We start from the raw sequence: 115,343 nt of genomic DNA on the forward strand, positions 1-115,343 counted from the left end.
ATTGCATTATTGATTATCTTATTAGCGATTTGTATTTTGTCTATAGTTGGTTTTGATTACTATAAAAACATAACATTTCGCAGACAATTGTTTTTCTTGTTTCATAGGGATTATTTACAGACATATCTCGTAATGAATAGGGAATTTGAAGAAAAATATCCAAATCTTTTCAAACTAATTGCATCATTTAGAGGTGTTGATATAAGTAAGGTTATTGCTAATCCTAAATCTCTTAGTAAAGTATCTGAAGAACAATATAGTATTGTAAAAACGGAAATGGTAGTTATTGTTAATTCTGGCACAGAAATAGATAAACAAATACTGAGTTGGTACTTTATTACTTGTGATTATATTTCTGATAGTCTAGAAAAGGACAAATTGAGACTATCTAGGGAAGACAAGTTTACTCAAGAAGCTTTGAGTGATAAGCCTTCATTGGGGTTAGCTGATGTTGAAGGTTTTCACGATGGGCTTTGCTGTGCTTAGTTGAGGCTCTAAAATTAAGTTTTATACTAAACCAAGTGAAAAAGAACCTGGATAAAATTTGTCGCAGGTTCTTTGCCGTTTTTGCAACCTGGGTCTAGGTCGAAGGTCCTTAATCAAGATTAGGTGATAAACCAAGACCTTTCATGAGACTGAGCAAGGAGAAATCCCCTGCTCGGTCTTTTTGCTTGGCCGTCTGATTGAAAAATCTTATCAATCTTATAGAAAATCAGTATTATCCAAACTTTTTCTGACCTGTTATACTAGAACCATATCAAAAAAGGAGATTTTTATGAAGAAACGTCTTTCTACCATTTTTGCAGCCGTGTTGCTAATCGCTTCTATCCTGCTGACCCCAATCGTGTCTGCAGCCTCTAAAACCAAGATTGTGGTCGCGACCGATTCGGACACGGCTCCCTACACCTACCGCAAGGATGACAAGTTTGCGGGCTATGACATTGACCTGGTCAAGGCCATTTTCAAGGGGTCAAAAGACTACGAGGTCACCTTCGAGACGGTGCCGTTTTCGTCCATCTTGACGGGGATTGATGCGGGTCGTTACCAGATTGGGGCCAACAACTTCAACTACAACGAGGAACGGGCGGAAAAGTACCTCTTTTCAGATGCTGTTTCCCAGTCCAACTACGCCATTGCCAGTAAGAAAGGGACCAAACTAGCCCGTCTGGCTAATCTATCTGGTAAGTCAACCGAGGTCCTGGCGGGTTCCAACTATGCCCAGATCCTGGAAAACTGGAACAAGGCCAACCCTAAGAAAACTCCAATTACCATCAACTACGTGGCTGACAAGACCAGCGTGGTGAACCGTCTCCAGCGGATTGAGAGTGGTGCCATTGACTTTATCCTCTACGATGCCATTTCTCTGACTTACATCGCTGAGGATCAGGGCATCGAGCTTGAGGTCAACAAGGTGACGGACAAGTTGGGTTCCGAGCGTGACGGTGTGGAATACCTGATTTTCAGCAAGGACAAGCAGGGTCAAAAGTTACAGGCCTTTGTCAACAAACGCTTGAGCGTTTTAGAAAAAGATGGCACCCTGAAAAAGCTGAGCCAGAAGCATTTCGGAGGGGATTTCAGTCCAGCTTCTAAGACTAGCCGTTAAAGGTACTCATCAGCCAGCTCTTGAAGCAGGCTGATTTTTGTGTCTAATAGGTAGGGAAATAGGTCTGTCTATCTCTTGATAAATCCAGCCTATCATTGCCATTAGAACTAACTATTAGCGAATGGTGGGAGAATGTGATAAACTATTATAATCAGTGCAAGTCCTGTGTTTTGGACTGAAGAAAGGTGACACTATGTTTTTATCAGCGGTACCAGAATGGTATCAGAAATTCTTAGAATTAATCCCAGAAGGGCAACTTTTTAACTGGCGGTCAGTTTTTGACGCTCTGCCCAAAATCTTGGAACGTTTGCCAGTTACTCTGGGCTTGACCCTGGCTGGAGCCTTCTTTGGCTTGTTCTTGGCCTTGCTTTTTGCCATCGTCAAAATCAAGCGGGTCAAGGTTCTTTACCCCATTCAGGCTCTTTTTGTGAGTTTTTTGCGGGGGACACCGATTTTGGTTCAGCTTATGCTGACCTACTATGGCATTCCCCTCTTTCTCAAGGCCCTCAATACCAAGTATGGTCTGGAGCTCAACATCAACGCCATCCCAGCCCAGGTCTTTGCCATCACGGCCTTTGCCTTCAACGAGGCGGCCTACACCAGCGAAACCCTGCGGGCGGCCATTCAGTCGGTCAATCCTGGTGAAATTGAGGCAGCTCGTAGCCTGGGTATGACCGAGTGGCAGGTTTACCGCCGGGTTATCATTCCAAATGCGGCCGTTGTGGCCACACCAACCCTGATCAACACCCTGATTGGCATGACCAAGGGGACGTCCCTGGCCTTTAACGCCGGTATCGTGGAAATGTTTGCCCAGGCTCAAATCTTGGGTGGTAGCGACTACCGTTACTTTGAACGCTTTATCTCGGTTGCCCTGGTTTACTGGGCGGTCAGCATTGTCATTGAAAATCTGGGCCGTTTCATCGAAAACAAGATGGCAATCAAGTCCCCAGAGGTGGTGAAAGGAGGTCAGCATGATTAAGATTGAACACTTGACCAAGGAATTTTCTGGCCAGAAGGTCTTGGATGACCTCAACCTGACCATCGAGAAGGGGCAGGTTATCGCCCTGGTTGGGGCATCTGGTGCAGGTAAATCAACCTTTTTGCGGTCCCTCAATTATCTGGAGCAACCTGACTCTGGGACCATTGACATTGATGGTTTCAAGGTTAACTTTGACAGCATTTCGAAGGAAGAGATTCTGACCCTCCGCCGTAAATTGGCCATGGTCTTCCAGCAGTTTAACCTTTTCGAACGTCGAACGGCTCTGGACAACGTCAAAGAAGGCTTGGTTATCGTCAAGAAGTTGTCAGATAGCGAAGCGACAGCCATTGCCAAAGAAGAATTAACCAAAGTTGGCTTAGCAGATCGCATGGGCCACTACCCCAAACACCTGTCGGGTGGGCAGAAGCAGCGGGTGGCCATCGCCCGGGCCCTGGCCATGAAGCCAGACGTCCTGCTCCTCGACGAGCCGACCTCGGCCCTGGACCCAGAGTTGGTGGGTGAGGTGGAGAAGGCCATCGCCCAGGCAGCCAAGTTGGGTCAGACCATGATTTTGGTCAGCCACGACATGGGCTTTGTCTATGAGGTAGCGGACAAGGTTCTCTTCCTTGAAAAGGGCAAGATTTTGGAAGAGGGAACACCTGACCAAATTTTCAACCACCCCAAAGAAGAACGGACCCGTGAGTTCTTTGCCAACTACAAGAAAAGTTTTAGCTAGGCCGTAGTCGGCAGTCGCAAAAATAGAGAAAATCTGCTATAATAAAACTACTCAACTAGAGTAGTTTTAGTTTTGACAAGGAGGGGCCATGCTGAAGGAACTGTTCGGCCTTTATTTACAGGGGCTGGCATTAGCTACCTTGCTGGTGCTGATAACGGCTGGTTATTGGTTTGCTCGCCGAGTGGCTCAACAAGTGGACCAAACGGCTTACAAACGCCAAAAAGCCCTCTATGAGACCATCTTGATTTGCCTAATGACCATTCCGGTTTTGGCTTTTGCAGTCATGGCTGTTCTGCTCATGATTAAGGCCTAGGCCTGCGATATGTGATTATAGATTTGGAGAAATGATTGATGTACGATACGCTGATTATTGGATCAGGCCCTGCGGGCATGACAGCAGCCCTCTACGCTGCCAGAAGCAACCTCAAAACAGCCATTCTTGAGCAGGGGGCTCCAGGTGGCCAAATGAACAACACCCTGGACATCGAAAACTACCCAGGTTTCGAGCTGATTACAGGACCTGAATTGTCCATGAAAATGTACGAACCCCTAGAAAAACTGGGCGTTGAGAACCTCTACGGCATTGTGACCGAAGTGGTGGACATGGGCGACCACAAGCTGGTCAAGACTGATGATGCCGTCTACCAAACAAAGACCGTCATTGTGGCCACAGGGGCCAAGCACCGTCATCTGGGCGTGCCTGGTGAGGCAGACTACACCAGCCGTGGGGTGTCCTACTGTGCCGTTTGTGACGGGGCCTTCTTCCGTGGCCAAGACCTTCTGGTCGTGGGTGGCGGTGACTCAGCTGTCGAGGAAGCCCTCTTTTTGACCCGCTTTGCCAATACGGTGACCATTGTCCACCGCCGTGACGAGCTGCGTGCTCAAAAGGTCCTGCAAGACCGGGCCTTTGCCAACGAAAAAGTCAACTTTATCTGGGACACCGTGGTTAAGGAAATCAAGGGCAACGACATCAAGGTAGCAAGTGTGGTCTTTGAAAACGTCAAGACTGGAGAGGTCTTTGAAAAAGACTTCGGTGGTGTCTTTATCTATGTCGGTTTGGACCCTGTGTCTAGCATGGTGTCTGGTCTGAACGTGACCGATGAGGCGGGTTGGATTGTGACCAATGACCGCATGGAAACAGCAGTTCCAGGTGTTTTTGCCATTGGTGATGTCCGTCAGAAGCACCTGCGTCAAATCACCACTGCCGTTGGCGATGGTGCCATCGCTGGTCAACAGGCTTATCACTTTATCACAGAACAGGCTTAATCTTTGCCACCCGTTTCCACGGGTGGTTTTTCAGAATGATAACCGAAGCTTACAAAGGCTTTAGTTTGACTCGATTATTATTTTTTCTCCCGAAGATTGATAACTATGGTATAATGAAATCACTACCATAGAAACGAGGACACACGATGACACGTTTGCAAGACAACTTTTACAAGGCCGTCAACGGCGAGTGGGAAAAAACTGCCGTTATCCCTGATGATAAGTCGACCACTGGCGGCTTCATGGACCTGCACCTGGGCATCGAACAGCTCATGCTGGAGACCACTGACAAGTGGTTGGCTGGCCAGGACCTGCCGACCGACCCGATTCTCCTTAACTTCATCAAATTCCACCGCCTCTTGACCGACTTTGACAAGCGGGAGGCTGATGGCGTTGCCCCTGCCCTGCCGGTCATCGACCGCTACAAGGCCATGGCGAGCTTTGCTGACTTCACCAGCCAGCTGGTGGACCTGGAGTTTGCTGGCCTGCCCAACTTCCTGCCCTTTGGCGTGTCGCCAGACTTCAAAAACGCCCAGCACAACGTCCTCTGGGCTAGTGGCCTCAGCACCATTCTCCCCGACACGACTTACTATGAAGAGGGGCATGAGAAGGCTGCAGAGCTTTTGGGCAAATGGCGGAGCTGCCAGGAAGAGCTCCTAGCTCACTTCGGCTTCTCAGCAGAAGAGATTGCTGACATGCTGGACAAGATTATCGCTTTGGATGCTCGGATTGCCCAGTATGTGCTGTCCAACGAAGAAGCTGCCAAGTATGTGGACCACTACCACCCGTACGCTTACGAGGACTTCAAGTCCCTGGTGCCAGAATTGCCTCTGGATGACTTCTTTACAGGCGTTTTGGGTCGTCTGCCAGAACAAATCATCGTTTCAGACAAGCGCTTCTGGGAAGACTTTGCTAAGGACTTTTACACCGAGACCAACTGGCCGTATCTCAAGGCTAGCCTGGTCAATTTGGCGGCTCAACAATACACGTCTTATCTGACCGACGAGATTCGGGTCTTGGCTGGGGCTTACGGCCGTCACCTGTCTGGAACGCCGCAGGCCATGGACAAGAAGAAAGCAGCGACTTACTTAGCTCAGTCTCCGTACAGTCAGGCTTTAGGCCTCTGGTATGCCCAAAACTACTTCTCAGAAGAAGCCAAGAAGGACGTGGAAGCCAAGGTGGCAACCATGATTGCCGTCTATCAGGAGCGTTTGGAGACCAACGACTGGTTGCAGCCTGAGACACGAGACAAGGCCATCGCCAAGCTCCAGACCATCGTGCCCCATATCGGCTACCCAGAGAAGTTGCCAGCGACTTATGAGAAGAAAATCATTGACGACAGCATCAGCCTGATTGAAAATGTCCAGAAGTTGGCTGAAATTTCCATCCGTCACGGTTGGAGCAAGTGGGATCAGCCAGTAGACAAGATGGAATGGCACATGCCAGCCCACATGGTCAATGCCTACTACGACCCGCAACAGAACCAGATTGTTTTCCCTGCTGCTATCCTGCAGGCACCGTTTTATAGCCTGGAGCAGTCCTCGTCAGCCAACTACGGCGGTATCGGGGCTGTGATTGCCCACGAGATTTCCCATGCCTTTGACACCAATGGGGCCAGCTTTGACGAGCATGGTAGCCTCAACAACTGGTGGACAGACGAAGACTACGCCGCCTTCAAGGAGCGGACGGACAAGGTGGTTGACCTCTTTGACGGTCAGGATTCTTACGGCGCTAAGGTTAACGGCAAGTTGACCGTGTCTGAAAACGTGGCTGACCTGGGCGGTCTGGCCTGTGCTCTGGAAGCTGCCAAGAAGGAAGCCGACTTCTCTGTGGAAGACTACTTCACCAACTTTGCCACCATCTGGCGGTTGAAAGCTCGGACCGAGTACATGCAGATGCTGGCGGACGTGGATGTCCATGCCCCAGGCCACCTGCGTTGTAACCTGCAAGTGCCAAACTTTGCGGAGTTCCATGAGGCCTTCGACGTGACCGCTGACGACGCCATGTGGCGGGACGAGGCGGACCGGATTATCATTTGGTAAGATATATTTGTATTCAATAGGAAAAAGGTTGGCCCCCATGATGTCTTTGCCATCATGGGGGCCAGCCTTTGATTATTTCATGATGTATTGACCAGGTTGGTCGAAATATTTTATGTAGTAAACAACTGTTCCACTAGCTTTATATCGAGTAAAATTAGAATGTGCTAACTCTTGTTCAAGTGATTTTTCAAGTGATTTAGGCACTTTGACGAGTATTTTTCCAGAAAAATGATAAGTAATCTGATTGGTAGGGGTGCTGGGGTCTGTCGAAATTGTCAGCCTTCTATTTGATAATATAGTATTACAGTTGCGGACTCCCTTGATCAGATAAACGCTTCCTCCGTGGATAGAACTGATTTGACGAAAAGAACCGTGTTGATACACCATTGTGGCCAAGGATACTCGAAGTTCGGTTGGGCCCTCCTTATGGACTTGTCCCAAACCCATGACGTTTTTGAGACCGGGTGTTGAAACGGTGGTTGCTTGAGTGGAGGGCGTGAGTAGAAACAGCACACACACGACCAGACGAATGAGGTGTTTATAAGGTTTCATAAGGCACCTCCGTGTTATTGGGACAGTAGCATGAAAATGGCATCCGTAATCATCTCACCAGCCACTTTAATAGCCTGTGCGATGATAACTGCTCCAATGATAATCGCTAGACTAATCAGAATGGTATTGAGTTGTTTTTTCATAAGCACCTCCGAGAAAAAGCTAGATATGAATACTAGCTGAAAAATCAAAGTATCTCCTATAATAATAGGTGTCTCCTGCGTTACCGCTAAATTGGAACCCCTCTGGTCCAAGACTTATACCGACGCTATAATTGATAGTAGCCAATAAGGTTACGGTAGCATTGTAGGTTAAGGTCGTTGTTGGGCTGGAAGTTGGCCATAGATTAATTTGCTGGTGCTCAATGGAAACATTTGATACAGGATCCATGAGAGTGAGGTAGTAACTATTTACGGCATTGATTTGCCTGAAAGAACCAAATCGTTCAACTACAACATTGACGACGAGGCGAACAAGGTGACGGCCAATATAGGTGTCTCGAGTAAGGTTCATATGAGCGATTGGCCCCCTTGTTAAATCAGGGGTGAAGGAAATTTCTTCTAGGATTTCTCCACTATTCTTATCTGTGATTGTGGCGATTTCTGTGAAACCAACGGTGGTATAAGAAACAGCTACTTCTGATTCGGAATAATTATCTAAAGTATAGGATAGCTCACTAAAATTAATTGTGGTATCAGCTTTAACAGGAGACTGACCTAGGAGTGCAAATACAATAGCTAAAAAAGAGACAAATAGTAATACGTTTTTTCATGATATTTCTCCTTTTACAAAGTGAATATCGGGACGCCATTTTTATCTGGCTATTTAAGCAAGGAGTTTTGAAATCTCCGTTTTTATACCGTGATTGATTGAATGTCAGCATTACCATCCCTCCTTTCTAAGTTTATTATATATTTTTTTGATAACGCTGTCAAAGAATTTGATATTTTTTCTCAAACTCAGGATCTGTATGAGGTTTGTTCGACTATCTTCGTTCTCGTTCTACCCCTTTTCGTGCGATAAGGATTCTAGTGCTATAGTGAGGAGGATAGGGGGAAAGTATTGAGATGGCCGGCTGTGGTTGTGGTTTTACTGGGGGCTGGGGTTGTTTTTTTGCATCATAGCAGATTGGTTTAGGAAAGCTGAAATTTTCTTGTTGCCCAGCTCTGCTATTTCTCCTAAAAATATGCTATAATGAAGGGACAGACAAAATGGAGGAATGTGATGAAAATTTCTGAAGCAGATGTGCGTCATGTGGCCAAGCTGTCCAAGCTGGCCTTTACGGACACGGAGACCACCGCTTTTGCAACGACTTTGAGCAAGATTGTGGATATGGTTGAGTTGCTGGCTGAGGTGGATACGACTGGGGTGCCAGCCACGACCACTATGGCCGATCGCATCAACGTCATGAGAGAAGATGTCGCCCTTGCTGGTGATGACCGTGCATATTTGTTCAAAAACGTGCCTAGCCATGAGAATAACCTCATCAAGGTACCAGCCATGCTAGAGGGAGGAGATGCCTAATGACCTTGCGTGACAAAACCATTGACCAGCTCCATGACCTGCTGGTTAAGAAAGAGCTGTCTGCGGTTGAATTGACCGAAAGCACCTTTGCAGACCTGGCGGCTCGTGAAGAGGCGGTGGGGTCCTTCCTGACCCTCAACCAAGAAGCGGCTCTGGAAAAGGCGCGCCAGCTGGATGAGGCTGGTATTGATGCGGACAATGTCATGGCAGCTATTCCCGTAGCGGTTAAGGACAACATTTCGACCAAGGGCTTGGTGACAACAGCAGCTTCTAAGATGCTGGAAAACTACGAGCCAATCTTCGATGCAACCGTTGTGGAAAATCTCCATGCCAAGGACATGATTATTGTTGGTAAGACCAACATGGATGAGTTTGCCATGGGTGGTTCCAACGAGAACTCGGCCTTCAAGCTAACTAAAAATGCCTGGGACCAGTCAAAAGTGGCTGGCGGTTCTTCGGGTGGTTCGGCGACTGCTGTTGCCTCTGGTCAGGTTCGCCTGTCCCTGGGCTCTGACACGGGTGGCTCTATCCGCCAGCCAGCGGCCTTTAACGGGATTGTCGGCATGAAACCGACCTACGGTCGGGTGTCTCGTTTTGGTCTGATTGCCTTCGGATCATCTTTTGACCAGATTGGACCATTTTCACCAACGGTTAAGGAAAATGCCCAGTTGCTCAATGTCTTGGCTAGCCATGACAAGCGTGACTCCACCTCATCAGCTAGGGAGCTCGGCGATTTCACCGCAAAAATCGGCCATGACATCAAGGGGATGAAAATCGCTTTGCCTAAGGAGTATATGGGTGAGGGGATTGCCCCTGCTGTTAAGGAGAAAATCCTTGAGGCAGCCAAGCACCTGGAGAGCCTGGGAGCTATCATCGAGGAAGTCAGCCTGCCCCACAGCAAGTACGGGGTGGCGGTTTACTACATCATCGCTTCGTCGGAGGCCTCGTCTAACCTGCAACGCTTTGACGGGATTCGCTACGGCTACCGCACGTCTGACTTTGACAATCTAGAAGATGTTTACGTGAAAACGCGGAGCGAGGGCTTCGGTGAGGAAGTGAAACGCCGCATCATGCTGGGAACCTTCAGCCTGTCGTCTGGTTACTACGATGCCTACTTCAAGAAAGCGGCTCAGGTGCGGACCTTGATTATCCGTGACTTTGAGCAGGTTTTTGCAGATTACGACCTGATTTTGGGGCCAACGGCACCAGATGTGGCCTATGGTTTGGGCACGCAGAACCATGACCCTGTGGCCATGTACCTGGCTGACCTCTTGACCATTCCTGTTAACCTGGCGGGTCTGCCAGCCATTTCTATTCCAGCAGGTTTTGTGGACGGTTTGCCAGTCGGCCTGCAGTTGATTGGGCCGAAATACGCTGAGGAGGTCATCTACCAAGCGGCTGCAGCCTTTGAAGCAACGACTGACCACCACACCAAGAAACCTGTGATTTTCGGAGGTGCCAACTAATGAACTTTGAAACCATTATTGGACTGGAAGTCCACGTGGAGTTGAATACTAATTCCAAAATTTTCTCGCCAGCGTCAGCCCATTTTGGGGAAAACCCAAATGCCAACACCAACATCATTGACTGGTCCTTCCCAGGTGTCTTGCCGGTGATTAACAAGGGGGTTATTGATTCGGGCATCAAGGCCGCTCTGGCCCTCAACATGGCCATTCACAAGTCCATGCATTTTGACCGCAAGAACTATTTCTATCCTGACAACCCCAAGGCCTATCAGATTTCCCAGTTTGATGAGCCCATTGGTTACAATGGCTGGATTGAGATTGAGCTGGAAGATGGCTCGACCAAGAAAATTCGCATTGAGCGGGCTCATTTGGAAGAGGATGCGGGCAAAAACACCCACGGCACGGACGGTTATTCCTACGTTGACCTCAACCGCCAGGGGGTTCCTTTGATTGAGATTGTGTCGGAAGCTGATATGCGTAGCCCAGAGGAAGCCTACGCCTACCTGACTGCCCTCAAGGAAATCATCCAGTACACGGGCATTTCTGACGTTAAGATGGAGGAGGGTTCCATGCGGGTGGATGCCAACATTTCCCTGCGTCCTTATGGCCAGGAAAAGTTCGGCACCAAGGCCGAGCTGAAAAACCTCAACTCCTTTAACTACGTCCGCAAGGGCCTCCAGTACGAGGTGGAGCGTCAGGCTAAAATCCTGCGTTCTGGTGGGGAAATCCGTCAGGAAACCCGTCGTTATGATGAGGCGACTGGGGAGACCATCCTGATGCGGGTCAAAGAAGGCTCCGCTGATTACCGTTACTTCCCAGAGCCAGATTTGCCACTCTTTGAGATTGACGACAGCTGGATTGAGGCGGTGCGAGAAGAATTGCCAGAGTTTCCTAAAGCTCGCCGTGCCCGCTATGTGGACGAACTGGGTCTGACCCCATACGATGCTGGTCAATTGACAGCGACCAAGTTTACCTCAGATTTCTTTGAAAAGGCTGTGGCTCTGGGTGGAGATGCCAAGCAAGTGTCCAACTGGCTCCAAAGTGACGTTGCCCAGTACCTCAACACGGAACAGACCACCCTGGATAAACTGAAACTGACCCCAGAAAACTTGATTGAGATGATTGGCTTGATTGCTGACGGTACCATTTCCTCTAAAATCGCCAAGAAGGTCATGACCCATTTGGCTAAAAACGGTGGTTCAGCCAAGGACTACGTTGAAAAAGCTGGTCTGGTGCAGATTTCTGACCCAGCGGTCCTGATTCCGCTCATCCACCAAATCTTCGAGCAGGAAGAAAAAGCCGTGGCCGACTTCAAGTCAGGTCGCCGCAATGCCGACAAGGCCTTTACAGGCTTCCTCATGAAAGCTTCAAAAGGTCAAGCCAACCCACAAGTGGCTCAGCAGCTCCTGGCCCAGGAATTACAGAAATTGTTGGATTAAAAGAAGAGCCCATGATTTTCGGCTGAAAATCATGGGGTTTTCTTATTTTTGGGGGAGGAAGAGATGAGCTCATCTATAAGTAAGAGATGTCTGCTAATACTTTAGACCGAATGAAAAAGGGTGAGGCGATTACAATGAAAACCTTGGCTACTACTTGGTTATGGTAGATGTTTTTAGCTGTTTCAGTTTTTTGGGGGATTGAGTACATTATAGAGTAGCAATTGTCATCGGTTATCGAGGGCATTTTTCGTTTACGGTTTTTTGAACCTTGTCTGGGGGAAAAGTTTACTAAATTTTACTACTTATCCTATTCCTGGGGTCTTGATTTTTAGATGATTTTTCGGTATTCTATAAGTATATATTGAAAACGGAAACATAAGGAGGGTTCTATGAAACCTTTGCATGAACAGCAAGGCAAGTACGGCATTCGGAAATTGTCTGTTGGGGTTTGTTCGGCCTTAATTGGGTTGAGTATATTAAGTGCTAATCAGGTGGCGGCAGATGAGGTTGTAAAACCTGTTATCGACGGTGAGCTTGTCCCTGTTTTGACGGAAAACCCAATGGAAATAGCAGGGGAGACGCCAACGGGTCTATCTGAGGGTGGTCAACAGACGGAGCGTCAGCCTATTTCACCCGAAAAAGAAGCAGACGAAGTGGTTAAACCGAGCGAGGGGCAGAATGCTGATGTGGTGACTGAGCACCAGCCGCGGGAACTGATGGCGTCGCAGGCGACGGGCCAGGAGGTCAAGGTTGGGGTCAGCCAAATCACGGCCAAGACTGGACCAGGTAGCTCAACCGCTAACATCCTGGACGGCAACCCAGCCACGGCCTGGGAGTCTGTGCCGAGCGTGGCCCACACCTATGAGGGCATGGAGGACCACAACCGGGTGGTGGACCTGACCCTGGATGGGACCTATGAACTGTCCAGCATCACCCTCAAGAACAAGGTGGATGGCTCCTTTAACAACTACTACATCTACGTGTCGGAGAACGGGACGGACTATACTCGGGTGGCGGCCAAGATGGACGAGTCCCCAGCCACGGCCCAGGGGGATAGTTACCAGCTGGGTGGGGTGCGGGCGGCCTACCTGCGATTTAACATGGCCTATAACTCCAATAAGTTTGTGACCAATTTGGCCGAGCTGGACATCAGGGGCCGTAAGGTCACTAACCAGGTTCCAGAAAAGGCACCGATTACCGTTGAAGACTGGGAAACTAGCGACTGGAAGACCAAGTGGGACCAGTTTGAAACGGATAAGGCCTACGCCGATACCAAGGTCAAGGAAGAGCTATCCGCTCTGGTTGGTCGGGTTATCGGTCGGGAATGGACGGACAAGTTCACCTTTGAACTCACGGAAACGACAGGGGACAAGGATACCTTTGAGATTGATAACCGAGCGGATCAGGGCATTGTTATCCGAGGCAACAACGGGATTGCCCTGGCTTCTGGTTTTAACTACTACCTGAAAAATTACGGCCAGGTGGACTATGATCCTGTCTTTGCCTCCAACACTAAGTTTGAAGCGGTGGTGCCTGTTGAGGCACCGGTGAAAAAAGAGGCGAATTTTGACCACCGTTATGCCCTCAACTACACGACCTACTCTTACACCATGGCCTTCTGGAACTGGGACGAGTACGAGAAGTTCTTGGACTGGTCAGCCATGAATGGCATCAACCTCATGCTGGACATTGTGGGCCAGGAAGAGGTGCTCCGTCAGACCCTAAGGGAATTTAACTACACCGACCAGGAAATCAAGGACTACATTCCTGGGCCAGCCTACTACGCCTGGTTCTACATGCAGAACCTGTACAGCATTGGCGGGCCGCTGCCAGACAACTGGTTTGCCCAACGGGTGGAGCTGGGCCGTCGCATTCATGACCGCATGCAGACCTATGGCATCAAACCAGTCATTCAGGCCTTTTCAGGTCAGGTGCCTGTGGACTTTGCCCGTAAAAATCCAGGTGCGGTCCTGTCACCTAAGGACCATTGGCCAAGCTTTGTGCGGCCGGCCATTCTCAAGACCTACCTGGACGATGCCGAACGCCAGGCTGGTAAGCAGGATTATTTCTCCCGAGTGGCGGATGTCTTCTATGACAAGCAGAAGGCCATCTTTGGTGACGTGTCTCATTATTACTCGACCGATCCCTTCCATGAAGGGGGCAATGCCGGCAAACTAGACATCACCAAGATTTACAAGACCGTTCAGGACAAGATGTTGGCCAAGGACCCGCAGGCCATCTGGGTGCTCCAGCAATGGCAGGGTAACCTGGACGCCCGTCGCATGCGAGAGTTGGATAAGACCAAGCTCCTGGCTCTTGATTTGCAGACGGACATGCGGCACGAACACGGCCTCTTTGAGCAGAACGGCACCCCTTGGGTTTACAACGTGCTCCACAACTTCGGTGGTCGCATGGGGGCTGACGGCAACCTGACCAAGGTGGCCGTTGACCCCCTCACCATGAGCAAGCAACGCCAGCACATGGTGGGGATTGGCTTGACGGCCGAGGCCCTGGAAAATAGCCCAGCAGTTTACAGCCTGCTCTTTGACACCAACTGGTCTAAGGACCCGATTAACATCAACGATTGGTTGAATAAATACGCCGAGCGTCGGGCAGGTGGCGACAGCACCAATGTCAAAGAGGCCTGGAAGCTGTTGCTGGAGACGGCCTACCGAGACAAGGGCCGCTACTATCAGGGAGCTCCTGAGTCGGTTATCAATGCCCGTCCGACAGACCGCTTTAAGGCCGCCTCAACCTGGGGTCACAGCGATATTCTCTACGACAAGGAAAAACTGGATCAGGCTCTCAAACTCCTCTTGGCTAGCTATGACCAGTTCAAGGACTCAGAAGCCTACCGCTACGACGTGGCCGAAGTTGCAGCTCAAGTTCTCAGCAACGGGGCCAAGGAATACTATGACCAGATGGTGGCCGCTAAGAACGAGCGTGATTTGGACCGTTTCAACCGCTACGCCAACGAGTTTCTAAAGGCCATCGACCTTAGCGACCAGCTGGCCGGAGCCACCCAGAAATTCATGCTGGGCAATTGGATCAACACGGCCCGCAAGATGTTACCGGGAACCGATGACTGGACCAGCGACCTCTTTGAGGCCAATGCCAGAACCATCATCACCACTTGGGGAACAGAAAAATCAGGTTCGCTTAAGGACTATTCCAACCGCAAGTGGTCTGGTTTGACGGCTGACTTCTACAAGAAACGCTGGGAAATCTGGATTCGCAACCGCCAGGCTGAATTGTCTGGCCAGGCCAAGCGACCAGAAGACCAGAAGGCAGAGAGCAACTGGTACCTCTGGGAGTCACGTTGGACCAACCTTAAATCCATTGATGACAAGCAATTTGCCAGCCAGCCAGATGTGGCTAGTTTGGGTAATCTTGCTAGGTCTGTTCTGGCCAATCATTCCTATACCGCTGTTCGTAAAAAGCTGGACAGCAACGCCTTGATTGAAAACACTAATTTGGCCTTGGGCAGACCATTCACTACGCCTTCTACCAGCACAGCTGGTCAGCCATCCTTCCTCAGTGACGGCCTGGCGGACTATTCTTGGCAGCCAAAAGGTGACGGCAGTCACCTGGTCGAGGTGGATTTGGAAGGGCTCTATCGCCTGGACAGCATTAATCTGGCCCTACCGCAATTGGCTACCCAGTTTCCTTATGATGTGGACATTGATTTTTATGACCCTGCCAGCCAGTCTTGGCAGGTCCTCAACCAGGTGCGTGGGCGTCAGCTGGAGGCCAATGAAAGCTTCCCAACCCAAGTCCTGGCCAGCAAGGTGCGATTGAAAGTCTCTTCTAGGGATTTCGCCAATAATCCTGTCAAAATCAATGACATCGCCATCATGGGCCATCCAGTCACCGAGGAGTTGACCAATCTGGTTAAGGGAACTCAGGCGACGACCAGCAAGACCAATACCGACCCAGGTTCTCCCCTGACCAATGTGACTGATGGCAATACTGGTAATCTCTGGAAAACCACGGACTGGGGGAATGCCGCTTACCCAGCTAAGGTTAGCGTGCCTGTCAATCCTGGGGCCCATGTGGAGCGGGTTGAGGCGGTCTTTGAATCAGCGGGACGTCCCTTCAAGTTTGTCCTCAAGGTGACCGAACTTGATGGCACTGAGACCGTGGTTCACGATGCCTACCGTGACCATACGGGTACCCTGCCTGAACGCAGTTATGGAGCGACCATTGGCCGTGCCATTAAGGCTGCAACGGTGGAGTTTTTGGGCATTACTGGCCAGGGGCAATTTGGCCAATCTGGTCCAGCCCTGTCAGAACTTAAGGTCTTGGGTTACCCAAGTGGCCAAGCCTTCAACGATTTGACCAAGAATCAGCTGCCAACCACCAATAAGACCAATACTGACCCAGCCTTCCCTCTTGCTACCATTACTGACAATGATAACAAGACCTTCTGGAAGACTAGGGACTGGGGACACAGTGCCTACCCAGCTCATGTGACCCTGACAGCTCCAGACAAGAACCAGGTGGACCACCTGCGTTTGGCCTTCGAAAAAACAGGTCTTCCCTTCAAATTTAGCGTGACCGTGACCGAGCTTGACGGCCGTGAGACAGTGGTCTTTGACCGTTATCGTGACCACACTGGCACTCTGGCTGAGAAAGAATTTTTGATTCCAATCGACCGCAGCATTCGTTCTGCCCGTCTGGATTACCATGGCATCACCGGCAAGGGTGAGTTTTACGCCGCAGGTCCAGCACTAGCCGAGTTTAACCTCATGGGTCACCTTAAAGCAGATGACCACCAACTAGCTGATTACACGGCCCTTAACCAGGCTCTCACGACTGTTCCGACGGATTTGACTTCTTACACTGAGGCCACAGTTGCCCCATTGGAGGCTCTCTTAGCCACGATTGGCACCAACCGCCAGCGTCATGAACAAGATGTGGTCAATGGCTGGCGTGACGAGTTGATGAAATCTATCCAAGCCCTCCGTCTCAAGCCAGTTGACGATAGCCAGCTCAAGGCCTTGCTGGAAACCGTACCGGCTGACCTGACTCCTTACACCCTCAATACTGTTTTGGTCCTGGATCGGGTTCTGCAAAAAATTGGTACCGACACCAGTCGATTCAACCAGGCTACCGTCAATGATTTAGAAAACCAACTCCGTCAAGCCCTGGCTGGTCTGGTTCGCCAACCGCAAACGGGTGAAGACTTGCTGGCTCAACTCCAAGCAGCTCGAGCGGAGCGAGACGCAGCGATTACTGAGAAAAATAGCTTAGCGACCCAGGTTACTACCCTGACCAGTGACAAGACTGACTTGACCAAGAAGCTTCAGACTGCCCAAACGGCCTTGACTGATGCCCGTACGGATAAGACCCGTCTGACCGACCAAATCAACCGCTTGACGGGTGAGAAAACTGATTTGGCTAACCAAATCACAGCCCTGACCAGTGACAAGACGCGTTTAACAGCCGACAATGCTGATTTGACCAATCAGCTGGCAACAGCCCGTGACCGTTTAGCGAATGCGACGGCCCAGCTGGGTGCCCTGGGAGGTGATTCATCGGGCTTGCTCAATCAACTGACAGCCACTCAAACGGCTCTAGAAGCGGCACGTTCAGCGAAAACCTATCTGGAAAATGAATTAGCTCGTCTCAGACAAGCCCAGTCTCATCTGATGGCAGAGTTGACAGCAGCCCAGGGAGATTTGGCGGTTTCTCAAGCAAGCCGAGCAGGTTTGACAGAAGAAGTTAATCGCCTGACCCTGTTAAATACAGATTTGGCTAGTCGTCTTGAGATTGCGACGACACAAGTCATCGACCTGGAGTTGGCTCAAACCCGTCTCCAGCAAGAGGTGTCTGCGTCACGGCTTCAATTAGCCTCTCTGAGAGCCCAGCTGGCGGCACTGGGAGGAGACTCATCCGCTCTCTTGAACCAGCTGACAGACGTTCAAGCCGCCCTCTTGACGAGTCGTGCGGACAAGGGACGCTTGGAAGAGCGATTGGCCCAGCTCCAAGCCTCCTACGCTAACCTCCTGGCTGACAAAGAGCGTCTGACCCTGATGGTGGCGGATTACGCTGAACGTTTGGGACAATGGCAGAGCGGTCATTCAACCTTATTAGCTGAAAAAACCGCCCTTTCAGACCGTCTGTTTGCGTTAGAAAAAGAGTTGGCCACACGGACGAGAGCCAAGCAAGAAGCTGACCTAGCTCTTCAAGCAGCACAAGCTGAAATAACCGCTCTTGAAGCCCAACTTAGGACCGAGCAGGGAGAGGATTCAGCCCTTCTCACTCAACTGTCTACGGTTCAACAGGCCTTGAATGAAGCTCTTGCAGACAAGGCCCGACTGGAGGCGGAACTAAACCAACTCCAAGAGGTCCATGCGACCCTAACCGTTGAACACAATAGGATTAAGGCAGAAAGGGTGCAGGCTGAACAAGTCGTGGCAGCTGTTCAAGCTGAAAATAGCCATCTTCAGGCCCAGTTGGTTCAGGTGACAGAACAAGTTAAAACCCTAGAAACCAGTCTGTCCGCCCTAGAAACCGCCCTGGTAGAAGCCAAGGCTCAGGGGTCAGAAGAACAAGAAGGTCACCAGAAAATCCCAAGTGAATCCAGCCCTCAAAACCTAACAGCTGTGACTGAACAAGTCGGTCAGCTAGAAAACCAAGTCACTGATTTGACACTGGCTGAAACAGTAAGCCATGAACCAGCTCAAAAGGAAATTTCGGTGTCTGAAGTGGATCAAGGGGACACTGTTAGCTCTCTTGCTGACTCTGTTCTGACATCTAGCTCGCTTGTTCAACCGTCAATCCAAGCCCCCCTTATTGACAGCAAGGTTGAGGAACCTAAACCAGTGCTTGCCGTTAAAGGTGTCGAAGCTCCCGTGCTCGGTTCAGCTCCTGACCAAGATCAAGCAGGACCTGCTTCTAGCCCAGCAAAACTCCCTGAGACAGGAGATGGCTTAGCCTTATTGACTTCTCTTGCAGGGGTGAGCAGTTTGGTAGCAGGGCTGGGACTGGCAGCACATTCCCAACAACGTGATGAGGACATCTAGTCTCTGACAGACATGGTAGCATGGTAGCCTTGCTAGTGACCACATTTGCTGTCCTGTGACCTAAAAAACCAGATTGGCCGTTTGGCCAACCTGGTTTTTTATGGCTTTTAGAACCTGTATTCACAATCGAAGTATTTGATTGACTAGGCTAGTTTTGGTGCAATCGAGAAACATTTTTGCAGAAATACTGCCCGTATTACCAAAAAATGTGACAAAGAGTGAGCCAAAACTAGCCAGTCAGGTGAATGCTGAGATGTGAATATAGGTTCTTAGCTTAACGCAAAGGTGTCATAGCATTTTGAACGTTGTACTTGAGTTTGAGGTAGTAGCGGCCTGCAAAAGCTAAGGCAGCCAAAAGAACAAGGACTGGTAGTGGCAGGGTCGGGTTGACACTGTCAGGGAGCAAGGCTGTCGCTGAACTCACCGTTACCCAGGTTGCCATAGAAGCACCCAAAATGAGGAGGCTTTTGAGCAGATTAGGTCGTTGTTGCCTTGGTTTGCCCATATGGCGGTAGATGTAGTGGTAGTTGACATAGAGGGCCACACCACCCAGAGCACAGAGGGTTATCAGGGAAACCAGCTTGGTTGGGGTCGGTGTCTTGCTAAAGAGGGTTGTCGCGGCATTAATTAAGGCTAAAATTCCCAAAAGTAAGAGGCTCATATCCAGCCACATGAGCTTAGGATTGGTGTTGGTTGGACGTTCTGACGGTTTGGTTGGCTCAGGCTGGCTAAAGCTGGCTGCCCAAGCGGTCGGTGCCCCCAAAAAGTGGCGGGCTGTTTCGCCCGCTGCCTGTCGTTCCAAAATCTTAGGCAGGGCCTCTTCCAGAATGGCCTTAATCTCGCTGTCCGACTTGCCGTCAGCCATCAGTTGCTTGGTGGCGATATTGACAAAGTCCTGGTTTTTTTTGGTGAGTTGTTCTAATTGTTTCATGGGTTTCCTTTCTTTTCATAGGGGTGTTTGGGGCAATAGCTGAGCGGATTAGTGGCTTGGGATGACAGCTAGTGTCTTCTGGTTCAGGCTGATTAGCTCTGCTATTTGCCAGATAAGATCAAGCAGTGACTAGAACCACCGGTTCTTGATGAAGTAGATGATGGTGGTAAAGCTGAGTAGGGCGGCCAGGACGATAACAATCCAGAAGGCTTGGCTGTACTCCGCCAGAGGCACACCCACGTTCATGCCGTAGGCCGAGAAAATCACGGTCGGAATGTCCAGGGCAATGGTCATGAGGGCCAGGGTCTTCATGATGGTGTTCTGGTTGTTGGAAATGATGGCAGCAGACGTTTCAGCCAGGGCTGAGAGGACGGTCCCGTAGATGTCGGCCATCTCCAAGGCCTGCTGGGTTTCAACCAGGGTGTCTTCCAGTAAATCCTCGTCCTCAGGGTATTTTTTCAGGCTACTGCTGTGGCCTGAGAGCTTTTTGACCACTCGTTCGTTGAGTTTGAGGGCAGCTTTCAGGTAAACGACGGATTTTTCCAGCTCCATCATGTCGATAACCTGCTCGTTCCGAGTGGCCCGTTCCAGATGGGCACTGATGCGGTCCGTCTGGCGGTCAATGCTCCGCAGGGCGGTCAGAAAGAGTTCGGCATTGCGGTAGAGGAGCTGAAAGACGAAGCGGGTTTTCATGTAGGTGTAGAAATTTTTGACCCGCCGATTGAAGAAGTTATCAAAGAGGGTCAAGGGTTCCAGACAGGTTGTGATGACAGCGTCTTTGGTCACGATGATGCCCAAAGGAATGGTCACATAGTAGCTCTTGTGGTTCCGTTCCTCCTGGGTCGGCACATCCACGATGATCAGGGTGTAGTTGTCCTCGATGGCAATACGAGAAGCCTCTTCCACGTCTAGAGGGGCCCTGAGGTCGGTGATGTCAATGTTAAATTCCTGAGCCAGTTTGACCGACTCCTCCTGGGAGGGGTTGACCAGGTTAATCCAAGCCCCTGGCTCAAAGGTGTCCAGTTCGGTAAACTCTCCTGCTTTTGACAGAAACATTTGTTTCATGGCAGCCCTCCTTGTGTCTTGATGTCGTACCTTCTATTATACACTAAATCTTGGACTTTTGGGGCAATACTGGCAGGATTTTTTTGGTATAATGAGAGAATTGGTGGGCGTACTTGTTTCGCTAAGACCGTAAAATCATTGAATAAAGGAAAAACTCATGCAAGACAAACTGATTATTCGTGGGGCCAGGGCCCACAACTTGAAAAACATTGATGTGGAGATTCCCCGTGACAAGCTGGTGGTGGTGACGGGCTTATCAGGGTCTGGTAAGTCCAGCCTGGCCTTTGACACCATCTATGCCGAAGGCCAACGCCGCTATGTGGAGAGCCTGTCGGCCTATGCCAGACAGTTCTTGGGCAACATGGAAAAGCCTGATGTGGATAGTATCGAGGGTCTCAGCCCTGCCATTTCCATCGACCAAAAAACCACCAGCAAAAATCCCCGCTCTACCGTGGGCACAGCGACGGAAATCAATGATTACCTGCGGCTGCTCTACGCTCGGGTCGGTAAGCCCTACTGTGCCAATGGGCATGGCGAGATTGCGGCTTCGTCGGTCGAGCAAATCGTGGACAAGGTGCTAGCCCTGCCTGAGCGGACGCGGATGCAGATTTTGGCCCCTGTGGTTCGCCGCAAGAAGGGACAGCACAAGCCGCTCTTTGAGAAAATCCAAAAGGACGGCTATGTGCGGGTTCGAGTGGACGGCGAGGTTTACGATGTGACCGAGGTCCCTGAGCTCAACAAGAGCAAGAACCACGATATTGAGGTGGTGGTGGACCGTCTGGTCAACAAGGAGGGGATTCGTTCCCGCCTCTTTGATTCGGTGGAGGCAGCCCTGCGGTTGGCGGATGGCTATGTGGTCATCGACACCATGGACGGGAATGAGCTCCTCTTTTCGGAACACTACGCCTGCCCTGTCTGTGGCTTCACGGTGGCGGAGCTGGAGCCTCGGCTTTTCTCCTTCAACGCTCCCTTTGGCTCCTGCTCGACCTGCGATGGGCTAGGCATGAAGCTGGAGGTGGATATGGATTTGGTGGTTCCTGACCCGAGCAAGACCCTGCGGGAGGGCGCTCTGGCCCCTTGGAACCCTATTTCTTCCAACTACTACCCCCTCATGCTGGAGCAGGCCATGACCCAATTTGGAGTGGACATGGACACCCCTTGGGTAGACCTGTCCGAGGCTGACCAGCAGCTGGTCCTCTACGGGTCTGGCGACCGGGAGTTCCACTTCCACTATGAGAACGAGTTCGGCGGCGTGCGGGACATCGACCTGCCCTTTGAGGGCGTGGCGGTCAATATCAGCCGCCGTTACCACGAGACGGCCAGCGACTACACCCGCAACCAGATGCGGCTCTACATGAACGAGCTGACCTGTGTGACCTGTGACGGCTACCGCCTCAATAGCCAAGCTTTGTCAGTTAGAGTCGGTGGGGAGGATGGTCTCCACATCGGAGAACTTTCAGACCTATCAGTTGAAGACCATTTAGCGGTGCTGGCCGATTTGAAACTGGGTGTTAACGAGGAAACCATCGCCCGCCCAATTGTCAAGGAAATCAGCGACCGCTTGACCTTCCTCAATAATGTGGGCCTCAACTATCTGACCCTGTCTCGGTCAGCAGGCACCCTGTCTGGTGGCGAGAGCCAGCGGATTCGTCTGGCCACCCAAATCGGTTCCAACCTGTCAGGGGTCTTGTATGTCTTGGATGAGCCGTCTATTGGCCTCCACCAGCGGGACAATGACCGCCTGATTGCCAGCCTGAAAAAGATGCGTGACCTGGGCAATACCCTGATTGTGGTGGAGCATGATGAGGACACCATGATGGCGGCGGACTGGCTGATTGATGTTGGGCCAGGAGCTGGTCAGTTCGGCGGCCAGATTGTGGCCTCTGGTACGCCTAAACAGGTGGCCAAGGACAAGCATTCGATCACCGGAGCCTACCTGTCTGGCAAGAAAACCATACCTGTGCCAACCGAGCGACGAGTTGGTAACGGTCGCTTCATCGAGGTTGTCGGAGCAAGCGAGAACAACCTGCGAAACGTGTCCGCCAAGTTCCCTCTAGGGAAGTTTATCGCGGTGACGGGGGTGTCTGGTTCTGGCAAATCAACCCTCGTCAACAGCATTCTCAAAAAAGCAATCGCCCAAAAGCTCTATAAAAACAGCGACAAGCCGGGTAAGCACAAGAGCGTGTCGGGGATTGAGCACATCGAGCGGTTGATTGACATCGACCAGAGCCCCATTGGGCGGACGCCCCGCTCCAACCCAGCCACCTACACGGGTGTTTTTGACGACATCCGCGACCTCTTCGCCCAGACCAATGAGGCCAAAATCCGTGGCTACAAGAAGGGTCGTTTCTCCTTTAATGTCAAGGGCGGCCGCTGCGAGGCCTGTTCGGGCGACGGTATCATCAAGATTGAGATGCACTTCCTACCTGATGTTTATGTGCCGTGCGAGGTCTGCCACGGCAAACGCTACAACAGCGAAACCCTGGAGGTCCGCTACAAGGACAAGAACATCGCCGAGATTTTGGAGATGACCGTCAACGATGCCCTGGATTTCTTTGCGGCTATTCCTAAGATTGCCCGCAAGATTCAGACCATCAAAGACGTGGGTCTTGGCTATGTGACCCTGGGTCAGTCAGCTACCACCCTGTCTGGCGGTGAGGCCCAGCGGATGAAGCTGGCCAGCGAGCTCCACAAACGGTCAACTGGCAAGTCCTTCTATATCTTGGACGAGCCAACGACTGGCCTTCATACCGACGACATCGCTCGCCTGCTCAAGGTTCTGGAACGGTTCGTGGACGACGGCAACACGGTTCTGGTCATCGAGCACAACCTGGACGTCATTAAGACGGCTGACCACATCATCGACCTGGGTCCAGAAGGCGGTGTCGGCGGTGGCATGATTATCGCCACAGGTACGCCAGAAGAAGTAGCGGCGGTTGAGGAGAGTTATACAGGACGTTACTTGAAAGAAAAATTATAAGCAAAAAGCTGGAGGCAACTCTAGCTTTTTATTATTTTTTGTGAAAGAGCAGAGCTGATTAGGCGGTTGTTAGTGGATTGTTAGCCTTTGTTTGACATGGCAGGTTTAAGAACGTAAAAGTCGGTCTCTGTACCTTTGTCAATGATGTGAGACCAAAATTGTCAATTTGAAGATAGTCATGTGTTAATCTATAGAGGAGCTAGTTCCTCTATAGATTTTCTGATGTCGATAGGAGATTTCCATCCCAGTGTTTGCATTGGTAGTCTATTTGATTGGTAAAGATAGGCCTTCATCTGTTTGATGAGGTCGTCATAGGAGTAGAAGGTCAAGTACTGATAAAACCGTCTGTTGTCGTTTCTGTGGCTTCTTTCTACCTTACCATTGTGTCGAGGTGTTCGTGGTCGAATGAGCTTGTGTTCAATCCCCAATTCTTGGCAAAGCAGGTCTAGAGGGTGGACTTGCTTGGTTTCTCTGAAATGGGTAAACTCAACACCATTATCCGTCTGAATGATTTGTGGCTTGTAGCCAAAGTGTTTAATAACCATTTTGACAAACTGGACGGTGGAATGAGAGGATTGTTCCTTGAAGGGGTAGATGAACCGTTCCCGGCTGGCTTCGTCAATAACGGTGTACTGGTAAAACTTATCAGGTAGCTTACCTGTATAACACTGCTTAGGCACGTATTTAACGTCCATCTGCCACTTGACGCCTAATTGCGTTGGCGTGTCGTAGGGTTTGGGAACATAGGGTTTGGTCTTGGATTTAGGTGTTTTAAAGACCCCCATTTTCCTTAAGACCCGAAAGAGTGAGCAGGGATGGCGGTTGTAGCCTTTGTTGGTTTTGAGTTTGTAGAAAATCTCGATAAGGGTTGCATTTGGGTTTCTGCGGATGCAGTTTTTAATCCAGGTTATTTCCTGTTGAGTATGAGCTTTTGGGTGGGTTTTATGCGGTCTGTGAGACTTATCTCGCAGGGATTCCTTGGTGCCATCAAAGCGATTATTCCATCGCATGAGGGAGGCCTTTGAGACCTTGTAACGTCGACGGATAAAGTCTACAGAGGCTCCGTTTCGATAGGTTTTCACAGCGTGGTAGCGGGTTTCAAGTGTGTGTGGCAAATAGCGATGGTTTTGTGGTATACTAGTCATGAGGAGATTCCTTTTGTGGTGAGTGGTGGTACTCTTATCATATCAGGAATCTTCTTTTTTGGTTCACCTAGGTCTCACATCAATTGTAACGTAACAGGTTTAAGAACGTAAAAGTCGGTCTCAACCTTGAAATTAGGGCTATCTTATGGTAGAATAAACTGATTAGACTCTCGAAAGGATATTAGATGTCAAACTTTGTTAGAAAACTCGTCGAAAATGAAAAAGGCGAGCTGCGTAAATTAGAAAAAATGGCCAAAAAGGTCGAATCCTATGCTGGAGCTATGGAAGCCTTGTCAGACGAGGAACTTCAGGCTAAAACGGTAGAATTCAAGGAGCGTTACCAGCGTGGCGAGACCCTGGACCAACTGCTTTTTGAGGCTTTTGCGGTTGTTCGTGAGGGAGCCAAACGGGTTCTGGGGCTCTTCCCCTATCGGGTGCAAATCATGGGCGGTATCGTCTTGCACCATGGTGACGTGCCTGAGATGCGGACAGGTGAGGGGAAAACCCTGACCGCGACCATGCCCGTTTACCTCAACGCCTTGGCTGGCGAAGGGGTTCACGTTGTTACCGTTAACGAATACCTGTCAGAGCGTGATGCGACGGAGATGGGACAACTTTATAGTTGGTTAGGCCTGTCTGTCGGTATTAACTTGGCTTCCAAGTCACCAGCGGAAAAACGTGAGGCCTATCTCTGTGACATCACCTACACCACCAACTCGGAGGTCGGCTTTGACTACCTGCGTGACAACATGGTGGTTCGTAAGGAAGCCATGGTGCAACGTCCGCTCAACTATGCCCTGGTTGACGAGGTGGATTCAGTTTTGATTGACGAGGCAAGAACTCCTCTCATCATCTCTGGTGCTCAGGCGTCGGACATCAGCAAGCTCTACACCTTGGCAGACCACTTTGTCAAGACCCTCAAGAGCGATGATTACATCATTGACGTGCCGACTAAGACCATCGGTTTTACAGATTCAGGTATTGATAAGGCAGAAACTTACTTTAAGTTGGACAACCTCTATGATTTGGAAAATGTCACTTTGACCCACTTCTTGGACAATGCCCTGCGGGCCAATTACATCATGACCTTGGACATTGACTATGTGGTTTCTGAAAAAGAAGAAATCCTCATCGTTGACCAATTTACCGGTCGTACCATGGAAGGTCGTCGTTTCTCTGATGGTCTCCACCAGGCTATCGAGGCCAAGGAAAGTGTTCCAATTCAGGACGAAACCAAGACCTCAGCGTCCATTACCTACCAGAACTTCTTTAGGATGTATAAGAAACTGTCAGGGATGACGGGTACTGGTAAGACCGAGGAAGAAGAGTTCCGTGAAATCTACAACATGCGGATCATCCCAATCCCGACCAACCGTCCTATCCAGCGGATTGACCACCCAGATTTGCTCTATCCGAGCCTGGTGGCCAAATTTAAGGCTGTTGTTGAAGATGTCAAGGCCCGCTACCAGAAAGGTCAGCCTGTTCTTCTGGGGACGGTATCGGTTGAAACCTCCGAATTGATTTCTCACCTCTTGGTGCGGGCTGGCGTTCCTCACGAGGTGCTTAATGCCAAGAACCATGCCAAGGAAGCACAAATCATCATGAATGCTGGCCAGCGTGGAGCTGTCACCATTGCGACCAACATGGCGGGACGTGGTACGGATATCAAGTTGGGACATGGTGTGTTGGATTTGGGTGGCCTTTGTGTCATCGGTACAGAGCGTCACGAAAGCCGTCGGATTGACAACCAGCTCCGTGGTCGTGCGGGCCGTCAAGGGGACAAGGGTGAATCTCAATTCTACCTGTCTCTGGAAGATGACCTCATGCGTCGTTTCGGCTCGGACCGTATCAAGGCCGTCTTTGAACGCATGAACCTGACAGAAGACGAGGCGGTCATTAAGTCTAAACTCTTGACCAGCCAGGTTGAAGCCGCCCAGAAACGGGTTGAGGGCAACAACTACGACACGCGTAAGCAGGTCCTTCAGTACGATGATGTCATGCGTGAGCAACGGGAAATCATCTATGCCCAGCGTTATGATGTGATTACTGCTGAACGTGATTTAGGTCCTGAACTCAAGGCCATGATCAAGCGAACCATCGATCGTGCAGTTGATGGACACAGCCGTTTGGAGCGTCAGGCTGCTGTGGAAGCCGTCTTGAATTTTGCGAAAACAACCCTCCTCTCTGATGAGGAAATCAGCCTGTCTGACTTGACCCCTTTGAAGTTCCCAGAGATGAAGACTTACCTTTACGAGCGAGCCTTGGAGGTCTATGCCCGTCAAATGGCCAAGCTTCGTGACGCAGATAAGGTGCTGGAGTTCCAAAAAGTGCTGATTCTCATGGTGGTTGATAACAAGTGGACCGAGCATATCGACGGTTTGGACCAGCTTCGCAGTGCGGTAGGTTTGCGTGGCTATGCTCAAAACAACCCGATTGTTGAGTACCAATCAGAAGGTTTCAAGATGTTCCAGGATATGATTGGTGCCATTGAGTTTGAGGTGACCAGAACGCTGATGAAAGCTCAGATTCATGAGCAAGAACGGGAGCGAGCACCACATGAGACCCACACAGCAGCCACGAAGAATATTGCTGCTCAGCCGATTGGTGGTCAAGAAGTTGCTGAGACCGAGCCAGTGACTGTCGGTCGCAATGATTTCTGCCCTTGCCGTTCAGGTAAAAAATTCAAAAACTGTCATGGCCTCTCAGAGAGCCTGATGTAAGATGACATACGATAGGGCGGTTGGTACTGCTTTATCGTATTTTCTATTGAGGAGAGTAAGATGATTGTCGGACACGGGATTGACCTCCAAGACATGAGCCGCTTAGCTGAGGCTTTGGCTAAGAAACCTCAGCTGGCTGGTAAAATCCTAACACCCAAGGAGCTGGCGGTTTATGGGGGCCTGCCAGCCAAGCGGTCCCTGGCCTATCTGGCTGGCCGTTGGGCAGCCAAGGAGGCCTTTTCCAAGGCCTACGGAACAGGGCTTGTGGCTGGATGCAGTTTTCAGGACTTGGAGTTTCTGAGCAATGACAAGGGGGCCCCAATCTGCACCCAGTCCCCTTTTGAAGGTCGGGTTTGGGTATCCATCAGCCATACAGCCAATCTGGCCCAGGCCAGCGTGATTTTAGAAGGAGAGGGTCATGATTCCTAGTCCCCACCGCCCGACCTGGGCGACCATTCGATTGGACCGTATTCGAGAAAACATTGAGCAGGTGGTTAGCCACTTGCCTCGGCCAGTCAAAACTTTTGCGGTGGTCAAGGCCAATGCCTACGGCCACGGGGCAGTGGCGGTGGCCCAAGCTATCGCTAATCAGGTAGATGGTTTCTGTGTCTCCAATCTGGACGAGGCCCTGGAACTGCGTCAGGCTGGGATTGATCAGATGATTTTGGTGTTGGGGGTGGTCTTACCAACAGATGTGCCTCTGGCCCTTGCCAATCAGGTTAGGCTCACGGTGACCAGCTTGGACTGGTTTCAGCTGGCTCAAGACCAGGGGATTGACTTGACTGGTCTGGTGGTCCACCTCAAGATTGATAGTGGCATGGGTCGGCTGGGTTTGCGGAATTGGCAAGACACCCAGGTCCTCATGACTGAACTGGCTCGGGCTGGTGCGGTGGTGGAAGGTATCTTTACCCATTTTGCTACGGCAGATGAGGCAGACACCAGCTACTTTGACCAGCAACTGGCTAATTTCAAGGATCATCTGGCTCACTTGAACCGCCTGCCAGAGCTGATTCACACCAGCAATTCGGCGACCAGCATCTGGCATGGGGAGACGGTTTTTAGTGCGGTTCGCTTGGGTGTTGTCATCTACGGCCTAGACCCAAGTGGCGGAGCTCTGCCATTGCCCTATCTCATCAAACCAGCCTTGACTTTAAGTTCCCGTCTGGTTCAGGTCAAGACCGTTCCAGCGGGCCAAAAAATCGGCTACGGCGGCAGTTACGTGGCCAGTCGGGAGGAGGTCATCGGGACCGTGCCTATCGGCTATGCGGACGGCTATGTGCGGGACTTGCGGGGTTTTGAGGTCCTGGTGGACGGCCAGGTTTGCCCCATTGTTGGCCGAGTGTCCATGGACCAGCTGACCGTTCGCTTGCCCAAAGTTTATCCCTTGGGCACCGAGGTGACCCTTATCGGGGAAAATGGCGGAGCGGTCATCACCGCCACGGACGTGGCTGAGCATTGCCAGACCATCAACTACGAGGTGGTCTGCCTGCTGAGTGACCGGGTGCCACGGCGATATGAGTAAGGGAGTTGTTTTACTTGCAAAGTTTTCTTAAAATCTGTATAGTAGGGTATCAAATGAAATGAGGAATTATCATGCAAGCTATTTACACAACCAAAGTTCACAACACTGGCGGCCGAGTTGGTCAAGCCTTTACAGAAGACCACGCCTTTGAGGTGACCGTTGTTCGCCCAGGCGATGACCAGCCAGGCACAACCAATCCTGAGCAACTCTTTGCGGCGGGCTACGCCTCTTGCTTTAACGGAGCTGTTGGTGCGGTTTTACGCAGCCGTGGCCTGGAGGCCAATGCCAAGATTTCAGCAGAAGTCACCCTCTACAACCTTGGGGCCAGCGACCTGCCAAACGTCGGTCTGGGTGTGGCCATCGAGGGTTACATTGAGGGGCTGAGCCTGGAAGAGACCCAAGAGATTTTGGACACGGCTCACACCGTTTGCCCCTACTCAAAAGCCGTAGCTGGCAACATTGACGTGACGGTCAAAGCCGTTTAATCATGATAAAGCCCCGACTGTTCGGGGCTTTTGTGCTATAATAGAAGCATGATTGCATTGACAGATAAGTTGTCGGTCTTGCCCGGAATTGGGCCCAAGTCGGCAGAGAAGTTTTTAGGACTGGGACTTGCCACCATAGAGGACCTCCTGGTCCACTACCCTTTCCGCTACGAAGATTTCAGCAGCCGTCAGGTGCTGGACTTACTGGATGGCGAAAAGGCCGTAGTGGCTGGCGAGGTGGTGACGCCTGGCCATGTCCAGTATTATGGCTTTAAGAAAAATCGGCTGAGCTTCAAACTCAAACAGGGTGAGGTGGTGGTTGGGGTCAGTTTTTTTAACCAACCCTATCTCCAGGACAAAATTAGTGTCGGCCAGCAGCTGGCCATTTTCGGCAAGTGGGATAGCAAGAAGGCCACCTTGACTGGTATGAAAGTTCTGGCCCAGCTCAACGAGGACTTGCAACCTGTCTATCACACGGTGCAAGGGGTCACCCAGGCCAACCTGGTCAAGGCCATAACGGCGGCCATTGACCTGGGCTACCTGGACCTCTTGCAGGAAAACCTGCCTGAGGACCTCTTGGTCAAGTATCGTTTGATGGGCAGAAAAGAGGCTTGCTACCGTATGCATTTTCCGGCCAGCTTGGCGGATTATAAGCAGGCCCTGAGGCGGGTCAAGTTTGAGGAGCTGCTTTATTTTCAGCTGGACTTGCAGAGTTTGAAGGCCGATAACCGAGCGGAGACCAGCGATCTGGCCCTGGCCTACGACCGAGTGGCGGTTGAGAACAAGCTGGCAGCTCTGCCATTTGCCCTAACCCCAGCCCAAGCCAAGAGTTTGGAGGAAATCCTGGCGGATATGGCCTCGGGCCGCCACATGAACCGGCTCCTGCAAGGGGATGTGGGGAGCGGCAAGACCGTGGTGGCGGCTTTGGCCATGTTTGCGGCCCAGACGGCGGGCTACCAGGCAGCCCTCATGGTACCGACTGAAATTTTGGCTGAGCAGCACGCCCTGAGCCTGAGCCAGCTCTTTCCCGACCTGTCCATTGCCCTCTTGACCTCGGGGATGAAGGCAGCAGCCAAGAAGACGGCTTTGGCAGCTATTGCTGACGGTCAGGTGGATATGGTGGTTGGGACCCATGCCCTGATTCAGGAGGGGGTCACCTACCACAAGCTGGGTTTGGTCATCACGGATGAGCAGCACCGCTTTGGGGTAGCCCAGCGACGGCTCTTTCGGGAGAAGGGGGACAATCCTGACGTCCTCATGATGACGGCCACGCCCATTCCTCGGACCCTGGCCATCACGGCCTTCGGTGACATGGATGTCTCCATCATCGACCAGCTGCCTGCGGGGCGTAAGCCCATTGTGACCCGTTGGGTCAAGCACCCTCAACTGCCCCAGGTCTTGGCTTGGCTCAAGGAGGAGTTGGCCAAGGGGGCCCAGGCCTACGTCATTTCGCCCCTGATTGAGGAGAGCGAGAGCTTGGATTTGAAAAATGCCCTGGCTTTATACGAGGAATTGACCGACTTTTTTGGTGAAGAAGCCAAGTTGGGCCTCCTCCACGGCCGCATGAAGACCGAGGAGAAGGATGCGGTTATGCAGGCCTTCAAGGCTGGCGAGCTCTCACTTCTGGTCTCCACAACCGTTATAGAGGTTGGGGTCAATGTCCCCAATGCCACGGTTATGGTCATCATGGATGCCGACCGCTTCGGCCTCAGCCAGCTCCACCAGTTGCGGGGTCGAGTTGGTCGGGGAGACAAGCAGTCCTACGCTATTTTGGTGGCCAATCCCAAGACTGATTCGGGCAAGGAGCGGATGACCATCATGACCGAGACCACGGACGGCTTTGTCCTGGCCGAGGCGGATTTGAAGATGCGGGGATCAGGTGAGATTTTCGGGACCCGCCAGTCGGGCCTGCCTGAGTTCAAGGTGGCTGACCTGGTCGAGGACTACCCCATTTTAGAAGAGGCCAGAAAGGTGGCACAAAGCATCACCCACCAACCAGACTGGAAAAACCAGCCAGAAAACGCCGTTTTCCTGCCCTATCTCCATAAAAAAGAGCATTTTGATTAAATGGTTTTTGTGCCTCTTCAGTTTTTCACTTATTGTAAATCAAAAAATGTTCCAAAGTCATCTGATTTTGGAACATTTTGCTTTTTTAAGACTTATTAGTTTCTGTTAGTGAGTTCGCAACCAATACCGTCTCCGTCACGGTCTAAGTGAGGTCCGTATCCAGGGTCACCCTTGCGAATTGGTGCAACACCAGCTGCTCTAACGGCATCGCAATTTTTGTAAGATGGTTGATTTGTAGGTGCAGGTTGCTCAGTTGTTGGTTGATGGGTTAGAGCAGGTTGTTCTACTGTTACTCCAGTCTCTTTTGGTTGCTCCTGTGCTGTTGGTTTTCCATAAGAAGTGTCTAGGTAACCTTCAGCAACAGCCTGCCAAGCAATACCTTCATATTTCCAGCCAATAGAGGCGAGGTGATTTGCTTCTTCAGCAGAGGTAGTGTAGTGGTGGGAACCAGATGAAGCATTGGGATTATAGAGACGATGGAGCCCAATAGGACCACTAGATTTCCAAGCGACCCCCTCATATTTCCAATCGGCTTTAACTAAAAAGTCACGCTCTTCAGCACTTAAAGTATAATGGTGATCGCCCCCTTTGGCATTTGGGTTGAACAAGCGGTACACATCATTGCCTTGTTCGGGTGCAACCCAACCAATCCCCTCATACTGCCAACCCACACTAATCAAGTGATTTCGTTCTTCTACAGCTAAGGTATAAAAATGCTCGCTGGTATTTGGGTTGTAGAGGCGGTACATTTCTAATGTTGACGCTTCTGTTCGAAAACCAACTAAGAAAAAGGCACTTATTAACGTGATAAAAACTAATCGCCATTGTTTCATATTAGTAGACCTCCAATAAAAGTTGTTCTAAATATATCAAAATATGACGCTCTTGTCAATAGTTTTCTAAGCGATTTCAGAATGACATGCTTGTAAGTTAACTAGCTCAAGAGAAAAGCAAGTGATGGTCAAGTTAATGGTTTTCAGTTATCACCTAGAATAAAAAAATTATCAAAAAACGATAAAAAGTTGTTGACAAGGAATTTTGATGTGCTATAATAAGGGTGTCGATAAGAAATTGTTGAAAAACAATAATAGAATATTGAAAAGGAGATAAAAATGACGAAAAACTTACTTCACATTGAAGGGATTAGCAAGCATTACGGCCAGCAGAAGGCCTTGGATCAGGTCAGTTTTTCCATTCAGAAAGGCGAGATTGTCGGCCTAGTTGGTCAGAACGGGGCTGGTAAGACCACCTTGATTCGGATTCTGGCGGGGCTGATTGCTGCCAGCGGTGGTCGGGTTCACCAGGCTGCGGACTACAAAATCGGTGCCATCATCGAATCGCCTGTTCACTACCCCAATATGTCGGCCCAGGACAACCTCACCTATGCTGCTCTGCAATTGGGCCTTGCCCACATCGATCAACGGGTCAGGGAGGTTTTGGGGCTGGTGGGTCTAGCCCAAGTGGATCCCAAGAAGAAGGTCAAGGACTTTTCGCTGGGGATGCGGCAGCGGCTGGCTATCGCTCTGGCCATTCTGGACTTTCCCGACTTCCTCATCCTGGACGAGCCGGTTAACGGCCTGGACCCGTCGGGCATCAAGGACATGCGGGAGATTATCCACACCCTCCGCGACCGCTACGGCATCACCGTCCTCATCTCCAGCCACCTCCTGTCCGAGCTGGAGTTGGTGGTGGACCGCTTCGTCATCATGCACAAGGGGCGGGTCATCAAGGACATCAGCCAGGCAGCCCTCAAGGCCGAGGTTGCTGACAGCATTCACCTCTCGACCGTGGACAATGGGCTGGCGCAGCAGGTCTTGCAAGACCAAGGCCTAGAGGTAACCGCGTCAGGCAGCCAGCTCTTGGTGTCGCCTGACCAATCGGTTCAGGACTTGATTAACCTCTTGAACCGTCAGGACATCGCCATCACAGGCATTTATCAGGCTGGCCGCAGCTTTGAAGACTATTACTTGGAATTACTGGATTAGAAAGAAGAAGATCATGTTAAATTTGTTTATCGCAGACACTTATCGCATTCGTAAGGAGGGGCTGTCGCTCATTTCCGTGCTCCTCTTGGCAGGCTTTTCCGTTCTCTTTGCCTACCTCTACCGAGAGGGCGAAGCGGCGGAGGTCGCCAAGCTCTGGGCGAGCTTTCTCCCCCTCTTCTTTGTTACGCCAGCCAAGATTTTCTTGGGTGAGGACCTGACCACCAGAACCATCAACAACCTGCTTATCAAAACTCAAAACCGCTTCAAGGTCTTTGCCTATAAGTGGGTTAGGATGCTCTTGACCTGCTGGTTCTTCCTGGTTTTGGCCCTTAGCCTGTCAGCCCTGAGCCATCACCTCTTTACAGGAACTGCTGGGTATCACATTTTTGCCCAATACGGCCTCTATCAGCTACCTCTTTACACCGTGATTGCTAGCCTTTGTGCCTTTATCTTTGCCTACTTTGACCGCATTTACCAGTCTTATATGGTTTACATCTTGATGGCCCTGCTCTTTGACCAATTGACAGCCCTCCTGACGGGCCTGCTCTTTAAGACAGATGTTCTCAACCCCTACCTCATGTTTAATCAACTGTCGCTTGTTGATGTGTCAGGCAAATTTTTGACAACAACGTCTTTAGTCGCTATTCTGTTTACCCTCATCTACGCAGGAGTTGCTTACCTCCTGTTCAAAAACCGTGAATTCAAATAAAAGGAGAAAACTCATGAAAAAAGGTATTCTTATTGGATTAGTAGTGGCACTTGTGCTGGGACTTGGTGGCCTGGTCTGGCAAGGCGTTCAGGCTGACGCTACCAACATCAGTTATGACAAGACCTTTACCCTTCCTGCCCAGGACCTCAAGACCATTTATTTGGCTGGCTTAGAACAACCCGTTGAGGTGACGGTTACGGAGACTGACCAGGCTGAGACCAGCGTGACCATCACAGGCAAATTTGCCCAGTCTAACCTTGATGCCATGGAGGAGCAGTTTGGTATTGATGAAGCGGGTGACCTGACCATTGATTTTGCCAAGGACGGCTTTAGCATGACGGTGAATACAGCCAAACCGACGGTTGCGATTGCGGTTGCTTTGGCCAAGGGGGTTAGCTTTGAAGATTTTTACCTCTATACGACCAATGGCGGAGCAGACATCAGCCTGCCTGCCAGCTATGATGGCCAGTTCACGGTCAAAAGCAAAGAAGGCAAGACCGACCTGCCAGAAAACGGCTCAAACAGAAACCGTGAGGTTAAGATTGAAGCGGTTAAGGATGTTATTGTGACCCTGGACTAATCCAGTCAGCCTATCCTAGCAAAAAGGAGCGGTCCCTTATGCTAATGGCTCTGGGTTATGACCTACTCAGTCTTATCGGCTTGATGCCCCTGATTGCTTGGCTGGACGCTTGTTTAAGGCGACCAAGTAGGCTGTTCTCGTGTCCCCTGCTGGTAGGACCAGTAGGGGAAGTTAAGAAAGATAGGAAAGGAGTGTCAGGCATGAAAAAATTGTGGGTGCTTATTGGCTTGTTAGCTGTTATGGTGCTGGGTTTGGGTGCGGCTATCCTTAGTAGTCTGGAGGCTGGTCAGACCAATCAGTCCATCAGTCGGACCTGGGACCTTGCAGAAGGCATCAAGTCCATTGAACTTTACGGCACGCAACAACCTGTTCATCTGATTATCGAGACTGGGGCTGACCAGTCTCGTTTGACGGTGGAGGGGCAGGTTCCTGAGGAGAGCCTTGAGACCCTGGAAGAAGGGAGCCAGCAGACCCAAGACCAGCTCTACCTGCCCTTTGCCAGACATGGCTTTAAGTTGGCCGTTAGCCAGTCTGGTAAGACAGAGTTGTTAATCACCTTGAGCTTGTCGGCTGATACGGCCTTAGAAGACTTGAGCCTGGATACTTGGGTAGGGGATGTGACGGTAGAAGTGCCAGCTGATTTTTCAGCCCGCTATGAGCTGGATGCCCATCAGGCTGGGGAGGTCATCTCGGAAGTGACCAGTGATTTGTCCAGCTCTGCTATGGTGACCATAAGCACTTATGGGGAGATTAGAATCGAGGAAAAGAAATGAGAAAAAACGTTTTTATTGGTGTTCTGGCGGTTTTGAGCCTGCTTCTGGTTGGCGGGGTCTTGGCCATGGCTGACCAAGAGACAACGACGGCTCAGGTGGACAAGACCTGGGAACTGACCGCCCAGACCATTGAGGAAATCTACATTGGAGGCACCAACCAACCGGTCAATCTGGTTTTGGAAATCACCGACAACCCCACCACCCAAGTTGTGGTGTCAGGTAAGGTGCCTGAACGGAGCTTGGTTAGCCTCAGTGACCAAGAGGAGACCCTGGTCAGTGACGACTCGCTCCACCTAGCTTTTTATAGCTGGAAGGGGAAGACGGTCAGTCACCACATCAATATCAACGAAGGCAAGCGTCAGCCGGTCACCATCAGGGTCAAACTGGGACGAGAGGCTGTCCTCAAACACCTGCAGCTGGATAATGCTGGTGGTCAGATTACCGTCAGTCTCCCCGAAGATTTAGCGGTTTTCTATTCGCTGACTGCCAACTATGAGGGCGAGGTCATCAATGATTTCAAGTCTGTTCCAACCGCAAAAACCCGATTGACCATTAAAAATCACGGTGGCGATATTGTGGTTAAGGCACTAGCTAACTAGCTTTTTTGGTAGCTCTATGCTAAACTAGACTTATCGTTCAAAAATAAAAACTTTTTCTGAGACAGTAAAGGAGTTATCATGCGAGTTATTAGTTACGGTTTATTGGTGCTGGCTCTAGGAGGCATTGGCTTTCTTCTTTGGCAGATTTTGGGCAGAAGAAAACAACCCGTGGTCAATCGGGAGTTTGGCTACCTGCGGTGGGTGATTTACCTGCTTAATGTTTTTATCATTGCTTTGGGCCTAGGTTTGGTCTTAGGCCTAGGATTTGGTCTCTTTCACTGGCTCAGTGGCGGTGATTGGGTGGGTCAACTGCCCAACGGGGTTTCTGTTGGCTTTGGTATCGAAGTCTCTGCCAAAACGCCAATTAGCATTGGCATCGACCTGATTAACACCATTGCAGCTTTGGGTATCTTGGTTTGTATGCGGGCTTTTATGAAAAATATCCTGGCGGAGCAAATCTTTGTGGCAGATAATGTCCGTTTGGCTCGTCTGTCAACCCTCTTTTTGGTGCTAGGGTCCCTGGTGCGTGAAGGGATTGATAAATCAGGCCTTATCATGCACGGCCAGTATCCTAATGGTCAAGTCCAGGTGTCCTATGAGTATAGTTTTTTCATCATGGAATACTTTTTAATAGCCGTTCTGGTTTGGTCCTTGTCCATCATCTTGGAAAAGGCCATCGCCATCGCTGAGGAAAATGAATTTACTATCTAGGGAGGCCTGCTATGATTATTGTAAATCTTGATGTCGAGTTGGCCAAGAAGAAGATGAAGTCTCAGGACCTGGCGGAGAAGATTGGCATCACGACTGCCAACCTCTCTATCCTCAAAACAGGCAAGGCCAAAGCCATCCGCTTTTCTACCCTGGAAGCCATCTGCCGGGAGCTGGGTTGCCAGCCAGGGGATATTTTGGAATACCGGGCGGATGAGACCTAGTGTTCTGACAATCATTAAAATCAGTCTTAGGGCTGATTTTTTGGTATAATAGAAGAACTTTAGAATTGAAAAGGAAACTTCATGTCATTTGAAACTATCGAAACCGCCTATAGTCTGGTTCTGGAAAATGTCCAAGCCATCCAAACCCAATTGGCCACCCATTTCTACGATGCCTTGATTGAGCAGAATGCTTACTATCTGGGTGCCCCAGGTGCCAGCTCTGCCATTTCCCAAAATAACGACAGGCTGCGTGCCCTCCAGCTGACGGCCCAGGACTGGCAGAAGGTCTACCAGTTCCTCCTCATCAAGGGGGCTCAGACCGATAAGTTGCAGGCCAACCACCAGTTCACGCCTGACGGCATCGGCCTCTTGCTGGCCTTTTTGCTGGACACGCTGACGGCAGCTGACCAGCTGGATGTCCTGGAAATCGGCTCAGGGACGGGCAACCTGGCCTTTACCCTGCTGACGGCCAGTGGCAAGGAGCTGGACTACTTGGGCCTGGAGTTGGACGACCTCCTCATCGACCTGTCGGCCTCTATGGCTGAGGTCATGGGCCTGCCGCTGAGCCTGGTTCAGGAGGATGCGGTTCGGCCTCAGGTCCTCAAGATGAGCGACGTGATTGTGTCCGACCTGCCCGTGGGCTACTACCCCAACGATGCCATCGCTAGCCGCTATCAGGTGGCGGCGACCGGCGAGCACACCTACGCCCACCACCTCCTCATGGAGCAGTCCCTCAAGTACCTCAAACCTCAGGGCTTGGCCATCTTCTTGGCGCCTACCGACCTCTTGACTAGCCCTCAGGCTCCTCTTTTGAAACAATGGCTGAGCGACCAAGCCAGTCTCCTCATGGTGGTGACCCTGCCAGCCCAACTCTTTGGGTCAGAGACCGCCAGCAAGGCCATCTTTGTCCTGCAAAAACAGGCCCAAAACCCCAAACAAACCCTGGTCTATCCCCTGGCCGACCTGAGAAACAAGGAGAGCCTAGTTGATTTTATGACCGCGGTTAAGGACTGGGCGACCGCAGAAAGGTAGGCTAAATTGATGTTTCAAGATAAAATCATCTCTCCTCAAGGGAAATCCTTGTTCCGTCAAGCAGTCAATTTAGTCTTTGTTAGTGTGGTCATTCAAGTCCTCTTTGGAGCAGTTGCGGGCATCTGGTCAGCTGCAAGTAACCTATCCTCTGAGCATTCTCATCAACTGACCAGAACGCTTGATTTAGTGGGCACGTTACTGGTTGCAGGCTTGATTTACTGGATTATTGGTGGTGGCAAACTGTTTCAATCCGACTGGCAATGGTCAAAACGGTCACGTTACCTCATTCATCTCAACCTGGCCCTATCTTGCTGGTTGATTGTCTGGAATGGTTTGTTGGATCATGTCGCCAGCATGATTTCAGGCGGTTGGCCAGTTATTTGGTCCAGTTTTATTGGGGCTGCTTCAGCAGGAATTGGTGAAGAATCTTGGTTGCGAGGGCTTTTCTTTACGGCCTTTTTGGTGATGTTTTCTAAGAAAAAGACTCCTTTGCTAAAAACAGCTCTGTCAACGTCTCTGATCTTTGGTACCCTTCATTTGTTGAACTTGCTCGAAGCAAATCCAGTGGCGGTTTTCCAACAAGTTTTTTATGCAACGGCGGCTGGTTTCTTGCTTGCAACTATTCGGGTGGGCTATAACAACCTGTGGTTGCCTATGTTCTTGCATTTTCTGATTGATTTTAAGCCAACTATCCATGACCCTGTGGCAATCAATGTCTGGTTGGACCTGTTGGTTATCTTTATTCCTCAAGCTCTGCTATCCTTGGTAACCCTGTTAAGTATGGACAAGGATTTAACTTTTCCTGATAGTGAGGTGCTTTAATGCTTTATCTTGCTCCTTTGATTTTTCTGGTGCTCTTTCTAGCCTTTTTCTTCCACGACCGCAGGCACCTGCTCAATCCCATTTGGTTGATTGCATTTTTGGTGACGGCCTATCTAGCCTTGACCAATTTGACCTATGAGAGTGGTCAATCGGGTCTCCACCAGGCCTTGCTGATTGGTGTCGCTCTTCTTCCAGTTGTTCTCATCCTGTCAGGCCTTTTCCTGATTGTCAACGGCTTTATTCTCCTCAAAAAAGAGAGCAGGTCCAAGGCCAATTTCCTGTCCTTGGCGGCTGGTTTGGCCATTATCCTGGTTTTTGCCCTGCCTATTATCATGGGAGCGACCAGCCGTTTGGCTCCTGACTGGGTCAGGGTTTGGCAGCTGATTAACCTGCTTGGCTTTTTCAGTCTGGTGTTTTTGGGTGGGCTCTTTGCCGGCTTTCTGATTTATTCTGTTCTCTACAACCTCATGCCCAAACGCAAGGATTATGATTTTATCATCATTCACGGGGCGGGACTTCTGGACGGTGAACGGGTGACCCCACTCTTGAAAAAGCGGATTGACAAGGCCGTCGAGGCCTACCGTTTGGCGGACCAGCCCCGTGTTCGCTTGATTGCCAGCGGTGGTCAAGGTTCAGACGAAAAGGTGTCCGAAGCGCAAGCCATTGCTAACTACTTAGACAGCATCGGCTTTCCCATGGACAAGGTTCTTCTGGAAGACCAGTCTCGGACCACTTATGAAAACTTGGTCTTTTCCAAAGTCCTGGGTGAAGCCTTGATTGACCAGCCCCGTTTTCTCTTTGTGACCAATGACTACCATGTCTTACGGACCAGCCTTTATGCCCGAAAAGCAGGTCTGGTTGGGGATGGTTTGGGCTGTGCCACGGCCAGCTACTACATCCCTAGTGCCTTTATCAGGGAATACATGGCCTTCTTGACCAAAATCAAGTGGCTTCTCGTTGTTATCTACCTGCCATTTGTACTAACTTTGGTTGCAGTACTTGTTTCAGTCTTAACAAAAGTTTATTAAAAAGCTAGGAATAATTCCTGGCTTTTTTTTGAGTTTAGGACAAAAACGTCCTGTTCCAATAAGTAACATCATTGTATAGTAAAGGTATCAAAACACCTAGGAGACCCCTCATGATTGATTTTGAACCCACTTATACACACGTTCAACAGTCCTTCGCCTCATGAGTGTCTACCCTATCCAGCTGTGAGACAAATCCGACTGGGACCAAGAAGGGATGCTAGTGCTTGAACGGTTATTAGTGGAAGACCCAAGTCTCCGCTACCAGATTCCCCGCCTACGTGTCTACTTCAAAACCAAGTTCACCAATCACGTCAAAGATGCCCTGAGAAAACAAGAAAGTCAAAAACGTCGCTTTAACAAGCCCTGCACGGTTGACATCAGCGAGCTGGCCCACCAGATACCTGCCCGCGGCCTGCTCCTAGATGACTACCTGGCCCAAGCTAAATCCCAGCTCAGCCCTCAAGAACAGGCACAATTTGACCAGCTCATGACAGGTCGGAGTTTCCAGGGGCCTTGCTAGCTCTATCGAAAACGTCGTGCCTTTCTCAGTAATGATAAAAAAATAAAACTTCCCCCTTGCCAAGCACACTCAGATGTGTTAAGATATAACAGTTGTCTCGCAAGAGACGTCTAGTGCAAAAAAAGATTTCAAAAAAACTAAAAAAAGTAGTTGACAAAGAAATCTGGCTGTGCTAGAATAAGATAGTTGTCTCGCAAGAGACATGATGACCCTTGAGAACTGAACAAGACGAACCAAGTTGGGATTGAATAGTATGTTTAATCCCGTCAAGAAAAACAATAAACGGATAAGCCAGTCGGCTTAGCCGGACAAACAATTATATTTATATGAGAGTTTGATCCTGGCTCAGGACGAACGCTGGCGGCGTGCCTAATACATGCAAGTAGAACGCTGAAGAGGAGCTTGCTCCTTGGATGAGTTGCGAACGGGTGAGTAACGCGTAGGTAACCTACCTGATAGCGGGGGATAACTATTGGAAACGATAGCTAATACCGCATAATAGTTTTGGTCGCATGACTGAAACTTGAAAGGAACAATTGTTTCACTATTAGATGGACCTGCGTTGTATTAGCTAGTTGGTGAGGTAACGGCTCACCAAGGCTTCGATACATAGCCGACCTGAGAGGGTGATCGGCCACACTGGGACTGAGACACGGCCCAGACTCCTACGGGAGGCAGCAGTAGGGAATCTTCGGCAATGGACGAAAGTCTGACCGAGCAACGCCGCGTGAGTGAAGAAGGTTTTCGGATCGTAAAGCTCTGTTGTAAGAGAAGAACGTTGAGTAGAGTGGAAAGTTACTCAAGTGACGGTATCTTACCAGAAAGGGACGGCTAACTACGTGCCAGCAGCCGCGGTAATACGTAGGTCCCGAGCGTTGTCCGGATTTATTGGGCGTAAAGCGAGCGCAGGCGGTTTAATAAGTCTGAAGTAAAAGGCAGTGGCTCAACCATTGTATGCTTTGGAAACTGTTGAACTTGAGTGCAGAAGGGGAGAGTGGAATTCCATGTGTAGCGGTGAAATGCGTAGATATATGGAGGAACACCGGTGGCGAAAGCGGCTCTCTGGTCTGTAACTGACGCTGAGGCTCGAAAGCGTGGGTAGCGAACAGGATTAGATACCCTGGTAGTCCACGCCGTAAACGATGAGTGCTAGGTGTTAGGCCCTATCCGGGGCTTAGTGCCGGAGCTAACGCATTAAGCACTCCGCCTGGGGAGTACGGCCGCAAGGCTGAAACTCAAAGGAATTGACGGGGGCCCGCACAAGCGGTGGAGCATGTGGTTTAATTCGAAGCAACGCGAAGAACCTTACCAGGTCTTGACATCCCTCTGACCGGCCTAGAGATAGGCTTTCTCTTCGGAGCAGAGGTGACAGGTGGTGCATGGTTGTCGTCAGCTCGTGTCGTGAGATGTTGGGTTAAGTCCCGCAACGAGCGCAACCCCTATTGTTAGTTGCCATCATTCAGTTGGGCACTCTAGCGAGACTGCCGGTAATAAACCGGAGGAAGGTGGGGATGACGTCAAATCATCATGCCCCTTATGACCTGGGCTACACACGTGCTACAATGGCTGGTACAACGAGTCGCAAGTCGGTGACGGCAAGCTAATCTCTTAAAGCCAGTCTCAGTTCGGATTGTAGGCTGCAACTCGCCTACATGAAGTCGGAATCGCTAGTAATCGCGGATCAGCACGCCGCGGTGAATACGTTCCCGGGCCTTGTACACACCGCCCGTCACACCACGAGAGTTTGTAACACCCGAAGTCGGTGAGGTAACCATTTGGAGCCAGCCGCCTAAGGTGGGATAGATGATTGGGGTGAAGTCGTAACAAGGTAGCCGTATCGGAAGGTGCGGCTGGATCACCTCCTTTCTAAGGAACCCTTTTAAGGGTAACGGATACTTGCGTTTGTCTTGTTTGGTTCTGAGGGGTCAGATTAAGTAACGGAGAGCGTTAAGAAATCCGTATAAAAATAGGAAACTGACGCTGTGTGCTTGCACACAAGGAAGTTTATCATTTTCACTAGGATTTTAGCTCGAGTACAATTTTATAACTCAGACTTAAACACGACAGTACCTCAAAGCTACTGTACGGGGCCTTAGCTCAGCTGGGAGAGCGCCTGCTTTGCACGCAGGAGGTCAGCGGTTCGATCCCGCTAGGCTCCATAGGATATAAGTTCCTACTAAACTGAATAAAGTGAAGTTGAACACGTGACTAATTTCTTAGTAAATTTCTCGACCTTCCCTAGACTGCGAGCAGTCGTCGTCAGGTTTCGAAATTTATACAGAAATTTCCGCAAGCGGACCGTCACTTTGTATCCTAACTTTGTCCATTGACAATTGAATATCTATATCAAATTCCATTTATTTAAGATAAATGAAATAGTAACAAGAAAATAAACCGAAACGCTGCGCATGAACATGCGATAAAATGATTAATTTAAAGGTTAAGTTAATAAGGGCGCACGGTGGATGCCTTGGCACTAGGAGCCGATGAAGGACGTGACGAACAACGAAATGCTTTGGGGAGCTGTAAGTAAGCATTGATCCAGAGATGTCCGAATGGGGGAACCCGGCAGGTTGATGCCTGTCATCCGCATCTGTTAAGGATGTCGGAGGGAAGACGCAGTGAACTGAAACATCTAAGTAGCTGCAGGAAGAGAAAGCAAAAGCGATTGCCTTAGTAGCGGCGAGCGAAACGGCAGAAGGGCAAACCGAAGAGTTTACTCTTCGGGGTTGTAGGACTGCAACGTGGACTTAATTTTGATAGACGAATGACATGGGAAGGTCAGCCAGAGAGAGTGAGAGCCTCGTAGTCGAAATCGAAGTTATACCTAGCAGTATCCTGAGTACGGCGAGACACGCGAAATCTCGTCGGAATCCGGGAGGACCATCTCCCAACCCTAAATACTCCCTAGTGACCGATAGTGAACCAGTACCGTGAGGGAAAGGTGAAAAGCACCCCGGGAGGGGAGTGAAATAGAACCTGAAACCGTGTGCCTACAACAAGTTCGAGCCCGTTAATGGGTGAGAGCGTGCCTTTTGTAGAATGAACCGGCGAGTTACGATATGTTGCGAGGTTAAGTTGAAGAGACGGAGCCGTAGGGAAACCGAGTCTTAATAGGGCGTCATAGTAACATGTCGTAGACCCGAAACCATGTGACCTACCCATGAGCAGGTTGAAGGTGCGGTAAAACGCACTGGAGGACCGAACCAGGGCACGTTGAAAAGTGCTTGGATGACTTGTGGGTAGCGGAGAAATTCCAAACGAACTTGGAGATAGCTGGTTCTCTCCGAAATAGCTTTAGGGCTAGCGTCGACATTGAGATTCTTGGAGGTAGAGCACTGTTTGGATGAGGGGGCCATCTCGGTTTACTGATTTCAGATAAACTCCGAATGCCAAAGAATTATGGTCGGCAGTCAGACTGCGAGTGCTAAGATCCGTAGTCGAAAGGGAAACAGCCCAGACCACCAGCTAAGGTCCCAAAATATATGTTAAGTGGAAAAGGATGTGGGGTTGCACAGACAACTAGGATGTTAGCTTAGAAGCAGCTATTCATTCAAAGAGTGCGTAATAGCTCACTAGTCGAGTGACCCTGCGCCGAAAATGTACCGGGGCTAAAACATATTACCGAAGCTGTGGATGACACTTATGTGTCATGGTAGGAGAGCGTTCTATATGCGGCGAAGGCATACCGTGAGGAGTGCTGGAGCGTATAGAAGTGAGAATGCCGGTATGAGTAGCGAAAGATGGGTGAGAATCCCATCCACCGTAAGACTAAGGTTTCCAGGGGAAGGCTCGTCCGCCCTGGGTTAGTCGGGACCTAAGGAGAGACCGAACGGTGTATCCGATGGCCAACAGGTTGATATTCCTGTACTAGAGTATGAAGTGATGGAGGGACGCAGTAGGCTAACTAGAGCCGGCGATTGGAAGTGCCGGTCTAAGCAGTGAGGCTTGGTATGAGTTAAATGCTTGTACCTATAAGGTTGAGCTGTGATGGGGAGCGAAGTTTAGTAGCGAAGCTAGTGACGTCACACTGCCAAGAAAAGCTTCTAGCGTTGTATTATACTCTACCCGTACCGCAAACCGACACAGGTAGTCGAGGCGAGTAGCCTCAGGTGAGCGAGAGAACTCTCGTTAAGGAACTCGGCAAAATGACCCCGTAACTTCGGGAGAAGGGGTGCTGGCTTTAAGTCAGCCGCAGTGAATAGGCCCAAGCAACTGTTTATCAAAAACACAGCTCTCTGCTAAATCGTAAGATGATGTATAGGGGGTGACGCCTGCCCGGTGCTGGAAGGTTAAGAGGAGGGTTTAGCGCAAGCGAAGATCTGAATTGAAGCCCCAGTAAACGGCGGCCGTAACTATAACGGTCCTAAGGTAGCGAAATTCCTTGTCGGGTAAGTTCCGACCCGCACGAAAGGCGTAATGATTTGGGCACTGTCTCAACGAGAGACTCGGTGAAATTTTAGTACCTGTGAAGATGCAGGTTACCCGCGACAGGACGGAAAGACCCCATGGAGCTTTACTGCAGTTTGATATTGAGTATCTGTACCACATGTACAGGATAGGTAGGAGCCTATGAGATCGGGACGCCAGTTTCGATGGAGGCGATGTTGGGATACTACCCTTGTGTTATGGCTACTCTAACCCAGATAGGTTATCCCTATCGGAGACAGTGTCTGACGGGCAGTTTGACTGGGGCGGTCGCCTCCTAAAAGGTAACGGAGGCGCCCAAAGGTTCCCTCAGATTGGTTGGAAATCAATCGTAGAGTGTAAAGGTATAAGGGAGCTTGACTGCGAGAGCTACAACTCGAGCAGGGACGAAAGTCGGGCTTAGTGATCCGGTGGTTCCGCATGGAAGGGCCATCGCTCAACGGATAAAAGCTACCCTGGGGATAACAGGCTTATCTCCCCCAAGAGTTCACATCGACGGGGAGGTTTGGCACCTCGATGTCGGCTCGTCGCATCCTGGGGCTGTAGTCGGTCCCAAGGGTTGGGCTGTTCGCCCATTAAAGCGGCACGCGAGCTGGGTTCAGAACGTCGTGAGACAGTTCGGTCCCTATCCGTCGCGGGCGTAGGAAATTTGAGAGGATCTGCTCCTAGTACGAGAGGACCAGAGTGGACTTACCGCTGGTGTACCAGTTGTCTTGCCAAAGGCATCGCTGGGTAGCTATGTAGGGACGGGATAAACGCTGAAAGCATCTAAGTGTGAAACCCACCTCAAGATGAGATTTCCCATGATTTTATATCAGTAAGGACCCTTAGAGAAGATGAGGTTGATAGGTTGGGAGTGGAAGTGTTGCGAGACATGGAGCGGACCAATACTAATCGTCCGAGGACTTATCCGAAGTCAAAATTAAGTCAGTAGAAGTATTGACAAGCGTAACGGTTTTGAGTTACAATATAGGTATTCAATTGTGATTGGACAAGAGACCAATCAGCCATTAGTTAAGTGATGATAGCCTAGGAGATACACCTGTTCCCATGCCGAACACAGCAGTTAAGCCCTAGCACGCCTGAAGTAGTTGGGGGTTGCCCCCTGTGAGATAAGGGAGTTGCTTAGCTTTAATCCGCCATAGCTCAGTCGGTAGAGCGCATGACTGTTAATCATGATGTCACAGGTTCGAGCCCTGTTGGCGGAGTAAGAAAAGGAAAACGTTGAGTAATCAGCGTTTTCTTTTTGTTATGTGATTGTTATATTTTTCGCCATTTATTAGTTTATTCTTATAGTCTACAAAGGCTATTGCATTATTAAATATTTTGAAGAATACCCTCAAAAATATGGATATAGTATTGAAGATTATATGTGAAGAATTCCACGGAACATAAAGTAGAACAACTAAACTAAATCTATGTCAAATGGGAGTCTGTTAGATTTTGTCTAATTGGGTAAAACATAATTTTGATTTGTTCAAAAAATATATTTTCAGATAATCTAGCTGGTGATAACCTCTTGATGTGCAGTATCTCTATGACTTAGTGTGACTTATTTTAAGGCCAGATTAACTGTTGACGGCGGAGAAAATATAAGAAAAGGTTGCAAAAAAATCAGCATTTTTGTCTTATTTCTATGTTAGTAATAAAATTTAGTAGTTAATATGACTTAAAATTTTTTGTCGTAAGTTTCATGTTATTATTGGACAAGTCAAGGGGTTTGTGTTACAATGATGGATGGAAAGAAAAATCGTTTGGCGGTTGTTTAGCGAGCCTGGGGCAGTGGGAGCCGGGTCAGTCTGCGAGCGAGGGGCACTTTCTAGTCACAATTTGATAAGTAATCAAGTCATAAATTAGGGTGGAACCGCGTGTCACACGCCCCTATGCGTCAAGCTAGGAGTGGGTGAGTGCGGTTCTTTGCGTTGTCGGAGAGGAGGCCAATATGGATGTCAATTATCTGGTTGCTAATGAAGATGAGCTGACGGCCTATCAAAGTTTTTTGAACCGTCACCAGCAGGCCCTTACAGACTACATTGCCTATTTGCGCCAGCATTATAACTTGCAGGACTTACCCCAGGTCATGGTATTGGCTAATCGGAACGGTGCGACAGAGCTTATCCGGCAAATTCCCATACCAGCCTACACCAATGACATTCGCCTGGTCATGACACCGGACCTGCAGGTTTGGCAAGACCTCTATTTGGCTCAGCTAGAGCCTTACCCTGAGAGTACCGAAACGCTTGTCCTGCGTCAGCACTATGCCAATCTGTCAGAAAATGCCCTGCTCCAGATTATCGGACACGAGCTCGCCCACTGGTCAGAGTTGTTTATGGACGATTTTGACGATTATGACCGCTACATCTGGTTTGAGGAAGGCATGGTCGAGTACATCAGTCGCCGCTATTTTCTGACGGAGGCTGAATTTGAAGCCGAGAAAGAGGCCAATCAAGTCTTGGTTCAGCTCTTTCAAGCCAAGTACGGCTGGCATTCCCTCAATGACTTTGGACAGGCGACCTATGAGGGCTCGATCGCTAGTATTTTCTATGACTACTGGCGGAGTTTTTTGACTATTGATTGCCTGGTCGAGACTTTAGGCAGTCTGGCAGCGGTTTTTGAGGCTTATGGCAAATGGCAGAGCAGGGATACTGACCAGCCCTTGCTGGACTGGTTTATAGCTCAGGGCATGTTAGAAAAGGAGTTTTAATATCACAATGTTTACCTTAGAAACCATTCAAAAAGGCCATGCCCAGTTTACAGGGCCAGATTTTCCCAAGTTAATTGCTTATTTCAAAGACCTGGGTATGGTCAACAATATGGTCAATGTCCAAACAGGTCAGGTTACTTATGAGAATGCAGACGGACAAGCTCTGACCAGTCCAGGCTATCAAGCTAGCAGTCCAGTTGCTGAACAGCCTGACCAGGAACAATTTGTCAGCATTCTGAGAAATCATCAGGCAGGGCAAACCGATTTTCCAACCTTCTGTGAAGAAACCGCCCAGGCTGGTCTTTATAAATGGGTTATTGACTTGGAAAACATGACTTGTAGCTACTTGGACTTGGCTGACCAAGTTGTCTTTGTTGAAGCCGTACCAGCGGTTGATTAACAATTGAAAACTAAAGGAGGACACGATGTCTATTAACAAACTGACCTTCCACCTCATTCAAGCGAGGTTAGCACCTGAAGGTGCTAGTCGCTAAGGGTCACCGCGATGGCGGCTGACCTAGACGATGCCCTAGGTTGGTTCCACAAGCAATATCGGCTTGCAGAACCAACCGTTGCAAAAATAGTACTAAAATAAGGAGTAATTATGTCAAACAAACTAACTTTCCAGGAAATTATCCTGACCCTTCAACAATTCTGGAATGAGCAGGGTTGCTTGCTCATGCAGGCCTACGATACGGAAAAAGGGGCTGGTACCATGAGCCCCTACACTTTCCTGCGTGCCATCGGCCCTGAGCCGTGGAATGCGGCCTATGTTGAGCCCAGCCGCCGTCCTGCCGATGGCCGTTATGGTGAGAACCCCAACCGCCTCTACCAGCACCACCAATTCCAGGTGGTCATGAAACCAAGCCCAGCAAACGTCCAGGAGCTTTACTTGGAATCTTTGGAGAAATTGGGCATCAATCCATTGGAACATGACATCCGTTTCGTCGAAGACAACTGGGAAAACCCGTCGACTGGTTCAGCTGGTCTGGGTTGGGAAGTCTGGTTGGACGGCATGGAAATTACCCAGTTCACCTACTTCCAGCAGGTTGGTGGTTTGGAAACGGGACCGATTACTGCTGAGATTACCTATGGTTTGGAGCGTTTGGCCTCTTACATCCAGGAAGTGGATTCGGTTTACGACATCGAGTGGTCTCGTGGGGTTAAATACGGGGAAATCTTTACCCAGCCAGAATATGAGCACTCAAAATACAGCTTTGAAGTCTCTGACCAAGACATGCTCCTTGAAAACTTCACCAAGTTTGAAGCCGAAGCCAAGCGTTGCTTGGAAGAAAGCCTGGTTCACCCAGCCTTTGACTACGTGCTCAAGTGCTCCCACACCTTCAACCTCCTGGATGCTCGTGGGGCAGTATCCGTAACCGAGCGTGCAGGCTACATCGCCCGCATTCGTAATCTGGCCCGTGTGGTGGCTAAGACCTTCGTCGCCGAACGCAAACGCTTGGGCTACCCACTCTTGGACGAAGCAACCCGTGCCCAACTCTTGGCAGAGGAAGACTAAGATGGGTAACTCCGTAAAATTCATTGCCCTAGCTGGCCTGAGCGTGCTGGGTCTAGCTGCTTGTGGCAACAAGACCTTCTTTGATACCACTTATACCTTTAATTATGCTCAGGTCAAGTTGCCAGATGGCAGTGTTAAGACTGGCAAGGTCAAAGAGTGGCGTGATTACGAAGACGGCGACCAGTTCCAGATTAAATTCGAAGATGGGACCATCTACCTCGTTCATGCTAGTCAGGCTATCTTGTCCGTCAGTGAGATTAAGGACTAGGTAAATCGATGAGACTAGAAACAAATAGGTTAAGTTTACGTTTGTATCGTGATACAGATGCGAGTGACTTGTTGACGATTTATCAAGACGAAGCTGTTTGTCGGTACTTGTTGGACGAGCCTTGGACAGAAGCAGACCTTTCCCAAAAAGTGATTGAAAAATGCTCACAAGTTCATCTTGATAAAGGAAAATTGTTGAGTTTAGCAGTTGACTATCAAGGTAAGGTTATCGGTGATTTAACGGTTTGGCGAACAGAGATGCCGGATAGTTTCGAGATTGGCTATGTCTTTTCTCCTGACTATGCAGGTTTAGGCTTGGCAACTGAAGCTGTATCAACCTTAGTAGCTTATCTGTTCGAGGAGGAGAATGGACATCGGATTCAAGCTAACTTAGACTGTCGAAACGAGGGGTCTAAAAAACTTTGTGAACGTCTCGGTATGCGTCAGGAAGCTCATTTTATTCAAGATTTCTGGAATAAGGGAGAGTGGACTGACAGTTATATCTATGCTATCTTAGCCAATGATTATGAAGGAGCAACTCAAGACTCAAGCGAGCGACAGCGAACATTCTGAGATAGATTCGCCGTGGTGAAAGGACAAGTCAGTGAGTTTTCACTGACTTGTCCGAGGGGATTTTGGAGACCTTAGGCTCCAAAATTAGCCAAGAAACCGTAGGTTTTCTGGCGTCCCTCACCACTTAAGAATCTATCCCAAAAAGACATTTCAAAAAGAATTTTTGAGGTAAAATATGACAAAAACAGTACTAATTGAACTAGGCTTGGAGGAAATCCCTGCCTACATCGTGACACCAGCCATGAACCAGCTCAAGGACAAGCTGGCTGCCTTTTTGGCGGACAATCGGCTGAGCTTTGAGGGGATTGAGGCCTTCTCGACCCCACGCCGTCTGGCAGTTCGAGTGTCTGGTTTGGCAGAGCGTCAAACCGACCTGAGCGAGGACTTCAAGGGACCTGCTAAGAAAATCGCCTTGGACGCTGATGGCAACTTTACCAAGGCTGCGGAAGGCTTTGTCCGTGGCAAGGGTCTGACAACTGCCGACATCCGTTTTGAAGAAATTAAGGGGGAAGAGTACGTTTATGTGACCAAGAACGAAGCTGGTCAGCCTGCGGAAGCTGTTTTAGCGGGTATTCCAGAAGTGCTTAAATCCCTGACCTTCCCAGTCAGCATGGCCTGGGGCTCAAACACCTTCAAGTACATCCGCCCTGTTCACACCTTGACTGTGCTTGTGGATGAGGTGGCGCTGGAGCTGGACTTCTTGGGCATCCGTTCAGGTCGCGTCAGCCGTGGCCACCGTTTCTTGGGTAAAGAGACCCAAATCGCCTCTGCAACTAGCTACGAAGATGATTTGCGCAAGCAATTTGTCATCGCAGACCCAGCAGAACGCCAAGCCATGATCGTGGACCAAATCAAGGCCATCGAGGCTGACAAGGGCGTCAGCGTGGACATCGACGAGGAGCTCCTGAGCGAGGTGCTGAACCTGGTTGAGTACCCGACGGCCTTCATGGGCAGCTTTGACGCCAAGTACCTGGAGGTGCCGGAGGAGGTGTTGGTGACCTCCATGAAGAACCACCAGCGTTATTTCGTGGTGCGTGATCAGAACGGCAAGCTCCTGCCTAACTTTATCTCGGTCCGTAACGGTAACGACCAGCACCTTGCCAACGTCATCAAGGGTAACGAGAAGGTTCTGGTGGCCCGTCTTGAGGACGGCGAGTTCTTCTGGCGGGAGGACCAAAAGCTGGTCATCGCTGACCTTGTGGCCAAGCTTGCCAACGTGACCTTCCACGAGAAGATTGGTAGCCTGTCTGACCACATGGCACGGACGGCGACCATTGCGGCTCATTTGGCGGCAATGGCAGAGCTGTCTGAGTCAGAACGGACTGACTTGGCACGTGCGGCTAGCATCTACAAGTTCGACCTCTTGACTGGTATGGTGGGCGAGTTCGACGAACTTCAGGGAATCATGGGTGAGAAATATGCCCTCTTGGCTGGTGAAACCGCTGGTGTGGCAGCAGCCATCCGTGAGCACTACCTGCCAAATTCTGCCGAAGGTGACCTGCCTGAGACCAAAGTCGGTGCGGTCTTGGCCTTGGCTGACAAGTTGGATACCCTTCTCTCATTCTTCTCTGTTGGTCTGATTCCGTCTGGTTCCAACGACCCTTACGCCCTGCGTCGGGCGACGGCTGGTATCGTCCGCATCTTGGATAAGTTCGGTTGGGATATTCCATTGGATAAGTTGGTGGCGGAACTCTACGCCCTTAGCTTTGACAGCTTGACCTATGATAATCAGGATGCGGTCATGAACTTTATCGCTGCCCGTATCGAGAAGATGATGGACAGCAGCATTCCGAAGGACATCCGTGAGGCTGTTTTGGCCAGCTCAAACTTTGTGGTTAAGGAGCTCTTGGCTGCCAGCTCAGCTATTTTCCAAGCCTCTAAAACCGACAGCTACAAGTCAGCCGTGGAAAGCCTGGCTCGGGTCTTCAACCTGGCTGAGAAGGCTGAAGGTGGCGTGACCATCAATCCAGCTCTCTTTGAAAACGAGGCAGAAAAAGCCCTGGCAGCCAGCATGGACAGCTTGAGCTTGGGTCAGGATGCAGCGGACAACCTGGCTAAACTCTTTGCCCTCAGTCCAGTTATCGACGCCTTCTTTGACAACACCATGGTCATGGCAGATGACTTGACTGTCCGCAACAACCGTTTGGCTCTCTTGAAAGCCTTGGCAAATAAGGCAGGAGCGGTAGCGGTCTTTAATAAGTTGAATACGAAATAAGAGGCGAGCGATAGCGAGCTAAAATCGATACTTTTCGCCGTAGCAAGAGTGAAGTCAGTCAAGAGAGCTGACTTCACGGCGGAAATTTTGAGACCTTGGCTCAAAAATTAGCCATGAAACGCCGCTAGGCGGTTGCTGGCGTCCATGCTATCTAAGAAAAGTATCAAACAAGAAAGGAGTTTCCGGTGGAACAAGCAAAAATTGACCGCATCAACGAACTGGCCCGCAAGAAAAAGGCCGAAGGCTTGACTGAGGCCGAGCTTGCTGAGCAAGCGGCCCTGCGGGAAGAATACATCGAGGGCTACCGCCGTGCGGTACGTGCCCATGTGGAAGGGATTAAAATCGTTGATGAGGATGGTAATGACATCACGCCTGAGCGTCTTCGTCAGGCTCAGCGTGAAAAAGGCCTGCATGGCCGCAGCCTAGATGATCCAAATTCCTAAGAGGGCAAACATCTGATTGGTTTCAATCAGATGTTTTTTACTGAGCAGGTTTAACTGCTTGTTCTCATTCCCGAGACTGATTTTTTGACTTTATAATCATGTTTCTTGCTATTTATGGGTTAATTAGTTAAACTAGAGGTGTCTTAATAGATGATAAAAAAGATAAAAGAGGACTGATGATGAAAAAATCACTTAAAACCCTTGCACTGACCAGCTTTAGTTTGCTGACCCTGACGGCTTGCGGTATCAATTTGCCGAGCGTGGAGCAACTCTTGTCGAAAGACAAGGCAGCAACTCCAGCTTCTAGTCAAGTGACTCCAGCTTCTACAACACCTGCTAGTAGCACCCCAGTTGCTGCTCAAGCAACAGTTAGCCAGGAAGATGCTGTGAAAGCAGCCTTGGCTTTGCTCGGTGTGGCTGAAGATCAGGTGAGCAATCTGGTTGTAACCCAAGAGACAGAAGATGGGAAACCTGTTTATGACATTTCCTTTATTCACGAGGAAATGGAGTATGACTACACCATTGATGCACAAACTGGTCAAGCCATCGAAAAAGAAGCAGAGCAAACGAGTGCCGCTGCACCAGTTGCACCAGCAGCTCAAACAGCAGATGTAGCCCTGTCATCGCAAGAAGCGACTGAAGTTGCTTTTGCTGATTTCGCTCAGGTTTACGGTGTTGGATCAGATGCCGTTAGCAATCTGCTTGTCCAAGCATCAACAGAGGATGGACGTCCAAGCTACGAGGTTAGCTTCATTTACGGTGCTTATGAATTTGATTATGAGATTGATGCACAGACTGGAAGCATTATCGGCTTCTCAGAAGACGACCTCGACTAGGCTTATCAACCGTGAGAATAAGGTCAAGAACAGCAGTTCTTGGCTTTTTCCTATCCTCATCAACCTTTCTTTTTCTAAATTGCTGGAAGTGTGGTATAATTGAAGTTATGACTACTGATTTTCACCATGTGACGGTCTTGCTCAAGGAGACCGTGGACCTGCTTGACATCAAGCCTGACGGCATTTATGTGGACGCCACCCTGGGTGGGGCGGGCCATTCCAGTTACCTCTTGTCCCAGCTGAGCGACAAGGGGCATTTGTACTGCTTTGACCAGGACCAAACAGCCATTGACAATGCCCAAATCAAGCTGAAAGCCTATGTTGACAAGGGCATGGTGACCTTTATCAAGGACAACTTCCGCCACCTCAAGAGCCGCTTGGCCGAGCAGGGTGTGACGGCCATCGATGGTATCCTCTATGACCTAGGGGTCTCCAGTCCCCAGCTGGACCAGCGGGAGCGAGGCTTTTCCTACAAGCAGGACGCCCCTTTGGACATGAGGATGAACCAAGATCAGGCCTTTTCGGCCTATGATGTGGTCAATGGCTATGACTACCATGACTTGGTGAAAATCTTTTTCAAGTACGGTGAGGACAAGTTCTCCAAGCAGATTGCTCGGAAAATCGAAGAGGCTAGAAAAATCAAGCCCATCGAGACCACCACGGAACTGGCTGACCTGATCAAGTCTGCTAAACCCGCCAAGGAACTCAAGAAAAAAGGCCACCCTGCCAAGCAGATTTTCCAGGCTATTCGGATTGAGGTCAACGATGAGTTGGGAGCAGCCGATGAGTCCATCCAGCAGGCCATGGACCTCTTGGCAGTAGGTGGGCGGGTCTCGGTCATCACCTTCCATTCCCTGGAGGACCGGTTGACCAAGCAGCTCTTCAAGGAGGCCTCCACCATCGAGGTGCCTAAGGGCTTGCCCTTTATCCCAGATGACCTGCAACCTAGTTTTGATCTGGTCACCAGAAAACCCATCCTGCCAAGCCCCGAGGAGTTAGCAGCCAACAACCGGTCTCACTCGGCCAAATTGCGGGGGGTAAAACGCATAAGAGATTAAGGACATGACAAAAGACAAGCGTAACGATGATTTTAAGAGCCTGGTTCAGGAGCGAATTCGAACATTTACTCGGATTGAAAAGATTTTTTATGCAACGTTAGTGGTAACGGGTTTGATTATGGCCATCAGTGTGGTCTATATGCAAATCAGGCACCAGCAGTTGAAACAAGAAATCACCGCCTTGAACACGGACATTAACCTAAAAAAAGAAGAACTCAATGATGCCAAGCAGGAAATTAATGAATTAACCCGCTTGGAACGGATTACAGAGATTGTCAGTCGGGCAGACATTAAGACCCAGAGTGGCAACTTGCAGAAGGTGGACTAGGCATGAAACGATGGATTGATAAATTTTTAGCCTATGTTACCGAGGAGTATCTGTCTCCGCAGGAAAATCGCCAAAAGGCAGCGGCCAATCTTCGGATTGTGACCACGATGACCTTCTTGATGATTATGATCAATTTGGCCATTATCGTTGGAACTGACAGCAAGTTTGGAGTTGATTTATCCGAAGGGGCCAGGGCGGTCCACCAAACTCAGCGGATTGTTCCTGCCCAGCGGGGGAATATCTACGACCGTAATGGGGTGCCGATTGCAGAAGCGTCGACAACCTATAGCATTTATGCGGTTTTGGATAATAATTACAAGACGACGACAACGGTGGAGCGTCAGAAACTTGACGGTAGTGGCACCGAGACTGTTCGTGTTGATAAGCCCCTCTATGTGCAGGACAAGCAAAAAGAGGAGCTGGCCAGCCTTTTCCAAGAATTTTTAGGTCTGGATAGGGCTTATGTGCTGGAGCAGTTTAACCAAAAGGGTTTGGTCCAGGTCTCGTTCGGTACCAAGGGCAACAACCTTTCCTACAGCACCATGAAACGCATGACCGAGCGGTTGACCAAGGGTGATGAAGACTGGCAAAATGATTTGTCTGGGATTTATTTTACTGGTAGTGCCAATCGCATGTACCCAAATGGTAGTTTTGCGTCTCAATTTATTGGTTTAGCACAGCAGCAAGAAAACCCTGATGGGAGTAAGAGCCTGATTGGGACAACTGGTTTAGAAGCCTCTTTGGACAGTATTTTATCTGGTCAGGATGGGATTTTTGTCTATGAAAAAGACCGTGTAGGTCTGCCACTTTTGGGGACAGAAGAACGTCGCCAAGAGGTGAAAAACGGTCAGGACGTTTACACGACCTTGTCTGCTCCCTTGCAAATCCATCTGGAGACTTTGATGGATGAGTTTCAAGGCAAGGCCCAAGGGGTCTTTAGTAGTGCTACCTTGATTCAAGCTAAGACCGGTCAGATTTTAGCGACCAGCCAGCGGCCGAGTTTTAACTCGGACACCAAGGAAGGTTTGGATGCGGAGAATTTTTCTTGGAATAGCCTGCTTTACCAGACCAGCTACGAACCAGGGTCGACCATGAAGGTTATGACGACGGCGGCAGCCATTGATGCTGGGGTCTTTGATCCCAACGAAGGCTATGTCAATGACCAAATCATGATTGCTGACGCGACTATCCGAGACTGGGATGTTAACTCAGGACTCAGTGAGGGCCGATACATGACCATGGCTAACGCTCTGCCATTTTCCAGTAACATCGGGATGACCATGTTGGAGCAGAAGATGGGGGACGAGCGTTGGCTCAACTACCTGGCCAAGTTCCGCTTCGGTTTCCCAACCCGTTTTGGGATGGGGGGAGAGGCTGCGGGCCTTCTGCCAGCGGACAACATCGTTACCCATGCCATGAGTTCTTTTGGTCAGGGGATTTCGGTGACGCAGACCCAGATGTTGCGGGCCTTTACGGCGATTTCTAATGATGGCATCATGCTGGAGCCCCAGTTTATTTCACGGATTTACGACCCTAATACGGAGACCAATCGCTATACCCAACCTGAGGTGATGGGCAAGCCGGTGTCCAAGGCGGCCACTGACAAAACCTTGGAGTACATGGTCCATACGGGGACTGACCCTTACTTTGGAACCATGTATTCTGCTGCGGCAGGTGGTCCAATTATTCAAGTAGCCAATGCTTCGGTTGCGGTCAAGTCGGGAACGGCCGAGATTGCTGGTCCTGATGGTAGTGGTTACTTGACTGGCCCTCAAGACTATATTCAATCGGTGGTGGCCATGGTGCCTGCTGAGGACCCAGAGTTTATCATGTATGCGACCATTCAGCAACCGCAAGACGGCTGGACCGGTCTCTATTGGAAGGACCTGTTTAATCCCTTGCTGGAAGAAGCCCTCTTGATGGGAGACAGTCTGGATATGACGGTTAGTGAAGAGGAGCCAACTCCTTATGAACTGCCGAAGTTGACAGGTACCAGCCCTGGTGACACGGCTGATGAACTGCGTCGCCAGCTCCTGCACCCCATTGTCATTGGAACAGGTAACAAGGTCAGCAAGGTATCGGCCAAGATTGGCAGCAATTTGGCTCCTGGTAGTCAGGTCCTGCTTTTGACCAATAAGGTCGAGACCCTGCCAGACATGTATGGCTGGACCGAGAAAAACGTTAAAGCCTTTGCCAAATGGACTGGCATTGAGGTCGACATCAAGGGAAGCGGTCGGGTGATTAAACAGGACAAGCCCTTGGGGACTGAACTTAAGAATGTGACCAGCTTGACTCTAACCCTCAGCCAGGAAACAGGGGAGTAGCCTTGGCTACTGCGTCAAGCTTTAGGACAGCAAAAACTAATGAGGCTAGGATTTATTCCAACCTCAATCTGTTTGAAATGATGAAAGGATAATACCATGTTAACCAGTTTGCTCGCGGGACTGACCACTTTTGGGGTGGTGGTTCTTGCCATGCCACACTTTATCACTTACTATAAACTCAAAAAAATTGGTGGTCAGCAGATGCATGAAGATGTCAAGCAGCATTTGGAGAAGGCTGGCACGCCGACCATGGGGGGGACCGTTTTTATCCTCTTGGCCTCCCTGGTTGCTCTCATCTTTGGAGCTATCCGTTTTGCGGGTCAACCTCAGTTTGGAGCTGTTTTAGGCAACCTGTCTGTTCTCCTTATCTATGGGGCGATTGGATTTTTGGATGATTTTTTGAAAATTTTCAAGAAAATCAATGAAGGTCTGACACCTAAGCAAAAATTGGCCTTGCAGCTCTTGGCAGGTCTGGTCTTTTACGTCCTCCATGTGGCTCCAAGTGGCACAGACAGCCTTAATTTCTTTGGTTTAGACATCAAACTTGGCTTGTTTTACCTGCCTTTCCTCCTTTTTTGGCTGGTTGGGTTTTCCAATGCGGTCAACCTGACCGACGGTATTGATGGCCTAGCTTCCATTTCAGTTGTCATCAGTTTGTCAGCTTATAGCCTAATCGCCCTTAAACAGGGGCAAGATGATGTTCTCTTGCTGTGTCTGTCAATGATTGGCGGTCTTGTGGGCTTCTTCTTGTTCAACAAGAAACCAGCCAAGGTATTTATGGGGGATGTGGGCAGTCTGGCCCTCGGCGCCATGCTGGCTGCCATTTCCATTACCCTCAGACAGGAGTGGACCCTGCTACTTATCGGTTTTGTTTATGTTTTGGAAACCACATCGGTTATCTTGCAGGTCGGTTACTTTAAGTACACCAAGAAAAAATTTGGTGAAGGACGGCGGATTTTTCGAATGACACCGTTTCACCACCATCTGGAACTCGGTGGCCTGACTGGTCAAGGGTCCAAATGGAGCGAATGGAAAGTCGACGCCTTCCTCTGGCTACTAGGGCTCATCACCAGTGGCCTAGCCCTTCTGTTTGTCTTAATTGGATAAGTTCTATTAAAAGTCACCTCTGGTGGCTTTTTTCTTAGTTGAAAAACAGAGCATAACATGATATAATGAAAGGGATTACATAGGTGTAAAGGAGTCGTAAATGTTTCATTCGTTTTTATCTTGGCAACGATTGCAACGTTTCTCTATTAGAAAGCTGTCCATCGGTGTGGTCTCGGCGACGATTGGGGCCGCGTTAGTTGGAGCTGGCCTTCAAGAAACCAGCGTTTTGGCCCAAGAATCCGTTGTCCAGGAGCAGCAACAGGTCACCATCACTTACCAGTATGTCGCTTACGAGACTTTAAGGGCAGAGGAGCAGGCCGCTCTCAAAACAGCCGATGACTTGGCCAAAGAATTTGCCCTGACAGATGCCAGCTACCTTTTGGTTTATCGGCAAAATCAGCCAGCCATCAGTCTCCCTCAAACAGGTGATATACCCCAGGAAGTTCTAACTCTTTTGGGAGCTAGTGGGCTTGCGGGGGCCATTATCGCCTTGCGGCGGAAAAATAAGAAGCTCTTGGTTCAGGTGATTTTAATGACAAGTCTAGGCGGTGCAAGTTTGAGCAGCTCAGCCATTTCCGCCCTAGACCGTTCGCTTCAGACCTTTTTCCAAACCAGCCATAGGGTGGCGCGTGGGGCTCAGCTGCCGAGCCCTCAGGCCTTTGCGGATCGGACTTTTTATGGCTACCTGCTTGAGTCGGCGGCGCCATCAGTTTCTTCGGCGAAGCCAATAGCCGAGCAGGATAAGGCAGTTCCTGCTTCGCTTGAAGCGGACAAGGACCAGGGAACAGGCGTTGAGATGACCAAGCCAGAAGGGACCGTCTCAGGCCTTTCAACAAGGGTTCCAGTCGTTGTATCAACTGAACCACGTCCTGACCTCCCACCCCTCTCTAGTGACCAAGCACCTGTTTTGGAGGGGCAAGCAAGTTCGGAACAGCCGACCGTTCCATCAGAGCCCTCAAGCCCTGAGCAGCCGGTTCTGGACAGCCCCGTTCAACCAGCTAAACCAGTTGAAACGACTAGCACGGAGGTCATTCCCTTTACAAGTGAGGTGATTTCGGATGATAGCCTGCCTCTTGGTGAGGAAGTTCTTGTTCAGGCAGGTGTCAATGGTCTATTGACCAACACCTATTTGGATGGTCAATTGGTTTCCAGCCAGGTGACGACCCCAGCTGTCAATCAAATCGTCCGCCGAGGTACCAAGGCTACTGTTGCTCAACCAGTTGAAACGACTAGCACCGAGATCATTCCCTTTACCAGCGAGGTGATTTCGGATGATAGTTTGCCTCTTGGTGAGGAAGTTCTTGTTCAGGCAGGTGTTAATGGTCTATTGACCCACACCTATTTGGATGGTCAATTGGTTTCCAGCCAGATCACGACCCCAGCTGTCAATCAAATCGTCCGCCGAGGTGCCAAGGCTACTGTTGCTCAACCCGTTGAAACGACTAGCACCGAGATCATTCCCTTTACCAGCGAGGTGATTTCGGATGATAGCCTGCCTCTTGGTGAGGAAGTTATCGTCCAATCAGGCGTTAACGGCCTATTGACCCACACCTATTTGGATGGTCAATTGGTTTCCAGCCAGGTGACGACCCCAGCTGTCAATCAAATCGTCCGCCGAGGTACCAAGGCTACTGTTGCTCAACCCGTTGAAAGGACTAGCACCGCGATCATTCCCTTTACAAGCGAGGTGATTTCGGATGATAGTTTGCCTCTTGGTGAGGAAGTTCTTGTTCAGGCAGGTGTCAATGGTCTATTGACCCACACCTATTTGGATGGTCAATTGGTTTCCAGCCAGATTACGACCCCAGCTGTTAATCAAATCGTCCGCCGAGGTACCAAGGCTACTGTTGCTCAACCAGTTCTTGGTATTGAGGTGGAGCGTCAGGAGGTTGAGACGTTTTATAGGGTTCGTGAGGAAAAGGATGATCAGCTTTGGGAGGATAAACGTCAAGAGATTCAGGCAGGTCGCAATGGCCTCAAGGAAATTGTAATTACCTACCAAACTATTGACGGCCAGCGGCAACCCAGCCCACAAGTAACTGAGCGAGAACTGCGTGCCCCGCAAGACCGGGTTGTTAAGGTCGGCACCAAGCCGATTGAAGGTCGGGAGGTTGTGGAGACGTTGGAAACCACTGCACCGCAGACCGAACGGCGTGAGGATGCCGAGGCTTGGGCTGGCGATGTGACGGTTGCGTCGGCTGGTTCAGCTGGCCAAAACAAGATAGTCACCGTTTACAAGACCAGTCGTGGGGTTCGGACAGAAGAGGTTCTGGATCGTCGTGTGGAAACCATTGAACCAGTTAATAATCGGATTGAGGTGATTGGCACTAAGCCGATTATGGGTCAAGAGCTTGATCGTGAGCTTGTCGCCCTTGAGCCGAAAACGAGCCATATCGAGGATCAGAACCTTTGGGCTGGTGATGTGGTGGTTGACAATTCTGGTCAAGCTGGTGAGAAAGTGATATCCAGGGTTTATGAGACGGAGCGTGGTCGTCGGACTGGTAAAGTCTTAGAAGAGAAGGAAGAGGTTACCAGCTCTGCTATTGACCGTATCGAACGTATCGGCACCAAGCCAATCGTGGGTCAAGTGGTGGAAACCAGCGAGGAAGTGGTCAAATTTACCTCAACCACCCGTGATAACCCTGACCTGCCAGAAGGGCAGACGCGGACGGTGACAGTTGGTCGTGACGGGGTGACGGTGGTGACCAAGACCTACCGAACAGAGCGTGGGGTCAAGGTTGGTGAGCCAGCCATTGACCGTCAGGTGAAGGTCGCTGTTCAAAACGAAGTCATTGAACGGGGGACTAAGCCAGTTGAGGGCAGCGAGCCCGTTGTCACATACGAAGATGTTCGACTCGACAAGGAAGTCCGTCCAAATCCAGAAGCCTGGCTTGGCGAGATTAGCGTCCTTGAAGAAGGTCGAGTAGGTCAGAACAAAATCACCACAGTTTACAAGACAGTTCGTGGTGTTCGGACGACCGAAGTGCTTGAGCGTCAGCTTGAAGAGGTTCGTCCAGCTGTCCGTCGCGTCGAGCTTATCGGCACCAAGCCAATCGTGGGTCAAGTGGTGGAAACCAGCGAGGAAGTGGTTAAATTTACCTCAACTACTCGTGATAACCCTGACCTGCCAGAAGGGCAGACGAGGACGGTGACGGTTGGCCGTGACGGGGTGACGGAGGTGACCAAGACCTATCGGACCGAGCGTGGGGTCAAGGTCGGTGAGCCAACCATTAACCGTCGGGTGAAGGTCTCTGTTCAAAACGAAGTCATTGAACGGGGGACTAAGCCAGTTGAGGGCAGCGAGCCCGTTGTCACATACGAAGATGTTCGACTCGATAAGGAAGTCCGTCCAAATCCAGAAGCCTGGCTTGGCGAGATTAGCGTCCTTGAAGAAGGTAGAGTAGGTCAGAACAAAATCACCACAGTTTACAAGACTGTCCGTGGTGTTCGGACGACCGAAGTGCTTGACCGTCAGGTCGTTTCCGTTCGTCCAGCTGTCCGTCGCGTCGAGCTTATCGGCACCAAGCCAATCGTGGGTCAAGTGGTGGAAACTAGCGAGGAAGTGGTCAAATTTACCTCAACCACCCGTGACAATCCTGACCTGCCAGAAGGGCAGACGCGGACGGTGACAGCTGGTCGTGACGGCGTGACGGTGGTGACCAAGACCTACCGAACAGAGCGTGGGGTCAAGGTCGGTGAGCCAACCATTGACCGTCGGGTGAAGGTTGCTGTTCAAAACGAAGTCATTGAACGGGGAATCAAGAAAGCAGAAGTTCCAAAAGGATTGACCATTGACCTGATTACCTCAGACGACCACATCAACGTGACCGAGGCTCAAACCGACCGTTTGATGCTGGGTGGTCAGGCGGATGGGACTAATCCTGTGACGGTGACCATCGGTGACAAGGTGGAAACAGCGGAAGTCCGTGATGGTCGTTACAGCTTGTCGGTAGCGACCAAGGATTTGGTGGCCAATGGCACTTACCGAGTGACGGTGAGCCAAGGCGACCAGACCATCCATCGCCCTTACACCGTTGCCTCAGAAGCCACCAACCAAATCAGGATTGAGGCGGTTGAGACCTTGAACCCAGCCAGCGATACGGTTCGGATTTCAGGTAGCCTACGCCTAGAAGGGCTGGCGGCTCGTTATCACAATGACCTCTTTATCGACACGGTGAAGCTAGAGCTCAATGGTAAGACCTATACGACTGGTTTGGGCCAAGCCCGTAGCAGTACGGCCTTGGTCAATCGCTGGCGTGAAACCGTCAAGGATAAGGACTTTAGTTTCGATATCCCGGTGGCTGATTTGAAGATGGCTGAGGGCAAGGAACTGGTATTCAGTTTGCCTGATGACCACCATGTTATTTACGATGCCAAATTAGGCACCTACGATGACTCGCCAAGACGGATTGAAACCAGTCGCCCAGTTATCTCAGACCAAAGCAAATACCGCCTCAACACCAATCCTTGGCTGACTAATGGCACTGACAAAACCATCGTTTTGCCACCGGCTGACAAGGCAATTGTCAGAGGACGAGTTTCTGGTAATGCCCAACAGGATGATGAGGTTGCCGTTCGGATTGGTGACCAGGTTTACCGAGGTCAAGTTGGTAGCGATAAGCAATTTGTTGTGACCGTTGACCAATCTGCCCTGCAAACTTCTGGTCAGCAGGTCATCACTGCTACTCTTAAGGGTAAGGACTATGCTGGTCAAGCCGTCACTGTCAGTGATTCCATGCTTTATTTTGGTAACCACGTGACCAACCAGAGTGATTTCGTGGCTAAGTTTGAGACAGGCCATGTTTCTGAGGATAGGTTGGCCTACTTCATTAAAGGTATTCGTCACGAACTTTACAACAGCTACGGTCACCTGGCCAAGCAACCAATCGGCAATGACCGTTACCATCTGACCTATCATTTTATTGAAAATAGTAGCGGCGCAGTTAACTTTACAGACGCAGAAAAGGCCATGGTTCGGCAAGTGTTGGATGAGTTTTCATCCCATACACGTCTGACCTTCTCAGAGAAACCGGTTTTGGATCCCAAGGATACCCCAGATATTTCTTTCCACCAAATCTTTTCACATGACGGCCGTTCTCGTGCGACTAGCGGCGGATCAGTTTATATGAATGCTCCTGACGTCCGCGTAACGGATGCTGGCTATGCCCTCATGATGCACGAGACCATGCACTCTCTTGGTGCGGCCGATGTCAAGGACGAGCACTTTGGCCATGAGAATGGTTACATCACCACGGTCATGACCTACAACCTCAGAATGGTTCGTCCAGATGCTAAAAAACCGCTCCGAATGCTGGATTTGATGCACCTTCATTACCGTTATGGGGTCAACCCAGACCAGCACAAGGAGGATAATACCTACACCTTCAAACGCCACACCAGTTATCAGATAGATGACAGTAGCTACATCTGGGATGGGGCTGGGGTGGATACCTTTGATGCCTCCATGGAGGACAAGCCAGTTACCGTTGATTTGACGCCAGGATCTTGGATTTTCCGTGGCGACAAGACAAGGCACTTCTGGGCAGAGGAAACCAAGGAATTCCACCGTCGCCCAGGCACTTTCTTTAACAATACGGCTGCTAAATATGAGGACACCAACATTCCGAGCGTCATGGTCTACAACGATGACCAGGCCTTTATCAGTCACGGCACTCAGATTGAACGCCTGATTGGCTCTAAGCACGATGATGTTTTGCGGGGCAATGTGGCTGCAAACGACATCTTGGGAGGCGCAGGCGCCGACCAGATTTGGGGTGGTGCAGGTGACGACTACCTGGATGGCGGAGCTGGCGCTGACCAAATGGACGGCGGAGCTGGTAACGACATCTTCATTGTTGACAATGAACAGGATGTGGTAACCGAGGGCACCGACCCAGGTCGTGACCACATCATTGCCAGCGTTGACTACGATCTACCAGAAAATGTGGAAGATTTGACCTTGACAGGGGCAGCAGAGCTTGGTTATGGTAACAGCGGTGCTAACCGCATCACAGGTAACTCTCAGGCCAACACCTTGCGAGGCCGTGGCGGTGCCGACACCTTTGTCTTTAACAGCCCATTCAACGGTCAGATTGATGAGATTACCGATTTTGGTGCCGATGACACCATTGAACTGTCATCAAGCATCTTTGCCAATGTAGACAGGGCTCGCGTTCTGGAGTACATCATTTATGATAGCCAGACGGGTAGCCTGTCCTATGACCCAGATGGCAAGGGCCAGACAGACAGGATTCAATTTGCCCAACTGCCAAGAGGTCTTGATATCAAGGCTAACCAGATTGTCATTCGATAACCAAAAACAGACGAGGTAACTCGTCTGTTTTTTAGGGCTCTTTGTCAACTGTAGTGGGTTGACCGATTTAACAGCGAGAGAGGACAGGACTTGTCTTCTCTCTTTTTATGTTTATGGCAATGAAAATACGAGTTTTGAAGTTTTCAAAGTTTCGGAATCCAAAAGCGTTACGCTTAATGACCTTGATGAGATTATTTGTCGCCTCGAGTTTAGCGTTTGAGTAAGGCAGTTCCATGGCGTTGACAATCTTCTCCTTGTCTTTCAAAAAGGTCTTGAAAACCGTCTGAAAGATAGGATTGACAGCTGGCAGAGCCTCTTGGATAAGCCCCAAAAACTGGTCAGCTTGCTTCTTCTGGAAATGAAACAGGAGCAGCTGGTAGAGTTCATAGTGCTCTTTCAGTTCTTGAGAATAGCCGAGCAGCTTAGCGACAATCTCCTGGTTAGTCAAGTGCATGCGAAAAGTTGGACGATAAAAGCATTTATCGCTGAGCTTACGACTATCTTGCTGGATTAGTTTCCAGTAGCGTTTGAGTGCCTTGTACTCGTGAGATTTTCTGTCAAACTGGTTCATTACCTGTACGCGTAGCCTATTCATGGCTCTGCTTAGGTGTTGGACAATGTGGAAACGATCGAGGACGATTTTAGCGTTAGGAAATAGCTGTTTAGCCAGTTTGTAATAAGGGCTGAACATGTCCATGGTGATAACCTTGACCCGGCTTCTGATACTTCTCGAATAGCGTAGAAAGTGGTTGCGAATGGTAGCTTGTGTTCGTCCATCAAGAATGGTCAGGATTTTGAGTGAATCAAAGTCCTGTGCGATGAAGCTCATTTTGCCCTTCTTGAAGCTGTACTCGTCCCAGGACATGTTCTCAGGAAGCCAGTTTAAGTCTGTCTTGAACTGGAACTCTTTTAGCTTTCGGATGACCGTTGAGGTTGATACGGCAAGACTTTCAGCGATAGCAGTCATCGCCACCTTTTCAATCAGTTTCTGGGCGATTTTCTGATTAAGGACAACAGGGATTTGGTGGTTTTTCTTGACCAATGACGTCTCAGCAACAGCTATTTTCCTGCAATTTGAGCAACGAAAGCGGCGTTTCCGTAATCGAATGAGTATCTTGTAGCCAGCACAGTCCAGGTAGGGTATTTTGGATGGTTTTTGGAAGTCGTATTTAGCCATCTGGCCCTGGCAATGTTGGCATTTTGGAGCAGGGTAGTCCAGCTTAGCGATGCCCTCTTTGTGGCTCCCGGCATCCACAATCTCCAAAATAGTGATGTTAGGGTCTTTAATTTCCAGCAGTTGTGTGATAAAATGATTGTGTTCCATATGAGTCCTTCTAATGTGAGTTTCGTCGCTTTTCATTGTAGGTCATATGGGACTTTTTTGATACCCAAAAAGGCTCCATAATCTCTGCGGGGAATTTACCCACTACAGAAATTATAGAGCCTTTTTTAGGTTATTAGCTCTCTTCTTTTGATAACTGAACGAGCGATTTCGTCTAATTTGTGATAGAATAAAAGCATGACAAGAACGACTTTTATTTGGGATTTCGACGGCACTTTGGTCGATTCCTACCCCGCCATCATGGAAGCTCTGGAGCTTCTCTACCGCCAAGAGGCTTGGCCCTTTGACGCTCAGGCCGTGTCCACTCAGATTCTCGACACCTCCGTCGGTCAGCTGCTGGACCAGCAGGCTGAGGCCTATGGCTTAGACGCTCGCCTCATCAAGGCTCGCTTCATGGCAGAGCAGGAAGCTAGAGACCATCAGATTGTCCTCATGCCCCATGCTGAGGAGGTTCTAGCTCAAACAGCCTCGCAGGGCGTCCGCCATTTTATTTATACCCACAAGGGGGCGACGACCACCGCTGTATTAGAAGGACTGGGCATCAGCCAGTATTTCACTCAAGTGGTGACGGCCGCAGACGGCTTTGCCAGAAAACCAGATCCAGAGGCGGTCAATTACCTGATAGACCAGTATGGTCTGGATAGGGCTCAAACTTATTACATCGGTGATCGCTCTTTGGACCGAGACTGTGCTTTGGCAGCAGGTATTGGTTCCATCAACCTGACAGCACCAAATAGTTCAGAAAACAGGAAGATTTCTAGTCTTTTAGACCTGACAGCTCTGCCCTTTCTCAACTAAAAGAGAACGAAAATAGAGTTTTGTGCAGTTTTTGCTTGGCTACGGCTGACGCTTATGGTATAATAATAGAAAAACCAAAGGAGTTGTCATGAAACAGTTAGAAGAGCGAATTGTAGCAGATGGTCAGGTGCTTGGAGAGAATATTCTCAAGGTGGACAGCTTTTTGACCCATCAGGTGGACCATCGCCTCATGCGGGCTATGGGTGAGGAGTTGGCCCAGGCCTATGCCGACAAGGGCATTACTAAGGTAGTGACCATCGAGGCTTCAGGGATTTGCCCGGCCATCTATACCGCCGAAGCCCTTGATGTGCCCATGATTTTCGCCAAAAAGCATAAGAACATCACCATGACAGAAGGCATCCTGACCGCCGAGGTTTATTCCTTCACCAAGCAGGTGACCAGTACGGTTTCTATCGCCAGCAAGTTCCTGAGTCCTGAGGATAGAGTCCTTATCGTGGACGATTTTTTGGCCAATGGCCAAGCTGCTAAGGGCTTGATTGACATCATCAGACAGGCTGGGGCTGAGCCAGTTGGTTTAGGGATTGTCATCGAAAAGTCCTTTCAGGAGGGCCGCCAGTTGGTTGAGGACCTGGGCATTCCAGTGACCTCCTTGGCCAGACTAGACCGTTTTGAGGACGGCAAGGTTGTCTTTGGCCAAGCAGATAGGTAGAGAATAAGGCAAGAGCCGCCCCAATCGGGGTGGCTCTTAGTTGTTGTATAGTGGGCTAAAGTGTTCCCGGATGCCGTCTGACAGGAGGCAGGTGTTCTGGTCGGTCAAGATGATGCCGTCAATGTCAGAAGTCTGATTGAGCCAGGCCAAGGCAGTCTTGATGGGCAGACCAAAAAGCCTGCTGGTCCAGATTTCAGCCGTCAGGGCATTGGGGGCCAGAACGCTGATGCTGGTCATGGAGCTCTGAATGGGATAGCCTGTTTGGTCATCCAGAATGTGGTGGTGGGTTACCCCATTTTCCCTAAACCAGCGTTCGTAGGTGCCTGAGGTGACCAGGGCCTGATTGGCCAGTCTGACCTGACCAATAGACTGGCCCCTCGGAGCAAAGGGTTTCTGCACCCCAACCAGCCAATGGGTCTGATCAGCAGGCGGTTGGCCGTGGGTTAGAACATTGCCGCCTAGGTTAATCAAGACCGACCTGGCCCCTAGCTCCTTAAGCAGATCCAGCAGACGGTCTGTAATGTAGCCCTTGGCCAAGGCTCCTAAATCCAAGGTCATACCAGGCAGGGCCAGGTGGCAGGTTTGCAGGTTCTCGTCCAGTTCAATCAAATCTGGCCGACAGAGGGGCAGGAGCTGGTCAAGCTCAGCTTGACCAGGCTGTCTAGCATCGCTAAACCCAATCCGCCAGGCCTGAATGACTGGCCCCAGGGCGATGTTGAGCTGGCTGTCGGGAGCCAGACTGGCCACCTTTCCAAGAGCAATCAGGTCAAAGAGGTCTTTGGACAACTGGACAGGGGCTGAGCCAGCAGCCTGGTTAAGGCGACTGAGTTCAGACTGGGGCAGGTGGGCGGAGAAGGTCTGCTCCATCTTAGCTAGCAAGTCTTGACAGGCCAGCCAGGCAGTTTCTTCCTGGCCGTTTAGATCAAAGGCCAGGCGAATGCGAGTTCCCAGCCCCTGGCAGGTCTTATCCAACCACATTAGTTCTTGGTTTTCATCTTACCCTGTGGGTAGTAGGTGCCCTCGGGCATGTCATTGATGATGATATGAACCGCTTCTTTAGGGGCCTTGGTGATGCGAGACACGACCTCGCAAACCTCCTCGGCCAGCTGGTCTTTTTGCTCTTGTGTCCGACCTTCAAAGAGGTCAATTTTGATGAATGGCATAGGGATTCTCCTTTTGTGTGATTGCCTCTAGTTTATCATATTTTTAGGGAAAATGGTATAATGGGGTAAGAGATGTTGACAAGGAGATTATCAGATGAACACCATTAAGTGCCCCCATTGCCAGACCAGTTTTACGGTCAATGAGACCGAGTACAGCCAGCTCTTGGCCCAGGTTCGGGGAGTCGAATTCGAGCGGGAAATCCATGAACGACTGGAACGGGAAACCCTCTTGGTCAAGGAACAGGCCAAGGGCGATTTGACGACCAAGTTGGCTGAGAAGGATTTGGAGCTGGAACGGCTGAAAGCCCAACTGGAACAAACTAGGGAAAAAACCGAGCTGGAAGTCAGCTCTGCCATGTCCCAAAAAGAGCGGGAAATCGAGAGTTTGCAGGCCCAGCTGGAGGCTTTGGGCAAGCAGCAGGCCTTGGAGGTGCAGGCGGCCCTGGCCCAGAAGGACAAGGAGGTCTTGGCCTTGCAGGCTAGTTTGGCCCAGCAGGCCAGCCAGCAGGAGTTGGCCCTGACCAAGGCCTTGGGCGACAAGGACCTGGAAATCCAGCGTTTGAGCCAGGCCCTGGCAGGCAAGGAGCAGGAGCGGGAGCTGGCCTTGGCCACCACCCGCCAGGAGTATGAGGTCCAGCTCAAGTTGGCCCAGGACCAGGTGGAACTCTACAAGAACTTCAAGGCCCAGCAGTCCACCAAGGCCATCGGGGAGAGCCTGGAGGCCTACGCCGAAACCGAGTTCAACAAGGTTCGGGCCTACGCCTTTCCACGGGCTCAGTTTGGCAAGGACAACCTGGTGTCCGACCGGGGGTCCAAGGGGGACTTTATCTTCCGAGAGGCGGATGAGAACGGGCTAGAGTTCATCTCCATCATGTTTGAGATGAAAAACGAGGCCGACACCACCAAGACCAAGCACAAGAACGCTGATTTCTTCAAGGAGCTGGACAAGGATCGCCGAGAAAAGGGCTGTGAGTACGCCGTTCTGGTCTCCATGCTGGAGGCCGACAACGACTACTACAACACCGGCATCGTGGACGTCAGCCACGACTACCCTAAGATGTACGTGGTTCGCCCCCAATTCTTCATCCAGTTGATTGGTCTTTTGCGAAATGCTGCGCTGAATAGCTTGCAGTACAAGCAAGAACTGGCCCTGATTAAGAGCCAGAACATCGACATCACCAACTTTGAAGAAGATTTGGAGACCTTCAAGCAGGCTTTTGCCAAAAATTACAATTCTGCCAGCAGCAATTTCAAAAAGGCCATTGACGAGATTGACAAGTCCATCAAGCGGATGGAGGAGGTCAAACGCTTCCTGACCACCAGCGAAAACCAGCTCCGCCTGGCCAACAACAAGCTGGACGATGTGTCCGTTAAAAAACTAACCCGCAAAAACCCAACCATGAAAGCCAAGTTTGAGGGGTTGAAAAAGGATTAGTTGTTTGGCCTTGCTATGACATCTATCTCTGTTTAAGCTGAAAAAAGCTTCATCAGGGGCTTACAGGGGGAATATGCCATACTCTGCTAATCTTCTGAATGAGAGGTCGGAAATCAGAAAGGGAGAAGGGTATAGCTTGAAACTATAACGCTGTCATCAAAATAAGTATTTGTCAGCCCTTCCAAAATGGGGTAAACTGTAAGAGACTAAGAAGACGTGCTGGTTAGGCGTTTTTGGAAGAACAGGATTCAAAGCAATTAACCAGCTCTGCTATTGACCCAAAGAGGAGGACATCCCCATGACAAATCTACGCCAGGCCTTTGAGGCCTTCAAGTCAGCCAAGTTGGTCAATCTGACCCACAAAATCAACGAGACTAGCCCACGTTTCCCAGCCCTGCCAGCTTTGGAGAAGAAGGACATTTTCACTCTGAAAGACGGCTTTTACGTCCAGCAGTTCACTTTGGTTGGCCAGTACGGGACTCACATCGACCCGCCGATTCACTTTGTGGAGGGGGGCAAGTACCTGGACGAGATTGCCTTGGAGGACCTCTTTCTGCCCCTCTATGTGGTGGACAAGTCTGAGGCAGTAGCGGCTAACCCCGACTACCAAATCACCAAGGCTGACATCCTGGCCTTTGAGGCTGAGCACGGCCCGATTGAAGAGGGAGCCTTTGTGGCCTTTCGCTCTGACTGGCACAAGCGTTGGCCAGACACGGCTGCCTTCCGTAACCTGGACGACAAGGACGTCCAGCACACGCCAGGTTGGGGCCATGATGCCCTGGAATACCTGATTACCGAACGCCAGGTCAAGGCCGTTGGCCACGAGACCCTGGATACCGACAGCGGGGCCTCTGTTCCGGGAAATGGCGGAGCTTTGGTTGAAGAGTACTACCTGCTGGCGCAAGGCATTTACCAGGTGGAAGTCCTGGCTAACCTGGACCAAGTACCAGCAACAGGCAGCTTTATCAACATTGCCTATCCCAACTGGGAGCAGGCTGTCGGCTCACCGGTGCGTGCGGTTGCCTATGTGCCCCAGGATTAGACCTGTTAGCACCTTATCAGATGTCCTTGGATAGGATGTTACGGTGAGTAAATCGAGCATGGGGATTGTCTCCATGCTTTTTTTTGCCTTTTTATTCGTCCAGTTTACCACTTAGGAAAGTTAAGCGACTGTTCAGGAAATGATGCTCTAATTGTGGGTAGAACTGTTAGACTAAGAGGGTCTAATGAATGGACGACTAGATAAACGAAGGAGTTCTCACGATGAGGTATCAAAAATCTGAAGATAGGAATCAATCAGTCCAAGCTGTTAATAGGCTGCTGAATCAATTAGAAGTTTCTCTAGGTCAAGGGGAGCCAGCCAAACAGGAGTTTGTGGAGGTTATCCAGATAATGAAAGAACTGATTTCTGAGACGGGCATGGAGAGTCAAGAGGATTGGCAGGTCTTAAAGCTCTACCTTGAGCAGTTTGACCGTTTTTTGGCTAGTAGAAAGCTTCAGTTGAGTTTAATCGAAAGGTGTTGGAGAGACAGTCTGTCCATGAAGATTAGGGAAGATGAGCATCGGCGTCGTACCAAGCTTGGTTGGTTTGACAGGTTATGCCTTCTGTTGAAGTAAAGGCAATCTCGTGACTTTTTGGCATCAGCTCAGGCTGGTGTCTTTTTTGGATGACAAAAACGCCCTCTCGGCTTGGCGAGAGGGCGTTTAGACAGGATTAGCCCTGAACCCGTTTCAGGTAGTCCTGGTAGGATTCAGTTTTCATAAGGGTTTTGGCATTTTGAACCCGGTCCTTGGTTGGCGGTTTGACCCCAGCCAGCGGGTAAGGGATGCCCAATTGGCGCCACTTGAATTCGCCCATGGTGTGGTAGGGCAGAACCTCAAAGCGGTTGACGTTGGACAGGGTTTCGACAAATTGGCCCAGTTCAATCAAGTCTTCATCAATGTCGGTCAGGCCAGGCACCAGCACGTGGCGAATCCAGACAGGTACGCCTTTTTCAGACAGGTACTTGGCACAGGCAATGATGTTGCGGTTGGACTGGCTGGTCACGGTGATGTGACGTTCGTTGCGGATGGCCTTGATGTCCAGAAGAACCAGGTCAGTCACGGCCAGGAGCTTATCAAAGATTTCATGGTATTCGGGCTTGTCACGGAAGGGCAGGGCACAGGTATCTAGGGTACAATGGATGCCCAGTTTTTTGGCCTCGGTAAAGAGGGCGGTGACAAAGTCGATTTGGAGCAAGGCCTCGCCACCAGAAACGGTAATGCCCCCCTCCTTGCCCCAGAAGCCCCGATAGCGCAGGGCCTCCTTGAGGACGTCTTCGACGGTACGTTCCCGAGAGTTGTTGGTTTCCATCTCCCAGGTATCAGGGTTATGGCAGTACTGGCAACGCATCTTGCAGCCCTGCATAAAGACGATGAAGCGGACGCCAGGCCCGTCAACGGTACCAAAACTTTCTGTGGAGTGGACCATGCCGGTCACTTGTTTGTAATCAATTTCTGTCATCTGACCACCTCTTGAAAACGGTTTATATTTTTATTATAGCAGATGTTTGGGTAAAAGAAAAGGCCTTGTGAGGCCTTTCCCAAAAAACTGTTGTCAGACAGGTCAGATTGGTGGCAGACGTGTGATAGTACAGTCTTAATATTTGGACCAGGCCCGCCTGCTAAAGAGCAGGAGGAGGGGGAAGATTTCTAACCGTCCAGCAATCATCATGAAGCCCATGACCAGTTTGGAGAAGGGGCTGAAGAAGGCGAAGGTTTCGGTTGTGCCCAGAATTGGTCCGATGTTGTTAAAAATGCTGGCGCTGGCACTGATGATGACCAAGAAATTATTGCTGTCCAGACTGAGAATAAAGACCAGGCTGACAAAGAGGGCCACATAGACTACGAAGTATTTCATGATGCTATGTTGGGTAGCCTTGTCCAGCTGGCGACCGTTGACATGGACGGTCATGACCCGATTGGGGTAGAGGTTTTGCAAGGTCTGGAGATGGAAAATCTTGGCCAAAATCAAGACCCGCATGACCTTGAAGCCCCCAGCTGTTGAGCCAGCCATACCACCGATGAACATGAGCATGAGGAGAACCAGCTGAGAAAACATGGGCCATTGTGAGGTGTCAACCAGACCATATCCCGTTGAACTGATGATGGTTGCAACCTGGAAGAAGATAACTTCCAAGGCTGTGCCCAGGGTGGCGAACAAGCCACCCACATTGACCCAAAGCAAGAAAGCACTCCCTAAGATGATAGCCAGGTAGGCCTTGAGTTCCTCATCACCCAAGGCCAGTTTGACCTTGCCTAGCAGCAGGAGGTAGTAGAGGTTGAAGTTGACCCCGAAAGCCAGCATACCAAGGGTGACGATGTTGGTGATTAGCGAGCTGTTATAGTGGGCGATGCTGTCGTTATAGACGGCAAAACCGCCGGTGCCCGCTGTCCCCATGCTGATGATGAGGCTGTCAAAGAGGGGCATGCCAGCCCACCAGAGTAGGCCTGTCAGGATGGCAAAGAGAACCAGGTAGATGACGTAGAGGATTTGAGCCGTGTCCTTGAGGCGGGAAACCAGCTTGCCAAAGACAGGACCAGGAACCTCGGCCCGCATGAGTTCCAGGTTGCTGTTTTGGTCGTTGTCCATGAGAGCCAGGGCAAAGACCAGTACCCCCATGCCCCCAATCAGGTGAGTGAAACTCCGCCAAAAGAGGAGGGCTGGCGAGAGGACGCTAACATCAGGTAAGATGGTGGCCCCTGTGGTGGTGAAGCCTGAACTGGTTTCAAAAAAGGCATCAATCAGGGATGGGATTTGCCCCGACAGGACAAAGGGCAGGGCCCCAAAGAAGGACCAGAGGACCCAACAGAGGGCCACAATCAGCATGCCTTCCTTGGCGTAAATCCGTTTGCGTTTGGGTTTGAACCAAATCCCCAGTCCTCCCAGCCCAGCCAAGAGGCTCATGGTGATGAGAATGGCCCGAAAGACCAGGCTATCTTCTCGGTAAATCAGGGCGACGATGAGGGGGACGACTAAGAGGGCTGCTTCAATCAAGAGGAGTTTGGCCAGGATATAGCGAATCATTGAGGTATTCATGCTTGGCCTCCTAGTCCAGTAGGTCGCAGATGTGGTGAATATTCTGCTGGCGGGTGGCCACGATGACCTTGTCGCCGACCTGAATGGTGTCTTGACCTGTTGGGAAAATGGCCTTGCCTTGACGGATAATGCCCATAATCACCACATGGGGCTTGAACGGTAGGCTATCCAGAGGGCGGTCTGTCGCCCTGTTGTGGTCGGTGACGATAAATTGCAGGGTCTCGACTTGCCCGCCTGCAATGTGGTGGAGGGCTTCAAGGCTAGAATCCATGGCATTTTTTCGACCACGGATGAAGTGCATCATGCTGTCAACCGCGATGAGCTTAGGTGTCACAATGGTCGAAAAGTCCCGATCTCCTAGAATTTCCAGCAGGCTGGTCCGATTAACCTTGGTAATGTTTTTGGGAATCCCTAGGTTTTCAAGGTACATGGAGGCGATGATGTTCTCCTCGTCAACACCTGTTAGGGTTGCAACAGCATCGTAATGCTCGACCCCCTCTTCCAGAAGGACGGACTTGGCTGTTCCATCTCCCTTGACAATATGGGCATGGGGAAATTCTTGGCTGAAATACTCGGCCCGTTTTTGGTCGATTTCCAGAATTTTGACCCTGACCTTGGTGTCATTGAGGATTTTCATCAAATAGTAGGCAATCTTGCCCGCCCCAATGACGAGGAAACGCTGAATGGACTGGGACTTGATGCGGTTATGGAAATTGACCATGGCAGGCCGTTTACCAGTGACATAAATGGTATCGCCAGCCTGAATGGTACTGGTGCCATCGGGGATAATGGCCTCCTGGCCACGGGAAACGGCACAGATCAGGATGTTGTTGAATTTCCGACGGAACTCTTGCAGGGACAGGTGGCACAGTGGGCTCCCATCCTTGATTTTGAAGGCCATGAGCATGATGCGACCGCCTGCAAATTGTTCAACGGACAAGGCATTGGGAAATTCAATCGTATTTGCGATGTAGCGGGCAGTCAGCAATTCGGGGTTAATGATTTGTGAGAAGCCCAAGACATTCTTATCTCTGAAATAGGAGTTAGAGTATTCAGGATTTCTCACCCGAACAATGGTTTCTTTGGCCCCCATGGTCTTGGCTAAAACAGCCGCAATCATGTTAACCTCGTCCTTGTCGGTCAGGGCGATGAAGATGTCACAACGGTGAATGTCAACATCCTCCAAAATTTGAGCGTTAGCCCCATTGCCCACAACGCCCAGAATATCCTGATGCCTGCTAATGGTTTTGATGACCTGTTCGTCCTCATCAATCAGGGTAACCGAGTGGCTTTCTTTGAGCAGTGACCGACTGAGGGCTGTGCCCACCTTGCCGCCACCAACAATAATAATATTCATGTTTTTATCCTTTTTGGAAAATCGCAGAGCGGTCTAGTTGACAGGACTAGGCCATCCCACCTCCCCATTATACTCTTTTTTAGGAAAAATGCACCTAAAGATCTTAAAAAAATAGACACAGGACTTGACAAGCTAGGACTTGCTTTGATAAAATTAATCTTGTGTTCCTTGATTTACCTCTGACCTGTTGTGAGTTAAGTTAAGGAGCGACTGCCAGTCACGCCTGTCTGCTGATATTTTCCGGACGGTGTGGCTATTTTTGTATGGAAAGAGCTGACCATGACCTATCGTAATCACATCGTCCTGTACCAACCCCAAATCCCACAGAATACGGGTAATATTGCCCGAACCTGTGCGGCGACCAATTCGCCCTTGCACATCATCAAGCCCATGGGTTTTCCCATTGACGACAAGAAGATGAAGCGGGCTGGCTTAGATTACTGGGATAAGTTGGAGGTTTATTATTACGATAGCCTAGAGGCTTTTTTGGAGGCCAGCTCTGGCCAGCTTCATCTGGTCACCAAGTTTTCTGAGCGGGTTTATTCAGAGGTGGACTATGCTGGTTCTTTTGACCATTACTTTATCTTCGGTCGAGAGGATACGGGCTTGCCAGAGGAATTTATGCGGCAACACGCTGAAGAGACGGTTCGTATCCCCATGAACGACGACCATGTTCGTAGCCTTAACGTGTCCAACACGGTTTGCCTTCTGGTTTATGAAGCCCTGCGTCAGCAAGATTTCCCAGCCTTGGAAAAAAGCCATGTTTATGACCAGGACAAACTAAAATAAGAACCTGTATTCACAATCGAAGTATTTGATTGACTAGGCTAGTTTTGGTGCAATCGAGAAACATTTTTGCAGAAATACTGCCCGTATGACCAAAAAATGTGACAAAGAGTGAGCCAAAACTAGCTAGTCAGGTGAATGCCGAGATGTGAATATAGGTTCTAAGGGGCTCACGAGGTCTGTCAAGAACTTTGTGGCCGCTGCTGTATTCAACGAAAGGTGGCAAGATGCCTAAATTACGTCCTTTGGAGGGGCGGATAGATTTGTCCCTCCTCTTTCCAGTTTTTTGCTTGTTGTTGGTGGGCTTTGCCGCCATCTTTGTCTCCGTGGCTAACGATTACCCCGACCACCTTTACCTAATGATGTTCCAGCAACTGGCCTGGACCATTATCGGCATTCTGTTGGCCTTTGTGGTCATGTTGTTTAGGACCTCCTTTTTGTGGAAATCCAGTCCCTTCCTCTACCTGCTTGGTCTAGGCTTGATGGGCTTGCCCCTCTACTTTTACAGTCCAGAATTGGTGGCTGCAACAGGGGCTAAAAACTGGGTAACCATCGCCAACATTACCCTTTTTCAACCATCGGAAATGATGAAGATTGCCTACATCTTGGCCCTATCAGTGGTCACGGTTTGGTACCAAGAACGTTACCCCCTAACCAACCTCAAGCGAGATTGGGGGCTCTTGTTCTTTTACGGGCTATTGACCCTGCCAGTCTTGGTTCTTCTAGGTTTCCAAAAGGATTTGGGAACGGCCATGGTTTTTCTAGCCATCTTATCGGGCATGGTTCTTTTGTCAGGCGTGAGCTGGAAATTGATTTTATCAGGCCTAACAGCCATGTTCCTGGCCGTCGGTGGTTTTCTCCTGGTCTTTATCAAGGATGGGGGCAAGGAGTGGCTCTACGACTTGGGCATGGATACCTATCAGCTCAATCGCATTTCAGCCTGGCTGGATCCCTTTTCTTACTCAGATGGGATTTCTTACCAGCAGACCCAGGGCATGATTTCAATCGGCAGTGGTGGCTTGGCAGGCAAGGGCTTCAATGTGGTTGATTTACGGGTTCCTGTCCGAGAGAGTGACATGATTTTTACAGTCATCGGTGAAAATTTTGGTTTTGTAGGAGCCAGCCTGGTTCTGGTCCTTTACCTGATGTTGATTTATCGGATGCTTCGGATTACTCTAGCTTCCAACAACCGTTTTTACATCTACATTTCAACGGGTTTCATCATGATGATTCTCTTTCACATTTTTGAAAATATTGGGGCGGCCATCGGTCTTTTGCCCTTGACAGGAATTCCCCTTCCTTTCATTTCACAAGGAGGTTCGGCCTTGGTCTCCAATCTGATTGGGGTTGGGCTGGTCTTATCCATGTCTTTTCAACAAGAACGAGGCTACTGACCTGAAAATGGTCAGTTTTCTTTTGTAAATAAGGTATTTTTCTGTTAAAAAGTTAGAAAATATGCTATAATGAAAAGAAGGATTTGTTGCCTTTCAAGGCTCAAGAAATGAGGTTCGTAATGACAGAAAAAGATTTAGACCAATTAGCTCAGGAGTATGATGCCAGTCAGATTCAGGTCTTGGAAGGCTTGGAGGCTGTTCGCATGCGTCCAGGCATGTATATCGGTTCGACCTCGAGTGCAGGTCTCCACCACCTGGTCTGGGAGATTGTTGATAACTCCATCGACGAGGCCTTGGCTGGTTTTGCTAGTCAGATTGAGGTTTTTATTGAGCCAGATAACTCTATTACGGTTGTGGACGATGGTCGGGGGATTCCGGTTGACATCCAAGAAAAAACTGGCCGTCCAGCCGTTGAGACGGTCTTTACCGTTCTCCACGCAGGTGGTAAATTTGGCGGTGGTGGCTATAAGGTTTCCGGTGGTCTTCACGGGGTAGGGTCTTCCGTTGTAAATGCCCTGTCCACTCAGTTGGACGTCAAGGTTTACAAGAACGGTCAGATTTATTTCCAAGAATACCGTCGTGGTGAGGTTGTGGCTGACTTAGCTGTTATCGGTGAAACTGATCGCACAGGAACGACCGTTCACTTTACGCCAGACCCAGAGATTTTCACGGAAACGACAACATACGATTTTGACCGTTTGGCCAAACGGGTCCAGGAATTAGCCTTCCTCAACAAGGGCCTGAAGATTGCCATCACCGATAAGCGTTCAGAAGAACCAGAAACCAGGGCCTTCCATTACGAAGGCGGGATTTCCAGCTATGTCACTTTCTTGAATGAGAAAAAAGAGGCCATCTTTGAGGAGCCGATTTACACGGACGGGGAGCTAGATGGCATCAGCGTTGAGGTGGCCATGCAATACACTACCGCTTATACGGAGACGGTGCTCAGCTTTGCCAACAACATCCATACCCATGAGGGTGGTACCCACGAACAGGGCTTTAGGACAGCCTTGACGCGGGTCATCAATGACTACGCTAAAAAGAATAACATCCTCAAGGAGAAGGACGACAACCTGACGGGTGAGGACGTGCGTGAGGGCCTGACGGCCGTGATTTCGGTCAAGCACCCCCATCCTCAGTTTGAGGGCCAGACCAAGACCAAGCTGGGCAACAGCGAGGTGGTCAAGATTACCAACCGCCTCTTTAGCGAGGCCTTCAACCGTTTCCTCTTGGAGCACCCGCAGATTGCTCGGAAGATTGTTGAGAAGGGCATCTTAGCCAGCAAGGCTCGGATCGCAGCCAAGCGGGCCCGTGAGGTGACCCGTAAGAAATCAGGTTTGGAGATTTCTAACCTGCCTGGTAAGTTGGCTGACTGTTCGTCCAATGACCCTAGCCAGACAGAACTCTTCATCGTAGAGGGGGACTCGGCCGGTGGTTCAGCCAAGTCTGGTCGGGACCGGGCCTTCCAAGCCATCCTGCCTATCCGGGGTAAAATCCTTAACGTTGAAAAGGCCACTATGGATAAGATTTTGGCCAACAATGAGATTCGGACCATTTTCACGGCTATGGGAACAGGTTTTGGTGCTGATTTTGATGTGGCCAAGGCCCGCTACCACAAGCTGGTCATCATGACCGATGCGGACGTGGACGGGGCCCACATTCGGACCTTGCTCTTGACCTTGATTTACCGCTTTATGCGGCCAATTCTTGAGGCGGGTTATGTGTATATCGCTCAACCGCCGATTTACGGGGTCAAGGTTGGTAGCGAGATTAAGGAGTACATCCAGCCTGGTTTGGATCAGGAGGAGAAGCTCAAAGAAGCGGTGGCCCGTTACAGCCAAGGCCGGTCTAAGCCGACGGTTCAGCGTTACAAGGGTCTGGGTGAGATGGATGACCACCAGTTGTGGGAAACCACCATGGACCCTGAACGTCGCCTCATGGCTCAGGTTTCCGTTGATGATGCTGCTGAGGCCGATCGCTTGTTCGATATGCTGATGGGTGATGACGTGGAGCCCCGCCGTGAATTTATCGAGGAAAATGCCGTTTATTCCACTATTGACATCTAAAAAAGGCAATGACCTTTGTCAAAGTCTAGCAAGTGTGGTATAATCGTCATGATATAGACTAAAAATGACAAATTGAGGAGACATTATGAGCGGAATAATCTTGCTGATTGTGGTAATCGTATTGATTGTCTTGATTGCTTACCTGATTGGCGTTATGACTCGTAAGAAAAATGATGGCCGTTTGGCAGCTTTGGAAGAGCGAAAAGACGCTCTATTAGCTCTTCCGATTGCAGAGGAAATTGAAGCCATTGATCATTTGCACTTGGTTGGGCAGAGTCAAGACGGTTTTGAAACCCTGCGAAGTCAGTGGCAAGAGCTGACGGCGACTACATTTCCCAGATTGACCGAAAACCTAGAAGAGGCAGAATTGCTAAATGACACCTTCCGTTTTCTGAAGGTGAAGCAGATTTTGGCTGACTTGGATGAAGAGCTGACCCTGACTGGTCAGGAAGTTGCTGACCTGCACGCTGGTTTGTCAACCTTGCGGGAGCAAGAGGACAAAAACAGCTCTCGGGTCAAGTATGCCTTGGATTTGTATGAGGAACTGGACAATCATCTGGTAACCTTGAGCCCTCAGTTGGGTCTGGCCGTGCCAGAAATTCAGCGACAGCTGCGGACGATTCAGGAAGAATTTTCGCAGTTTGTTGCCCTCAACTCGTCGGGTGACCCGCTCGAAGCTGCCCATACCTTGGAGCGCGCTGAGGAGCATACCATTGCCTTGGGGCAAATCAGTGAGCAAATCCCTGGCCATGTTCAGCAGTTGGAACATCAGCTACCAGACAAGTTGGAAGATTTAGAAACTGGCTATGCTCAACTCTTGGAGGACGGTTACCATTTTGGTGATTACCCAATTGAGAAACGTTTCCAGACCGTGCGTGAGGCCCTCTCAGCGAGCAAGGCCGACTTGGCAGGTTTAGAGCTGGACAAGGTTGAAACGGGTGTTGCTGATATTGAGGAACGTTTGTCTGACCTTTATGATTTCTTTGAAAAGGAAATTGCAGCCCACAAAAAGGTAAAAAAGAGCATTCGTTTAATCCCTTCCTATCTGGAACACGCTAAGGCCAACCATAGCAAGCTCAACGACGAAATTCTTCGCTTGTCTCAAACGTATATCTTGGATGAGGCTCAAATTGGGGCGATGAAATCCCTGAGCAGAGATTTGGACAAGATTGAGACAGAAGTCTTGCCAGGTCTGACGGACGGCGATTTGCCTGAACAGCCGTTTACGATTCTTGAGACGGTTTATGGTAATACAGTTAAAACCTTGGAGCAGGTTGAAAAAGAGCAGCTGGCCTTGGTTGATGTTTTGAAGCAGGTTGAAAAAGATGAAACAGCTGCCCGTCGTTTCTTGGATAAAATTGTTAATCACCTGCATGTGATTAAACGTTTCATGGAGAAACGCCGCTTGCCAGGTATTCCTCAAGAATTTCTGACCATTTTCTTCAGCACGAGCTCGCAAGTGGAGTCTTTGATGACGGAGCTTGACCGTAACCGTGTGGACATTAAAACCGTTAATGAATTGGTGACTTCAACTGAAAAAGCCGTCTTAAAACTGGAAGAGACGACCTACAGTGTCGTTCAATACGCGACTTTGACGGAGCAGTTGCTCCAGTACTCAAACCGCTACCGCAGTTTTGACCATGGTGTTCAATCGAGCTTTGACCTGGCCTTGGAATTGTTTGAAATCAACCATGATTACCGTGGAGCTTTTGACGAGATTTCTTACGCTTTGGAACTGGTTGAGCCAGGTGTTACCGAGCGCTTTGTAACGTCTTATGAAAAGACGCGAGAAATCATTCGATTTTAATCAACAATCCCTTCATTTGCTTAGTCAATTGGAGGGATTTCTTGTAGGGAAAGTAAAGGAGTTACGATGACAAGTGTTCAAGAACGCTGGGCTTATCATAAATACTGGGTCATGGCCCATTCTCAGGCCCACTACAATGCGATTCGCCAGCTCTTCAAGGGCAATGCCTGGTCAGCAGAGAAGGAGTTGGTCTTTGAACAACTCCTAGTAGAAGCGGCAGCCATTGCTCCAACCCCAGCGACCCTAAGAACGGCCTACCAGCACATCTGGGGCTATTTCAAGAAAATGGCCAATGAGGAGGAGCGAGAGGCCTACAAGGAGATGATTGGGGATCTATCTGTTTATGATGAGTTGGAAGCTTTTTTGTTGCAAATGATTGAAAATTACCAGCCGTACTACTTGGTAAATTCAAAATTTTATGATGAGGGTGGTTTTTAGAGTGAATAAGGTCCTGCAGATTAGCTTTTGCAGGCTTTTTTATGGTATAATTTGAGAGACTGGTGACAATTCAGTTGTCACTCTAGCTAATGTGTATAAAGGAGACCTCATGTCGATTAAGATTGGATTATTGGGATTTGGCACGGTTGCCAGCGGCATCCCCTTCCTGTTAGAAGAAAATGCCCACAAGATTGAACAGGCCATGGGTGGCCGTTTGGAGATTGCCAAGGTATTGGTCAAGGATGAAGACGAAAAGAACCGTTTGGAGGCTGCTGGTCATGCCTACAACTTTGTGACCGATGTGGCAGCTATTTTGTCTGACCCAGAGATTGTCATTGTGGTGGAACTCATGGGTCGGATTGAGCCGGCTAAGACCTTTATCAGCCAAGCCTTGGCTGCTGGCAAGCATGTGGTGTCGGCCAACAAGGACTTGATTGCCCTGCACGGGTCAGAGCTCTTGGCTCTGGCCAAGGAAAACCAGGTTGGCTTCTACTACGAGGCAGCGGTGGCTGGGGGGATTCCGATTTTGCGGACCCTGGCAACAGCCTTTACCTCGGACAAGATTACCCGAATTTTGGGGGTTCTAAACGGCACGTCCAACTTCATGTTGACCAAGATGGTGGACGAGGGCTGGTCTTATGACCAGGCCCTGGCGACAGCCCAGTCACTGGGTTATGCAGAGAGCGACCCGACCAATGACGTGGAAGGGATTGACGCAGCCTACAAGGCAGCCATTCTCAGCCAGTTTGGCTTTGGCATGACCTTGGATTTTGCCAGCGTCAGCCACAAGGGGATTTCGACCATCACGACCGATGACGTGGCCGCGGCTCAGAAACTGGGCTATGTCATCAAGCTGGTGGGCTCGGTGGCCGAGATGGCTTCTGGCCTGGCGGTTGATGTGTCGCCGACCTTTGTGCCCGTTTCCCACCCTCTTGCTGGGGTCAATGGGGTCATGAATGCTGTTTTCGTGGAGTCCATCGGCATCGGCCAGTCCATGTTTTATGGGCCAGGAGCGGGGCAGAAGCCCACAGCGACCTCTGTGGTGGCAGATTTGATTGCCCTGGCCAAATCCATTGGCGGCAGCCAGCCAGTTGAGGCGTTCAACGGCTTTAGTCAGGAAACCCGTCTGGCGGCTCCGCAGGACGTGATCAGCTCTTACTATGTGGCTGTCCAAATGAAGGATCAAACAGGCCAACTCCTCAAGTTAGCTCAGCTATTTACCCAAGAAGGGGTCTCCTTCCAGCAGGTCTTCCAGCATGAGGCTAAGGGGGGCCTAGCTCGGGTGGTCATCATCACCCATGAGATGAACCTGGTTCAGCTGGAGCGGGTGACGGCGGCCATCGCGGCAGAGGCGGACTTTGCCCTGCTCAACAGTTTTAAGGTTTTGGGGGCGTAAGATGAAGATTATCGTACCAGCAACCTCAGCCAATATTGGGCCGGGCTTTGACTCGGTTGGGGTGGCGGTGTCCCGTTACCTGACGGTTGAGGTTCTTGAACCAGCGGACAGCTGGTTGATTGAGCATGATTTAGGTGAGGGCATTCCCAGCGATGAGCGGAATTTACTCTTAGAAACGGCCTTGCAGGTGTCTGCGGATTTGCCGCCCCACCGCCTGCGGATGGTTAGCGATATTCCTTTGGCTCGTGGTTTGGGCTCATCGAGTTCAGTCATCGTGGCTGGGATTGAATTGGCCAACCAGCTGGGCAAGCTCAATTTGACCGACCAGGAAAAGCTCCACATGGCTAACGCCATGGAGGGCCACCCAGACAACGTGGCACCGGCGATTTTTGGTAATTTGGTGGTGGCTTCCTATGTGGATGGTGAGCTCAACCACCTGGTGGCCCCTTTCCCAGTCTGCTCGCTACTGGCTTATATCCCAAGTTATGAATTGAAAACCAGCGAGAGCCGTGGGGTTCTGCCGACCGAGTTGTCCTACAAGCAGGCGGTAGCAGCTAGTGCGGTGGCCAACATGGCCATTACAGGCCTCTTGACAGGAGATATGGTTCTGGCGGGCAAGGCCATTCAGAACGACCATTTCCATGAGCCTTTTCGCCAGAGCCTGGTCAAGGAATTTGCCAGCGTCAAATCGACAGCTCTAGAAACGGGCGCCTACGGGGTTTACCTGTCAGGGGCTGGCCCAACCATTATGATTTTGGCCCCTCGGGACAAGGTTGAGGCCATCAGCCAGGCTGTCTTGGCTCTGGGACATGATGGCGAGGTGGCCCAGCTGATTGTGGACACCCAGGGCCTGCGTGTGGAACGCTAAGTCGCAGCTTGGCAAATGAGAAGAGGTTTGGACGGTTCCGACCTCTTTTGCTTAAGGTGGAGAATAGGATGATAGAGATTGCTGAAAAACTTGATCAACTGATTCATGATTATCCGTTACCTACTGTTGATTTGATGAAACTAGAATTGTATCTTGAGCATGATGAATGGGGCTTGGTCTTTGATGAGTTTTGTACCATTTGTCAGGAGGAGGACCTGGTCTTGACGGTGGCTGATTGGGAATGTTTAGCTGGTCTGGGAACCTATTTTGAAGAGGATAAGACCCTGTGGGAAAGAATAAGGAGAATGTGATGTTAGACAAGGATGCCTTGGGGCAGGCTAGCCTGCTCAAGGAAAACAAGATTTCTGCCAGAGAACTGGTGTCAGCCAGTATTGAACGGATTGAGGCCCTCAATCCTCAGCTCAATGCGGTGGTCAGCACCCAGTTTGAGGAGGCCTTGGCAAAGGCTGACCAGCTGGATAGGGAGGGGCGGTTTGACCAGCCTTTTTCTGGGGTACCGATTTTGCTCAAGGATTTGGGCCAGAACCAGGCTGGACAGTTGTCCACCTCAGGTTCACGGCTCTTTGCTGATTATCGGGCCCAGCAGACGGATAACTACGTCAAACGGGTGGCGGAGCTGGGCTTTATCGTTCTGGGTCGGACCAACACGCCTGAATTTGGCTTTAAGAACATTTCGGATAGCAGCTTGCACGGGGTGGTCAACCACCCTCGTGACCTGACCCGTAACGCAGGCGGCTCATCAGGCGGTGCGGCTGCTGCAGTGGCCAGCGGCATGGTGGCGGTAGCTGGGGCGTCTGACGGTGGTGGCTCCATTCGGATTCCAGCTAGTTTTAACGGCCTGATTGGTCTCAAGCCGACCAGGGGTCGGGTGCCAGTGGGACCTGGCTCCTTCCGAGGCTGGCAGGGGGCGTCCAGTCACTTTTTTCTGACCAAGTCGGTGCGTGATACCCAGGCCCTGCTCTACCAGATGCAGACCTGTCAATTAGAGGCACCCTTTCCTCTGCCGACCCTGTCCAAGGACCAGATTTTTGGCCGTTTTAATCGACCGCTGAAAATCGGGTACTATCTGGAGTCACCCGTGGGAACGGTCATGACCCGACCAGCTCAGGAGGCTGTCTTGAAGACGGTCCAGGCCCTGAAAGACCTGGGTCATGAGTTGCTTGAGTTGGACCGCTACCCTGTGGATGCGGTGGCTCTACTCAGGTCCTACTACCTGATGAACAGCGTAGAGACGGCCCAGATGTTTGATGAGATAGAGGCTGGTCTGGGGCGGGCCATGACCCCAGCTGATATGGAGCCCATGACCTGGGCTATTTTCCAGAGTGGTCAAGGGATTCCTGCTAAGCTCTATTCTCAGACCCTTCAGGACTGGGACCGTTTTAGCCATCAGATGGCCCTCTTTCACCAGCACTATGACCTGCTGTTGACGCCGACGGTGGCTGATGTGGCCCCTAAACACGGCCAGCTGTCTCCAGAACCTAGCCTAATGGATGAACTGAGCCAGATTGACCGCTTGGCCATTTCCCAGCAGCAGGACCTGCTATGGGCCATGTTTGCCAAGGCCTTGGCGGTGACCCCCATCACGGCCCACGCCAACCTGACGGGGCAGCCAGCCCTGAGCCTGCCTGTTCACGAGCGGGAAGACGGTTTGCCACTTGGTGTCCAGCTCATGGCAGCCAAGGGGCGGGAGGATTTGCTTTTGGCCATAGCAGAGCAGCTAGAGGGCTTGGGGCTTGTTATAGGATAGGGGAGGAAAAGGCTCGCAACTGTTATAGGATAGAACTTGCTAGAAGTGATATAAATCGGTTGCAAAAATGGGCCGAACTTGGTAAGCTAGAAAACGTGGTAATCTTACCTCAAAAAAATCATTTTTATCATAAGGAGATTTTTCACTCATGTTGAAAAAGTTGTATGCTGTCTTAGCTCTGGCTTTGTCAGTTTTTCTGGTCGCTTGTTCCCCTAAAGCAACTGAGGAAACCCAGTGGGAGAAGATTGAAAAAGCTGGCGTGCTCAAGGTAGCGACCCCAGGAACCTACTGGCCAACCTCTTACCATAACGACAAGGACGAGTTGGTCGGTTATGAAATCGAGATGCTCAACGAAATCGCTAACCGCTTGGGGGTTAAGGTTGAGTACACTGAATTGGCCTTTGCAGAATCATTTGCATCCGTTGATAACGGTTCGGTAGACCTGTTTGTCAATAACTTGGATGCAACAGCAGAACGCCAAGAAAAGTACAACCTCTCTACCCCGTATAAGTATTCTGTGGGTGGCATGATTGTCCGTGCGGATGGTTCATCTGGCATCGAAAAAGCAGACCTGTCTGACTGGAAGGGCAAAAAAGCTGCTGGTGAGGCTGGTACCAACTACATGAAATTGGCTGAAAAACAAGGTGCGGAACTGGTAACTTACGACAATGTATCTGGTGATGTTTACCTGCGTGATGTTGACAATGGCCGTACTGACTTTATTCCAAACGATTATTACACTCAGGTTCTCTTTGTTGACTTGATGAAGGAGCAATTTCCTAATATCAAGATGGGTGATGCCAAGTATAACCCAACTGAGCAAGCGATGGTTATGTCTAAAGCTGATGATAGCCTGAAAGCGAAAATTGACCCAATCATCGAGGAGCTCAAAGCAGACGGTACCCTCAAAAAACTGTCCGAGAAATACTACAACGGCATGGATTTGACCAAGCCAGAAGAGGGAGCTGACAAGCTACCAGTAGTTTCACTAGACTAAGCGTAGAGGAGGCGGTTTTAATCCGCCTCTTTTTGACCAGAAGGGCGTGTTCTGCAACTGCCCACCAAATCAAATCGATAGTTTCTGCTCTGCCATTTTCCTAAAAATTGCGATTAAGTCTGTGGAATTTGACCTTAATCAACTTTTTTGTAAGGGAGTTGGCGACACCTGGTGGTGATTGCCACATTATCTGATGACCTCATCATTGCTCAAGGAGGACTTATGACCATTAATTGGCTGGGGTTGTTTAACCCTGACATTGCACGGGTGGCCATTCCAAAGATTTTGGAGGGCCTTCCCTTTACTTTGTTTCTGTCGCTGGTGGGCTGTTTTCTAGGGACCATCCTGGGCTTTTTCGTGGCCCTAGCCAAGATGTCCAGGGTGACTTTCTTGAGATTTCTGGCCCAGGCCCATATGTCCCTTATGCGGGGTATTCCCCTCATGGTGCTCTTGTTTTTTATCTATTTTGGCCTGCCTTACATTAACATCCGTTTTGACGCCGTGACTTCCAGTATCTTGGCCTTCACCCTCATGTCTAGTGCTTTTATCGCCGAGATTATTCGCTCGGCCCTCTTAGCGGTTGATAAGGGGCAATGGGAAGCGGCTAGGGCACTTGGTTTACCAACGCCGATTATCTATCGGCGGGTTATTATCCCCCAGGCCTTTCGGATTGCGGTGCCGCCCCTGAGCAATGTTCTTCTGGACATGGTCAAGGGAACGTCCATGACTGCCATGATTACGGTACCGGAGATGTTCCAGAAAGCTAAAATTGTGGGCGGAGCCAAGTCGGATTACATGACCGTTTATATCTGTGTAGCCCTTATATACTGGGCAATTTGCACCCTCTATGCTGTCGGTCAGACACAACTGGAAAAACGGTTGGCGGTTTACTAAGGCTAGTCCGATAGAGGCAGCATGAACCAACTGGATTTTATATTTTTCTGTAAATTTCCTGAAAAACTTTCTATGACACCAAAACCAGCTGCTTGTCGGCTGGTTTTTGCCTTGGTGGCCAAAATGGTGTAAAATAGGGGAAAAGGAGGTTTTTATGCAGCATTCAACTTGGCATGACAAGATTAAGGATAAGTTACCAGAGGGGTATTTCGGTCAGATTGGTCACTTTATGGACCAGGTCTATGGGTCTGGTTTGGTTTACCCCCCCAGAGACAAGGTTTTCGCTGCCCTGACCGCCACTCCTCTAGAAGAGGTCAAGGTGCTTATCCTAGGTCAAGATCCCTATCACGGACCTGACCAGGCCCAGGGCTTGTCCTTTTCAGTCCCCAACGACCTGCCTGCTCCGCCATCTCTCCAAAATATCCTCAAGGAGCTGACGGATGATGTGGGCGAGCGGGCCCACCATGACTTGACCACTTGGGCCCAGCAGGGAGTGCTTCTGCTCAACGCTTGTTTGACCGTTCCAGCGGGCCAGGCTAATGGCCATGCGGGGCAAATCTGGGAGCCCTTTACCGATGCGGTGATTACGGTGGCCAATGAGAAGGCGGAGCCTGTGGTCTTTGTCCTCTGGGGAGCCTATGCTAGAAAGAAAAAAGCCCTAATCACCAACCCCCACCACCTGGTTTTGGAGTCTGCCCATCCCAGCCCCCTATCTGCCTATCGCGGCTTTTTTGGCAGCAGGCCTTTTTCTAAAGCCAATGCCTTTTTGACCAGGCAAGGGCTAGGTGAAATTGATTGGCTAGGTTAAAATTAAAGACTTTTCTGAATGATTTTCAGAAAAGTCTTTTTATTTTTAGGAAAATAAGCTATAATAGGAAGGGTAAAACGGATTAACCCACGGAGGAAAAGATGAAAAGAAAACTTTTGTTATTGCCAGCCCTGTCTGGGTTGTTGCTATCAACAGCCATTTTGGCACCAGTTGCCCAGGCTGAGGAAACCCAGCCCCCTCTGAAAGAGCCTGTGGCAGCTGCTCCAGCCCCAGAAACTAGCTCGAAACTGCCAGTAGTGGCGGATAATGGCCCTGAGACAGCGGATATTGTTCTTGAAGGAGAAGACCTTTCTGCTGACAATGGTCGTGTGGCTGGTCTTGAGGGGACGGCTGTGAGAACAGGAGAAGAACAGCTGAACCAGCCTGTGACCATCCTGCACACCAACGACATCCACGGCCGTATTGAAGAGGGCCGTGGGGTGATTGGCATGGCCAAGTTGGCAACAGCTGTTGAGACAGCTCGGGCGGAAGGACCGACCCTGGTCTTGGATGCTGGTGATGCCTTCCAAGGTCTGCCAATCTCCAACTCGACTAAGGGTGAGGATATGGCAGCCTTGATGAATGAAATTGGCTACGATGCCATGGCTGTCGGCAACCACGAGTTTGACTTTAGCCTGGAGCAGGCGGAGAAGTACAAGCAACTCCTGACCTTCCCCCTTCTTAGTGCCAATACTTATGTTAACGGTGCCCGCCTCTTTGAAGCGTCAGCCATTGTTGACAAAACCCCAGAGGTGGCAGGCGATGAGTTTGTGGTCATCGGGGTGACCACGCCTGAAACGTCAACCAAGACCCACCCTAACAACGTGGTTGGCGTGGAGTTTCGTGACCCCATCACTGAAGTGACCAATGTTATCACGGAGATTGAAAACAAGGCCAGCTATAACAACTACATTATCCTGGCCCACCTGGGGATTGATAGCACGACCCCTGTGGCCTGGCAGGGTAGCACCCTGGCAGAGGCTTTGGCAGCCAATGAGCTCCTGAAAAACAAGCGGGTCATTGTCATTGACGGTCATTCCCACACCGTGTCTCAGGCTAAATACGGCACCAACGTGACTTATACCCAAACAGGTAGCTACCTGAGTAACATCGGCAAGTTGACCCTGTCAACCGCAGGTATTGAGGCAGGCTTGATTTCAACCGCAGAAGGGCAAGCCCTGACGGCTAACCCAGCCATCGCTGAAAAAGTGGCGGCCATCAAGGCCAAGTATGAAGCTGAAAACGCTGTGGTGGTTCTGGAAAATTCCCCAGTTGAGTTCAACGGCGACCGGGAAAATGTCCGAGTGCGGGAGACCAACCTAGGTAACCTAGTGACCGATGCCCTCTATGAGTACGGTCAGACAGGCTTTGCCAACAAGACTGATTTGGCGGTGACCAACGGTGGTGGTCTTCGTGCGACCATTGCCAAGGACAAGCCGATTACCAAGGGTGACATCATCGCTGTTCTGCCTTTTGGTAATAGCATTTCCCAAATCGAAGTGACTGGCCAGCAGGTTCTTGACATGTTCAAGAAATCCCTGGGCTCAACCACCCAGGTCAAGGACGGTCAACCTGTTCTGGATGAAAACGGCAACCCGCTCTTGGAAGCCAGTGGTGGTTTCCTCCACGTTTCAGGTGCCTATGTGATCTATGACACCAATTTGCCAGCCGAGGAGCGGATTTTGGGTATCCAAATCTGGGACCGTGCGACTGCAAGTTATAAGGATTTGGACTTGGCCAAGACCTACTATTTGGCCACCAATGATTTCTTAGCAGCTGGTGGTGACGGCTACACCATGTTGGGTGGTGCCCGCGAGGAAGGTCCATCTATGGATAGTGTCTTTTCGGATTACTTGCCCCTTGCCAATCTGACTGACCAGGATTACACCAGCATTAACCCAGGTAAGCGTCAGCTATCTGTCAATAAGAATTTAGACACCGATGGTGATGGGGTTGAAGATTACAAGGAACTCCTGGCTGACACGGATTTGGCCAACAAGGATGATTACCCAGGTAAGCCAGTGGTATCAGAATCGACTAAACCATCAGAGACTTCAGTGGTGTCAGAACCGACCAAGCCATCTGAAGCACCAGTGGTGTCAGAACCGGCTAAACCAGCTGAGCCAGCGGTTGCTGAGGATTTGTCTGGCAAACGCTTGGAACTCCTGAGGGCCCTAGATAAGTCCGCTTTGACAGCTGACCAAAAAGGCCAGTTGGCGGAAGGCATTGCCTTTGCGGAAACGGCTGAGGTCTTGAAGGGGCTAGAAAACCTCTTTAATAAGCTCTTGGCTGATCAAAAACCAGTTGCTGAAGGCAAGGGACTTGCCCAAGGGGCTGGTCAAGTCAGCTCAGCAGCTCAGCCATTGGCCCAAAAAGCCCCAGCAGCCAAGTCAGACCTGGTGTCTAGCGTCGGCTCTCGGGTAGCCAAGCACCAGGCTGGTCTGCCAGCGACTGGCGAGGCGGTTTCTCTTCTGGCCCTTTTGGGAGCAGGCCTCCTGGGCTTGGTGCCAGTTGCTCACAAGCGTCGCCGTGACCGTTAGGGTGCCTACCAGCAGTGCCCTGCTCACAGCCTTTAACGACAACGAGCCTTCCCACCCTCTTAAGTAGGGTGGGAAGTTTTTTGTGACTTGTGTTATAATTTACTCTTGAAGATATAGCGAAACCTCAAAAGGGAACGATTGATATTGTTTTTGGTGCTGGTGGAGGTACTCAAATTAAATTTGGAACTTCAATAAGTTGGTACGAGAAGTTAGGATTGATAGAGGAGATAAAATAATGGAAATTCTTGAATTATATAAACAACAACTTTTAGCAGAAATTCAAAATTTAGGTTACGAAAGTTTAAGGTACTCAATATTTTCCGATAAAAATCCAGATGAATGGGAAGTAGTTATTGAATTTGATAAGTTAGAACAATTATATTATATATATGGGACAATGGACAGAGGTAGCTATAATGGTAAACATTCATTCAAAACTTTTGAGGAAGCAAAAATAGCGTTTTTGCAATTTCTACATAATATTATATTGATAAATAAATATTATGTTGAACAAAATATGCCTACTAATTATTATTCTCCTCTATGGTCAAAGAATCTACCCAAATATTGATTCTAGGATAAATTAGTATTCTTGAATATCTGCTCTTCAGGGGCAAGCATTAAATGGAATGAAGAGCTATTTAGCAGAAGTTCATTATCCGATTATTTTGGTGTTGAGAACTTTAATGCAGGATTATTCCGCTTCTCTCTTGCTTTATAAAGACGGTTATTATAATATAGACGATGCTTCCAAGGCAAAATTGCCGGAGCAAAACCTTACGACTCTTAAGAGTGATTTGGAGGGATTGCGTAATAATTTACAGAATCAGCTTGATTTATTGAGTACTGAGAAGGCTAAGATTAATGATATTTTGACCTATCGAGGGATGAGTCATACGACGACCATTATGAAGTATAATGCTTTGATTAATGATTTGAATAGACTTCATCAGAGTATTGCTCAACTGAACTAGAAAAAGTGGATTTTATTTCGAGTACTTTTACAGATTTTATTAATATGGTGAAGAGTTAGGTTGTGATAAGCAGAGCTTGTTGTCAGCTCTGCTATTGTCCCCAAGCGACAAGTTTGAGGAAAAAAGGAGCTGAGGAAGTGTTGAGGCCCAGTTGGTGGCGTTCATGAAAAAATATGGTACACTAGAAGTATGAAAAACAAGATGAGAACCTTGGTTGACCAGCTCAACCAGCACGCCTATGATTACTACACCTTGGACAAGCCGACCCTGTCTGACCAGGCCTATGACCAGCTCTATCGTGAGCTGGTGGACCTAGAAAGCCAGTACCCTGACCTGGTTCTCCCAGACAGCCCGACCCATCGGGTTGGCGGTGTGGTCTTGGATGGCTTTGACAAGCACCAGCACGCCTATCCCTTGTATTCCTTGCAGGACGCCTTTTCCCGTGAGGAGCTGGAGGACTTTGACCGCAAGGTCAAGGCTGAGTTTCCGACGGCGACCTATTTGGCTGAGCTCAAGATTGATGGCCTGTCCATCTCCCTGACCTATGAGGCTGGCCAGCTGGTGGTTGGGGCTACCCGTGGCGACGGTACGGTTGGTGAGAACATCACTCAAAATCTCAAGCGGATTAAGGATATTCCCTTACGTTTGCCTGAAGCCATCGACCTGACGGTTCGGGGCGAGGCCTACCTGCCCCGAGCGGCTTTTGAGGCCATCAACACCGAGCGACAGGAGGCGGGAGAGGCTGAGTTTGCCAACCCACGAAACGCTGCGGCGGGGACCCTGCGTCAGCTGGACACGGCCATTGTGGCCAAGCGGGGCCTTGCGACCTTCCTCTATCAGGTGGCTGGCCCGACCGACCTGACCAGCCAGGAGGCCGTTCTGGACCGCCTGGCGGGTCTGGGCTTTACGGTTAACCCAACTCGCCTGGTGTCGGGTGACATGGCCGAGATTTGGGCCTTTATTGAGGAAATAGCCGAGCAGAGAGCCAGTCTCCCTTACGACATCGATGGCATGGTGATAAAGGTTAACAGCCTGGCCATGCAGGAGGAGCTGGGCTTTACGGTCAAGGCTCCCAAGTGGGCGGTGGCCTACAAGTTCCCAGCTGAGGAAAAAGAAGCGGTTATCCAGTCGGTTGACTGGACGGTGGGCCGAACAGGTGTCGTGACCCCGACCGCCAACCTGACCCCAGTTCAATTAGCTGGAACAACAGTCAGCCGAGCCACCCTCCACAATGTGGACTATATTGCCGAAAAAGACATTCGGATTGGGGACACCGTCATCGTTTACAAGGCTGGGGACATCATCCCTGCGGTCTTGCGGGTGGTTGAGGGCAAACGGACAGACCAGGAAGTCATGCCCGTTCCGACCACCTGCCCGTCCTGTCAGGCAGGCCTGGAGCACTACGATGATGAGGTGGCTCTGCGGTGTATCAACCCGCTCTGTCCTAGCCAAATCAAGGCGCGACTTGAACATTTTGCCAGCCGAGATGCTATGAACATCGCAGGCCTTGGGCCGTCTGTTGTTGAAAAGCTCTTTGAAGCAGGTTTGGTCAAGGATGTGGCCGACCTTTACAGCCTGACTGTTGAGGACCTGATGACTTTACCAAATGTCAAGGAAAAATCCGCCACCAAGCTCTACGAGGCCATTCAAGCCAGCAAGGCCAATTCGGCTGAGAAATTGCTCTTTGGTCTGGGCATCCGCCATGTTGGCAGCAAGGCCAGCAAGCTCTTGTTAGAGGAGTTTGGCAGTTTAGAAGCCCTAGCGGTGGCTGAAGAAAGTCAAATCGCAGCCATCGATGGCTTGGGTGGGGTGATTGCGTCTAGCCTGCTCAGCTATTTTGCCAAAGATGGGGCCAAGCAGCTCTTGGAAGAACTAGGAGATCGTGGGGTCAACTTGACCTATCTGGGCCAACGGGTGGCGGTAGACGCCCTCCTGTCGGGCCAGACGGTGGTTTTGACGGGTAAACTGGAGCGACTGACCCGCAGCGAGGCCAAGGCCAAGCTAGAGGCCCTAGGGGCCAAGGTGGCGGGTTCGGTGTCTAAGAAAACCAGCCTGGTTGTGGCGGGTGCAGACGCTGGCAGCAAGCTGGCCAAGGCTCAAGAGTTGGGTATTCCCGTCCAAGACGAAGCCTGGTTGGCGAGTTTATAGAAAAAAATCTCCCCAGTCTATGGACCAGGGAGATTTTGTCTAGTCTGGTTTTGGAATTAATCGGATGCCTAAAAGAGCTAGCCAATTGATCATGGAAATGATTAGCAAGTTTCTGGAAAGAATATAGATCTCGTTGATTTGGCCATCTGGCCAGAAGAGTTGAGGTGTGTTGAGGACAATGAGGCTGATAATTCCAGCCAAGCCTAATAGGATTAGACTAAGGTGTATTGGTTTCATAGGATTATTCCTCTAAAGTTCTTATTTTAGCAAGGCGTATTCGTCTCGGATTGGTTTTCGAGCAATATAGGTATTGCGAGAGATTTCTCCTGAGCCATCGCTGACGACACGTGTTCCCTCTTCAATCAAATAGAGTACGCGATAACCGATATAGGCTCGGTGATGGCCACCGATATGTAAGGTGTAGCCGACACGACTTGATACCGTTCCATTCACCGAGACATCAATTCCCTGAATGGAGCCCTTGATACTGCCGCCAAAACTTAGCGATTTTGTTGTGGAAATACTGCCTCCTTTTGGACCTGTCCGAATGGTGTCAGATAGGCGATAATAACCTGACCACTCGTAACGTGTTCGAACATTGGTTTTATGAATAGAAAAATTTACTTATTAGATGTTCCCTTCTATGTTATGTTGAGTTACCGATGCTCAGTTTGTTTGGTTACTTGATTCCCCCCATTGGGTTCACCTTCTTTCTCTTGCTTACGGGTCTTCTGATAGATTAGTCGTATCTGGTGTGAAAAAAATGCCATGGTTAAAAAAATAAAGTTCTGGATGTAATCGTGTGATTTAGTTGGAACATGTTCGCTAGTTGCGTTAAGATTATGTTATAATAGAGGTAACTGAACAGTTTGAACAAGTCTTGTTATAGGGCTTAATTTAGGAGGTTCTCATGGAACGCAAACGTGCACGCTTGATTTACAACCCTACCTCAGGTCAGGAAATCATGACCAAGCATCTGGCTGAGGTCTTGGAAGTGTTGGAGAGTTTTGGCTATGAAACCTCTGCCTTCCAGACCAAGCCTGAGCCTGATTCGGCCAAAAATGAGGCCCAGCGGGCTGCTGAGGCTGGTTTTGATGTGGTCATCGCTGCTGGCGGTGACGGGACCATCAACGAGGTCATCAATGGCATCGCTCCTCTGGAGCAACGGCCGCTGGTTGGGATTATTCCTGCTGGGACGACCAATGATTACGCCAGGGCCCTGAAAATCCCTCGTGGCAATCCTGTGGCTGCTGCCCAGCTGATTGGTAAGGGGCAGCTCTTGCCTATCGACATTGGCCGAGCCTATGGTGATACCTACTTTATCAACATTGCGGCGGCGGGTAGTCTGACCGAGGTGACCTATGGGGTGCCTAGCCAGCTCAAGACCATGTTTGGCTACCTGGCCTACCTGGCCAAGGGGGTGGAACTCCTGCCTCGGATTAGCACGGTGCCAGTTCGGATTGAACACGATGAGGGCATTTTTGAGGGGCAGATTTCCCTGCTCTTTGCGGCCCTGACCAACTCCGTCGGTGGTTTTGAGCAGTTGGCGCCAGATGCCATGTTGGACGATGGGAAGTTCACCCTGATTCTGGTTAAGACCGCCAACCTGATTGAGATCTTGCACCTGATTCGGCTCATGCTGGATGGGGGCAAGCACATCGAGGATCACCGATTGGAATACATCAAGACCAGCTTCATTCGAATTGAGCCTGAGAGCAATCAGCGGATGATGATTAACCTGGATGGCGAGTACGGTGGCGATGCTCCTCTGACCCTGGAAAATCTTCGTCAGCACATCACCTTCTTTGCTAATACCGATGACATCGCAGACGAGGCCATGGTGGCCAGTCCAGCGGAGCTGGAACGTTTGGCCATGGCCCAGAGATTTAGCCATGAGGTGGAAGGTTGGGAGCTTCAAGAACCAGAGGCCTAGTCCAGCTAGGCTGATGGGAACGGCTTGTCAGCTCTGCCATTTTCCCAAAAGATAGAAAGGACGCGACCGAGACTATGCAAGATAACACGGTCATTGTGCATTTTCACAGCCAATACCACAACTATTTCAGCCTCAACCTCTGGCAGTGGCAGGAGGGCCAGGAGGGGCGGGAGGCCAGTTTTAACCGCTACGACAGTTTTGGGGCGGTGGCCCACCTGACCTACCCGGCTCCCCAGCCTTTGGGGCGGGTTTACCTCATGGTCAAGACCAAGGATTGGACGGCCCAGAGCCAGGATTTTGCGGTCACTCGCGACATTGGCTTGCCCAAGGCTGAGGTTTGGCTGGTGGACGGGGATGCGACCCCTTACTACTCTCGCCAGGCTGCGGTGGCCAGTCCCCATTATAGCCGCCGCCAGCCCCATGCCTTTGATATGGGGACCAATAGCAGAGCCTTTGACCACAAGTGGGGCTTTTCAGGCTGGTTGGGAGCCAGATATGGCAAGGCTTCTTCAGACTTTCGCCTCTGGGCCCCGACGGCCGAACGGGTGGAATTGATTTTCTACCAGTCGGTCGATGATCGGGCCAGCGTTAGCCAGGTCTTTTCCATGGAGCGGGGCCAGGTGGCCAGTCCAGATGACCACAGTACCAACACCTGCGGGGTCTGGTTTGCGACCATTCCTGGAGACCACAACTACCAGGCCTACCGCTATCGGGTTTACTACCGCAAGCGGACTTTCAAGGACAGCCGAGACCCCTACTCCATTGCCACAACGGCCAACGGCAGGCGGTCAGTCCTGATTGACCCTGCGGAGCTGGTGCCAGAGGGCTTTGCCGTCCAGCACGGCGACCAGGCCAGCTGGCGACTGGACAACCCCAACCAGGCGGTCATCCTGGAAATGCACATCCGTGACTTCTCTAAATCAGCCAGTTCAGGGGTCTCGCCTGACAAGCGTGGTAAGTTTCTGGGAGCTATTGAAGGAGGGACGGTCAACCAGTTTGGGGACAAGACGGGCTTTGACTACGTGACCTCGCTGGGGGTCAACTACATCCAGTTGCAACCTGTTTTTGACCACCACCAGACCTTTGATGAAAACGGCGATTACGCCTACAACTGGGGTTATGACCCTGAAAACTATAACGTCCCCGAGGCCTCTTTTGCCAGCAATCCCCAGAACCCAGCCAATCGAATTTTGGAGCTCAAGCAGGTCATTCAGGCCTATCATGAGGCTGGTATCGGGGTTATCATGGATGTGGTTTACAACCATACTTATTCTGGCCAGAATTCTGCCTTCCAGTTGACCGTGCCTGATTATTACTATCGTATGAACCCAGATGGTTCCTTCCAGAACGGGTCTGGCTGCGGCAACGAAACCGCCAGCGACAAGGAAATGTTCCGCAAGTACATGATTGATTCCATCACCTATTGGGCGACCGAGTACGGGATTGATGGCTTCCGCTTTGACCTCATGGGCCTCCATGATGTCGCCACTATGCAGGCCATTCGAGCGGCGGTTGACCAGATTGACCCAAGGATTTTGCTTTATGGGGAAGGTTGGGATATGGGAACAGGCCTTAGGCCAGAAGACAAGGCCAAGAAGGCCAATGCCCACCTGCTTCCTGGAATCGGCTTTTTCAACGATGACCAGCGGGATGCTATTAAGGGGGCGGAGGTCTATGGCGGTTTCAAGAAAGGGCTGGTCTCGGGTGCAGCCACAGAAGATGTGGTTGCTAAGGCCATTTTGGGCAGCGATGAGCTGGTGGCCTACCAGTCACCTAGCCAGGTGCTCAACTACATCGAGGCCCATGACAATTACAACCTCAATGACCTGCTTTGGCATTTGCATCCAGAGGATGATGAGGCAACTCACATCAGGCGAATTCAGTTGTCCAATGCCCTCAACCTGCTCATGCAGGGCATGTGCTTCATGCAGCTGGGACAGGAGTTCTGTCGAACCAAGCTCTACCCGACTGGTCCAGATGGTCAGCTGACCCAGGCAGACAAGGAACGAGCTATGAATTCCTACAATGCCCCAGATACGGTCAATCAGGTGGATTGGGATTTGGTGACCAAACACAAGGAGATGGTTGAGCTGGTCAAAGACTTGATTGTTCTGAAAACGACTGAAAGTGCTTTTTCACATGAGTCTTATGATAAGATTAGACAGGAAACCTATGTTTCTTCAGCAAATCAAGGTTCGGGAATTGTAGAATTTTCTGTAAATGGCGAGAAAAATCACCTGGTGATTTTCAATAGTTGTGAAAAAAAACTTGAAATACCGATGACAAGGGTCGAAAATTATGCTATAATAGTGACAACAAGTAAGCTCTTACAGACAGCCTATTGTTTGGAGCCACTAACGTTTGCGATCCTTGAAAAACAGCATAGGGATTAAGCTAGGCTTAATCCCTATATTTTTCAGAAGATTATAAAGAACTTTCTGACAATTGATGTGTCAGAGAACTTCTTATGATGGTCATGTCAAACGTTCAGCAGAAAATCGTTTTCCGTTCAGCCTGCCCTTTTTCAGGGGGACATGGGTGTCTGAACTTGGGTTAACGGTAGGGAGCTTGGTGGTTCAGCAGGAGTAATCTGACCGAGAGCAAGGAAGCTAGTTGTGTTGCTTGTGTACGAGGAAGGAAGGTGGTGTGCCATGGACAGGCAAGCAGAGGTCTGGACCTTTGGACGAGGAGAAAATTATCATGCCCAAAAACTCTTGGGTGTTCATCGGGAGACGAGAGAGACGAGAGACGGCTATGCCTTTCGGGTCTGGGCTCCAAATGCCCAGGAGGTGGCGGTTGTCGGTGATTTTACTGACTGGTTAGCTCAGCCATTAGTCATGGAAAAAGACGAGGCGGGCATCTGGGAGGTCTTTACCGACCAGGCACAAGAGGGCCAGATTTACAAGTACCTGGTGACCCGTAGCGACGGCTCGCAGGTGGAGAAAATCGACCCCTTTGCCCGCTATCTGGAGGCTAGGCCTGGTACAGGGGCCATCATCAAGACCCAGTGGGATAAGAAGTGGGGCGACGGCCTCTGGATGGGCCGGCGGAAACGCTTTGGCTTTAAGGAGCGGCCGGTCAACATCTACGAGGTCCATGCGGGTTCTTGGAAACAGGACAAGGACGGCAGGCCTTATACCTTCAAGGAGTTGACAGCGGAGCTGATTCCTTACCTAGTGGCCATGAACTACACCCATGTGGAGTTTATGCCCCTCATGGCCCACCCTCTGGGGGCTTCTTGGGGTTACCAGCTTATGGGCTATTTTGCCTTTGAGCATTCTTACGGGACGCCTGAGGACTTTCAGGATTTTGTGGACGCCTGCCACCAGCACAACATCGGTGTCTTGGTGGACTGGGTGCCTGGGCATTTTACGCGAAATGATGACGCCCTGGCCTATTATGACGGCACGCCGACCTTTGAATACGCTGGCGAGCACCAGGCGACTAACTACCGTTGGGGGGCCCTCAACTTTGACTTGGGGAAAACTCAGGTCCAGTCTTTCCTGATTTCATCGGCCCTTTACTGGATTGAGCATTACCACATTGATGGCATTCGGGTGGATGCGGTTAGCAACATGCTCTATCTGGACTACGATGATGGTCCTTGGTTGCCTAACAAGGACGGTGGCAACCACAACTTGGAAGGCATTGACTTCCTGCAAAAACTCAATCGGGTCATCAAGGAGCGTCACCCAGACGTCATGATGATTGCCGAAGAGTCAACGGCGGCTACGCCTATTACCAGCACCCTCAATCATCGAGGCCTGGGCTTTGACTACAAGTGGAACATGGGTTGGATGAATGACATCCTGCGGTTTTACGAGGAAGATCCTGTTTACCGCCAGTATGACTTCAATCTCCTGACCTTCAGTTTCATGTATTGTTTCAATGAAAACTTTATCCTACCATTTTCTCATGATGAAGTTGTTCATGGCAAGAAGAGCCTCATGCACAAGATGTGGGGGGACCGCTACAACCAGTTTGCGGGCCTGCGTAATCTCTACACCTACCAGATCTGCCACCCAGGCAAGAACCTGCTCTTTATGGGCAGCGAATTTGGCCAGTTTTTGGAGTGGAAGTTTGACCACCAGCTGGAATGGGGCAATCTGGATGATCCCCTCAACCAGCAGATGCAGGGCTTTACCAAGACCCTCAACCAGTTTTACAAGGACAACCGTTGCCTCTGGCAGATTGACGACAGCTACGATGGCCTAGAAATCATCGACGCTGACAACACCAATGAGTCCGTTCTGTCCTTCATTCGCAAGGACAAGAAGGGCGACCTTTTGGTCTGTGTCTTTAACATGGCGCCTGTGGAACGCCAGCACTTTACCATCGGCCTGCCGGTAGCGGGGATTTACGAAGAAGTCCTCAACACCGAGCTCGAAGCCTTTGGCGGGGTTTGGAAGGAGACCAATCCGATCACCAAGACGGAAAAAGGCCTCTGGAAAGACTACACCAACACCCTGACCTTTACCCTGCCTGCTCTGGGTGCCAGCATTTGGAAAATCAAACGCCGGACCAAGCAGTAGGCCCAAAGACCTTAGCAAAAAAGAAAAAGGAGTTCCTTATGAAAAATGAGATGTTAGCCCTTATTTTGGCCGGTGGCCAGGGCACTCGCCTGGGCAAATTGACCCAGTCCATCGCCAAGCCCGCCGTCCAGTTCGGTGGCCGCTACCGCATTATCGACTTTGCCCTCTCCAACTGTGCCAACTCTGGCATCGGCAACGTCGGCGTCATCACTCAGTATCAGCCCCTGGCCCTCAATAGCCATATCGGAAACGGGTCTTCTTGGGGTCTTGATGGGATCAATAGCGGAGCGACTATTTTGCAACCCTACTCCGCAACCGAGGGTAACCGTTGGTTTTTAGGTACCAGCCATGCCATCTACCAGAACATTGACTACATCGATAGCATCAACCCTGAGTATGTTCTGATTTTGTCAGGGGACCACATCTACAAGATGGACTACGACGACATGCTTCAGACCCACAAGGACAATCTGGCCAGCCTGACCGTTGCCGTTATTGATGTGCCTCTAAAAGAGGCCAGCCGTTTTGGTATCATGAACACGGATTCTAACGACCGCATCGTGGAATTTGAAGAAAAACCAGCCAATCCAAAATCAACCAAGGCTTCTATGGGGATTTACATCTTCAACTGGGATCGCCTGCGTGAGGTTCTGGTCTCTGCGGAGAAGAACGGCGTTGACATGTCTGACTTTGGTCAGCATGTGATCCCAGCCTATCTGGACGCTGGTGAGCGGGTTTACACCTACAACTTCTCAGGCTACTGGAAGGACGTGGGTACCATTGAGTCTCTCTGGGAGGCCAACATGGAGTACATCGCCGTGGACAATGCCTTGGACAGCCGTGACCGGTCGTGGAAGATTTACTCCAAGAACCACATTGCCCCACCAAACTTTTTGACCGAGACGGCCAAGGTGACCGACTCTCTGGTTGTCGATGGCTGCTTTGTGGCGGGTCATGTGGACCACTCTATCCTGTCAACCAACGTCAAGGTTGATGAAGGGGCTGAAGTCAAGGACAGCTTTATCATGAGCGGTGTGACCATCGGTAAAGGGGCCAAAATCACTCGTGCCATTATCGGCGAAGGTGCCATTATTGGTGATGGGGCAGTGATTGATGGGACTGACGAGGTTCAGGTTGTCGGATATAATGAGAAAGTAGGAGTTGGAAATGAAGATTGATAAGTATTCTGCCATTTTAGGCAATGCCGTTGGTTACCCAGATATGGGCAATCTGACTGCTAGCCGTCCCTTGGCCAGCTTGCCTTTTGATGGGAAGTATCGCCTGATTGACTTCCAGTTGTCTAGTCTGGCTAATGCGGGTATCCGCAGCGTTTACGGCATTTTCAGAGGGCAAAACATTCGCTCGATTTTTGACCATGTTCGGTCTGGCCGTGAGTGGGGACTCAATACCCTGCTTAGCCATTACTTCTTGGGCTTTTATCAGACGGATGTCGCCTCAGAAACTGCAGATGCGGATTACTATGAACAGGTCTTGACCTACCTTAGACGTTCGGGTTCCGACCAGACCATTTACATGTCCTGTGATATGCTCTGCAACATTGACCTGGAGCAGATTATCCATGTTCACACGGCTAACCAACGCAAGATTACCGTGGTTTACAAGAAAATGCCAGCTGCAGCTCGGACAGAGGCTAATGCCATCCTGACGATTGATGAGACCGATACCGTTATTGGTGTGACCCAACATGACCCAGCTCAAGCTAGCCAGTCCATGTCAGCTGATCTCTATGTGGTTGATACCCCATGGTTGATTGAACAAATGGAGGAAGAGGCTAAGAAGGAGAACCCTCGCAAGCTCCGCTTCTTGCTCAGAGAACTCTTGGTGGCTGGTGGTGCCTTGGCCTTTGAATACCCAGGCTACCTAGCCAACATCAGCTCTGTTCAGTCTTACTACCAGGCTAATATGGATATGTTGGACCCACAGAAGTTCTACTCTCTTCTCTACTCTAACCAGAAGATCTACACGAAGGTTAAGAACGAAGAGGCCACTTACTTTGCGGAAGGCTCAAAAGTGACCAACTCGCAGTTCGCCTCTGGTAGTGTGATTAAGGGGGAAGTTGACCATTCGATTGTATCACGAAACTGCCGAATTGCACCAGGAGCCCGAGTGGCTAACTCCATCCTCTTTCCGAAGGTTACTATCGGTGAGGGTGCTGTTGTCGAATATGCGATCATTGATAAGCAAATCGATATTCCAGCAGGTGCTGTGATTAAGGGAACACCAGATAACCCTAAAGTGCTCGGTAAGGGTGTTTAAGTTGTAGGAGAGACTTGTTTAAGATGAAATTATTATTTGTCGCGGCAGAAGGGGCACCTTTCGCCAAGACAGGGGGCTTGGGCGATGTCATTGGGGCATTGCCTAAATCTCTTGTTAAGGCGGGTCATGAGGTGGCTGTTATCCTGCCTTATTACGATGTGGTAGCTGGTAAGTTTGGTGACCAGGTTGAGGACGTGTGTTACTTTTACACCCAGGTTGGCTGGCGTCGGCAGTATGTCGGCATCAAGCACCTGGTGCGTGATGGGGTAACTTTCTACTTTATTGATAATCAAGACTATTTCTTCCGTGGCAAGGTCTATGGGGAATGGGATGATGGGGAACGCTTTGCCTTCTTCCAGTTGGCTGCTTTGGAAGCCATGGAACAAATTGGCTTTATCCCAGATGTTCTCCATGCCCATGACTACCATACGGCCATGATTCCCTTCTTGCTCAAGGAAAAATACCATTGGATTGCCGCCTATCGTGGCATCAAGACGGTCTTTACCATCCACAATATCGAGTTCCAAGGTCAATTTGACCCAGGCATGCTGGGTAACCTCTTTGGGGTTGGGGCTGAGCGTTACGAAGATGGTACCCTGCGGTGGAAGGACTGTCTCAACTGGATGAAGGCTGCGGTTCTTTACGCAGACCAGGTAACCACCGTGTCGCCGTCTTATGCCCAGGAAATCATGACTCCTGAGTTTGGTAAGGGCCTGGAAGTGGTCATGCGGATGGAAGCTGGTAAACTAACAGGAATTGTCAATGGGATTGATACCGACCTGATTAACCCTGAAAGTGACCCGCTTTTGCCAGCTCATTTCTCGCTGGACAACCTGGCTGGCAAGGCTGAAAACAAGCGTCTGCTCCAGGAAAAACTGGGCTTGCCTGTTCGAGCTGATGTGCCCCTGATTGGTGTCGTGTCTCGCTTGACCGACCAGAAAGGCTTTGATGTGGTGGTAGCAGAACTCCACCATATCCTCCAGTTTGATGTCCAGATTGCCCTCTTGGGAACTGGCTATGCTGACTTTGAACAGGCCTTTGCTTGGTTTGCCCATGCTTATCCAGAGAAATTGTCAGCCAACTTGACCTTTGACCTGGTCCTGGCCCAGCAGATTTACGCGGCCAGCGATCTTTTCCTCATGCCGTCTGCCTTTGAGCCTTGTGGCCTATCCCAGCTCATGGCCATGCGGTATGGTAGCCTACCTCTGGTTCACGAGGTGGGTGGCCTGCGTGACACCGTCCAGCCTTATAACGAATTTGAGAAAACAGGAACTGGGTTCGGTTTTCAAGGGCTTTCAGGTTATTTGCTGACCAAAACACTTGAAAATGCCCTGGATGTCTACTATAATCGTAAAGAGGATTGGGCAATCCTCCAAACCAATGCCATGTCTCAGGACTTTTCTTGGGATAAGGCTTGTTTGGCCTACCTGGCTCTCTATGAGAACCTCAATAGAGTCTAGGCTCTGCTATTGCCCCAAAAAACTAAAAAAGGATACCTAAAACACAATGACGTTTTTCAAAGAAGAATTGACCGTTGACCAGTTTGTTCGTGATTTCAAGGACAAGCTCCATCAGGAAAATGCCATCAAGGTGCCGGCGGCGACCCCGTCTGAGCTCTTTGTGGCCTTGGCTCGCGTGGTGCGTAAGTACGCAACTCGTCCTTGGTTGGACCGCAAACAGGCCTTGACGGATAACCAGCAGAAAATCGCCTACTATTTCTCCATCGAGTTCTTGCCAGGCCGCATGTTGGAAACTAACTTGCTTAACCTGGGCATCCTTGATTTGGTTAAAGAAGGTTTTGACCAGCTGGGTGTGGACTTTGAAGCGGTGAAAAACGCTGAGCACGATATGGCCATCGGTAACGGTGGTTTGGGCCGTTTGGCGGCTGCCTTTATGGATTCCTTGGCAACGACCGGTTACCCTGGTTTTGGTAATGGCCTTCGTTACCGCTACGGCCTTTTCAAGCAACGCATCGTTAACGGCTACCAGGTCGAGCTGCCAGATACTTGGTTCGGTTCAATCGGTAACGTTTGGGAAGTCCGTCAGGACCACAACATCGTTGACGTTCGTATCGGTGGTCATGTTTATTTGGCTCCAAATGCTAACGGTAAGTACAAGCCAGTTTACGAGGGTTCTCAGCTGCTGCGTGCCGTGCCTTATGACGTGCCACAAATCGGTTTTGAAAACGGCGTGGTCAACAACCTCCGCCTCTGGGACGTTGAAATTCCAGAAGAAGAGGAACTCCACTACCCAACCATCGAGAGCCGTCGCAAGGTAAAGGACATTACTGCCGTTCTCTACCCAGAGGACAGCAGCTATGAGGGCAAAAAGCTCCGCCTGACCCAAGAGTACTTCATGACTTCTGCTGGTCTCCAGACCATCATCAAGTCCTACCTCAAGCAAGGCCTGCCATTGACGGCTATCCATGAGAAGGTCTCTGTCCACATCAACGACACCCACCCTGCGGTAGCTCCAGCCGAGTTCATGCGTCTCTTGGTTGATGAGTACGATTTGGAGTGGGATGAGGCTTGGCAAACAACTGTTAAGACCATGAGCTACACCAACCACACCATCTTGGCTGAGGCTTTGGAGAAATGGGACGCTCGCCTCTTTGCAGAGGTCTTGCCACGACTTAGCCAGATTATCCACGAGATCGACAACCGCTTTGTGGCAGAGCAGGCCCAATTGGGTCGGGATGCTGACCTGATTAACCGAACACGTATCCTGCGTGACGGTCAGGTCCACATGGCCCACTTGGCTATCATTGGTGGTCATTCGGTCAACGGGGTTGCCAAGCTCCACTCAGACCTCTTGACAGAGGACACCCTGCGTGATTTCTACATTCTCTACCCAGAGAAATTCAACAACAAAACCAACGGTATCGTTCAACGCCGCTGGACCCAGATTGCTGCCCCAGAATTGTCAGCTGCTATCGACCAAACCATCGGTAAGGGCTGGCGAACAGACATTCATGAGCTCCGCAAGCTCAAAGACTTGGTTGACGACGAGGCTGTTCTTGACACCTTCTACCGTGTCAAACAAGAAGCCAAGGCACGTTTGGCCAAGTACATCAAGGAAACAACAGGCGTTGAAGTGTCAACGGATGCCATCTTTGACGTGCAAGTCAAACGCCTCCACGCCTACAAACGTCAGCTCCTAAATGTCCTGAACATCGTCAAACTCTACCATGACTTGAAAGACAACCCTGAAAAAGACATGGTGCCACGCGTCTTCATCTTCGGTGCCAAGGCAGCGTCAGGCTACCACTTTGCCAAGTCAGTTATCAAGGTCATCAACGAATTGGCCAACCTGATCAACAACGATGCCAGCCTTAATGGCAAGCTCAAAGTGGTCTTCCTTGAAAACTATAACGTCAGCCTGGCTGAGCTCATCATCCCAGCAGCTGATGTTTCTGAGCAAATTTCATTGGCCTCTAAAGAAGCGTCAGGAACTTCAAACATGAAGTTCATGATGACCGGTGCCATTACCCTTGCCACCCTTGACGGTGCCAACATCGAAATCAAGGACGAGTGTGGTGACGAGAACATTGTCATTTTCGGTATGGACAAGGATGCGGTTTACCGCCACTATGCTGCCCACGATTACTACTCACGCGGCCTCTACGAGAGCAACCCCCTTATCCGTCGTGTTGTCGATACCTTTATCAACGGTACCATTCCAAACTGCCAACGTGAGGGTGGCGACATCTACCACGCCCTGATCACTGAAAACGATGAGTACTTCTTGCTGGAAGACTTCACCTCTTACGTTGAAGCCCAAGAGCGGATCGACGCCCTCTACCGTGACCAGAAGACCTGGGCCCGCATGAGTCTGATGAACATTGCCACCTCAAGCAAGTTCACTTCAGATGATACCATCACCCAGTACGCTGAAGAGATTTGGCAGCTTAAAAAGTAAGACTAGCTTTTATCCAACCCCACGGGGTTGGTTTTTTTGATGGGAAATGGCCGAGCAGGTTAGACCGTCTTGTCAGCCGACTGTGATGAGGTCAGAGCAGAGGCTGGTTTGCTCCATCACTAGCTTGTCCAGACAGGGGAAGTCATGTTCGGAAATTGCCGTAGCAAAAAGTTGCAAAGCTGACATAAAGTGATAAAATAGGTCTATAAATTGTTTAGAAGGAGTATTGCCATGCAATATAAAAACTATGTCAACGGCGAGTGGGTAACATCCGCCAACGAAATTGAAATTTTTGCCCCAGCAAGTGGGGAGAAGTTGGGAACTGTCCCAGCCATGTCAACAGCAGAAGTAGACCACGTCTACGCCACTGCTCGTGCAGCCCTCAAGGGCTGGCGTGCCCTGTCCTACGTGGAGCGGGCAGCCTACCTCCACAAGGCAGCTGACATCTTGGAGCGTGACGCTGAGAAAATCGGTGCGGTTCTGTCCAAGGAAGTTGCCAAGGGCTACAAGGCGGCCGTTTCTGAAGTTGTTCGGACGGCAGACATCATCCGCTATGCTGCCGAAGAAGGGGTTCGCCTGTCTGGTGAGGTTCTGGAAGGTGGTAGCTTTGAGGCGGCCAGCAAGAAGAAAATCGCCATCGTTCGTCGCGAACCAGTTGGTTTGGTCTTGGCCATTTCGCCATTTAACTACCCTGTTAACCTGGCGGGTTCTAAGATTGCCCCTGCCTTGATTGCAGGTAACGTTGTTGCCCTCAAACCACCAACACAAGGCTCTATCTCTGGCCTGCTCATGGCTGAGGCCTTTGTTGAGGCTGGTTTGCCAGCAGGTGTCTTTAGCACCATCACTGGTCGTGGTTCAGAAATCGGTGACTACATCGTTGAGCATGAGGCGGTTAACTTTATCAACTTCACAGGCTCTACCCCAATCGGTGAGCGTATCGGTAAACTGGCTGGCATGCGTCCAATCATGTTGGAACTTGGTGGTAAGGACTCTGCCATCGTCTTGGACGACGCTGATTTAGCCTTGACAGCCAAGAACATCGTTGGTGGTGCCTTTGGTTACTCAGGTCAGCGTTGTACGGCTGTGAAACGGGTTATCGTTATGGACAGCGTTGCGGATGAATTGGCTGAGCTGGTTCGGGCTGAGATTCTCAAACTGACTATCGGCATGCCAGAGGACAACGCAGACATCACCCCGCTGATTGACAAGTCTGCGGCAGACTTTGTTGAAGGCTTGATTAACGATGCGGCTGAAAAAGGTGCCGTTGCTCTGACTGAAATCAAGCGTGAGGACAACCTGATCTGCCCAGTGCTCTTTGACAAGGTGACTACCGACATGCGTTTGGCCTGGGAAGAACCATTTGGTCCAGTCCTGCCATTTATCCGTGTTAGCTCGGTTGATGAAGCTATTGAGATTTCTAACAAGTCTGAGTACGGCTTGCAGGCCTCTATCTTCACTAAGAACTTCCCGCGTGCTTTTGCCATCGCTGAGCAGCTGGAAGTCGGCACCGTCCACATCAACAACAAGACCCAACGTGGTACTGACAACTTCCCATTCCTGGGGGCTAAGAAGTCAGGTGCAGGTACTCAAGGGGTTAAATACTCTATCGAGGCCATGACAACCATCAAGTCTGTTGTCTTTGACATCGAATAAAGCTAAAGCTGAGGGCAATATCTGCCCTCGTTTTTTTGTTTCTCCGCTCGGCTATTGTTCAAAATAGGGAAAGTCATGCAGGTGTCGTTTTTTGAGGGAGGAGTGCGTGTTCAATCCACTGGTCTAGTGTATAATAGAATAAGGGAGGATTTTATGACACGCAAGCTTTTATTGACGATAATTACAGGTATTTTAGTGGCGGGAGGATTATTTATGGCCTTTAGTTTGACTGGCGATAAGCAACTTTCAAAAGAGCAACAAAGCAACCGAGAGTATGAAGTGAGCCTAGTTAAGGCCTTGAAGAATAGTTATCGGGGTATCGAGGAGATTCACCTAAGTGAGCCTTATTATTCTGAAAAGCCAAGTTCATGGTCTTGTACCGTTAACATTGTTTTTGATGATGGTCAATCAATCACATATGGAATCAATCATAATTTGACATACGATAAAAATTTCGACGGAATAATGTATAGTGATAAAGATGAGGAGATAGACGCATTATGGAGGTTTTTGAATTCTAGAAGAGGTGAGACGCAAGCAGAAAATAAAGTAAGAATAATATTTTCTAATGGGGAGAGTGGAGTTGAGTAATGACTTTTGAATCTACCGATAAGCAATTAAACGAATTGGGATAAGAATGTTTGGTGTAACTACTGCTGTTGTTAAAGGAGACTAAATCAACATTAAGAATTATGGATAGAGTGGCGGACATTAATGCAACACCTCTTGAAAATGTAGTCGTTGTCTACTCGAGGGATGTCATCGAAAAAGAATAGCTGTTGGATTTTTCCTCTGGTCAAGGCCTTGAGAGAGGTTTAAAGGGTCAGAAAAGCCCTTGTTCAATTTTTTAAAAAATAATGGAGCAATTCTGTTGACATCGGAGCTGGTCTATGGTAAGATAATTAAGGTTTTGAAAGAAACTGACCTAAGACAGCAGGGGAGCGTGACTCATAAGCATCCTGCCGAGGCACAAAACTTCACAAAAAAAGCGTGATGGATTGTACTTTCGTGTCTGGGTTTGGATACGGATTTTTTCGTTTCCAGCCAAAAATAAAAACGGAGGTAAAACTAATGAGCCAAGCAAGTATTGCTAAAAAAGCGGAACTCGTTGAGGTTTATGCTGAGAAGATGAAAGCTGCTGCGTCAATCGTTGTGGTTGATGCCCGTGGTTTGACCGTTGAACAGGACACTGTTTTGCGTCGCAATCTTCGTGGTGCTGAAGTAGAATACAAAGTTGTTAAAAACTCTATTCTGCGTCGTGCTGCTGAAAAAGCTGGTCTTGAAGGATTGGAAAGTGTCTTTGTCGGTCCTACTGCCATCGCTTTCTCAAACGAAGATGTCATCGCTCCAGCGAAAACCCTTTACGATTTTGCGAAAACAGCGGACAAACTTGAAATCAAAGGTGGTGTTATCGAAGGTGCGGTTGCTTCTAAAGAAGAAATTACAGCCCTTGCAACATTGCCAAACCGCGAAGGATTGCTTTCTATGCTTCTTTCAGTGCTTCAAGCACCAGTTCGCAACGTGGCACTCGCTGTCAAAGCAGTTGCCGAAAGCAAAGACGCTGCTTAATTCAAGCAGCTTAGCCGTGGCCTAGCCACAACCCATTTATATAAAACATTTTTTGGAGGAAATCTACAATGGCATTGAACATTGAAAACATTATTGCTGAAATCAAAGAAGCTTCAATCCTTGAGCTTAACGACCTTGTAAAAGCTATCGAAGAAGAGTTTGGCGTTACTGCCGCTGCTCCAGTTGCAGTTGCTGCTGCTGGTCCTGCTGAAGAAGCTAAAGACTCATTCGACGTTGAATTGACATCTGCTGGCGACAAAAAAGTTGGCGTTATCAAAGTTGTTCGTGAAATCACAGGTCTTGGCCTTAAAGAAGCTAAAGAGCTTGTTGACGGTGCTCCTGCACTTGTTAAAGAAGGCGTTAACGCTGCTGAAGCTGAAGAAATCAAAGCTAAGCTTGAAGAAGCTGGTGCTAAAATCACCCTCAAGTAATTTTAGCAGAGAGGTTGGAAGTTTTCCGACCTCTTTTTTCTGTCTTTTGGTCCCCCAACTATGGTAAAATAGTAGAAAGGAGAAGGACAAATGATTAAACGACCGATTCATCTCTCGCATGAGTTTTTGGCGGAGGTGCTTGATAAGGATGCGGTGGCGGTTGACGCCACCATGGGCAATGGCCATGACACGGCCTTTCTGGCGGAACGAGCTGGTCAGGTGGTGGCCTTTGATGTGCAGGAAACGGCCCTGACCAAGACCCAGGAGCGGCTGGACAAGTTGGGTCTGACTAATGTCAAACTGGTTTTAGCTGGCCATGAGACGGTTGACCAGCACGTGGATGTTATTCGAGCAACGATTTTTAACCTGGGCTACCTGCCCAGTGCGGACAAGTCTATCATCACTCAACCTGACACGACCTTGGAGGCCTTGAGAAAAATTTTAGACCGGTTAGAAGTTGGTGGTCGGGTCGCTATCATGATTTACTATGGTCATGAGGGGGGCAATCTGGAAAAAGATGCGGTCCTAGACTTTGTCAGCCAGCTGGACCAGACCATCTTTACAGCCATGCTCTACAAGCCCCTCAACCAGATCAACACCCCCCCTTTTTTGGTCATGCTGGAACGCTTGCGGGCTTAGTTTTGGGAAAAGGCAGAGCGGTTAGTTAGCCCTAGTTTAACATGTCACTGCTGGTGTTTAAAGGAGAACAGGCTGTCCAGCTCTGCTATTTTCAAAAAAGAAAAATCCGCCAGTAGCTGGCGGATAAGTTTTTAGCGTGCTGTGCGACGACGGGCAGCTTTTTTGCGGTTTTCTTCGATGAAGGCCGCTTTTTCTTCCTCAGGGTCGATGATGGTTTTCTTAACCGCAAAGACGGCACTCGCAACAGCAGTCGCTGTCGCAATCACACCAGTCACCAAACCTTTAGCAAATGAACCTTTTTTACTCATGGTTTTTTCTCCTTTTCTTGTGTTATAATTAGTGTAACCGAAAATGGATGGAATTTCAAGAAAAAAGTGTGAAAGGAGGCTGGTCATGAGGCAATTTCGGTCTGGAGACCTAGTCAAACATTTTAAGCGGGAGTTGGTTGGAGAAGGGGCTGAGTCGACCGCCTACCTTTACGAGATTGTTGGGGAGGCCACTCATTCGGAAACCCGTGAACCGCTCATGATTTATAAGGCCTTGTATGGAGATGGCGGTCTTTATGCCAGACCCCTTGCCATGTTCTTGGAGCCAGTTGATAAGGTCAAGTACCCGACTGTCCAACAGGCCTATCGCTTTGAACTGGTGGAGGTGGCCCATGACCACTAAACTCTTAGTTGTGGTTGGGCCGACCGCTGTTGGCAAGACCGCTCTTAGCATCGAGCTGGCTCAAGCCTTCAATGGCGAGGTCATTTCTGGCGATAGCCAGCAGGTTTACCGCCAGCTGGATATCGGTACGGCCAAGGCCAGCCCTGAGGAGCAGGCGGCGGCCCGCCACCACCTGATTGACGTGCGGGAGCCTGACGCCAGCTATTCGGCCTATGACTTTGTGGCTGAGGCCAAGGCTGCCATTGCTGACATCACCAGCCGGGGCAAGCTCCCCATCATTGTGGGCGGCACGGGGCTCTACATCCAGAGCCTGCTGGAGGGCTATCACCTGGGCGGCGACCTGGACCAGGAGGCCCTCTTGGCCTATCGGGCGGAGCTGGATTCCTGGTCGGATGACCGCTTGTTTGGGGAAATAGCAGAGCTGGGACTTGAGTTGCCTCAGCCCAACCGCCGTCGGGCCATGCGAGCCTTGGAATTGGCCAAGTTTGCCCAAGACCGAGCCAACCAAGCGGTGGATTATGAGCCTTACCTCATTGGCCTAACCGATGATCGAGCCCTGCTCTATGACCGTATCAACCAGCGGGTGGACAAGATGATTGATCAGGGCCTGTTAGAAGAAGCCAAGTGGCTCTACGAGACCTATCCAGAGGCCCAGGCCAGTCGCGGCATTGGCTACAAGGAACTCTTTCCTTATTTTTCGGGAGAGAGCGATTTGGCAACAGCTGTGGACAAGCTCAAGCAGAACACCCGCCGCTTTGCCAAACGTCAGCTGACCTGGTTCCGCAACCGCATGGCGGTCAACTTTTACCAGATTAGCCAGACCAGTTTTGACCAGATTAGGGCTGATGTCGAGGGCTTTTTGGCCTCAAATATGGTAGAATAGTAAGGAAAGACAGAAAGGGATTATATGACTTATTATAACGTTGGAAAAATCGTCAACACCCAGGGCCTCCAAGGTGAACTGCGGGTCCTGTCGGTGACGGATTTTGCGGAGGAACGCTTCAAGAAAGGCAGCAAGCTGGCCATCTTTGACCAGAAGGACAACTTTGTCATGGAGGTTGAGATTGCCAGCCACCGCAAGCAGAAGAACTTTGACATCGTCAAGTTCAAGGGCCTCTACCACATCAACGAGGTGGAGAAGTACAAGGAGCACAGCCTCAAAGTGGCTGAGGAAAACCTGTCCGATTTGGAGGAGGGGGACTTCTACTACCACGAGATTATCGGTCTGGAAGTTTATGAAAACGACCAGTTGCTGGGAGTCATTTCAGACATTCTCCAACCAGGTGCCAACGATGTCTGGGTGGTCAAGCGTCAGGGTAAACGGGATCTGCTCCTGCCTTACATCCCACCTGTGGTTCTCAATGTCGATGTGGCAGCTGGCCGAGTTGATGTTGAACTCCTAGAGGGTTTGGACGATGAAGATTGATATTTTGACCCTTTTTCCAGAAATGTTTGCCCCGCTGGAACATTCCATTGTGGGCAAGGCCAGGGAAAAGGGCTTATTGGACATCAACTACCATAATTTCCGTGACTTTGCTGAAAAATCCCGTCATGTGGACGATGAGCCCTACGGCGGAGGTCAGGGCATGCTTTTGCGGGCCCAGCCCATTTTTGATTGCATCGAGGCCATCGGGGCCAAACAACCACGGATTATCCTGTTGGACCCAGCTGGCAAACGGTTTGACCAGGCCTTGGCTGAGGAATTTGCCCAGGAAGAGGAATTGATTTTCATCTGTGGTCACTACGAGGGCTACGATGAGCGGATTAAGACCCTGGTGACGGACGAGGTGTCCTTGGGAGATTTTGTCCTGACGGGTGGTGAGTTGGCTGCCATGACCATGGTGGATGCGACGGTGCGATTGATTCCAGAGGTCATCGGCAAGGAATCCAGTCACCAAGACGATAGCTTTTCATCTGGTCTTTTGGAATACCCGCAGTACACCCGTCCCTATGACTTCCGAGGCATGGTGGTCCCCGATGTCCTCATGGGCGGTCACCACGAGAATATCCGCCTCTGGCGATTGGAACAAAGCCTGAAAAAGACCCTGGAGCGACGGCCAGACCTGCTGGAGACCTACCAACTGTCAGCCGAAGAGGACAAGCTCTTGCGGCGAATCAAGGCGACTCAGGGCTTGAGGCTGGCCTTGTATGACCTGGATAGTCATCTGCCTGCTTTGATGGCCTATGGTCTTGACGATGAGACCTATACGGCCCACCCTAAAGACCTGTTGGCCTTGATGGAGGAGGACCCTGAACACTATGGTGTTTTGGTCTTTAACGACAGTCAAGGCTTGGTCGGTTTCTTTAGTCTTGATTTTGGGAAGGGGCTGGAGACCTATGGGATTGATGCTGAAAACTGTGGTTTGATTAGAGATTTTTCGATTTCGGATGCCTACCGGAGACAGGGGATTGCCCAGGCCTGCTTTGACCGAATTTTTGAACTTCTAGCTGACCTACCGCTTCCAGAGCTTGACCGTTTGGTCTTAGCCGTCAATGAGCGAAATAAGCCTGCTCGAACCCTTTATCGCCAGGCTGGCTTTGAGGTCATCAAAAAAGGCGTCCAAGGAGAAAAAGGCAAGCTAGTTTTGATGGAGAAACGTCGCTAAACAGTTCTTTAACAAAGAAAGGATGTTATGACCCTAATGACACAAGAAGAAAACCTTGAACAAACCATTTGGCAGGCCTTTGACCTCATGGATCAGGGGCAGAGTCAAGAAGCTCTTGACCTGCTAGCTGGCTTGGAAGTGGCTGAAACCAGCCCGCTCTACTATAACTACCTATCCACCTACGGCTATGTCTATGCAGACCTCAAGCGTTATGAGGAGGCTTTGACCAGCTACCAGACCTATCTGGAGCGCGCCCTTGCCCAAGGTGATACCAGTCACCAGCACATGGCCCACCACCAACTGGCCATGGTCTATCGCCTCATGGGGGATTACCCGACCGCCTTGGCCAGCTTGGACCAGGAGCGTCAGCTCATTGACCAGCACTTTGCGACAGATGATTTGGTGTGGTCGGTTCACCTTTATGAAGTGGCCTACCTCAGCTTTTTATCTGGGGACAATAGCCGAGCAGCAGAGCTTATGCAGTCCAGCCTAGATTATGCCCAAAAGACAGATGACCTGATTGCCCAGGCCTGTGCCCATCGAGGATTGGGAGAGATTTTGGGACAAGCTAGCCATTTTGAAAGGGCAAAAGCACTCTTTGAGCAGGTTGGGGATGATCAGGGAGTGGCGGAAATCAACTTGTTAATGTCAAGACTTGTCTAGATAGGTTCTGCTTGCCTACTTCTTTGATATAGTAGAGAAAGGAAAATTCTGTATGCAAGAAAAGTTGATTTATCATAGCCT

The 115,343-nt window shown here is 50.1% G+C and carries 94 protein-coding genes, 2 tRNA genes, 3 rRNA genes, 1 pseudogene and 1 other annotated feature (2 of these 101 running past the window's edge); of the genes and pseudogenes, 86 read left to right on the top strand and 14 right to left on the bottom strand.

Translation table 11 applies throughout. The annotated features are described in order from the left end of the window. From AC3ARB_RS03215 to AC3ARB_RS03245, 7 genes are all read left to right on the top strand, one after another. A protein-coding gene (locus AC3ARB_RS03215; protein ID WP_488321126.1) for a hypothetical protein crosses the window boundary here: on the top strand, window positions 1-486 show its 3' portion. 9 nt of this gene lie to the left of the window's left edge; 486 of the gene's 495 nt are visible here — the last part of the coding sequence; the start codon falls outside the window, past its left edge; it ends in the stop codon at window positions 484-486. A 289-nt stretch (window positions 487-775) separates the two neighbouring features. Beyond that, window positions 776-1,603 carry a transporter substrate-binding domain-containing protein gene (locus AC3ARB_RS03220; protein ID WP_488321127.1) on the top strand — a complete coding sequence of 276 codons (828 nt, stop codon included), beginning with the start codon at window positions 776-778 and terminating at the stop codon, window positions 1,601-1,603. A 193-nt stretch (window positions 1,604-1,796) separates the two neighbouring features. Further along, entirely contained in the window at window positions 1,797-2,582 is a 786-nt protein-coding gene (locus AC3ARB_RS03225; protein WP_488321128.1) for an amino acid ABC transporter permease, read from the top strand. Continuing rightward, complete coding sequence (locus AC3ARB_RS03230; RefSeq protein ID WP_488321129.1) at window positions 2,575-3,318, top strand: amino acid ABC transporter ATP-binding protein; 744 nt, start codon at window positions 2,575-2,577, stop codon at window positions 3,316-3,318. The genes AC3ARB_RS03225 and AC3ARB_RS03230 overlap by 8 nt, the downstream gene beginning before the upstream one ends. 88 nt (window positions 3,319-3,406) lie before the next feature. After that, window positions 3,407-3,631 (top strand): DUF4059 family protein, encoded by a 225-nt coding sequence (locus AC3ARB_RS03235; RefSeq protein ID WP_488321130.1) that lies wholly within the window; start codon window positions 3,407-3,409, stop codon window positions 3,629-3,631. A gap of 38 nt (window positions 3,632-3,669) precedes the next feature. Then, window positions 3,670-4,584 (top strand): thioredoxin-disulfide reductase, encoded by a 915-nt coding sequence (gene trxB / locus AC3ARB_RS03240; RefSeq protein WP_488321521.1) that lies wholly within the window; start codon window positions 3,670-3,672, stop codon window positions 4,582-4,584. Window positions 4,585-4,730: 146 nt separating this feature from the next. Further along, window positions 4,731-6,626 (top strand): M13 family metallopeptidase, encoded by a 1,896-nt coding sequence (locus tag AC3ARB_RS03245; RefSeq protein ID WP_488321131.1) that lies wholly within the window; start codon window positions 4,731-4,733, stop codon window positions 6,624-6,626. Window positions 6,627-6,698: 72 nt separating this feature from the next. Here AC3ARB_RS03245 and AC3ARB_RS03250 read toward each other — a convergent pair whose 3' ends face one another. Next, window positions 6,699-7,178 (bottom strand): hypothetical protein, encoded by a 480-nt coding sequence (locus AC3ARB_RS03250; RefSeq protein WP_488321132.1) that lies wholly within the window; start codon window positions 7,176-7,178, stop codon window positions 6,699-6,701. 14 nt (window positions 7,179-7,192) lie between these two features. Further along, window positions 7,193-7,321 (bottom strand): hypothetical protein, encoded by a 129-nt coding sequence (locus AC3ARB_RS03255; protein ID WP_488321133.1) that lies wholly within the window; start codon window positions 7,319-7,321, stop codon window positions 7,193-7,195. 1,081 nt (window positions 7,322-8,402) lie between these two features. Here AC3ARB_RS03255 and gatC point away from each other — a divergent pair. From gatC to AC3ARB_RS03275, 4 genes are all read left to right on the top strand, one after another. After that, a complete protein-coding gene (gatC, locus tag AC3ARB_RS03260; RefSeq protein WP_488321134.1) occupies window positions 8,403-8,702 on the top strand; it encodes an Asp-tRNA(Asn)/Glu-tRNA(Gln) amidotransferase subunit GatC in 300 nt (99 codons plus the stop codon). Next, entirely contained in the window at window positions 8,702-10,168 is a 1,467-nt protein-coding gene (gene gatA / locus AC3ARB_RS03265) for an Asp-tRNA(Asn)/Glu-tRNA(Gln) amidotransferase subunit GatA (protein WP_488321135.1), read from the top strand. Before gatC ends, gatA begins: the two co-directional genes overlap by 1 nt. Then, window positions 10,168-11,607, top strand: coding sequence for an Asp-tRNA(Asn)/Glu-tRNA(Gln) amidotransferase subunit GatB (gatB, locus tag AC3ARB_RS03270; RefSeq protein WP_488321136.1), 1,440 nt, complete (start codon window positions 10,168-10,170; stop codon window positions 11,605-11,607). Before gatA ends, gatB begins: the two co-directional genes overlap by 1 nt. Window positions 11,608-11,996: 389 nt before the next feature. Continuing rightward, complete coding sequence (locus AC3ARB_RS03275; RefSeq protein ID WP_488321137.1) at window positions 11,997-18,635, top strand: alpha-N-acetylglucosaminidase TIM-barrel domain-containing protein; 6,639 nt, start codon at window positions 11,997-11,999, stop codon at window positions 18,633-18,635. A gap of 274 nt (window positions 18,636-18,909) precedes the next feature. On the opposite strand, the gene AC3ARB_RS03280 is transcribed toward AC3ARB_RS03275, so the two are convergent. Both AC3ARB_RS03280 and AC3ARB_RS03285 read right to left on the bottom strand, forming a co-directional pair. Beyond that, the gene (locus AC3ARB_RS03280) at window positions 18,910-19,566 is read right to left on the bottom strand and encodes a DUF1129 domain-containing protein (protein ID WP_488321138.1); all 657 of its coding nucleotides are present in this window, start codon (window positions 19,564-19,566) and stop codon (window positions 18,910-18,912) included. 129 nt (window positions 19,567-19,695) lie between these two features. Beyond that, window positions 19,696-20,631 carry a magnesium transporter CorA family protein gene (locus tag AC3ARB_RS03285; protein ID WP_488321139.1) on the bottom strand — a complete coding sequence of 312 codons (936 nt, stop codon included), beginning with the start codon at window positions 20,629-20,631 and terminating at the stop codon, window positions 19,696-19,698. Window positions 20,632-20,788: 157 nt separating this feature from the next. Between AC3ARB_RS03285 and uvrA the strand changes: the two genes are divergently transcribed. Beyond that, window positions 20,789-23,611 carry an excinuclease ABC subunit UvrA gene (gene uvrA, locus AC3ARB_RS03290; RefSeq protein ID WP_488321140.1) on the top strand — a complete coding sequence of 941 codons (2,823 nt, stop codon included), beginning with the start codon at window positions 20,789-20,791 and terminating at the stop codon, window positions 23,609-23,611. A gap of 188 nt (window positions 23,612-23,799) precedes the next feature. Here the strand turns inward: uvrA and AC3ARB_RS03295 are convergent, their stop codons facing one another. Next, a complete protein-coding gene (locus tag AC3ARB_RS03295) occupies window positions 23,800-24,756 on the bottom strand; it encodes a DDE-type integrase/transposase/recombinase (protein ID WP_488321141.1) in 957 nt (318 codons plus the stop codon). Between the two features lie 185 nt (window positions 24,757-24,941). On the opposite strand from AC3ARB_RS03295, the gene secA reads away from it, so the two are divergent. From secA to recG, 5 genes are all read left to right on the top strand, one after another. Beyond that, window positions 24,942-27,476, top strand: coding sequence for a preprotein translocase subunit SecA (gene secA, locus AC3ARB_RS03300; RefSeq protein WP_488321142.1), 2,535 nt, complete (start codon window positions 24,942-24,944; stop codon window positions 27,474-27,476). 60 nt (window positions 27,477-27,536) lie between these two features. Next, the gene (acpS, locus tag AC3ARB_RS03305) at window positions 27,537-27,905 is read left to right on the top strand and encodes a holo-ACP synthase (protein WP_488321143.1); all 369 of its coding nucleotides are present in this window, start codon (window positions 27,537-27,539) and stop codon (window positions 27,903-27,905) included. Beyond that, on the top strand, window positions 27,895-28,998 hold the full coding sequence (alr, locus tag AC3ARB_RS03310; protein WP_488321144.1) for an alanine racemase: 1,104 nt from the start codon (window positions 27,895-27,897) through the stop codon (window positions 28,996-28,998). The genes acpS and alr overlap by 11 nt, the downstream gene beginning before the upstream one ends. Window positions 28,999-29,069: 71 nt before the next feature. Then, window positions 29,070-29,483, top strand: a complete 414-nt coding sequence (locus tag AC3ARB_RS03315) for an Ohr family peroxiredoxin (RefSeq protein WP_488321145.1) — start codon at window positions 29,070-29,072, stop codon at window positions 29,481-29,483. A 48-nt stretch (window positions 29,484-29,531) separates the two neighbouring features. After that, window positions 29,532-31,550: an ATP-dependent DNA helicase RecG gene (gene recG / locus AC3ARB_RS03320; RefSeq protein WP_488321146.1), complete on the top strand. Its 2,019-nt coding sequence runs from the start codon at window positions 29,532-29,534 to the stop codon at window positions 31,548-31,550. Between the two features lie 95 nt (window positions 31,551-31,645). Here the strand turns inward: recG and AC3ARB_RS03325 are convergent, their stop codons facing one another. Then, on the bottom strand, window positions 31,646-32,383 hold the full coding sequence (locus AC3ARB_RS03325) for an excalibur calcium-binding domain-containing protein (RefSeq protein WP_488321147.1): 738 nt from the start codon (window positions 32,381-32,383) through the stop codon (window positions 31,646-31,648). 279 nt (window positions 32,384-32,662) lie between these two features. Here AC3ARB_RS03325 and AC3ARB_RS03330 point away from each other — a divergent pair, with 279 nt between their 5' ends. From AC3ARB_RS03330 to AC3ARB_RS03470, 29 genes are all read left to right on the top strand, one after another. After that, entirely contained in the window at window positions 32,663-33,535 is an 873-nt protein-coding gene (locus tag AC3ARB_RS03330) for an ATP-binding cassette domain-containing protein (protein ID WP_488321148.1), read from the top strand. A gap of 13 nt (window positions 33,536-33,548) precedes the next feature. After that, complete coding sequence (locus tag AC3ARB_RS03335; RefSeq protein ID WP_488321149.1) at window positions 33,549-34,244, top strand: ABC transporter permease; 696 nt, start codon at window positions 33,549-33,551, stop codon at window positions 34,242-34,244. 13 nt (window positions 34,245-34,257) lie between these two features. Further along, window positions 34,258-34,824, top strand: coding sequence for a hypothetical protein (locus AC3ARB_RS03340; protein ID WP_488321150.1), 567 nt, complete (start codon window positions 34,258-34,260; stop codon window positions 34,822-34,824). Window positions 34,825-35,024: 200 nt separating this feature from the next. Further along, entirely contained in the window at window positions 35,025-35,597 is a 573-nt protein-coding gene (locus AC3ARB_RS03345) for a hypothetical protein (RefSeq protein WP_488321151.1), read from the top strand. After that, the gene (locus tag AC3ARB_RS03350) at window positions 35,594-36,196 is read left to right on the top strand and encodes a hypothetical protein (protein WP_488321152.1); all 603 of its coding nucleotides are present in this window, start codon (window positions 35,594-35,596) and stop codon (window positions 36,194-36,196) included. The genes AC3ARB_RS03345 and AC3ARB_RS03350 overlap by 4 nt, the downstream gene beginning before the upstream one ends. Before the next feature lie 78 nt (window positions 36,197-36,274). Then, the gene (locus tag AC3ARB_RS03355; protein WP_488321153.1) at window positions 36,275-36,907 is read left to right on the top strand and encodes a hypothetical protein; all 633 of its coding nucleotides are present in this window, start codon (window positions 36,275-36,277) and stop codon (window positions 36,905-36,907) included. Between the two features lie 11 nt (window positions 36,908-36,918). Continuing rightward, the gene (locus AC3ARB_RS03360) at window positions 36,919-37,128 is read left to right on the top strand and encodes a helix-turn-helix domain-containing protein (protein ID WP_488321154.1); all 210 of its coding nucleotides are present in this window, start codon (window positions 36,919-36,921) and stop codon (window positions 37,126-37,128) included. An 81-nt stretch (window positions 37,129-37,209) separates the two neighbouring features. After that, window positions 37,210-38,160 (top strand): class I SAM-dependent methyltransferase, encoded by a 951-nt coding sequence (locus AC3ARB_RS03365; protein ID WP_488321155.1) that lies wholly within the window; start codon window positions 37,210-37,212, stop codon window positions 38,158-38,160. Between the two features lie 9 nt (window positions 38,161-38,169). After that, window positions 38,170-38,982 (top strand): CPBP family intramembrane glutamic endopeptidase, encoded by an 813-nt coding sequence (locus AC3ARB_RS03370; RefSeq protein WP_488321156.1) that lies wholly within the window; start codon window positions 38,170-38,172, stop codon window positions 38,980-38,982. After that, the gene (locus AC3ARB_RS03375; protein WP_488321157.1) at window positions 38,982-40,010 is read left to right on the top strand and encodes a YdcF family protein; all 1,029 of its coding nucleotides are present in this window, start codon (window positions 38,982-38,984) and stop codon (window positions 40,008-40,010) included. The genes AC3ARB_RS03370 and AC3ARB_RS03375 overlap by 1 nt, the downstream gene beginning before the upstream one ends. Before the next feature lie 220 nt (window positions 40,011-40,230). Beyond that, window positions 40,231-40,530 carry a hypothetical protein gene (locus AC3ARB_RS03380; protein WP_488321158.1) on the top strand — a complete coding sequence of 100 codons (300 nt, stop codon included), beginning with the start codon at window positions 40,231-40,233 and terminating at the stop codon, window positions 40,528-40,530. A 322-nt stretch (window positions 40,531-40,852) separates the two neighbouring features. Further along, a 16S ribosomal RNA gene (locus AC3ARB_RS03385) occupies window positions 40,853-42,396 on the top strand. Between the two features lie 220 nt (window positions 42,397-42,616). Next, window positions 42,617-42,689, top strand: a tRNA-Ala gene (locus tag AC3ARB_RS03390). 279 nt (window positions 42,690-42,968) lie between these two features. Then, window positions 42,969-45,872: ribosomal RNA gene (locus AC3ARB_RS03395) — 23S ribosomal RNA — on the top strand. A 100-nt stretch (window positions 45,873-45,972) separates the two neighbouring features. Further along, window positions 45,973-46,088: ribosomal RNA gene (gene rrf, locus AC3ARB_RS03400) — 5S ribosomal RNA — on the top strand. Together the 16S, 23S and 5S rRNA genes with 2 tRNA genes alongside form the textbook arrangement of a ribosomal RNA operon. 5 nt (window positions 46,089-46,093) lie before the next feature. Continuing rightward, window positions 46,094-46,166 (top strand) — tRNA-Asn (locus AC3ARB_RS03405). Window positions 46,167-46,900: 734 nt separating this feature from the next. Continuing rightward, on the top strand, window positions 46,901-47,662 hold the full coding sequence (locus AC3ARB_RS03410) for an elongation factor Tu (protein WP_488321159.1): 762 nt from the start codon (window positions 46,901-46,903) through the stop codon (window positions 47,660-47,662). A gap of 7 nt (window positions 47,663-47,669) precedes the next feature. Then, window positions 47,670-48,062, top strand: a complete 393-nt coding sequence (locus AC3ARB_RS03415; protein ID WP_488321160.1) for a DUF1398 domain-containing protein — start codon at window positions 47,670-47,672, stop codon at window positions 48,060-48,062. Window positions 48,063-48,266: 204 nt separating this feature from the next. Continuing rightward, a complete protein-coding gene (gene glyQ / locus AC3ARB_RS03420; RefSeq protein WP_488321161.1) occupies window positions 48,267-49,181 on the top strand; it encodes a glycine--tRNA ligase subunit alpha in 915 nt (304 codons plus the stop codon). Between the two features lies 1 nt (window position 49,182). Next, on the top strand, window positions 49,183-49,449 hold the full coding sequence (locus AC3ARB_RS03425) for a hypothetical protein (RefSeq protein ID WP_488321162.1): 267 nt from the start codon (window positions 49,183-49,185) through the stop codon (window positions 49,447-49,449). A gap of 8 nt (window positions 49,450-49,457) precedes the next feature. Then, window positions 49,458-50,021 (top strand): GNAT family N-acetyltransferase, encoded by a 564-nt coding sequence (locus AC3ARB_RS03430; RefSeq protein ID WP_488321163.1) that lies wholly within the window; start codon window positions 49,458-49,460, stop codon window positions 50,019-50,021. 175 nt (window positions 50,022-50,196) lie between these two features. Further along, entirely contained in the window at window positions 50,197-52,236 is a 2,040-nt protein-coding gene (gene glyS / locus AC3ARB_RS03435; RefSeq protein WP_488321164.1) for a glycine--tRNA ligase subunit beta, read from the top strand. 185 nt (window positions 52,237-52,421) lie between these two features. Further along, entirely contained in the window at window positions 52,422-52,679 is a 258-nt protein-coding gene (locus AC3ARB_RS03440) for a DUF896 family protein (protein WP_488321165.1), read from the top strand. Between the two features lie 179 nt (window positions 52,680-52,858). After that, window positions 52,859-53,515, top strand: coding sequence for a PepSY domain-containing protein (locus AC3ARB_RS03445; RefSeq protein WP_488321166.1), 657 nt, complete (start codon window positions 52,859-52,861; stop codon window positions 53,513-53,515). 107 nt (window positions 53,516-53,622) lie between these two features. Then, complete coding sequence (gene rsmH, locus AC3ARB_RS03450) at window positions 53,623-54,573, top strand: 16S rRNA (cytosine(1402)-N(4))-methyltransferase RsmH (RefSeq protein ID WP_488321167.1); 951 nt, start codon at window positions 53,623-53,625, stop codon at window positions 54,571-54,573. Between the two features lie 4 nt (window positions 54,574-54,577). Then, window positions 54,578-54,901, top strand: coding sequence for a cell division protein FtsL (locus tag AC3ARB_RS03455; RefSeq protein ID WP_488321168.1), 324 nt, complete (start codon window positions 54,578-54,580; stop codon window positions 54,899-54,901). A 2-nt stretch (window positions 54,902-54,903) separates the two neighbouring features. After that, window positions 54,904-57,225, top strand: a complete 2,322-nt coding sequence (gene pbp2x, locus AC3ARB_RS03460) for a penicillin-binding protein PBP2X (RefSeq protein ID WP_488321169.1) — start codon at window positions 54,904-54,906, stop codon at window positions 57,223-57,225. A gap of 96 nt (window positions 57,226-57,321) precedes the next feature. Further along, window positions 57,322-58,332 carry a phospho-N-acetylmuramoyl-pentapeptide-transferase gene (gene mraY, locus AC3ARB_RS03465; protein ID WP_488321170.1) on the top strand — a complete coding sequence of 337 codons (1,011 nt, stop codon included), beginning with the start codon at window positions 57,322-57,324 and terminating at the stop codon, window positions 58,330-58,332. 100 nt (window positions 58,333-58,432) lie between these two features. Beyond that, window positions 58,433-64,645, top strand: coding sequence for a G5 domain-containing protein (locus AC3ARB_RS03470; RefSeq protein ID WP_488321171.1), 6,213 nt, complete (start codon window positions 58,433-58,435; stop codon window positions 64,643-64,645). A gap of 67 nt (window positions 64,646-64,712) precedes the next feature. Here AC3ARB_RS03470 and AC3ARB_RS03475 read toward each other — a convergent pair whose 3' ends face one another. Continuing rightward, window positions 64,713-65,969: an ISL3 family transposase gene (locus AC3ARB_RS03475; RefSeq protein ID WP_488321172.1), complete on the bottom strand. Its 1,257-nt coding sequence runs from the start codon at window positions 65,967-65,969 to the stop codon at window positions 64,713-64,715. 195 nt (window positions 65,970-66,164) lie between these two features. Between AC3ARB_RS03475 and AC3ARB_RS03480 the strand changes: the two genes are divergently transcribed. Together AC3ARB_RS03480 and AC3ARB_RS03485 are read left to right on the top strand one after the other, a co-directional pair. Beyond that, window positions 66,165-66,785: an HAD-IA family hydrolase gene (locus AC3ARB_RS03480; RefSeq protein WP_488321173.1), complete on the top strand. Its 621-nt coding sequence runs from the start codon at window positions 66,165-66,167 to the stop codon at window positions 66,783-66,785. An 88-nt stretch (window positions 66,786-66,873) separates the two neighbouring features. Next, the gene (locus tag AC3ARB_RS03485) at window positions 66,874-67,455 is read left to right on the top strand and encodes a xanthine phosphoribosyltransferase (protein ID WP_488321174.1); all 582 of its coding nucleotides are present in this window, start codon (window positions 66,874-66,876) and stop codon (window positions 67,453-67,455) included. A gap of 36 nt (window positions 67,456-67,491) precedes the next feature. Here AC3ARB_RS03485 and AC3ARB_RS03490 read toward each other — a convergent pair whose 3' ends face one another. Beyond that, a complete protein-coding gene (locus tag AC3ARB_RS03490) occupies window positions 67,492-68,433 on the bottom strand; it encodes an FAD:protein FMN transferase (protein ID WP_488321175.1) in 942 nt (313 codons plus the stop codon). Beyond that, window positions 68,433-68,618, bottom strand: coding sequence for a 4-oxalocrotonate tautomerase (locus AC3ARB_RS03495; protein WP_488321176.1), 186 nt, complete (start codon window positions 68,616-68,618; stop codon window positions 68,433-68,435). Before AC3ARB_RS03495 ends, AC3ARB_RS03490 begins: the two co-directional genes overlap by 1 nt. Before the next feature lie 94 nt (window positions 68,619-68,712). On the opposite strand from AC3ARB_RS03495, the gene AC3ARB_RS03500 reads away from it, so the two are divergent. The 3 genes from AC3ARB_RS03500 (at window position 68,713) to AC3ARB_RS03510 (ending at window position 71,670) form a co-directional block, all read left to right on the top strand. Then, window positions 68,713-70,053 (top strand): DUF2130 domain-containing protein, encoded by a 1,341-nt coding sequence (locus AC3ARB_RS03500; RefSeq protein ID WP_488321177.1) that lies wholly within the window; start codon window positions 68,713-68,715, stop codon window positions 70,051-70,053. Window positions 70,054-70,351: 298 nt separating this feature from the next. Then, window positions 70,352-71,095 (top strand): cyclase family protein, encoded by a 744-nt coding sequence (locus tag AC3ARB_RS03505; RefSeq protein ID WP_488321178.1) that lies wholly within the window; start codon window positions 70,352-70,354, stop codon window positions 71,093-71,095. A 221-nt stretch (window positions 71,096-71,316) separates the two neighbouring features. Continuing rightward, window positions 71,317-71,670 carry a hypothetical protein gene (locus AC3ARB_RS03510; protein WP_488321179.1) on the top strand — a complete coding sequence of 118 codons (354 nt, stop codon included), beginning with the start codon at window positions 71,317-71,319 and terminating at the stop codon, window positions 71,668-71,670. 97 nt (window positions 71,671-71,767) lie between these two features. Here AC3ARB_RS03510 and pflA read toward each other — a convergent pair whose 3' ends face one another. From pflA to trkA, 3 genes are all read right to left on the bottom strand, one after another. Further along, entirely contained in the window at window positions 71,768-72,556 is a 789-nt protein-coding gene (pflA, locus tag AC3ARB_RS03515) for a pyruvate formate-lyase-activating protein (RefSeq protein ID WP_488321180.1), read from the bottom strand. Window positions 72,557-72,691: 135 nt separating this feature from the next. Beyond that, entirely contained in the window at window positions 72,692-74,131 is a 1,440-nt protein-coding gene (locus AC3ARB_RS03520; protein WP_488321181.1) for a TrkH family potassium uptake protein, read from the bottom strand. 10 nt (window positions 74,132-74,141) lie between these two features. Then, on the bottom strand, window positions 74,142-75,488 hold the full coding sequence (trkA, locus tag AC3ARB_RS03525; protein WP_488321182.1) for a Trk system potassium transporter TrkA: 1,347 nt from the start codon (window positions 75,486-75,488) through the stop codon (window positions 74,142-74,144). Between the two features lie 279 nt (window positions 75,489-75,767). Between trkA and AC3ARB_RS03530 the strand changes: the two genes are divergently transcribed. The 16 genes from AC3ARB_RS03530 (at window position 75,768) to ligA (ending at window position 94,372) form a co-directional block, all read left to right on the top strand. After that, window positions 75,768-76,277, top strand: a complete 510-nt coding sequence (locus AC3ARB_RS03530) for a tRNA (cytidine(34)-2'-O)-methyltransferase (RefSeq protein WP_488321183.1) — start codon at window positions 75,768-75,770, stop codon at window positions 76,275-76,277. A gap of 224 nt (window positions 76,278-76,501) precedes the next feature. Next, the gene (locus tag AC3ARB_RS03535; protein WP_488321184.1) at window positions 76,502-77,668 is read left to right on the top strand and encodes an FtsW/RodA/SpoVE family cell cycle protein; all 1,167 of its coding nucleotides are present in this window, start codon (window positions 76,502-76,504) and stop codon (window positions 77,666-77,668) included. 119 nt (window positions 77,669-77,787) lie between these two features. Next, complete coding sequence (gene gyrB, locus AC3ARB_RS03540) at window positions 77,788-79,734, top strand: DNA topoisomerase (ATP-hydrolyzing) subunit B (RefSeq protein WP_488321185.1); 1,947 nt, start codon at window positions 77,788-77,790, stop codon at window positions 79,732-79,734. A gap of 82 nt (window positions 79,735-79,816) precedes the next feature. Then, window positions 79,817-81,541, top strand: coding sequence for a septation ring formation regulator EzrA (locus AC3ARB_RS03545; protein ID WP_488321522.1), 1,725 nt, complete (start codon window positions 79,817-79,819; stop codon window positions 81,539-81,541). A gap of 66 nt (window positions 81,542-81,607) precedes the next feature. Then, entirely contained in the window at window positions 81,608-81,979 is a 372-nt protein-coding gene (locus AC3ARB_RS03550; RefSeq protein WP_488321186.1) for a DUF1722 domain-containing protein, read from the top strand. A 109-nt stretch (window positions 81,980-82,088) separates the two neighbouring features. After that, complete coding sequence (locus AC3ARB_RS03555; RefSeq protein WP_488321187.1) at window positions 82,089-83,375, top strand: homoserine dehydrogenase; 1,287 nt, start codon at window positions 82,089-82,091, stop codon at window positions 83,373-83,375. Window position 83,376: 1 nt separating this feature from the next. Then, window positions 83,377-84,243 carry a homoserine kinase gene (thrB, locus tag AC3ARB_RS03560; protein WP_488321188.1) on the top strand — a complete coding sequence of 289 codons (867 nt, stop codon included), beginning with the start codon at window positions 83,377-83,379 and terminating at the stop codon, window positions 84,241-84,243. A 68-nt stretch (window positions 84,244-84,311) separates the two neighbouring features. Next, a complete protein-coding gene (locus AC3ARB_RS03565; protein WP_488321189.1) occupies window positions 84,312-84,554 on the top strand; it encodes a hypothetical protein in 243 nt (80 codons plus the stop codon). Further along, window positions 84,554-86,011 carry an amidase gene (locus AC3ARB_RS03570; RefSeq protein ID WP_488321190.1) on the top strand — a complete coding sequence of 486 codons (1,458 nt, stop codon included), beginning with the start codon at window positions 84,554-84,556 and terminating at the stop codon, window positions 86,009-86,011. Before AC3ARB_RS03565 ends, AC3ARB_RS03570 begins: the two co-directional genes overlap by 1 nt. A gap of 148 nt (window positions 86,012-86,159) precedes the next feature. Continuing rightward, window positions 86,160-87,008, top strand: a complete 849-nt coding sequence (locus tag AC3ARB_RS03575) for a transporter substrate-binding domain-containing protein (protein ID WP_488321191.1) — start codon at window positions 86,160-86,162, stop codon at window positions 87,006-87,008. A gap of 222 nt (window positions 87,009-87,230) precedes the next feature. Further along, on the top strand, window positions 87,231-87,902 hold the full coding sequence (locus tag AC3ARB_RS03580; protein WP_488321192.1) for an amino acid ABC transporter permease: 672 nt from the start codon (window positions 87,231-87,233) through the stop codon (window positions 87,900-87,902). A 154-nt stretch (window positions 87,903-88,056) separates the two neighbouring features. Beyond that, complete coding sequence (ung, locus tag AC3ARB_RS03585) at window positions 88,057-88,710, top strand: uracil-DNA glycosylase (protein WP_488321193.1); 654 nt, start codon at window positions 88,057-88,059, stop codon at window positions 88,708-88,710. A 101-nt stretch (window positions 88,711-88,811) separates the two neighbouring features. After that, a complete protein-coding gene (gene nt5e / locus AC3ARB_RS03590) occupies window positions 88,812-91,250 on the top strand; it encodes a cell surface ecto-5'-nucleotidase Nt5e (RefSeq protein ID WP_488321194.1) in 2,439 nt (812 codons plus the stop codon). Window positions 91,251-91,485: 235 nt separating this feature from the next. Continuing rightward, a complete protein-coding gene (locus tag AC3ARB_RS03595) occupies window positions 91,486-91,821 on the top strand; it encodes an Imm59 family immunity protein (RefSeq protein WP_488321195.1) in 336 nt (111 codons plus the stop codon). Window positions 91,822-91,846: 25 nt separating this feature from the next. Further along, on the top strand, window positions 91,847-92,224 hold the full coding sequence (locus tag AC3ARB_RS03600; RefSeq protein ID WP_488321523.1) for a T7SS effector LXG polymorphic toxin: 378 nt from the start codon (window positions 91,847-91,849) through the stop codon (window positions 92,222-92,224). A 189-nt stretch (window positions 92,225-92,413) separates the two neighbouring features. Next, the gene (gene ligA, locus AC3ARB_RS03605; protein WP_488321196.1) at window positions 92,414-94,372 is read left to right on the top strand and encodes an NAD-dependent DNA ligase LigA; all 1,959 of its coding nucleotides are present in this window, start codon (window positions 92,414-92,416) and stop codon (window positions 94,370-94,372) included. 258 nt (window positions 94,373-94,630) lie between these two features. Here ligA and AC3ARB_RS03610 read toward each other — a convergent pair whose 3' ends face one another. Further along, window positions 94,631-94,825, bottom strand: coding sequence for a hypothetical protein (locus AC3ARB_RS03610; protein WP_488321197.1), 195 nt, complete (start codon window positions 94,823-94,825; stop codon window positions 94,631-94,633). Between the two features lie 457 nt (window positions 94,826-95,282). On the opposite strand from AC3ARB_RS03610, the gene AC3ARB_RS03615 reads away from it, so the two are divergent. From AC3ARB_RS03615 to mnmM, 12 genes are all read left to right on the top strand, one after another. Next, window positions 95,283-96,305, top strand: coding sequence for a diacylglycerol kinase (locus AC3ARB_RS03615; RefSeq protein WP_488321198.1), 1,023 nt, complete (start codon window positions 95,283-95,285; stop codon window positions 96,303-96,305). Window positions 96,306-96,379: 74 nt separating this feature from the next. Beyond that, on the top strand, window positions 96,380-98,698 hold the full coding sequence (gene pulA, locus AC3ARB_RS03620; RefSeq protein WP_488321199.1) for a type I pullulanase: 2,319 nt from the start codon (window positions 96,380-96,382) through the stop codon (window positions 98,696-98,698). Between the two features lie 258 nt (window positions 98,699-98,956). Then, a complete protein-coding gene (glgB, locus tag AC3ARB_RS03625) occupies window positions 98,957-100,837 on the top strand; it encodes a 1,4-alpha-glucan branching protein GlgB (RefSeq protein WP_488321200.1) in 1,881 nt (626 codons plus the stop codon). Between the two features lie 38 nt (window positions 100,838-100,875). Then, window positions 100,876-102,015, top strand: a complete 1,140-nt coding sequence (locus AC3ARB_RS03630; RefSeq protein ID WP_488321201.1) for a glucose-1-phosphate adenylyltransferase — start codon at window positions 100,876-100,878, stop codon at window positions 102,013-102,015. Beyond that, on the top strand, window positions 102,005-103,114 hold the full coding sequence (gene glgD, locus AC3ARB_RS03635; protein ID WP_488321202.1) for a glucose-1-phosphate adenylyltransferase subunit GlgD: 1,110 nt from the start codon (window positions 102,005-102,007) through the stop codon (window positions 103,112-103,114). Before AC3ARB_RS03630 ends, glgD begins: the two co-directional genes overlap by 11 nt. Before the next feature lie 23 nt (window positions 103,115-103,137). Then, window positions 103,138-104,574 carry a glycogen synthase GlgA gene (gene glgA, locus AC3ARB_RS03640; RefSeq protein WP_488321203.1) on the top strand — a complete coding sequence of 479 codons (1,437 nt, stop codon included), beginning with the start codon at window positions 103,138-103,140 and terminating at the stop codon, window positions 104,572-104,574. A gap of 46 nt (window positions 104,575-104,620) precedes the next feature. Beyond that, window positions 104,621-107,032: a glycogen/starch/alpha-glucan phosphorylase gene (locus tag AC3ARB_RS03645; protein ID WP_488321204.1), complete on the top strand. Its 2,412-nt coding sequence runs from the start codon at window positions 104,621-104,623 to the stop codon at window positions 107,030-107,032. 225 nt (window positions 107,033-107,257) lie between these two features. After that, a complete protein-coding gene (locus AC3ARB_RS03650; protein WP_488321524.1) occupies window positions 107,258-108,685 on the top strand; it encodes an NADP-dependent glyceraldehyde-3-phosphate dehydrogenase in 1,428 nt (475 codons plus the stop codon). A gap of 153 nt (window positions 108,686-108,838) precedes the next feature. Next, window positions 108,839-109,276: a hypothetical protein gene (locus AC3ARB_RS03655; RefSeq protein WP_488321205.1), complete on the top strand. Its 438-nt coding sequence runs from the start codon at window positions 108,839-108,841 to the stop codon at window positions 109,274-109,276. 315 nt (window positions 109,277-109,591) lie between these two features. Beyond that, window positions 109,592-109,729: a sequence feature (ribosomal protein L10 leader region), on the top strand. 27 nt (window positions 109,730-109,756) lie between these two features. Further along, window positions 109,757-110,254 (top strand): 50S ribosomal protein L10, encoded by a 498-nt coding sequence (rplJ, locus tag AC3ARB_RS03660; protein WP_488321206.1) that lies wholly within the window; start codon window positions 109,757-109,759, stop codon window positions 110,252-110,254. A gap of 68 nt (window positions 110,255-110,322) precedes the next feature. After that, window positions 110,323-110,685 (top strand): 50S ribosomal protein L7/L12, encoded by a 363-nt coding sequence (gene rplL, locus AC3ARB_RS03665; RefSeq protein ID WP_488321207.1) that lies wholly within the window; start codon window positions 110,323-110,325, stop codon window positions 110,683-110,685. A gap of 90 nt (window positions 110,686-110,775) precedes the next feature. Then, window positions 110,776-111,324 (top strand): tRNA 5-(aminomethyl)-2-thiouridylate-methyltransferase MnmM, encoded by a 549-nt coding sequence (gene mnmM / locus AC3ARB_RS03670; protein ID WP_488321208.1) that lies wholly within the window; start codon window positions 110,776-110,778, stop codon window positions 111,322-111,324. Between the two features lie 131 nt (window positions 111,325-111,455). Here mnmM and AC3ARB_RS03675 read toward each other — a convergent pair whose 3' ends face one another. Then, complete coding sequence (locus AC3ARB_RS03675; RefSeq protein ID WP_488321209.1) at window positions 111,456-111,632, bottom strand: DUF3042 family protein; 177 nt, start codon at window positions 111,630-111,632, stop codon at window positions 111,456-111,458. An 85-nt stretch (window positions 111,633-111,717) separates the two neighbouring features. On the opposite strand from AC3ARB_RS03675, the gene AC3ARB_RS03680 reads away from it, so the two are divergent. The 7 genes and pseudogenes from AC3ARB_RS03680 to AC3ARB_RS03710 all read left to right on the top strand — a co-directional run. Continuing rightward, window positions 111,718-111,993, top strand: coding sequence for a DUF1653 domain-containing protein (locus tag AC3ARB_RS03680; RefSeq protein WP_488321210.1), 276 nt, complete (start codon window positions 111,718-111,720; stop codon window positions 111,991-111,993). After that, window positions 111,983-112,876: a tRNA (adenosine(37)-N6)-dimethylallyltransferase MiaA gene (miaA, locus tag AC3ARB_RS03685; RefSeq protein ID WP_488321211.1), complete on the top strand. Its 894-nt coding sequence runs from the start codon at window positions 111,983-111,985 to the stop codon at window positions 112,874-112,876. Before AC3ARB_RS03680 ends, miaA begins: the two co-directional genes overlap by 11 nt. 24 nt (window positions 112,877-112,900) lie before the next feature. Then, window positions 112,901-113,419, top strand: a complete 519-nt coding sequence (gene rimM / locus AC3ARB_RS03690) for a ribosome maturation factor RimM (RefSeq protein WP_488321212.1) — start codon at window positions 112,901-112,903, stop codon at window positions 113,417-113,419. Then, a pseudogene (trmD, locus tag AC3ARB_RS03695) lies at window positions 113,409-114,113 on the top strand (tRNA (guanosine(37)-N1)-methyltransferase TrmD); the annotation flags it as partial. The gene rimM and the pseudogene trmD, both read left to right, overlap by 11 nt. A gap of 57 nt (window positions 114,114-114,170) precedes the next feature. Then, window positions 114,171-114,599, top strand: coding sequence for a GNAT family N-acetyltransferase (locus AC3ARB_RS03700; RefSeq protein WP_488321525.1), 429 nt, complete (start codon window positions 114,171-114,173; stop codon window positions 114,597-114,599). Between the two features lie 36 nt (window positions 114,600-114,635). Continuing rightward, complete coding sequence (locus AC3ARB_RS03705; RefSeq protein WP_488321213.1) at window positions 114,636-115,262, top strand: tetratricopeptide repeat protein; 627 nt, start codon at window positions 114,636-114,638, stop codon at window positions 115,260-115,262. Between the two features lie 52 nt (window positions 115,263-115,314). After that, window positions 115,315-115,343, top strand: partial view of a hypothetical protein gene (locus AC3ARB_RS03710; protein ID WP_488321214.1) — the start only. 475 nt of this gene lie beyond the right edge of the window; only the first 29 of its 504 coding nucleotides appear in the window; it begins with the start codon at window positions 115,315-115,317; its stop codon lies beyond the right edge, outside the window.

This window comes from Streptococcus sp. ZY171113 (assembly GCF_057748235.1).

Excerpts from the sequence above, each read along its gene's own strand:
- AC3ARB_RS03220 (WP_488321127.1), top strand. The coding sequence starts at position 776 with ATGAAGAAACGTCTTTCTACCATTTTTGCAGCCGTGTTGCTAATCGCT.
- AC3ARB_RS03225 (WP_488321128.1), top strand. The coding sequence starts at position 1,797 with ATGTTTTTATCAGCGGTACCAGAATGGTATCAGAAATTCTTAGAATTA.
- AC3ARB_RS03230 (WP_488321129.1), top strand. The coding sequence starts at position 2,575 with ATGATTAAGATTGAACACTTGACCAAGGAATTTTCTGGCCAGAAGGTC.
- AC3ARB_RS03235 (WP_488321130.1), top strand. The coding sequence starts at position 3,407 with ATGCTGAAGGAACTGTTCGGCCTTTATTTACAGGGGCTGGCATTAGCT.
- trxB (WP_488321521.1), top strand. The coding sequence starts at position 3,670 with ATGTACGATACGCTGATTATTGGATCAGGCCCTGCGGGCATGACAGCA.
- AC3ARB_RS03245 (WP_488321131.1), top strand. The coding sequence starts at position 4,731 with ATGACACGTTTGCAAGACAACTTTTACAAGGCCGTCAACGGCGAGTGG.
- AC3ARB_RS03250 (WP_488321132.1), bottom strand. The coding sequence starts at position 7,178 with ATGAAACCTTATAAACACCTCATTCGTCTGGTCGTGTGTGTGCTGTTT.
- AC3ARB_RS03255 (WP_488321133.1), bottom strand. The coding sequence starts at position 7,321 with ATGAAAAAACAACTCAATACCATTCTGATTAGTCTAGCGATTATCATT.
- gatC (WP_488321134.1), top strand. The coding sequence starts at position 8,403 with ATGAAAATTTCTGAAGCAGATGTGCGTCATGTGGCCAAGCTGTCCAAG.
- gatA (WP_488321135.1), top strand. The coding sequence starts at position 8,702 with ATGACCTTGCGTGACAAAACCATTGACCAGCTCCATGACCTGCTGGTT.
- gatB (WP_488321136.1), top strand. The coding sequence starts at position 10,168 with ATGAACTTTGAAACCATTATTGGACTGGAAGTCCACGTGGAGTTGAAT.
- AC3ARB_RS03275 (WP_488321137.1), top strand. The coding sequence starts at position 11,997 with ATGAAACCTTTGCATGAACAGCAAGGCAAGTACGGCATTCGGAAATTG.
- AC3ARB_RS03280 (WP_488321138.1), bottom strand. The coding sequence starts at position 19,566 with ATGAAACAATTAGAACAACTCACCAAAAAAAACCAGGACTTTGTCAAT.
- AC3ARB_RS03285 (WP_488321139.1), bottom strand. The coding sequence starts at position 20,631 with ATGAAACAAATGTTTCTGTCAAAAGCAGGAGAGTTTACCGAACTGGAC.
- uvrA (WP_488321140.1), top strand. The coding sequence starts at position 20,789 with ATGCAAGACAAACTGATTATTCGTGGGGCCAGGGCCCACAACTTGAAA.
- AC3ARB_RS03295 (WP_488321141.1), bottom strand. The coding sequence starts at position 24,756 with ATGACTAGTATACCACAAAACCATCGCTATTTGCCACACACACTTGAA.
- secA (WP_488321142.1), top strand. The coding sequence starts at position 24,942 with ATGTCAAACTTTGTTAGAAAACTCGTCGAAAATGAAAAAGGCGAGCTG.
- acpS (WP_488321143.1), top strand. The coding sequence starts at position 27,537 with ATGATTGTCGGACACGGGATTGACCTCCAAGACATGAGCCGCTTAGCT.
- alr (WP_488321144.1), top strand. The coding sequence starts at position 27,895 with ATGATTCCTAGTCCCCACCGCCCGACCTGGGCGACCATTCGATTGGAC.
- AC3ARB_RS03315 (WP_488321145.1), top strand. The coding sequence starts at position 29,070 with ATGCAAGCTATTTACACAACCAAAGTTCACAACACTGGCGGCCGAGTT.
- recG (WP_488321146.1), top strand. The coding sequence starts at position 29,532 with ATGATTGCATTGACAGATAAGTTGTCGGTCTTGCCCGGAATTGGGCCC.
- AC3ARB_RS03325 (WP_488321147.1), bottom strand. The coding sequence starts at position 32,383 with ATGAAACAATGGCGATTAGTTTTTATCACGTTAATAAGTGCCTTTTTC.
- AC3ARB_RS03330 (WP_488321148.1), top strand. The coding sequence starts at position 32,663 with ATGACGAAAAACTTACTTCACATTGAAGGGATTAGCAAGCATTACGGC.
- AC3ARB_RS03335 (WP_488321149.1), top strand. The coding sequence starts at position 33,549 with ATGTTAAATTTGTTTATCGCAGACACTTATCGCATTCGTAAGGAGGGG.
- AC3ARB_RS03340 (WP_488321150.1), top strand. The coding sequence starts at position 34,258 with ATGAAAAAAGGTATTCTTATTGGATTAGTAGTGGCACTTGTGCTGGGA.
- AC3ARB_RS03345 (WP_488321151.1), top strand. The coding sequence starts at position 35,025 with ATGAAAAAATTGTGGGTGCTTATTGGCTTGTTAGCTGTTATGGTGCTG.
- AC3ARB_RS03350 (WP_488321152.1), top strand. The coding sequence starts at position 35,594 with ATGAGAAAAAACGTTTTTATTGGTGTTCTGGCGGTTTTGAGCCTGCTT.
- AC3ARB_RS03355 (WP_488321153.1), top strand. The coding sequence starts at position 36,275 with ATGCGAGTTATTAGTTACGGTTTATTGGTGCTGGCTCTAGGAGGCATT.
- AC3ARB_RS03360 (WP_488321154.1), top strand. The coding sequence starts at position 36,919 with ATGATTATTGTAAATCTTGATGTCGAGTTGGCCAAGAAGAAGATGAAG.
- AC3ARB_RS03365 (WP_488321155.1), top strand. The coding sequence starts at position 37,210 with ATGTCATTTGAAACTATCGAAACCGCCTATAGTCTGGTTCTGGAAAAT.
- AC3ARB_RS03370 (WP_488321156.1), top strand. The coding sequence starts at position 38,170 with ATGTTTCAAGATAAAATCATCTCTCCTCAAGGGAAATCCTTGTTCCGT.
- AC3ARB_RS03375 (WP_488321157.1), top strand. The coding sequence starts at position 38,982 with ATGCTTTATCTTGCTCCTTTGATTTTTCTGGTGCTCTTTCTAGCCTTT.
- AC3ARB_RS03410 (WP_488321159.1), top strand. The coding sequence starts at position 46,901 with ATGGATGTCAATTATCTGGTTGCTAATGAAGATGAGCTGACGGCCTAT.
- AC3ARB_RS03415 (WP_488321160.1), top strand. The coding sequence starts at position 47,670 with ATGTTTACCTTAGAAACCATTCAAAAAGGCCATGCCCAGTTTACAGGG.
- glyQ (WP_488321161.1), top strand. The coding sequence starts at position 48,267 with ATGTCAAACAAACTAACTTTCCAGGAAATTATCCTGACCCTTCAACAA.
- AC3ARB_RS03425 (WP_488321162.1), top strand. The coding sequence starts at position 49,183 with ATGGGTAACTCCGTAAAATTCATTGCCCTAGCTGGCCTGAGCGTGCTG.
- AC3ARB_RS03430 (WP_488321163.1), top strand. The coding sequence starts at position 49,458 with ATGAGACTAGAAACAAATAGGTTAAGTTTACGTTTGTATCGTGATACA.
- glyS (WP_488321164.1), top strand. The coding sequence starts at position 50,197 with ATGACAAAAACAGTACTAATTGAACTAGGCTTGGAGGAAATCCCTGCC.
- AC3ARB_RS03445 (WP_488321166.1), top strand. The coding sequence starts at position 52,859 with ATGAAAAAATCACTTAAAACCCTTGCACTGACCAGCTTTAGTTTGCTG.
- rsmH (WP_488321167.1), top strand. The coding sequence starts at position 53,623 with ATGACTACTGATTTTCACCATGTGACGGTCTTGCTCAAGGAGACCGTG.
- AC3ARB_RS03455 (WP_488321168.1), top strand. The coding sequence starts at position 54,578 with ATGACAAAAGACAAGCGTAACGATGATTTTAAGAGCCTGGTTCAGGAG.
- pbp2x (WP_488321169.1), top strand. The coding sequence starts at position 54,904 with ATGAAACGATGGATTGATAAATTTTTAGCCTATGTTACCGAGGAGTAT.
- mraY (WP_488321170.1), top strand. The coding sequence starts at position 57,322 with ATGTTAACCAGTTTGCTCGCGGGACTGACCACTTTTGGGGTGGTGGTT.
- AC3ARB_RS03470 (WP_488321171.1), top strand. The coding sequence starts at position 58,433 with ATGTTTCATTCGTTTTTATCTTGGCAACGATTGCAACGTTTCTCTATT.
- AC3ARB_RS03475 (WP_488321172.1), bottom strand. The coding sequence starts at position 65,969 with ATGGAACACAATCATTTTATCACACAACTGCTGGAAATTAAAGACCCT.
- AC3ARB_RS03480 (WP_488321173.1), top strand. The coding sequence starts at position 66,165 with ATGACAAGAACGACTTTTATTTGGGATTTCGACGGCACTTTGGTCGAT.
- AC3ARB_RS03485 (WP_488321174.1), top strand. The coding sequence starts at position 66,874 with ATGAAACAGTTAGAAGAGCGAATTGTAGCAGATGGTCAGGTGCTTGGA.
- AC3ARB_RS03490 (WP_488321175.1), bottom strand. The coding sequence starts at position 68,433 with ATGTGGTTGGATAAGACCTGCCAGGGGCTGGGAACTCGCATTCGCCTG.
- AC3ARB_RS03495 (WP_488321176.1), bottom strand. The coding sequence starts at position 68,618 with ATGCCATTCATCAAAATTGACCTCTTTGAAGGTCGGACACAAGAGCAA.
- AC3ARB_RS03500 (WP_488321177.1), top strand. The coding sequence starts at position 68,713 with ATGAACACCATTAAGTGCCCCCATTGCCAGACCAGTTTTACGGTCAAT.
- AC3ARB_RS03505 (WP_488321178.1), top strand. The coding sequence starts at position 70,352 with ATGACAAATCTACGCCAGGCCTTTGAGGCCTTCAAGTCAGCCAAGTTG.
- AC3ARB_RS03510 (WP_488321179.1), top strand. The coding sequence starts at position 71,317 with ATGAGGTATCAAAAATCTGAAGATAGGAATCAATCAGTCCAAGCTGTT.
- pflA (WP_488321180.1), bottom strand. The coding sequence starts at position 72,556 with ATGACAGAAATTGATTACAAACAAGTGACCGGCATGGTCCACTCCACA.
- AC3ARB_RS03520 (WP_488321181.1), bottom strand. The coding sequence starts at position 74,131 with ATGAATACCTCAATGATTCGCTATATCCTGGCCAAACTCCTCTTGATT.
- trkA (WP_488321182.1), bottom strand. The coding sequence starts at position 75,488 with ATGAATATTATTATTGTTGGTGGCGGCAAGGTGGGCACAGCCCTCAGT.
- AC3ARB_RS03530 (WP_488321183.1), top strand. The coding sequence starts at position 75,768 with ATGACCTATCGTAATCACATCGTCCTGTACCAACCCCAAATCCCACAG.
- AC3ARB_RS03535 (WP_488321184.1), top strand. The coding sequence starts at position 76,502 with ATGCCTAAATTACGTCCTTTGGAGGGGCGGATAGATTTGTCCCTCCTC.
- gyrB (WP_488321185.1), top strand. The coding sequence starts at position 77,788 with ATGACAGAAAAAGATTTAGACCAATTAGCTCAGGAGTATGATGCCAGT.
- AC3ARB_RS03550 (WP_488321186.1), top strand. The coding sequence starts at position 81,608 with ATGACAAGTGTTCAAGAACGCTGGGCTTATCATAAATACTGGGTCATG.
- AC3ARB_RS03555 (WP_488321187.1), top strand. The coding sequence starts at position 82,089 with ATGTCGATTAAGATTGGATTATTGGGATTTGGCACGGTTGCCAGCGGC.
- thrB (WP_488321188.1), top strand. The coding sequence starts at position 83,377 with ATGAAGATTATCGTACCAGCAACCTCAGCCAATATTGGGCCGGGCTTT.
- AC3ARB_RS03565 (WP_488321189.1), top strand. The coding sequence starts at position 84,312 with ATGATAGAGATTGCTGAAAAACTTGATCAACTGATTCATGATTATCCG.
- AC3ARB_RS03570 (WP_488321190.1), top strand. The coding sequence starts at position 84,554 with ATGTTAGACAAGGATGCCTTGGGGCAGGCTAGCCTGCTCAAGGAAAAC.
- AC3ARB_RS03575 (WP_488321191.1), top strand. The coding sequence starts at position 86,160 with ATGTTGAAAAAGTTGTATGCTGTCTTAGCTCTGGCTTTGTCAGTTTTT.
- AC3ARB_RS03580 (WP_488321192.1), top strand. The coding sequence starts at position 87,231 with ATGACCATTAATTGGCTGGGGTTGTTTAACCCTGACATTGCACGGGTG.
- ung (WP_488321193.1), top strand. The coding sequence starts at position 88,057 with ATGCAGCATTCAACTTGGCATGACAAGATTAAGGATAAGTTACCAGAG.
- nt5e (WP_488321194.1), top strand. The coding sequence starts at position 88,812 with ATGAAAAGAAAACTTTTGTTATTGCCAGCCCTGTCTGGGTTGTTGCTA.
- AC3ARB_RS03595 (WP_488321195.1), top strand. The coding sequence starts at position 91,486 with ATGGAAATTCTTGAATTATATAAACAACAACTTTTAGCAGAAATTCAA.
- ligA (WP_488321196.1), top strand. The coding sequence starts at position 92,414 with ATGAAAAACAAGATGAGAACCTTGGTTGACCAGCTCAACCAGCACGCC.
- AC3ARB_RS03615 (WP_488321198.1), top strand. The coding sequence starts at position 95,283 with ATGGAACGCAAACGTGCACGCTTGATTTACAACCCTACCTCAGGTCAG.
- pulA (WP_488321199.1), top strand. The coding sequence starts at position 96,380 with ATGCAAGATAACACGGTCATTGTGCATTTTCACAGCCAATACCACAAC.
- glgB (WP_488321200.1), top strand. The coding sequence starts at position 98,957 with ATGGACAGGCAAGCAGAGGTCTGGACCTTTGGACGAGGAGAAAATTAT.
- AC3ARB_RS03630 (WP_488321201.1), top strand. The coding sequence starts at position 100,876 with ATGAAAAATGAGATGTTAGCCCTTATTTTGGCCGGTGGCCAGGGCACT.
- glgD (WP_488321202.1), top strand. The coding sequence starts at position 102,005 with ATGAAGATTGATAAGTATTCTGCCATTTTAGGCAATGCCGTTGGTTAC.
- glgA (WP_488321203.1), top strand. The coding sequence starts at position 103,138 with ATGAAATTATTATTTGTCGCGGCAGAAGGGGCACCTTTCGCCAAGACA.
- AC3ARB_RS03645 (WP_488321204.1), top strand. The coding sequence starts at position 104,621 with ATGACGTTTTTCAAAGAAGAATTGACCGTTGACCAGTTTGTTCGTGAT.
- AC3ARB_RS03655 (WP_488321205.1), top strand. The coding sequence starts at position 108,839 with ATGACACGCAAGCTTTTATTGACGATAATTACAGGTATTTTAGTGGCG.
- rplJ (WP_488321206.1), top strand. The coding sequence starts at position 109,757 with ATGAGCCAAGCAAGTATTGCTAAAAAAGCGGAACTCGTTGAGGTTTAT.
- rplL (WP_488321207.1), top strand. The coding sequence starts at position 110,323 with ATGGCATTGAACATTGAAAACATTATTGCTGAAATCAAAGAAGCTTCA.
- mnmM (WP_488321208.1), top strand. The coding sequence starts at position 110,776 with ATGATTAAACGACCGATTCATCTCTCGCATGAGTTTTTGGCGGAGGTG.
- AC3ARB_RS03675 (WP_488321209.1), bottom strand. The coding sequence starts at position 111,632 with ATGAGTAAAAAAGGTTCATTTGCTAAAGGTTTGGTGACTGGTGTGATT.
- AC3ARB_RS03680 (WP_488321210.1), top strand. The coding sequence starts at position 111,718 with ATGAGGCAATTTCGGTCTGGAGACCTAGTCAAACATTTTAAGCGGGAG.
- miaA (WP_488321211.1), top strand. The coding sequence starts at position 111,983 with ATGACCACTAAACTCTTAGTTGTGGTTGGGCCGACCGCTGTTGGCAAG.
- rimM (WP_488321212.1), top strand. The coding sequence starts at position 112,901 with ATGACTTATTATAACGTTGGAAAAATCGTCAACACCCAGGGCCTCCAA.
- AC3ARB_RS03700 (WP_488321525.1), top strand. The coding sequence starts at position 114,171 with ATGGCCTATGGTCTTGACGATGAGACCTATACGGCCCACCCTAAAGAC.
- AC3ARB_RS03705 (WP_488321213.1), top strand. The coding sequence starts at position 114,636 with ATGACACAAGAAGAAAACCTTGAACAAACCATTTGGCAGGCCTTTGAC.